We start from the raw sequence: 115,343 nt of genomic DNA on the forward strand, positions 1-115,343 counted from the left end.
CCTAAATCAGTTAGGTAACCACCGTCTGGCTGGGTGATTAGGCCTTTGGAGTATAGCCTGGATGCTGCGTTCACCATGCTTTGGCTGGCATCGTGATGAATTTTTAAACCTTGAAGTAGGCTGTCTGTTGGAAACTTCAGTAACAAATTTAATTCGTCTAACATGTCCTGATCGAATGAACTCATGTAACCACCTTAGGCAAAAGGGTTAGTAGGGATTTAGCACGCTGGCCACTGTAAAACACCTCAGCAAAGCACTATGGTAACAACCTATACCGAAGCGCACACACCAAAGCACTATTAGCCCTAGATTTGTTAATATTTTTAACGCTTTCTTATATCACACCCAAATGGCACCTCTGTAAAGCGTAATTTATCTGTAAAACGTTTAATCGTGTAAACACAGCGCTTACTGATCGGACTTTGGCGCTAAATAGTATATTCTTGCCATAAATTGAGTTTGTGGATGCACCTGCACTGATGAAGTACAAAGATTTACGCGACTTTATTCGCCAGCTAGAAGCTAAAGGTGAATTGGTACGCATTACCCAGCCCATTGATACCGACCTTGAAATGACAGAAATTGCCGACAGGACGTTGCGTGCTGGCGGCCCTGCACTGTTATTTGAAAACCCTAAAAATCACGACATGCCCGTATTGGCAAATTTATTTGGTACACCAGAGCGCGTAGCTATGGGCATGGGTCAAGAGTCTGTTGAAGCACTGCGTGAAGTAGGCAAGCTACTGGCTTATTTGAAAGAGCCTGAGCCGCCTAAAGGGCTGAAAGATCTTTGGGAGAAGCTGCCAGTATTTAAGCAGGTGCTTAATATGCCAGCCAAAGTCCTTAAAAAAGCCCCTTGTCAGGAAGTGGTGCTTACCGGTGACGACGTAGACTTATCAAAAATTCCGGTACAGCGCTGCTGGCCCGGTGACGCTGCGCCTTTGGTAACATGGGGTTTGAGTGTTACTAAAGGGCCGCATAAGAAGCGTCAGAATCTGGGCATTTACCGTCAGCAGGTTATCGGCAAAAACAAACTTATTATGCGCTGGTTGTCACACCGTGGGGGCGCCCTTGATTTTCGAGAGTGGTGTCAAACACACCCGGGCGAACCCTACCCGGTATCTGTGGCACTTGGCGCAGACCCCGCTACTATTCTAGGTGCGGTTACCCCTGTACCAGACACTCTTTCCGAGTATGCTTTTGCGGGCTTACTTCGAGGCGATAAAACCGAAGTGGTTAAGTCTATTAGTAACGACTTACAAGTACCTGCCAGTGCCGAGATTGTGCTTGAGGGCTATATTGCACAAGATGAAACAGCACCTGAAGGTCCATACGGGGATCACACCGGGTATTACAATGAAGTCGATGACTTCCCTGTATTTACCGTTACTCATATTACCCACCGTAAAGATCCTATCTATCATTCAACCTATACTGGCCGTCCACCCGATGAGCCAGCTATTTTAGGTGTTGCGCTAAACGAAGTGTTTGTGCCTATTTTGCAAAAGCAGTTCCCTGAAATTGTCGACTTCTACTTACCGCCTGAAGGATGTTCTTACCGTATGGCAGTGGTGACGATGAAGAAACAGTATCCTGGGCATGCGAAACGGGTGATGATGGGTGTATGGTCGTTCTTGCGCCAGTTCATGTACACCAAATTTGTGATAGTGTGCGATGATGACGTCAACGCGCGTGACTGGAACGATGTTATTTGGGCCATCACCACCCGTATGGACCCAGCCCGCGACACGGTAATGATAGAAAATACGCCTATCGACTACTTGGATTTTGCGTCCCCCGTTTCAGGGCTAGGTTCTAAAATGGGAATGGACGCCACCAATAAAATGCCGGGCGAGACCGACCGAGAATGGGGCGTACCTATTGTGATGGACGAAGACGTTAAAAAACGCGTTGATGATATTTGGGACAGTCTTGGTATTATGTAGCGACTATTTTTAGCGCTATTTATTTTGTATTGAAGCATGCGCTTTTCTTAAGCGCACGAAAAGGCGACACGCTAAGCAAGAAGGTTAGAAGAGAATACATGTCAGAAATTAAGTGTAAGGTTGCAAGCATCACGCCTTTAACCGAAGTGGTTCAAAAAGTTGAGTTAACGCCAGCAAGCCCTGTTGAGTTTAAGGCGGGTCAGTACGCCATGGTGGTAATGGGCGAAAAAGATATGCGTCCATTTTCTATTGCCAATGCCGCATTTGATAATAGCCGCATTGAATTACACATTGGCGCAGAGCCTGGCAACAGCTACGCTGGTGAAGTGCTAGAGCGCATGCGTGCGGATGGCGAAATTACCGTAAACGTAGGTAATGGCAATGCCTTTTTGCAAAGTAATGGCCTGCCTATGGTGCTTATTGCTGGTGGTACTGGCTTCTCATATACCTACTCTATTCTGCAAGAGCATCTTAACAGCGGTGATAAGACACCACTTACCCTTTATTGGGGTGGAAAACACGCGTCTGATTTGTATTTAGCTGACAAGCTAACTGAGCTCGCTGAAACTAACGATCACTTCACTTTTGTGCCGGTTGTCGAGTTTGCATGCGACGAATGGAAAGGCAGAACGGGCTGGGTACACCATGCGGTAATGGCAGACCACGCTGACTTTGCCAATATTCAGGTTTACGTTGCAGGTCGTTTTGAAATGGCCAAAGTTGTACGCGATGATTTTACACAACGCGGCTTAAAAGTTGAGAACCTGTTTGGCGACGCGTTTGCGTTTATTTAAGCGTGCAAGGTAAGTACTAGCAAAACATACTCATGTCGTGTGCATAAAATCTACCTCTAGCCCGTCATGTTGACCATACAAAACTATATATGGTCAACATGGCATTTCGCACACTAACCCTATCTTCTTACATAAATTAAATCTGATAAGCGCCGTCTATTTTCATTTCTAAAAAACTGCTAACATCAAGACTCAACCAACAAATCAAATAGTAAAACAAAAGGAATTGAAAGCATTGGTAGGGTAACCAGTTTGATTTCGGCACTCCGCGCTGCTTGGACATGCGTCAGCCTACTATTATGTCTTTCAGAAAAATATATGAAGTACAACAAACAACTGCTAATAACAGGCTTAGCGGCCGCTATTGCCGGATGTGGCGGTGGTAGCTCTTCACAACCTCCAACTAACGACAATGGAAGTACACCGCCTACTTCAAACTATGAGCATGTGGTTAGTGCAAGTTACTTTAGTTCATGCGGTGAGATAATACCTCAAACTGAAGCCATGGTTGTTCGCCATGACAACAGCGGTGCAGTAGCTGCTGTCTATGAAGCTGATGATGAAGGAAATATCGCTATCGATTATTCCGGTGTTGCAACGTACACTATGCTAAGTGTAGGTTATTGGGGAGAAACTGCCTATCCTCGCGTTCATACCTACGTAGACATTACCGCCGATAAAATCAAAAACACACGCATTATCGCTGAAGGCTTCGCCAATGAAGACTCGTGCGAATGTAACAACGTAACATTCGATATTAGTCAAGTTCCTGTTGCCTCGCCTATGGCCAGCGTCGTTGTCTCTACCACAACATCGTCTAATATTTTCGATATCAATGACACAGACTGGTTGGCTGAAGCTAATGTTTGTCGACCCATTGGCGGAGAGTGGCCAGACATTGCTCTCACGCTAACCAGTGCACAGGAATACCCTGCTGAAACCTATTACACTGCTGTTCTTAGTGATTACAGTTTCGATGAAACATATGTAGTAAGTAATGCAGAGCTTGTCAGAAAAGTACCTTTTTCGGTGCTCAATAATAACGTCAACAGTGACTCAAGTCTGCGCGTTTCACTACGCGGCCTAAAAGATGGCTGGATGCATTATGCTGATAATGTGCAAGTTTGGGATGTTGCTGAACTTTCATCTTCAGTTCCTATCTTTGACACACCTGAAACGTATATCGATGCTTACAATTTCGAGTTCGACAGCTTCAGCTCCGAAGGCACAGATGTTCAAGTATCTATTTACACGGGCGCTCAGGTAACACTTCCATCAAACCACTCTGAGTCATTAGACTTATCATTGATGTCTTACGACTTATTTTCCCAACAAGTTTTAACATTCTTTAATGATGAAAGTTATGACCTTTCTTCAGTGGGAGCGGACTCTGTAACCGTTACCTTGTCTGGGAATGATTCTTCTGGTGATCGTCTCTATTACTTCCAACTAACCACACCAAGTCAGGGTTCTCTTGCTATTTTAGATAACTTAGACATAGAGGGTGTCGACTTTCCCCTATCGGCAAACTTTAACTTTGATGAAGAGCCAGCGTCGGGTTATATAGGATTGGAAGCTTATGATGTGCAAAGCACGAATGATTATCTTGAGTCGCTTAAAAATGATGATGTTACCGCCTACGGTATGGTTTACTTCGACTTTTAAATAGGCTTAGATCTTTTAAATCGTAAATGTATATCGGCACGGAGTGTTACGTGCCGATATATTGTATTCCTCTTAAATAAAGTTAATTACATCGATATTCATTGTCCATTTTCGACGCATTCAGTATGGTCTTTGCAGAACATGGAGAAAATAATGAATAAATCACAGCCCTGTTATCTTACGAACCTAATATTAAGAAAAATCGCTCCCGCAATTGCACTAACACTATCTACTACAGCCTTTGCTGATACCGAGCAGCAGCAAGCACTTTACGATATTGCCAAAAATGTCTCTGCTAAAAACATTGAAAAAGACATTACTACGCTGGTGAACTTTGGTACACGCCATACCCTTTCTGAAACCGAGTCCGATACTCGTGGTATTGGTGCTGCGCGACGTTGGATTAAATCTGAATTTGATAAAATTTCAGCCGAGTGTGGTGGCTGCTTAGAAGTGTACTACCAGTCGGAAGTCATCAGCGGAGAAAAACGTATTCCCGACCCAGTAGAAGTGGTTAGCGTTATCGCGATACAACGCGGTACCACCGATCCAGACCGTTACGTCATCATGTCAGGCGACATCGATTCACGGGTGTCTGATGTAATGGACTTCACCTCTGACTCACCAGGGGCAAACGACAACGCCTCTGGTGTTGCCGGTACCCTAGAAGCTGCGCGAGTACTATCCAAATACAAGTTTAACGGCAGTATCGTGTATGCTGCTTTATCTGGCGAAGAGCAAGGACTTTTCGGCGGGCGTATTATGGCAAACCAAGCCAAGGAAGACGGCTGGCGAATTAAAGCCGTGCTCAATAATGACATGATAGGCAATATCGAAGGGGTTAACGGTGTGATTAACAACACCACCGCTCGCTTGTTTGCTGAAGGTACACGCGTAACCGAAACGGATAAAGAAGCACGCATGCGACGTTTCACTGGGGGTGAAGTTGACTCACCAAGCCGTAACCTTGCCCGTTACATCGATAAAATTGCCGATCAGTATATTGAGAACTTAGACACGATGGTGATTTATCGTTTGGACCGTTTTGGTCGTGGCGGCCATCATCGCCCGTTCAACGACTTGGGCTACCCGGGTATTCGTATTATGGAAACTAACGAAAACTACACCCGCCAGCATCAAGATCTTCGCGTAGAAGACGGTATTGCCTATGGTGACACCTTGGATGGCGTCGACTTTGATTACGCTGCCAAACTTACTGGCCTTAATGCTGTTTCACTTGCTGCAATGGCGTGGGCACCGAATCCACCTGCAAATGTAGAAATTGCCGGTGCAGTTCAACCTTCAACATTTTTAAAGTGGGATGCCCTAGACGCTGAAGAGAACCCTCAACTTAAAGGGTACAAAGTATACTGGCGTCATACTGATGCTCCGCAATGGGAATACAGTAAATATGTGGGTAACGTCACCGAGGCCATGCTTGAGAACGTTGTTATCGACAACTACTTCTTTGGCGTAGCCAGCGTTAACAAGGACGGTGTTGAAAGCGTAGTGGTTTATCCAGGTCCTGCGGGAAGCTTTGGAGAATAAACGTTTTTATTGAGCGCCTATGTTAAGCGTGCGTATATGCATGCAATCAAGTTCGTGACGTTAAGCTGGTAATGAAACCGGCTTATCGTCACGAATGACTTTACTCAATAAAAGCTAGTATAAACGTGGACACTACACTCAATATATTGATGTCGCTTACATTTTGTTAATTTAAGCCAGTACGTGTTTATTGGAATTAAGCGACTAACTGCATTACAGTGTAGTAAATGTATGACGGCAGTTCGGAGTTCACCTTTGGTAAGATTCAGCGCGTTCTCGCTCTCTATTTTCACTCAACGTCTTTCTTTATTAGGCATAAGCCTAGTCCTTTGTTGTTTTAATGTTTCGCAATTACATGCCGCCCCTACCAAATTAGGTGCAGCTTCCTTCGAGACCTACATAAGCGACGATGGGGAGCCTGCTCGAGTTAATACACTGCTCGAAAAGGTGTTTCAGAAGGCGGAGCTGGATATCCAACTTCAGGTTATGCGACAAGCTTTTTTGGGCAGTTCTGTACTGACAGGTAAGCTAGACGGTGAATTTGCCTACGTTAATTTGGGCGAGGACAGCAGCAACTATGTTCTATCCGATATCTATTTACCCATTTACCTTTACGCGGTAAGTAAAGAGGCGGACGTTGAGGCAATAAAGCTTTTTCCTCATTTAAAAGACAACCGGGTCGCTATTGAAAATCGCTTTGCGAATACGCCATCATTCAGACTGCTGAAAGATATAAAGTGGTCACGCAACCCCACTACGTTTGATGCATTTCGCCAACTTGCCGACGATAGAGCGCCTTACTTAATTACCACCCAGCTGCTTGCGCGCGAGCTAAACATACTGCTGGCTAACGATAATGAAGAAACCCTGCACTTTTCAGCAAAACCATTAGCAAAAACCGGATTTCAAATAGCTATCAGCAAAAATGTTGCTAACGCTGAAAGGATTATTGCGCAATTCAACCAGGCTGTGTCGACAATGCAGAATTCGGGGGAATTGAATCAGCCACTTGATTTAGCTTGGCTCACCAAAGATGTGAATGGCGATGGCGTTGCCGACTTTATCGGGCACAGCAACATAACTACCACGTCAGACTTGTTAAACACCGCCTATTCCCTTGACGGTAAACCTACATCTGAAGCTAGCGCGTTTTATATTGACGGGGATAGATATGCATCGCTTGAGGAAGCGCGTGCTGCCCTTCCTGATAAAGAAAGTTCGTCGCCTCGCGAGTCGCTGTTAGATAAAACCACCTACCAGCTACTACTTCGCCGCTGGTAGATGAGTTTTGACTTCGGTGAACTTTAACTTTGAAAGGCATTAAATTAGGTAGAGAAGCACGAAGTCGACTACGCGACTTCTACACTAAAAAGCATACCTGTCATTGCTTAAACTAAACGACCTTTTCAAAGATATGCGTCAGCTTTGTTAACGTTCTATCTTCGCGCTCTATCTTCGTAATACCGCTGATCAAAGGTTGCAAAAAAGACGGGGGGTCGGCAGCGTTAGTGTGTCGTTTCTGGCAAGTACATTTCCAGAATAGTCAGCAATTCTTCGCCATCGACCGGCTTTGACACATAGTTGTTAAAGCCAGCTTTAAGTGCTTTAACGCGATCAGATGTATAGGCATAAGCGGTCAGTGCTACGGCATTAAGCTTTGCAATTTCTGGTATTTCACTGGCTCTTATTTTTAAAACTAAACCTAGCCCGTCCATTTCCGGCATACCAATATCCGATAGCAGAAGATCGAAGGCTTCTGGCATATCGTTAATTTCTTTCCATGCTAACAGGCCGTTCTTCACAACATTAACTCGCGCGCCGTTAGATTCTAGAAACAGCTTTATAAAATCACGGGCGTCTTGCTCATCTTCTGCGACTAAAATCCGTAAGCCGTTCAAACGCAAAGACTCTGTCAGGTCGCTAATTTCAGAGTTCTTAGTTTCAATAATGTCGTCGTGCAAATTAAGCGGCGCAATAGGCAGCGTTACGTAAAACGTTGTTCCCGTATTAGGTCCGTCGCTTTCAGCATAAATTTCACCACCGTGCATCTCTACTAAACTTTTCACAATAGACAGGCCTAAGCCCAACCCATGTTTGTTGTGCTCGTTTTTGCCCTGATAAAAACGTTCGAAAACATGAGACAGCTGTTCGCGCGTCATACCTTTGCCATTGTCTTTAACGCGGAAAAGGTAGTTCGAATGCTCTCTTCGACCTCTTACATGCACAGTACCGCCTTTCGACGTGAACTTAAGCGCATTGCTCAACAGGTTATTGATAACCTGTTTAATACGTAGGTTGTCACCCAGAATTTGCGTGTGATCGTCTTCGCAATTTATCGATAGCTGAATATTCTTGCTCGCAAACCCAGCCTCGAAAGATTTAGCAACTTCAGATATTGACCCAGCGATATTAAGCGAATGGGTACTGAGCTTCATCGTACCTGAAATAATGCGGGATAAATCGAGAATGTCGTTGATCAGTGCTGCCTGAGTTGATGCCGCGCGCTTTATCACGCCAAGGGCATCAGTCATTCTGTCCACATTGCCGACATCCATAAGCGCTAAATCGGTCCACCCCACAATGGAGTTAAGTGGTGAACGTAGCTCGTGAGAAATGCTGGCAAGAAACTGATCTTTCGCTTTATCCAGCTCTTCTAATTTACTAATTTGCTTATCGAGCGACGCTTTTAAGCTTAGCGCGTAAGGTATAAACAGATGATCAAAACCTTCAATGATTAGTTGGTCATCTTCGGTCCACTCTACCGATTCATCAGCGACACTTTGCAAATACATATCAAACGAATTACGAGGGGTAAGAGACTTTCCAATATCTTTTCTGGCCGCATCGCGACCCGCCCAACGAATGGTCTTGTCTTTCTGCTCTCTAAACCAAACCGTGTAGTAGCCCAGTTTTGAAGACACGCAGGAAATATACATGCCTCGAATGCCGTTTAGGTCGCCGCTATCTAAAATTTCATTTGTTAATCGGTTTATGGCAATGGACTGCTCAGAGCCGCTAATGGCAAATTTTTCGAGTAATTTTGCCAAGGTTTTCTCTGTGGGAGTCTTACCAACCAGATAGTTGCCCGTAGGGGTAACCACCGCCATACCGCACGAATCAGCAACATCCAGTAAGTCTCCTTCTTTCTGCGTGATGGCCTCAAGCGGGTTCGTGAATGAAGTAAGCTGGTGAACAATATAGTTCAGCTTGCGTTGGCGAATTTGAAATTGCTCTTTCTTTTTATGTAGTGCTTTCGTGTGAAGCTGCCAGGCATAAAGGTGACCTAATGATTCGCAAACTAAACGTTTCTTCTGGTCGATGTAAGCCGGTTCACTGTTGTGGCATGCTAACAATCCCCACAGCTTACCCTCAAAAACAAGCGAAACTGAAAATGAAGAGCGGATCCCCATATTTTTAAGGTAGGCAATGTGCATAGGCGAAACAGAGCGAACCATTGACATTGATAAATCCAATGGCGGACGTTCAGCCTCTTTAACCGAAGGCTTAAGGCCTATAACTTGCTCTTCTACATCGTAGACACAGCGCACTCGATTTTTTAGATACAGTTCACGGGCCTGACTGGGGATATCCGAAGCGGGAAACTTCAACCCTTTGAATGAGCGAGAATCTGCACTTGCGGCTTCGCCAATCACTTCACCACAGTAGGTTTTATCAAACTGATAAACCATGACCGAGTCGAAACCTATGTATTGCTTAAATACCTGAGCGATAGCATCGGCAACATCCCCTATGGAGTCGCGGTCATCGACATTGGGTAACAATGCGCGAATATCTACATCCATTGGCACCCATTGCTGCGCCGCCTCAAAGCTTAGTTGAGGGGTTGGCTCAAGCTCTATAACCAACAGGCCATTAGAATCGAAGGCAACACCACTGCCCTCTTTCTCCCAATCTTTGAGATGGAGCGCATTTTCAGCAAACTTCCACTGGTAGGCGTGGCGTACATTTCCGCCTTTTACAGCATCGTGAATTGTCTGGAATGTGCGCGCTTCAGGAGAGGGAATGTCAATCAGTTCAGTGATAAGTGTTTCACCGGGAACGACGTCTACGTTGAACATGTCATTGATGTTCTCGCTCACCACCTGAATTTTTTTGGTACTAGGGTTAATGGCTATGACATACCCAAAACTTTGTACGCTTTCAATCAAGTGGATAGCTTCATCTTCACAGTTTTGAAGCGTTGTAGGGGTATTGTCAATTGTTTGCATTACTTTGCGCCAAGTATCAAGAAAGCGAGCTTTCGTCGTGTGTTCCGTAGAGTATCCCACACGATAACAACTTATGGCTGAGAAAGCATGTTATATCGGAAAAGTAGATCTAAGGAAGAGAGGCGTTTCCCCTCCCTTCCTTGAGTTTGTTTGCGAGTAGTTTAGGCCTTAGACCGCAAATATTAAAACAAATAGCTAATGCCAACGGACGCGAGGTCAGTAGCATTATCATCTATGTCGTAACGTTCATACTCAATCGTTGCAACCCAATCATCGTGGATACGCCAGTTAGCGCCAATGCCATAGAACAAATCCGTGCCTTCATCATCAACGTCTTGAAGTAGGGCTGTATCCTCAAACACATCTAACGAATCGTAATTACCTTGCCAAAAATATAAGCCCACATGCGCATGTAAAAACCAGTCCTCATGACGTAAAAACTGATAGGCTACACTTAATGTATAGCCATCTACTGATGTTGGGCGAATACGCGATGTCTCGCTGAAAAAGCGAGATGGCTCGTTGGTCGTGGTTGAAAATGCTGCCGATACATCACCTAAATCGGTATAACCGACTTGAATAAAGCTGTTTTCGGTAATATTGGTACCTACTACCGCTTTCCACGCACTGCGGGTGTCATCAATATCTATGTCGAAGACATCAAAGCCTAGCTCTGCGGCTTCTTGTTGTACATCGCTTTCCTTGAAATCTCCTGATGCGCTCCCCCAACTCCCGCTTATGAAAAACTGTTTAGCAGTGCACTTTTCATATTCTTTAGAAAGTTTTGAGGCATCCTCTTCAGATAAGCATTGAGTTTTGCTAGCTAAAAAAGGGGAAGCATCCCTTTCTTTATTAGGTTGCTGAGCCATGGTTGGAAATGAAAACATTGCTCCCATTGCAACAGCGCTAACAATCCCATACCTAAAAGTTCTATTCATCTTAGCTACGCTCACGCTTTTACTCCCTTTCTTTGCGCCGCTAATAAGCGGCGCAATGTCATAACAAATACCAGTAACATCAGCAGCATAGCGTTCATGCTACCACCGCCTCCGCCAGAGTTTTCAATTCTAACCGTCACGGGTTGAACAGTAATGGTTAGTCTACCCTCGCTCGTTCCGCCCTGTGTATCTTCAATAATATAGGTGACTACAGCATTGCCCGTAAACGCAGCAGGCGGCGTAAAGGTCAATGTATCGTCAGGGTTAACAGATACGCTACCAATTGATGCCTGGGCACTTACAACACGAATACTATCGCCATCTTCGTCGAAGTCGTTGGCAAGCACGTTAACGGTTACAGATTGGTCAACGTCTATCGTTACAGTATCGTCTACAGCCTGTGGAGGATTGTTACCAATAATGGTTACCGTAATTACACCCAGGTCTGAACCTCCGTTTCCATCACTGATACCATAATTAACAATCACTTCGCCAATAAAGCCAAGTGGAGGCGTGTATTCGATGGTATCCCCCGCTATCACAGCTGTGCCGAAGGTGGTTGTAGCAGAGGTAATACGCAAGTCATCGCCATCTGGGTCTGCATCGTTACTTAAGGCTTCAATAGTTACAGACTCATCAACAATGATAGTTACTGCATCGTCATTTGCCACGGGTTGTGTATTGCCATTAAACATGACACTCACACCACCTGGGTCGACAATCGTTCCGTTAACTAAACCGTCATCATCATCTACACCGCCATCAAGAATTTCTAACTGCACACACCAGTGCCCTTCAGTTAGGCCTTCTGTCCAGTAGTCACCGCCTGGAGGTGGGCAATAGCCTGGCTCACCTTCAACAGACCATAACCGGTTGTTCGCGTTTTCCGTAAACGTTACCCAACCGTTTTCAGGCGTGAACTTACGGTACACCGCATTTGCAGGTATTGGCTTAAGCTGTGGCATAACAATATTCAGCGTTTGACCCGCTTCAGGTAAACCATAGGCAATGAAATCGAAAATGCCGCCAATATTTGTCGCTTCTGGGTCAGGGACAATGTCATCGTCGCCGGCAATATCGCCATCAATGATTTTCGCGCCGCCGAGCTCACTACTTACAGAGAAGTTACCTAGGCGCAAGCAAACGCCTGGGTCACCTTCCACCATATAGCCGTCAACAAACGCCACTTCTTGTGGAAGCACATTACACTCAGGCGTTGGATCTAGGTAATCCAAAATACCGTCTCTGTCACTATCTGCAAGGCCATCCACAACATCCGGCACGCCGTCACCATCACTATCAAGTTCAGCAGGTGTAGGTAACGCATCAACTACCTGAATGTATAAGGTATCCGAGTCTGTAAAGGCCGTGTCATCTGCGTCTGTGACCGTTGCACGAATTCGGTAAACCCCCACGTCCAAGCCACTTGGATCAAACGTAAAGGTGTCATTAACACTATCGGTATCTGCAATGTCTGCATCCAGTGATGTCCACACAAATTCATACTCATTGGTTGGGTCTGGATGGTCAACAGTAGAGGTGACTAACACGTCAGAACCAGTAGGGATAACGAGAATTCTTGATTCGCCGTCCTGCTCGGTAAACAGGTCAACATCAGGGTTCACGTTATCTTCGCGAATTGTAATTTCGTGAATGTACTTATTACCTATGTTAAGCACATCAGAAAGCTCAATTGTGATCGTCTCTATACCTTCAATATCCGCATCAGGGAACACATTGAAGCTCACCGTTATATCGCTACCTGATTCCATCAAGATGACGCCATCAATCAGGTCATGGTCGCTGCTATCTGCCGTACCACTTACTGTATATGGAATTTCTAGCGGATATACTGGTGACGTACCGTTTAGATGAATGCCAAATTCTACTTCATGACCTTCCAGCACAACCTGATCCTTAGTGATAGAAACCAAAGGACGTACGCGTACAGCTTGGCTTGCCACAGAAGTTAAACCGTCTTCATCAGTCGCCTGCCAGTATGCGGTATTATTACCCGGCTCGTAGAAGATAAGGCCATCTACTAATGACACAGGTAACGGATTGCCAAATTTATCGACAGCCGACGCTACGCCAAGGTCGATTTTGGTAAATAGTGCATTAGCATCTACAAACACGTCTTCTGGTACTTCAATAACTGGGCGGTCGGCCAAATCATCAGGCATAACATCTACAATCACTGACGCTCGGGCAACCTCGCTTTGAGGGTCGGTGATGGTGTAGTCAATTACTATTTCACCGACAAAACCTTCAAGCGGCGTATAGGTAAGTGAATCGTCAGCCCAAGAAACGTCGCCTAATTCAACGCGGGCACCGATGATGCGTAATGTATCGCCATCAGCGTCAGAGTCATTGGCCAGTACATCAATTGCAACTGGGTTGTAGTTACCCAACGTTATCTCATCATCACGGGCAACCGGCGCATCGTTCACGGGGTTCACGTTGATGGTTACGGTACCTACGTTGGAGGTTTCCTCACCATCATTTGCGGTATAGGTAAAGCTTGTTGTGCCACTAAAGTCGGCTTCAGGTGCATACAATACGCTAGGCAAGCGACCAACAAGCTCACCGTCTGGTGATGTTACCAACTGGTACGTTAGCGCGTCGCCGTCTGCGTCACTACCCTGTAATCGAATTGGCAGTGTTGCGTCTTCTTCCATTGTGAACGTTAAGTCCATCACCGTTGGCGCATCGTTAGTGTCGATTACCGTTACCGTATAGGTCGCACACGCTTGCGCGCCCGAAGGGTCAGCCACACACACCGTAATGGTGGCAGTGCCGTGGAAACCATCTGCAGGCGTAAATGTCACAACACCATTGATGATTTCTACGGTGCCGTTAGTCGCTTCGGCGCTAGCAATAGTGAGCGTATCACCGTCGATATCGTTTGCATTGGATAACACGTTAATACTAAGCGGCGTGTCTTGATTTGTAGATACTTCTCCACCTTCAAGGGTCGGTGCATCATTCACGTTTTCAACCGTCACCATAATTTGTGCATTCGCTACACCGCCATTCCCATCTGAAATGGTGTAGGTGATGATCGCCGTTCCAACAAAGTTAGGCAGCGGCGTGTAGACAATGTTTCCATCACTACTAATGGTTACCGTGCCCGAGTTAGCCGTTGCATCTGTGATGATTAACGTATCGCCGTCAATGTCAGTATCGTTGGCAAGTGCATTAATAATGACACTGCTGTCTTCACTTACATTAGCTTGGTCGTTGTTTGCTACTGGCGCGTCGTTAATAGCAACAATGACTACGGTAACCGTCGCGGTATCAGTACCACCGAAGCCATCACTGATAGTGTAGGTAAATGTTGTTTCACCATTTACATTGGCAACAGGTGTATAGGTAACAGTAGTGCCGTTATTAACCGCTACTCTGCCGTTCTCAGTACTTGCCATGGTTACCGTTAGTACATCGCCGTCGACGTCGCTATCGTTTGTTAGTACGGTTACAGTAACACTGCCATCTTCGGTAACACTTGCTGTGTCATCAACGGCAACAGGAGCATCGTTCACCGCAGTGATAGTTAAGGTTACCTGCGCTGTATCAGTACCACCATGACCATCTGAAATGGTGTATTCAATAGTGACCACGCCGTTATAGTTGGCAGGCGCTTGATAACTTAATTCTCCGTTTGGCAACAAAATCACATTGCCTGTAGATGCTGTTACTTCGGTAATGGATAATGTATCGCCGTCTTCATCGGTATCGTTAGACAGCACATCCAAGGTTACCGCCTCGTCCTCTTGAGACGTAAAGCTGTCATCATTTGCAACAGGGATATTGTTCTCTGCAACGGTTAGCACCAAGGTACCGGTTACCGTGCCACCCATACCGTCTGACACAGTATAGGTAACCGTTACTGTGCCTACGAAACCTTCCGGTGGCGTGTATGACACTAATCCATCAACAATAGTCGCAGTTCCAAAATCAGCCGATACTGAGGTAAGCGTAAGTGCATCGCCATCTGCATCTGTGTCATTAGCCAGTACGTCAACCTCTACCGCTTCGTTAAGCTTAATAGCCAGCTGATCGCCTTGAACGTCAGGAAGTGTATTGCCATTAACAAATGTGCCTACTCCACCAACAAAACTAACCGCTCCATTGGTTGTAGCGTCAGCATCGTAACTTCCGCCATCAATGAGCGTCAGCTTCACACACCAGCTACCTGCAACCAGACCTTCTTGCCATTCGCTACTATTAACGACAGGGCAGAAACCTGGTGCGCCTGGTGCTGAGTAAATCACTGCGTCGCCGTCTGCAATAACGTCGAACCAACCTAGCTCAGCAGTCCAGCTACGCATAAATGCGTCTTCTGGTACGGCATTGCGCTGCGGAATAACCACATCAAACTGTGCTTGATTAGACTGACTATTAACAACGTCGAAGTTAAACAACCCACCAACATTGTTAGCTTCCGTATCTGTCGGAATGCGACTTGTTACTGCGCTATCATCAGCAAGTAGCAATACGCCAGCATTTGAAGTGCCACGGGTGTACTCACCCGCACTTACACATGTACCAGCGTTTGACTCAACAAGATATTGCGCGCTTTCACCTGCAATTTCTGGTGCTAGGGAACAGAGCGCAATGCTATCTAAGTAGTTAGGCACACCATCTAAGTCGGCATCACCTGCGCCTTCAATATTATCTGGCAGGCCGTCACCGTCGGTGTCTGCACCAGTAAGTTCAGGTAAAGTTTCTACCACCTCAATATAAATTGTGCGTGAACTTACAAGCGTGGGGTTTTCACTGTCTGCCACAAGTAGCGTAACCGCATAAACACCTGGCGCTACTAGAGCAGGGTCGAAAGTAAATACGCCATCATCACCTGAAACATTAGCAAGCTCTGATGATGAATTACTCCAGTCATAGATAAAGTCAGCGGCTGGATTGGTGTGACTGATAGCCGCTAGTACGTCGACTAGACCCTCATTTTGGCCAACAGTTAACGTTGTCGTATTACCTTGCTCAACTGACAGCGCTACAACTGGGGCCACTGGTGCTTCTGCAATTGTTGTGGTCTGCGACGCTTTTTCTCCGACATTTACATTCTCGTTCAGCGTTACGATTACCGTTTCGCCGTCATCGATAATCGTGTCGGGGATAATATTGAATTTAACGGTTGCCTGTGTACCGCCCTCAATAGTGACAGTGCCAGAGATAAGGTCGTGATCGCTAGTATCTGCAGTACCTGAAACCGTGTAGTTCACTGTTACTGGGTAACTAGGTGCATCGCCGCTTAACAGTACATCAAAACTTGCTGCACCACCTTCGGTTACAACCACATCATCACTTAATGACACCTGAGGGTTTACGCGGATAGTCTGACTAACCGTTGTCGTATTGCCTTCATCGTCAGTTGCCTGCCAGTAAACAGTATGTAGCCCTGGCGTAAAGCGGGTTTGACCGTTCAATAAGGTCACTGGTAATGATTGACCGCGAGATGTGGTAGCCGTTGCAACGCCCAAGTCTACAAGCGTAAGGTATCCGTTCGCGTCAACTTCAATATCAGCTGGCGCAATTACTCTCGGGTTTGCATCGTTGCGGGTTACGGTGCGCACTACGTTCACCACAACATAGGATGTTGATGTTGCACCTGAAGGATCGACAATGGTGTACTCTACCTGTACCTCTCCTGAAGTGCCTTCACCTGGCGTAAACACCAATGCATTATCGATAATTTCTACGCTACCAAAATCAGAGTTTGCACCAACGATACTTAGCAGGTCGCCTTCGATATCGCTATCGTTTGCTAGTACATCAATAGTTACACTGTTCTGATCTGTCGCTTCAGCTAAATCAGCAACGGCGACAGGCGCGTCGTTCACGGCCACCACATTCACTGTGATATTGGCAGTGTTCGAATCTTCTTGACCGTCGTTCGCTTTATAGCTGAACAGTACCGTTCCGTTGTAATCTTCTGGAGTAACGTACAGCAAAGAAGGAGCAGAACCTAACACTTCACCTGTTGGCAACGTCACCAACTCAAACGTTAGAACGTCTTCGTCTGCGTCGGTACCCGTTAGCGTGATGGGTAGGCTATCCCCTTCGTAAATGGTGAACTCGAGATCTTCAACGACTGGACCAATGTTTGTATACACCACAGTAACGGTAATACGGGCACAAGCTTCTTCGCCCTCAGCATCTTGAATACAAATATCGATGCTTACTTCACCGGAATAATCTTCAGACGGCGTATAAACCAGTTTGCCGTCAACAACTTCAACCGTGCCGTCTGAAGATGTGGCGCTAACGATAGTATGCGTATCATCTGTATCTACATCTTCAACATTGGCGATAACATCGATAGTTAATGCTTCATTTTGGTTCGTTGCAGCAGTGAAATCAGCAAGTGTAGGTGCATCGTTAACTGCGGTAACCGTTACAACAAGCGTACCTGTTGCTGTTGCTCCATTGCCATCAGAAACCGTGTAGGTAATGGTTGCTGTACCATTGAAGTTCTCATCTGGTGTGTAGCTTACTTGCCCACCTTGAATAGCGACTGAACCTTCGTCAACGGTAACGTCTGAAATAGTCAGTACGTCTTCGTCAATGTCAGAGTCATTCGCGAGCACGTCGACAATAACAGAGCCATCTTCCTCGACTGTGGCCGTATCGTCCACCGTTACCGGTGTATCATTAACCGGGTTAACGGTAACAGTGATCGTTGCTGTATCAGTGGCACCATTGCCATCGCTTACCGTATATGACACTGTCGCTTCGCCATTAAAATCAGCATTTGGCGAGAAAGTAACCTGGCTATCTGCCGTGGTCACTGCGCTACCTTGCGCTGACGAGGCGGCCGAGACTGAAAGCACATCTTCATCTATGTCAGAGTCATTGGCGAGAACAGCTACTGTTACTGAAGCGTCCTCATCAACAACAGCGGTGTCATCCAAAGCGATAGGAGCATCGTTCACCCCTTCTACCGTAAAGCTAATGCTGGCAGTGGCGGTACCGCCATTTCCGTCTGAAATAGTGTAGGTGGCCGTTGCCGCCCCATCAAAATCAGCAGATGGTGTATACGTCACACTGTTATTTGCATTAACTGTAATAGTCCCCTCAGATGCGCTAGCAGATGTTACGCTTAATTCATCGTTGTCAACATCTGTATCATTGTCTAATACAGCAAGCGTAGTGCTTGAATCTTCGGTAACTCTTCCGGCGTCATCATTGGCTACTGGTGCGTCGTTAACAGGCGCCACCGTTACTGTGACAGTCGATGAGGCGCTACCACCAGCACCATCCGATACACTGTAAGTTATCGTGGCTGTACCGTTGAAGTCGGCACTTGGCGTAAAGCTAAGCGTATTATCGCCGGTAATAATTGCAGTGCCTTGACTGCTGCTTGCAGCCGACAGTTGCAACGTGTCGCCGTCAATATCACTGTCGTTCGAAAGCGCATTAATAATTACCGTTTCGTCTTCCTGTACACTCGCCGTATCTGCCACAGCCACCGGATTGTCATTTACTGGGTTTACCGTAATTGACACTGTTGCTGAATCAGAGCCGCTGTTTCCATCAGAAACGGTATACGTCACTGTTGCAGCACCGTTATAGTCGGCATCCGGCGTATACAAAAGATTACCATCGCTATTAATGGTTGCCGTACCAGTACTAGCATTAACCGCAGTTAACTCAAGGGTATCGTTGTCTACATCTGTATCGTTAGCAATAACGTTAACCACAACGCTGCTGTCTTCATCAACGCTAGCTGTATCATTATTCGCAACGGGGGCATCGTTAACGTTTACAACCGTCACTGCCACCGTTGAATTAGCGCTGCCGCCAGCACCATCTTCAATGGTGTAAGTAATAGTGGCGCTGCCGTTGTAATCAGCGTCTGGCGTGTAGTTCACCTGGTTACCTACAACCTGCACACTACCGGTTGTCACAGAGGCGCTCGCCACACTTAAGGTGTCGCCGTCAACATCGGTATCGTTAGCAAGTACATTAATGCTAACCGACTCATCTTCATTAACACTTGCGGTATCTGGATTAGCGATTGGGTTGTCGTTAACCGCTGCAATAGCTACAGACACCGACGCATTGTCACTGCCGCCGTTACCGTCTGTTACCGTATAGGCTACTGTGGCACTGCCGTTGTAATCTGCCGCAGGCGTAAACACCACATTGCCATCGCCATTAACTACTGCACTACCATTGGTTGCCGATACACTTGATACGCTTAATGCATCGTTATCAATGTCGGTGTCGTTAGCCAATACATTAATAACTACCGCTGTGTCTTCGTTCGTGCTGGCCGTGTCGTCGCTTGCCACTGGTGCATCGTTGACGTTAGTAACATTAATCGTCACCGTACCTGATGCCGTACCACCTGCACCATCACTGATGGTATAAGTTACGGTTGTTGCGCCATTAAAGTCGGCCGTAGGTGTAAAGGTAATATTGTTTCCGCTAAAGGTTACTGAACCATTTGGCGATGCTGCATTGGTGATCGACAACGCATCGCCATCTACGTCAGTATCGTTAGTCAAAACATCAATAATTACGCTGCTGTCTTCGTTCACTGTCCCTGAATCAGGGTTGGCCACTGGCGCGTCATTTACCGCATTAACCGTTACCGATACAGAAGCTGAATCGGTTCCACCATTTCCATCAGAAACCGTGTAATTAAGTGTAACAGGGCCATTGAAATCGGCCGGCGGCGTATAAAGAACATCGCCATTTGAATTTACAGACGCCGCACCAGCGCTTGCCGACACCGCAGTAACACTTAGGGCATCGCCATCTACGTCACTGTCGTTAGCTAACACATCAATAATTACGTCATTATCTTCGTTAGTATTCGCACTGTCGTTTGTGGCAACCGGTGCATCGTTATCTGCTTGCACGTCTACCGTTAGATTCGCGCTATCACTGTTCCCATTTCCATCAGAAATGGTATAGGTTACAAGTGCAGGGCCGTTAAAGTCTTGTGCAGGCGTGAAGGTGATGTTGCTTCCCGCAAACGAAACCGCACCGTTGCTAGAATTAGCCGCTGTGATAGACAGTGTATCGCCATCCACATCGGAATCATTTGCCAAGACATTTACTACCACTTGTGTGTCTTCAGTGGTATTGGCTGAGTCGGCCTGTGCTACAGGCGCATCTTGAACATTGTTTACCGTAAATGTTGCTGTGGCGGTGTCGCTACCGCCTGCGCTATCGGTAAGGGTGTATTGCACGGTTTCGGTGCCGAAGAAATCAGCTGCCGGCGTATAAATCAAGTTCGCGCCATCTGTAGTTACCGTACCGCCGTTACTTGGCGTAGCTACAGAGGTAATGATGATACTTTGACCGCTGTCTGCGTCGCTATCATTGCTACGGGCCGCTAACGTATTGCTGGTTGTATCTTCATCTACAGTGAAACTATCGTCATTCGCTGATGGTATACGGTTAAGTAAGGTTACCGTCACGTCGTTAGCATTTAATGACTGAGGCTGAGCTGCGCCATCAACGTAGCTCAGCGCAGAAGAAATAGTTAAATCTTGGGTAGCCGCACTGGGCACTAGGGCGCTGGTGTCTAGCTCAACGCTAAACACATAGGTTTCAGTGTCACCATCATTATCGCTATTTACAATACTGCCTAAATCAAGCGTTAGCGTATTGTTAGACACACTAATATTGCCGTTCACGTTAACCGCTGTGCCGCTAGCAGCACTGTTAATACTTGCTGGATTGACACCTGAAGAAAGGCCAGTATTAAAGGTACGAGCAAGTTCCCCCGCCCCTGCGAGCAATGAAACATTAGCAGGTAAGGTAACGCTTAAGCTTAAATCGTCTGTTGTCCCCTTTGGCACAGCAACAGTTTGTGTAAGGGTTAGTGTTTCGCCCTGCACAAAATTGTTGCCAGATGTACCACCATCACTGGTATCGGTAAGGGTAAAGGTTGGCGCAGATACGGTTTGCGCTTGTGAAGTAACCGGAATAAGCAGAGCATTCTCGCCATCAGAAGCGTTACTGTCGTTGTCGCTTAACTGGTTGGCACCGAGGTTGTCACCGCTAAACAGCGCTTGAACTGAAAATACGGTGTTGTCAGCTGCATTTGCATCTAGCGTTAGCACCACAGAAGCGGTTACCGTTTCACTTGGGGCAATTCCGCCCACGTTTACGTCAAATGGCGTTTCGCTTACTACAACACCTTGGCTGGTAACAGCTGTATTAGCTACTACGCTTAAGCCTGCATTAACCGGCTGAGTAAACGAAACGTTTTCTGCAATCGCTGAACCTTGATTGGTTGCCACGGTGTAAATGCGTACGCTGTCACCTGGATCAACAACCCCATCACCGTCTACATCGTTAACAAGTTCATAGTATTGAATAATCTCTAGTTCTGGCGTGCCCGCGCCCGTCGATGCACTGAACGTGAGCGGCTGGAAACCATCGCTATCTGCACGGTTATTATCTGCATAGACAGTATCAGTTTCGTCACTCGTTGCTTCACCTTGTAGCGAGAAGCTTTCGTTTGCGGCATTGCCGTTGAAATCAACCAGCGGTGAATCGATGGTAACATCAAAAGAAACCGTTTCACTGGCGCCAGCTGCTAGCGTGATAAAATCTGCGCTTAGTGAACTACCTATTACACTAACCGTATGTCCACCGCTTACCTGCGCCGAATTAGCGACGTAAGTAAGACCTGCGGGTACAGCGTCACTTAGGGCAATGTTTGATAGCGCTTGGCTACCCGTATTTTCAAGTAAATACGTAATGGTTAACGTATCATTAGGGCTAATGACGTCATTGGTATCAGCATCGGTTGATAGACGTACCAGTTGAGTAATATCTAAATCTGCAGTGTTTGCTGGTGTGCCCACTCTGAAGGTGTTTGCCTGGTCGCCGTTTACATCGTTACCATCGGCGTCAGTTGGCTCTGCTACTGTGTCAGATGAATCCACGCTACCTTGTAGCGAGATTAACGTGTTGTTAGCCACATTGGCATCAACAAGCAACTCGAATGTAATGGTTTCAGATTCACCAAATGCCATATCGCCAACATTTACCGTGATGCCTGCACTGTCATCAAGGGTGCCTTTCGTCGTTGTCGCGGACCCTGCTACATAGTTTGTATTTGCAGGAATCCCATGAATAAATACAACGTCAGTGGCTGTGGCACTATCGCTTTCATTAGTTAGCGTTGCAGTGACTAATACGGTGTCACCAGCATCAATGAACCCATTACCATTGACATCATCAGATAGCACAACTGATTGCGTTGCGCCGATGAATGCGGCGATATCACCTGTTACGTTAATTGAATCGGCAAAGCTGTAGTCTCGCTCGTCAGCAGTGTCGCCGCTCATTGAGCTATAAGCACCATTGGTCAAACCAATTGAAAGAGCATTACCCACGTCAGCATCACTATCTACAGTGAACTGCATTGTCACTTGTTTGCTGCCTTCCACCAGCGTGATACTGCCCATATCTACGACAAGTAGCGTAGATGACGTATCATCGATCGTACCTTGCCCCATGAAGCTATTTGCTACATAAGTAAGACCGCTAGGAACTGATACGTTAAATGTGGTCTCAAACGCGTCGGCAAAACTAGAGTTGTGGCCTACGTCAATAGTTAGGGTAAAGGTATCCTCCAACGATACCGAGGTTTTATCGAGCGTCATTGTTGAGTCTAAATTTGGCTCAACGATATCGATCTCGAGAGTAGATGGACCTGCGCTTTCGCCGCCACCTGATGCATTCACACTATTAGTAAGTGTTGTACCCTGCGCGTTGCCTACTTCGTTTTCTACAACACCGGTAAACGTAACCGTTATGTAATCATTTGCGCTATTGCCATCTGCGGTGTTGCTCACAGTTCCAAAGTCAACCGTGACATCATTGCCAGACACCGAAGCGGTTGCAGCGCCGTCATAGCTAATTTGCGCTGGGCTGTTAATACTAATACTGTCAAAGCGAATGTCCGCTGGCAGCGTATTTACAATAGAAACACCGCTAATTGTGCCTTCCACTAAATCGATACGCGCATCAATAGAAACCGACTCACCCACTGCGAAATCATTATCGCTATGTGTAGCATTAAGTGCAGATTGAATAGCCAGTGTGTTATCTACCGTTACATTACTACTAGCTGTTTCACGGTAGTTATTTAACGTAGCGTTATTGTCGTCATCTCCACCATCGGCGCTGCTACGTCCGCTGCCGTCTAGCTGACTGTTATAGGTTGCTTCAACTGAATTAGTTAGCGTTTCACCAGCGCTTGCTTCGTTGGCCATTATAACGCTGTATTCGACGGTAACGCTTGCAAGTGCTGGTAGGTCGAATGCTGCAACCGACAGCGTATCGCCAGTGTTGGTCGTAGTAGTCTCACTAACATCACTTGCGGTCAGTGCTGTGTTCGTGCCTGTTAATACAGCTTCATCACTTGGGTTGGTCAGGGTTATTGCTGAGAAGGTAACACCAGAGCCGCTGCCGTCAGGCCCTCCAAGTAATTCTGCAGGCATCACATCTTCAAAGGTAACGGCGTACGCGGTTGCAGTATTCCCCGTGTTGGTTACCACTGTGCGATACGTTACCGTATCACCGCTATCACTTGATGTCGCACCTGCAATGATGGTTTGCGTAATAGATAAATTCGGTTCGATAACATCCACGTCAACATTCGCAGAAGGTGCTGGCGTGCTCACGTCTTGGTAGCTAAGTGAACCGGTACTAGTTAGCGTTGTTCCAGCTTGGTTACTTAAAATATTGGCGACTTCAACAGGCACAGCAATGGTAACTTGTTGAGACGTTGAAGCGCTGTTGGTGATGGTACCAAAATCTAATATTACTGGGTCGGTTCCTTCACCAGGGGTGGTATTAGGTGTATTTGTGCTGGTGAAATCTGACACTGGTGTTGTAATGGTAATGGCGTCGCCGGTATACGTTAAGCCTGAAGGAAGATCTAACGTATAAACAAAGTTGTCTGTTGTACCCGTTGGTATAGAGAAACTTGCCGTTAAATCAACCACAGTTCCAATAGCAGCATCGGCTGCAGTAGTCGTTAACGTAAGCGTGGGCGCATTGGCGGTCACTGATGCCATAGCAGAATCAGCGATATCGTTAACGTTTTGGCCTGAGTCGTTATTCGCGCCGCTACCAGTACGTTCACCGGTATCTGAACCGGCTGCGCCTGGCGTCGCATTTCCAGTACCTGATGCGCCTGGCAAAGACGTTGCCGAAGTTGAAACGGTATTGGTTACGGTTTCTTCAAATGCGATATCAAAATTGACGTTAGCAGTGTACACAACGGTGACGCTTTCACCCGCTGCTAGGTAATCAATGTCGCTAACTGCGCAGCTATCAGACTCAACCGTTAGCGCGTTACCACTGATGTTTGCACAGGCTGATACATCAATGCCTGCCCCTCGTGAATGTATTGCGCTAACCAGTGCCACACTGTTAAAACGCGCTGGCACGTTGTCGTTGATGTACCAGTCATGCGCACGCGATACGGCAGTTCCCGACGTATTTGTTAACGTAACGGTGAATGTTACTTCGCTGCCACCATCTACAGTTGATGGCGAAGCTGTTTTTGTAGCCGTTAGGTTTGGTTCTGCAATACGAATATTCTGAGTCGTGTTGTTACTTTGATTTGTGCTGCTTTGGTTAAGGTAGTTTACTTCCCCCGTTACCGTCTTGTTGTTAGTGCGGTTGTTGTCACTCGTGTTTTGGGTAAGTACATCAAGGGTTACCGTAATACTTTCATCACCCGCATCGTTGTCATTATTTGTAACATCACCTAAATCGAAAACAACCGACTGCCCATTAATGACAGGGGTAATGGAGGTATTTGAAGCAGTGATCGACACGCCGTTTGCAGTTGTAAAGCCCGTATCAAATGTTCCGCGAATTAAGGCAGTGCCCGCTTGATAGGCCATTCCAGCAGGCAGAATAACTTCGATAATGTCCTGATTAGCAGTTTCTAGCGTCTGTCCCTCTGGTACGACAGTTGTAAACGCGTAGGTAAGCACTTCCCCTATAGCCGATTCACGAGTACCTGAATCACTCGTAAAAGTTTCTGAAGAAGCTATCAACGTAATATTGTCAGCTGAAATTGCTCTTGTGGCCGTGGTACCTGTGCTACTGGACTGAGAGTCACGCTCAACGGCTTGATCGCCTGTTTGGCTATCACCTGTAGCTTGCGCGGTAATATCAAAAGAGGAACCAGTCTGTGCACCTGCTTTTACTTCAGCAGTATAAGTGAACTGCACGCTATCACCAGCGGCAAGCTCCGTACCTGAATAGGTTACTCTGTCTGGTGAAGTTTGAAGTGCATACGTAAAACCAGTTGGGGTTGTTCCTGCGTTTACATTTGTGAAAATATCAGTATTAACATTGCTGACCACTTCAACATCATAAGCGGTAGCTGTACCTGTATTTTCAACATCTATAGTTACGGTTACCGTATCGCCTGCTTCTACGCCAGAGCTTGGCGCCACGCTTGTTGTTGCGCTTAATACATGCTCTGAAAACTGATTAGTTGACGTAGCTGACGCATTGTTGGTGGTATTGTTGGTTCCCGCATTTACCTGTAACTGCTTGCTTTGCGTTGACGTTGTAGCGGCATTTTGTGTTACGTCTTGCACCAAGGCTTCAAGCGTAATTGAAAATGTATTATCGCTTGGATCGTTATCATTATTAGTGGTTGTACTGCCGTTAAACACAGCTCTAACCGTTTGCCCGCTTTCGACAGTTCCCGACGATGTCACGGTTGGGCTGGCACTTACGGTTCCGTCAAAACCTGTTGAATTTACCGTTAACGTATTGCTGTATTCAAAGCCAGCAGGGAGCGTCATATCTACTGTTAAGTCATTCGTTGTGCCCTCTGGCAAAGTCACGTCTACCCGATACTGTACGGTATCACCTACCACAACATTCCCCGTGGGGCTTACTATTGTTGAAGCAATAGCAATATCTGAAACGGTGACAAATGCGTCATCTGACTGCGGATCAAAGGTCGCAGCCTGCCCCTGTGCAGAAGCCCAATCAATCGTCGCTTCAGACGTGATGACATCGTTAGGCTCTGCAGTTTGTGCAATATCTTGAGTGAAAGTAAGCACGTAAACTTCACCTGCGGCGAGGTTCTGTATGCTGTAAGTACCATCTGCTAGTGAGCCGCTGCCCAAGGCTACACCATTCCCATCGACTGTTGCAGATACAAGGCTCTGCGAAGCCACGCCAGAAACGATAGGAACACTGGCGGTGGTGTCAAATGATGTAGCACCACCTTCGTTAGTTACTGTTAAGGTGTACTGAATCGTATCTCCGGCATCTACATTTCCTGCAGAAGTAGCAAGTGAAACGGTCAATTCTGGAGCACGAACAAGAATTTTAGCTGACTTAAGATCGGCAGTGATTGCATCAGGCGTATTGGTCGAAGTACCTTGGAATAAGTTCGCCAATTCCAACCCATCAGCATAGGGCTTATCGGTTACCTCAACGGTAAAATCAACTTCTAGTACTTCAGCTTGGGTTGTTGAGATACTGCCCCAGTCTAACGTTACGCTGTTTTCAGCAGATGATACCGTGATTGTAGGTGTGAGGGTTGTTACCGTATTTTCAGCGGTATAAGAAAAGCTGGTGTTGCTCGCAATATTTGAATTTGTATCGACAGTCGTTTCTGGGATTAAGAAAACGGGCAAAGGAAGAAAATCTACAAATACAATGTCGTTAGTATCGCCAGAAGGAATATCCATGCGCAAACGATAGGTAACGCTTTCACCCGGTGCGTACTGTAATAGTTGTGTGGTTGTATCGCCGTTACCGTCAACAAGAAATTTAGAGGTACGAATACCTTCAATAGAGACCGAAGCACTTGAGCCTTCCAAGCAGCTCGACGCACCACTTGCTACGTTATATTGTGCACTTTGAGAAAACGATAGTGAATCGTTAGCAACGACAGGGGCATTACTATCAACCCCTGTGTAACCACCAACGTAATTTTGCTGAATATCTACGGTGTAAGAAACCGTCAAAACGCTTCCCCCCGGAAGCGTGCCTGTTGCGTTAGTAACGTTGTAAGTGATGGCCTCATTTTGACTGGCATCAGTACTTGAAGCAGGCCTCGTTATGTTAAACGTACTTCCACCATAGTTAACCGTGATATCAGATGAAAAATCGACGCCATCGGCTATGGTGTCGTTAAGAATTAAAGAGTCTACCGATACGTAATCAGAAATTTGGATTGAGTTAGTAACGGTAAGTGTGTTGCCGGGACTTGACTCTCCTGTATTTACACCTTGCTGTATTGCAACATGCTTTGCCGTAACCGTGTCACTGCTAGAAACCTGGGTAAGCCCATTGCCGTTAAAACTCGCATTAAAATCAAGCGGATGCACAATACTTGACGCACTGCACTGCTGCGCATTCAGGACATTAATAAAATGCATGGGGTAGCTCACGCGCACATCATTTGCACTGCTTGTTCCCGTAGCAGAAGCACACGAAACATCTAAAATGCCACCAGTACTGGATGTAGAAGGTTCACTATCTATAGCGCACCCAGTTCCACCAGTTATCGTAGCTTGAGCGCTATACTGAACACCATTGTCTAAAACATCTGTGAACTGTAAGCTGTCTATCGTAGGGCCATTTGCAACATCTACCGTATGTGTAACGGTTGCTGAAAAACTAGGGCCCGCAGCAAGCTCGTTTTCCGCAGCAGAGCTTTGCGTAGTTACTTGGTAGAGGGCTGCCTCAACCGACGCACTTTGCGTTGTTCCTACTATTGGGCCGTTATCACCTGTTGCTGTGTCACCAAATTCATAAACAGGCGTTACCTCGATAGCAAACGCTTCCGCTGGCGTTGCATTGCTGTCTATAGTGAAACAAACATTTGTAGTTAGATCAGGGCCATTGGTTACAACCGAGCCCACTGGGATATCTACCGTTGAAAAACTGAACCCTTCGGTGCCCGCAACGGTTTGCGCAATGATAGGATCTTCGAGCTCATTGTTGTTCGCAACGGTGTCAAACGTGCCTACATTAACCGTAGCGCTGTTACTTCCTATAAACGTCGCACCGTTAAATGTTAAGTCAGCATCATGAATAACGCGAAGATAAGGGCCATACCCTGTTGTACCTGAGTTAATTAACGGTATGTCGTAACAAAATGACTCCCCTATAAACGCACTTTGCGGCGGTGAGTTTGTGATAATCGGTGTTGCAGCAAAGACAACTTGAGCTGTGCTTAGAAATAGCGATGCGGTAATGAGGGCTTTGGACAATGTGCGGATCATGTCTTTCCTTTCATTCAATTTATTGAGGCCGAGCAAAACCTCTACTCACTGTTACTTTTCCAATTACCCCTGCCAGAAACGTTAAAATAATGTAAACACTTTCCAAGCAAAGACTTTGAAACCTAGTTCATGAAATTCAAATTCGCCAACTAACAAAACGATTTTTTGAATAATAAAAACCTAATATCTTTTTATAAGTTAGTAGGTTACGAACGTATTTCGAAGGACAGTACAGGCTCTGTTACAAGAAAAATAGTAGACATAAGGTTAAGGAAAGGTAATGAGGGTAAACCCCTATTTCATTTTCAAAACGCTTTAAATTTGCAGGCTAGCGACACGTTTTGTTCGAAAAACAAGCTCGCAGTCTGGGTGTAGAGAAACATTAAATTTTCAAAAATTCGTACGTGATATCACGAATAAAACTTGTGTTTCTTGATCCTACGCAATAAACTTTCAGTAATTTCTGAAACTTCTGGAAGGTAAAAATGAAAATGACGCCTTTAATTACATCTGCGGTTATGCACTTTGGCGAAATGGGAAGTCGTTGGGGTTTCAACAGAACAGTAGGGCAAATTCTTGCGCTTATTGTTTTAAACGAAGAGCCCATTTCGGCGCAGGAAATTGCAGATGCGCTCAACATATCCAGAGGCAATACCAGCATGGGTTTAAAAGAGCTTCAGTCATGGCGCTTAGTTAAACAGCATCTTGTTCCTGGTGAGAGAAAAGAGTTCTTTATTCCGGCTGGCGATATTTGGACATTGGCCAATAGAGTATTTGAAGAACGAAGAAAGCGCGAGATAGACCCAACCATGAGTCTACTGCGTGATTTGTTGCTTGACGCACCTGCCAATGAAAAAGAGGCAAATGCACAACATAAACTGAACGAAATTCACGATTTACTCGAATCAATTACGGCATGGTCTGAAGAGCTTCAAAATCTTGGGCCTGAAAAGTTAAACACGTTGATGAAGTTGGGTTCTGGCGTGGGCCGTATGCTTGAGCTTAAGGACAAGCTACTTCCGGGGAAAAACAGCGTTAACTAAGGGGGCCTTCTGTGGATGCATTCTTGCTGTCTCGTTTACAATTTGCGTTAAATATTAGTTTTCATATTTTGTTTCCAACCATCACCATGGCGATGGGCTGGTTTCTATTTTACTTCAAGCTGCGCTCAAATATTTCAGGTCACCCTGTGTGGATGCGTATGTATCGCTTTTGGGTACGTGTCTTTGCCCTAAGCTTCGCCTTGGGTGTAGTAAGCGGCGTCACCATGTCATTTCAGTTTGGTACTAACTGGCCTGGATTTATGGAGAAAGTAGGTAATGTGGCGGGGCCACTACTCGGTTATGAGGTACTTACCGCCTTTTTCTTAGAAGCTACGTTTTTAGGCATCATGCTGTTTGGCATACGCCGTGTTCCGAACTGGCTGCATACGGCTTCAACCCTTATTGTTGCACTTGGCACCACTACTTCTGCATTCTGGATACTAGCTTTAAATAGCTGGATGCAAACCCCACAGGGTTTTGAAGTGGTCGACGGCGTTGTGTATGCCACAAACTGGAAAGAAATTATCTTTAACCCGTCTTTCCCTTACCGCTTTGTACATATGATGTTAGCGTCTGGACTGACGGCCAGCTTCCTGATTGCTGGGCTTTCAGCCTACCGCATGCTTAAAGGCGACGACAAGCTTGCGCCTAAGCTCGCGCTTAAAACCGCCACCTATACGGCGGCAGTGTTAATCCCGCTACAAATTTTTGCTGGCGACATGCATGGTTTAAATACGCTTGAACATCAGCCTCAGAAAGTTGCGGCGATGGAAGGACTTTGGGAAACCACTGAAGGTGCACCTTTGTTACTTTTTGCAATTCCTGACGAAGAAAGCAAAGAGAATCATTTTGAAATTCCCATTCCCTATGGCGCAAGTTTAATTCTTACTCACGAACTTAAGGGCGAGATTAAAGGGTTAAATGAGTTTGAAGGAGAGCATCCGCCCGTTACCCCTGTTTTCTTCGGTTTTAGGGTTATGGTGGGTATGGGCATGTTGATGCTCGCTGTGTCATGGCTTGGCAGTCTTTATCTTATGCGTAACAAAGACTTCCCAATTTGGCTTAAACGCACGTTTGCAGGCATGGCGTTTAGCGGCTGGATTGCTACCTTAGCAGGCTGGTACGTAACGGAAATAGGCCGTCAGCCCTATTTGGTAAGCGGTGTATTAAGAACCGCTGATGCCGTTACCCAGTTACCACCGGCGAATATTGCTCTGTCATTCACGCTCTACCTTGTTATCTATACGGTACTTCTAATTGCATACATGGGAACACTTATGTTGATGTGCAGAAGAGCCGTTGAAATTGAAGAGATAACGACGGAAGAGCGCGAAGTTGCCAAGGCAAAAATGCAACCTACTGACCCAGACCCAAGCACGGTTTAAGGAGAGCAAACATGTTTGAAAATGTATCAGCAGAAATGCTCGGAAATATTTATGTGGGTTTACTTGGTCTATCTGTATTGCTGTACGCCATTTTAGATGGCTACGACTTGGGTGTGGGTGTACTTATCCCGCCAAGAACAGAAACGTTTCGCGATGACATGATAGCCTCTATAGGGCCTTACTGGGATGCCAATGAGACGTGGCTTGTGCTCGCCATAGGACTACTGCTTATTGCTTTCCCTGAAGCCCATAGTGAGTTTTTACAAACCTTGTACTTGCCTGCAACCTTCATGTTATTAGGGCTTATTTTGCGCGGCGTAGCGTTCGATTTTCGCGCCAAGGTTGTGCAGGTGAAAAAGCGTAAGTGGGACATGGTATTCAAATACGGTTCGCTTTTAACCACATTAGCTCAAGGGTATATGTTGGGTATATACGTGACGGGTCTTCGCACAGATATTTGGGCGCAAGGCTTTGCACTTCTCGCTGCATTTGGTGTTACGGCTGCCTATGCGTTTATTGGCTCGTGCTGGTTAATACTTAAAGGCGAAGGTGAGCTTCAACAAAAGGCGTATTACTGGGCCAGAAGAGGTTTAGGGGTACTGGCGGTAGGGATTGTCGCGGTAAGTATCGCGAATCTAACCTTACACGATGACGTACGAGACTTATGGTTGTCTGCTCCTTGGGGCTATGTGCTTTTCGCTATTCCAGTAGCGTGTTTTGCGCTTCTAGCACTATGTGGTGTGTTGCTTAAAAAACTGCCTGATGCACAAGGGAAAGGCGAATGGCTTCCGTTCTTTATTGCCCTTCTAGTATTTTTACTTTGTTTCACCGCATTTGGCATAAGCTACTATCCGTTTATCATCCCTGGACAGATGACGGTGATGGATGCGCTTAGTGATGCAAGCTCTCTGCGCTTCTTGCTTGTTGGCGTAGTTATTGTAGTACCTATTATTTTGGCTTATACAGCCATGGTATATAAGATATTCTCCGGTAAATCAGAGAAGCTTTCTTACTACTAGCCTTTGTTAATGGGATCGCAGCAGATCCCAATTACTTGAAACAATAGTGAACATCATTGAAATTCAATGGTGTTCACTTTCTATTCAGCGCTATACTAAACGCTGTACATTGCGAGTTTCTTGCGGTTCCCGACGCCTTTCCTGTGCTTGGGGCATTTGCGGCGACCAGTATCCCCAATCCACGAACTCGATCTGAAAACCTGCGAACAAAATATGATCCTTTCCCTCGAACAATGTATACCAATGACTAGAGGATGTTTAGCGTTAGCTAGTCTACCCTTAAGGTGTGATCAAAATTTAAACGTTACTTACCGTTAAATATTTTGTTGACATCAAACTGTAATATTACTATATTTTATTTGGGGCAATTTTTAATAGAAGGAGCCAATACCATGGAAAATGTATTCCATTCGTTCTCACGGTTCTTCAAGCGCGCGCACCCCTACACAGTCGCTCACTATATCGGCCGTAAAAATGCGCAGCGTATCTTAGGATGTAAAATCAAAAAGAAATCCAAGATATTTGCCGACCAGCACGTTGAAGACCAAAATCATTAATTTATATGGGGCCCGTCAAACCGGCCCCATTTTTTTAGCTCAATTTAAATCTATTAACGTTTTCCTGAAGGTTCTCAGCCAGGCTGAATAAGCTTTTCGCTTCACTATTCACATTGGTATTCGCGGCTTTTACTTGATCGCCCAGCATTTGAAAATCTAGTGCCCCTTCGCGTGCAACTTGCACCTGATCTTTAGCGTGTTGTACAAGAGCAGAAGCCTCATTGCTCACCTCAACTAACGATAAAACACTTTTGCGTCCGTCTTCCAACGTAATCACCAGCTCATTGGCAAGCCCCAATGCGTTGTGTGCCTTGTCTTTATTCGAAGTCATAGTTTGTACAGAATCACGAATTGACTGCACTATTTTTTCTAACATGGCATTAATTTCAACTGTCGATTGATGAGTTCTTGATGCTAGCGTACGCACTTCATCCGCCACCACCGCGAAACCTCTACCCGACTCTCCTGCTCTTGCCGCTTCTATTGCAGCATTAAGTGCCAATAAGTTAGTTTGATCAGCAATCTCAGCAATGGTTTTCACCACACTCGATACGTTTTTTCCATCGCTTTGCAGCTTATCTAACGTAGTAGCAGTTTTATCAATGTTCAGGGTTAAATCAGAGATGGCGCGCGCTGTGGTTTCCACATCCACCTTACCTTGCGCTATCTGGTGGGCACTACCTTTCGCTTGTTCCGCAGCTTTTATAGATAGAGTAAGACTTTGTTCCATTTCATCAGACAGATTATCCATGACTGACACTAGCTGCTTGATGTCTCCTTGAAAGCTTAGAATAGCGGTTGAAGAGTGTGATGTTGCACTGTTAAGTGTTTGTGATGAGTGGTTCAGGTCATTCACTGCATGTTGAAGGTCAGTCATTCCCTTGTGAAATACGGCTAGTAGACCTTGAACGCTATGCGTTATCGCGTGGAGTTCTTGTAAATTTTGAGTAGGTAGACGTGACCGTAAATTGCGTGTTTTTGCAATATCGTCAAGCCTCTTAGCCATCTCTTCGATAGGACTTGCGATATTCCGCTTAGCAAGTATGTAGCCCATTATGGATACAGCCAGTAGCAATATGATTAGGCTGTAGATAGTGAACTGGCTCACACTGAGTTCAGCAGAAATAGCCATGGTTCGAGAGTTCGCAGCACGCTCAACACCCGAGCGTACCCCAGTTAAAAGTACATTTAGTTCAGATGCTGCTTGGGTAATGACTTGAAGATTTTCCCGTGCAATATCCCAATCTATCGATGTTGCTGACATCGTTTGCTGTAAAGACGCAGCTGACGCAACCAGTACATCAAATTTTTCTTGAGCGGCATCGCTTCCCATATAGCTGAATTGGGAAAATTTGGCGTTGGTCTCGTCGACGAGCCGGTCTTTCTGTCCGTTATATTCGCGACTATTTATTGTGGTTCCGTATAAGGAATACGCGATAAGCACCAGCTCTTTACTTTGAGTTTGTATATCATCGATAGCGCTTAACGAGGGTAATGTTTCAGCCACGTAGGCTTCTACTAAGTTTTCGACATTGGCGTTGTTCTTTGTCAATACAATTGCCGCGATGAGCGACACAATTACAACGAGAAGATAACCGAGCAAGATTCTTTGCTTGATGGTTTTAAACATATAACCCCCATATTATTTAGGGGCACGTCTATACTTGTCGCACGTCTCTGCACCCTTTTCTATTCGTGGTAGGACAAAATTTACTTCTCCTACAATTGAACAAAAATAGACCGCTACGGTTGCTTTTTTCTTTCAGATTTTTAATCGGGAAGTTATCGAATTTATGTTACTCAGTGTCTTCAACTGCAAGTTGCCTCATCTATCACCGAAAGTATTGAGAAAACCAACGCTAATTATGAGGGGTTAAATATGGTTAAGCGGTACCGAGGTTGTGTACTTAATCTGCTCCATTGCAAAGCTTGAAGTGACGTCGGAAAATTCTATACCGTTAACCAATCGCTTATAAAAATGATCAAAGCAATCCATATCGGTAACAAGGACTTTTAGCAGGTAATCGTATTCGCCAGACATACGATAACATTCAACAACTTCATCAAATGACGCGGCGTGCTTGGCGAAACTTGCCAGCCACTTACCATCATGTCTGCCCGCTTTTACTTGCACGAAAACGGTCATGGCCAGCCCCAGTTGTTTTGCTTGCAACAGCGCTACTCGCCTAGAGATTATGCCCTTCTCTTCTAGCTTTTGAATACGCCGCCAGCAGGGCGTTACCGTAAGCCCAATTTGCTCAGCGATTTCTGCGACAGGCGTGTCAGCGTTATTCTGTATCATGGCCAAAATGGCTTTATCTATTGTGTCTATACCGCTTGTTTTTTCACTACGCATAGTGAGATGTAGCCCTTTATTTCCGTGTTCTTAGTTTTTCAGCGAATTACGTCAGGCGCTTTACTTTTATGGAGGCTATTTAAAGCCACCAAGGCTGACTAAAGTCGACATTTTCTGGTGCAATTTCGTATTGAAAGGGAGGCGTAAATACATCCCAAAATGCATCCCGCAAGTCCACATCTATTATGCTAAGTTTACCTGCATCGCGATAGCGAGATAGCAGCGTATTGTAAGCGTCAATCGGCATTTGCGGGTTAGACTGGCGAAAGATAACACGCCCTCCAAACTCTTCATACATCGCTTTTTCTGTTTGAAACTGTATAACCTGCTTGGCCGCTATCTCTTTAATGGGTTTCGCGGCCGTTTCACTTGAAACCTGACCTTCAAACTTCTCGATAAACTTGCTTACCAGTGTTTGATTAACAGTTATGCCTTTTTGTTTTGCATAGTCCTCTAAAACAAGCTCATAAATTCTGTTAGACGCATTTACACGGACCACATAATCAAGCATACCTGCGTAATTGTCTTTCGCTTGCTGCTTCAAGTTTTTACGTTCTTCTTCACTAGGCACGACGTCTGCCATACGGATTTCGGTATTAAGCACCATTGCTAAAACACCCTGTTCATCGACTTGTCCATTTGCCTGAGCAGCATAAGCAAGGTTTGAACTGAGAATAAGTAGCGCGGTGGCCAATGAAGATCGAATAGTTGATGTCATGCGCATTAAGCACTCCCTGTAGACGTATTTATCGCCGCGATTATGAACACTTTGAGTCTCGCTGAATGGGTAATTAACTGTGCGGACTGGTATTACCCAAATGGGCGTTGTAATGAGTAAAGCATTAAACGCTATGACTACGCAATACCGTGGCGTACTGATATTAGGAATATGCTGCGAGCTTCAAATTTATTGGGGTGAACGAGTGCTTATGTGGTGTAGCCGAGAGAGGAGAGCGATAGCGACGCAGTAGACTAGCTATTGATGAAAGCGTTATTCGTTAAAATGATATATACCAAAAGCGGTATGGACTAAAAGCTTTGTCGCGCGTTTAGCGTGAGTGTGGAAATGCAGACAATAGAAAGAAAAACGGCGGTCAAATGACCGCCGTTTTTGAATTCTTAGATAGCTTGCACGTTAGCAGCTTGAAGACCTTTTTGACCTTCTTCAACTTCAAATTCTACTCGCTGACCTTCTGGAAGCGTTTTGTAACCGTCAGAGATGATCGCACGGAAATGAACGAATACGTCCTTACCGCCGTTATCTTGAGTTAGAAAACCGTAACCTTTATCAGCGTTGAACCACTTAACTGTGCCTGTAACTTTAGACATGTCGTATAGACCTCAAATATCGTATTAAATTGCGCATAAGCGCGTGTAACTAAGTTCTTTAGAGTCTTTAAATTGGCGGAGTATTGGGTCTTACTTACGAATGGACAAACAACTTACAACAAATTACCGGGTAACTCGAGTGGTTTAACATATAGCAAATAATACAAAATCGCGTCTCTTTAAAGACTTTGGCTAAAAGCCAAAGCCACTATAACACTCTTCGGGACGATTAATATACAAATTAATTGATAAACTACGGATTTCATAAATATTTCACCGCAGCGTAACAAAAATTAATGCCCTTTCCGCCAGGCTAAATACCAGCAAATTGCGCCAATTACGCCTGTACTTGCAGGGAAATACCATGATAAATCGTACATTGGCAGTATTGCTGTCATTAACACAAAAGTGGCGCCCACTACGCTTAAATGAGTGGTCTGAGTTGTTTTCTTTTGCTCTTGGAGCAGTGCCAAATGGGCCCTTTGTTGTTGCAATGGCAAGCGCTTCATTTGCTGTAAACTGTCGTACAGCAGATCTGGCATTTCAGGTAGTTTTTCAGACCAGAAAGGTAAGTTGTCTTTCACCTTCCCCATCATGGCGGTAAAGCCAATCTGCTCTTTCATCCAGTTTTCAAGAAACGGCTTAGCGGTTTTCCAAAGGTCGAGCTGAGGATACAACTGACGGCCTAAGCCTTCGATATACAGCAATGTTTTTTGCAGTAGCACAAGCTGTGGCTGCACGACCATATTGAAACGTCGTGCCGTATTAAATAGCTGCAGCAGCACGTTACCAAAGGAAATTTCAGCAAGTGGCTTTTGGAATATAGGTTCACATACCGTGCGGATGGCCATCTCGAACTCATCGATATTGGTATCCTGCGGTACCCAGCCTGAGTCGGCGTGAAGCTGCGCGACTTTGCGATAGTCGCGGTTGAAGAAGGCAATAAAGTTCTCAGCCAGATAGCGCTTATCTTCACGATTGAGCGTACCCACAATGCCAAAATCGATGGCGATATATTTGGGGTTTTCAGGGTGTTCGGTAGATACAAATATATTGCCCGGGTGCATGTCTGCATGGAAAAAACTGTCGCGAAATACCTGAGTGAAGAATACTTCCACACCGCGCTCGGCCAATTTTTTCATATTGGTATTTTGGGTAAGTAATGCGTCTATATTTGAGATTGGAAGACCGTAAATACGCTCCATAACCAACACATTACTGCGGCAATAGTCACTGTAAATTTTAGGTACATAAAGCGCGTCTGAACCTTCAAAATTACGCCCTAACTGAATACCGTTTGCAGATTCACGCAGTAAATCCAGCTCATCAACAATGGTCTTGCGGTATTCCACAACCACTTCCACAGGACGCAGTCGTTTGCCATCAGGAAGCCAGCGTTGAAGCACGTTAGCCAAGCTAAACAATAGCTCCATGTCCGCCACGATGGTATCGCGAATATCTGGGCGCAACACCTTTACCACAACGTCTTCATTGTTATATTTTAACTTTGCCGCGTGAACTTGGGCGATAGAGGCAGACGCCAGTGGCGCCTTTTCAAATTCACTGAATAATTCGCTTAAGTCAGATAGCCCCAACGCTTGCTTGATAATGTCTTGTGCAGCGTCAGATGAAAACGGCGGAACTTTGTCTTGTAAACGGGCAAGTTCGTTAGCAATGGCAGGGGGAAGCAAGTCTCGGCGGGTAGAGAGCATCTGGCCGAATTTAATAAAAACAGGCCCAAGGTTTTGTAGTGCAAGGGTAATACGCTCGCCGGCTGACTTGCCCTTGTGCTTGTTTCGCACCCAAAAAATGGTATGACGCATAGCCCGCGCGTACCAGGGTAACCACTTTGCTGGAATAAGTTCGTCTAAGCCGTGTTCCAACAATACCTTGTTAATTCGGTATAACCTAACAATACGCATTTATGAGCCTGTTTCTCTCAATCTTACTTAAATTTTTCTTCTAGGCGGCGCAGTCTCGCATCGGCACTTTCTGCTCGATCGCGAAGCGCATTAACTTCGTCACTAAAGTGCATAACCGCCAGCTTGTGTGCAGCAAGCTGCTTTTCTTCTACTACGGCGTTGCCGAATACCTTCGCCATGGACGCTAGCGCTGACATCGACTTCTCATGCACGGTTTTCACCGTTTTTACGGTCTGATGGGCAATAACATCGTTGGTCTTTTGTGCCAGCAACTCTTCAATGTCGATATCGAGCTGCTGAAACAAGGCACTGACCTGCTGAGCAATATTGAGCTCTCCTTCCAAAAAGAGGGCCTTTTGCTGAATAAGACGAGTCAACTGGCTGGTTTCTTTTAACTCTGGCAAGGTTTGTAGCGACGTTTTAATACAACAGTCTTTCGGCCCAAGGGACGCGACGGCGTCTTCAAACGAGCCTTGTTCGCTGAGTACGTCAATACGGTCAGAAAACGACAGCGTAATACCATAAGGAAGCGGCGAAATGAACGCGGTAAGCCTGGCGCCAGCAAGCGCTTTTAGCCTTACTTCGCTGTCTTCGTCTAAAGACAGCAACTTGTTTAAAACCGATTCAGCCGTTGCGGTAACCAGCGCAGAAGTAGGCATTAAAACTTATAACCTCTATGTAGCGCTACAATACCGCCAGTCAGGTTTTGGTAATCACATTGCTCGAAGCCAGCCTGCTCGAACATCCCCTTCAAGGTTTCTTGATCTGGGTGCATACGTATGCTTTCCGCAAGGTATTGGTAGCTTTCTGCATCGTTCGCCACTAGCTGACCCATTTTTGGCAAAATGTGAAACGAGTACATATCGTAGAGTTTGCTGAGCTGCTCTGACGTAGGCTTAGAAAATTCTAATACCAGTAAACGGCCGCCTGGTTTTAACACGCGAAAAATAGAATTAAGCGCGTTTTGCTTTTCCGTTACGTTTCTGAGGCCGAATGCCATGGTCACCACATCAAAATGGTTGTCGGGGAAAGGCAGTGCTTCCGCGTCAGCTTGCACATAATCGATATTGCTTACCAAGCCGCGATCGCGAAGCTTATCACGGCCTACTTTCAGCATAGACAAGTTGATATCGGCAAGGGTTACGCGCCCTGTAGGGCCTACCAAGCGAGAGAACTTAGCGGTTAGATCGCCAGTACCACCGGCAATATCCAATACTTTATTACCCGCGCGAACACCGCTGCAGTCTATTGTGAAACGCTTCCATAAACGATGCACTCCCATCGACATAAGGTCGTTCATTACGTCGTACTTTGCTGCAACAGAGTCAAAAACATTAGCAACTAAAGAGGCTTTTTGCCCTTTATCCACCTGTTTGAAACCAAAGTGCGTTGTATGCTCAGTAGCATTGTCGATTGCAGAGTCTGCTTGCGTAGCGGGAGTTTGATTGTCGCTCATGACAGTCCTGTAATTTGAATATTTTTATTAATGCCAAAGTGTATAGGATTGTGTGCTCAAGCAAAAGCTTTATGCCTGACTGTCTCCTGATGTAAATCAAGCCTTTGACCTTCACAAAAGCGGAGCCTGCAAGGCACAAGCTCGCTTGTATAGAAGACTAGAGCAGCTTGCTCTACGCTACCTGATTGTTTGTGCCCCAACTATAGGCAACAATGGCACTGATCTCTTGCAAAGAACGGCCGCTTTCCTCATGCCATTGAGCAAATGCCGCATTGGCCGCCGACAGCGACTTTTTCGAGGTTAAGCCACCGTCGATAATTTCATTCTTTCGCAAGTAATCTTCCACGTCACGTGAGAATAAAAACGTGTCTATGCCTAGTGCACGAAGCATGTAGGGGCCGGTGTTACCGCCTAATCGCGCACCGCGTTTTTTCAAAAACGCCCAAAGCTCAGTGATATTGTCTTTTTCAAAGCCTGCTACGAACTTACCAAAGCTACCGTGCTCCAGGGCTACGTCTTTGATCATCATGGCATTGTCACGCACTGTCATCACTTTTTTATAGTTGCGAACAATGCGCTTATCTGACGCTTTTTGCTCTAGCATTTCATCAGGCATCAACAACACTTTATCAATATCGAACCCGAAAAATACGGTTTCAAAGTCGGGCCATTTTTGCTCGATAACTCGCCAAACGAAGCCCGACTGGAACACTTTTTTGGTCATCGCCGCTAAAAAGCGGTCGTCAGGAATTGCTTCAATTTGCGCTTTAGAAAGTGGTGCTTGGAGCATGGCTTCAAGCACCCTTTCACCGCCTTTGCGCTCACACGCTCGGCGGTAGATAGATTGAAAAGACTCTAATTTAGACTCTTTCATGTGTGCCTAGCCTTTAATACCGCTGTGACGAAGCAAAGCGTCAACTTGCGGCTCGCGCCCTCTAAAAGCAACAAACAAGTCCATAGGAGGCTTACTGCCGCCCATTTCTAAAATGTTTTCTAAGAACGCTTTGCCCGTATCGCGGTTAAAAATGCCATCCTCTTCAAACTTGCTGTACGCGTCGGCAGAAAGCACCTCTGCCCACTTATAGCTGTAATAGCCCGCTGCGTATCCACCAGCAAATATGTGACCAAAGCCGTTTTGGAAACGGTTAAACGATGGAGGAATGACCACGGCCACCTCTTCACGCACTTTATCCAATGTGCCCTGTACGTCTACCTCACTGCCCTTTTCGCTATGCAGCAAGAAATCGAAAAGACTGAATTCAAGCTGGCGTACCATCTGCATCGCTGACTGGTAATCCCGTGCAGCAAGCATACGCTCCAGTAAATCAGCAGGAAGCGGTTCGCCAGTTTCATAGTGACCAGAGATAAAGTTAAGTGCGTCTTCTTCCCAGCACCAGTTTTCTAAAAACTGACTTGGCAGTTCAACCGCATCCCATGGCACACCGTTAATACCGGATACACCCGCTACGCGCATTTTAGTAAGCATGTGATGGATTCCATGACCAAACTCATGAAACATGGTCACTACTTCATCATGGGTAAATAGCGCAGGCTTATCCCCTACAGGTGCGTTGAAATTACAGGTAAGGTACGCAACGGGTAGCTGCAATTCGCCATTCATTTTTTCACGACGTACGCGACATTCATCCATCCACGCGCCGCCACGCTTTTTAGCTCGTGCGTACAAGTCTAGGTAAAAGCTGCCGCGCATCACATCAGCATCGTCAGTAATGGTGAAGTAACGTACATCTTTATGCCACGTATCAATGCCAGGCTGCTCAATAATTTTTAAGCCGTACAGGCGATGTACAACTTCGAATAAACCAGACAGCACTTTATCTTCAGGGAAATAAGGCCGAAGCATTTCATCAGAAATCGTGTACTTTTCCTGTTTCAGTTTCTCGCTGTAATACGGTAAATCCCATGCCGCTAGCTCGCTGACACCATGCTTGTCTTTCGCGTACGCTCGTACTTCTTCAAGCTCTTTCTCTGCCTGAGGCTTAGACTTAGCCGCCAAATCACGCAAGAAACCGATGACTTGATCGGTAGAATCCGCCATTTTAGTCGCTAGTGAACGCTCTGCATAACTTGAAAAACCTAACAATTCAGCCAGTTCAGTACGCAGCGTTAAGGTTTCTTTGATTATATCGGTGTTATCCCACTTACCCGCATTAGGGCCTTGATCAGACGCTTTTGTTGCATAGGCGCGATACATTTCTTCGCGAAGTTCGCGATTATCGGCGTAAAGCATGACTGGCAAATAAGACGGAATGTCTAACGTAAACAACCAGCCTTGTAAGTCTTTTTGGTGCGCAGCTTGCGCCGCTGCTTCAAGGGCTGACTCTGGCATACCGGCAAGTTCAGCTTCATCGGTAATGTGTTTAGTCCAGCCCATAGTGGCGTCCATCACATTATTGGAAAAGGTTGACGATAGCTCGCTAAGCTTTGCCTGAATCTCTGCAAAACGCTTCTTTTGCTCTGCGGGAAGCGCTACACCTGACAATGTGAAATCGCGAACGGCGTTTTCAATCACTTTCTGCTGCTCTTCGCTTAAGGTCGCAAATTCGTCAGACGCTTTGAGGGAAGCATAAGCATTGTAAAGGCCTTCGTGCTGGCCTACCCAAGTCCCATACTCAGATAGTAATGGCAAACACGCATCGTGAGCTTCACGCAATTCATCGCTGCTCACCACGCTATTCATATGAGAAACCGGCGAGAACATTTTGCTTAAACGATCATCGGCCTCTTCAAGGCGCAGCACTAAATTCTGGTAAGAGTAATCTTTCGACGCCACGACCTCATCTATTTCGCTTTTGCACGCCGCAATGGCTTTTTCAATTGCAGGCTTGATAGAGGCAGGTTCAATAGCAGAAAAAATTGGTAGACCATCTACCATTTCAATTGCAGGGGTTGTCATAATCTTTTTCACTCTTAACACGTTGATAGAATAATGATGGGGCTTCGCTGATTAAAAGCAAGCTATTGTTTTAGCCACTGTTGACCTATTTTGAACTTACTTGCCGTCAATGTGCATGGATCATGATTATTGCCTATATTTACGAATTCAATGAATGCCGCTGCACCGTTTTTCTTAATGCCCCTCATAAAACCTGAACAACACAGTCAGCTCCGCCAAGCGCTGTCACAAATGTCACATTTCATCCTTTTGTCTACTTTGTCCCTTCGCTGTTCAGCGTCTATAATTTCGATTAATAAATCTACAAGGCATAGATATGAAAACGTTGACCTCAGGCGAAATAGCCTCGTATTGCGATGTAAATCTGCGCACCGTAATTCGATGGATCGAAAGCGGCAAGCTGAAAGGCTTCAAACTTCCTGGGCGTGGAAACAACAGAGTATTAGTAGAAGATTTTGTCGCCTTTCTTGAACGACACGACATGCCAATTCCCGATTCATTGAAAGGCATTGCCACGCCCTCAATATTAATTGTTGACGATGAAATGCCAGTTGCCAAGTCTATTCAGCGCGTGGCCAGACGGGCGGGTTATGAGTCGTATATCGCTACAGGCGGCTTCCAAGCGGGGATTATGCTGAGCCAATACGAGCCCAAAGTCATGACCCTTGATTTAAGTATGCCAGGCATGGACGGTTACAGCGTTATCGAATTCACGCGAGATCAAAGTAAATATAAAGATCTCAAAATTGTGGTCATATCGGCACTCGATGAAATTAGCCTGGAGCGCGCGCTTGAGATAGGGGCTGATGCCATCTTACAAAAGCCGTTCTCAAATCATGACTTAACAATGGTCCTTGAGCAGTTTATGTCGATGTAAATCGATTTAAAGGGAGTGACATTATGGCTTGGTTATCGCGATTCGCTCTTTTAAGTTTGCTTGTAGGTGTTTGCGCATTACCGACAAATGCTAAACCCCTTACTTTTGCTGTTGTACCTCAGCAGTCTGCCAAGAAAATGGCTGAAACATGGCAACCCTTAATCGACTATGTGAGCAATTACACCGGTTTTAAGATTGATTTTAAAACTGCAAAAGACATTCCCACCTTCGAGGCTAATCTCGCCGACGGCAAATATGATATTGCCTACATGAACCCCTACCACTTTGTGGTCTTTAATGAATCTGCGGGATACCGCGCGCTTGCGCGCCAACGCGATAAAGAAATTCGCGGCTTACTTGTTGTACATAAAGACAGCCCCATACGCTCTCTGGATGACTTAAGCGGTACTGAAGTAGCCTTCCCAGCGCCAGCTGCGTTTGCTGCCACAATTATCACAAGCGCTCACTTGCGGATGAAAAGCATTGCTTTTGTACCGCGCTACGTCAATTCTCATGACTCTGTGTACCTCGCAGTACAACGGGGCTTTTTCAATGCTGGGGGTGGCATTGTCCGTACGCTTAACAGTTCACCTGACGACGTTAAACAAGAATTACGTGTCCTTTGGAAGAGTAAAGGTTATACGCCTCATGCTATCGCAACCCATCCAAATATGGCGCTCGCTGACAGACAAGCTATTCTTAATTCATTACTTGCTTTGTCGAATGACACAAGTAAGTCTTGGATTTTAAAAGGTATTGGATTTAACGGCTTTATAGCGTCAAACGACAGTGATTGGGACGACGTGAGAGCATTGGGAATAGCGTCGCTATCGAGGCCGCATTTATGAGTAGACTCGTATGAAACTGTCGTTGCGTATAAAAACAATAACAGGCATCGCATCAATAGCAGCGCTTTTGCTGCTAGTGCTCATTGTGACGGTGTTTCAGCTACTCAATGACCTTGTTGACAGTAACATAAAGAAGTCAGCCGACACCACGGTTGCCCTTTTTGTTTCGACGACAAAAAATGCCTTTTTAAGCTACGACCTTGCAGCTCTTGATGCCGACGTTTCAGAAATCCTTACCAACCCCAATATTGCTTACGTCAAAGTTAAAGACAAATTAGGCAGAGTTTTCGTAGAAAAGGGTAACACCAACGCACTAAATCGCCCTTTTACTGCCGACACAAGTGTTTCAGACGCTGATGATGGTATTTACGACACCCGAGCCCCCATCATGGTGAACAGGACTTTGTACGGCTATGTAGAGATTGGGCTTAACATTGCTTCAGTAACTGAATCAGTATCGAGGGTGAGAAACTGGACAGTTACACTGGCTTTTCTAGAATTTATTTTGGTCGGATTGTGCTCTTACTTACTTGGCTCTTACCTGATGTCGCAACTTCATCAATTACACGAAGGCGCTAAACGTTTAGGTGATGCAGTGAAAAACAACAGCTATCAAGATGTTTTTGTTCCCGTGCGCGGCACTGATGAGTTAAGCGAACTGGCAGAGGCATTTAATCAACTGGTTGAGCGTTTAAAAGAAGAACATGCGCAGCGTCAATACGCGCAAGATGAGCTTAAAGAGCTTAACACGCTACTTGAAGAAAAGGTTCAGGATAGAACCGCATTGCTGCATCAGAAAAACTATCAACTCCAAGAGGCCAATAAAGATCTAAAAGAGACCCAGGTACAACTACTTCAAGCTGAGAAAATGGCGTCAGTTGGCCAGCTAGCAGCGGGTGTCGCCCATGAAATTAACAATCCTGTCGGTTTTGTCAGCAGCAACATATCCACCTTAAGCGAGTACGTTGCTACCTACCAAATGATATTTTCACAAATTAACGCGGTGCTTAATGAGCAAGACGAGGGTAAGCGTGCTTCTGCCTTGTCAGAACTAGAAAAAATGTTAGCTAATCAGGATATGGCGTTTATCAATGAAGATATCACCGACCTTCTCAGCGATTCGAGAGACGGTTTAAGTCGGGTTGCTGAAATTGTAAAAGGGTTAAAGCTATTCTCTCGTGTAGACAGTGACCACATGCAGCAGCACAACATTAATGATTGTGTACGCACTACCCTTGCCATGGTGAACAACCAATTAAAGTATATTTGCACTGTTGAAACGCATTTAGGCAAAGTCCCTGACGTTGCCATGAATGTAGGCAAGGTTTCTCAAGTTGTTCCAACTTACTCATTAACGCGGGACAAGCGATAGAGAGCACGGGTAAGAACGGTAAGATAACTATTACCACCTGTACTGCGGGCAAGTTTGTCGAGCTTCGTGTAGAAGACACTGGCTGCGGTATTCCATCAAGTCATTTAGACAAACTCTTCAATCCATTTTTTACAACTAAACCTGAAGGGCAAGGCACTGGCTTAGGTCTTTCAATTTCGTTTGGCATTGCTCAGGAGCATGGCGGCACGCTCTCAGCCACCAGCAAAGAGGGAGAAGGAAGCATATTTACGTTAGCGCTCCCCCTTGTTTCACACTCAGACAAAACATTAGAGAGCGAAGGATGAAGCAACTAATAGTGTTATCAAGCAGCATTGCGTGTAATAGTTGTAACGTCGCTTATAAGGATAATAATTTATGACAGAGCCTACTACAGAACAAGCCACGACCTACACGGTTCTATTTGTCGACGACGAGCCGAATATCCTTCGCGCTATTAAGCGTGCGCTGTTCACTATGGACATCACCTTACTGCTTGCCGATAGTGGTGCCAAAGCGTTAGATTTAATGAGTAAACACGATGTTCACGTAGTTATTTCTGACATGAAAATGCCGCAGATGTCAGGTGCGGAATTACTCGAACAGGTCGCTATCAATTATCCCGAGACATTTAGAGTTGTGCTCACTGGCTATGCCGACATTGAGTCCACAATTAAAGCCGTAAACCAAGGCAAGATACACCGTTACCTGCAAAAGCCATGGGACAACCAAGAGCTTATTGCTGTTGTAGAAGAAGGCTTAGAACGCGTTAAGTTAAAGGCGGAAAACCTTCGTCTACAAAAACTAACACGACTGCAAAATAAAAAGCTACGCGACGTAAATGCCTCGCTAGAACAAGTGGTTCAAAAGCGCACACGCCAAATAAAAGCGGCGCTAAATAAAATCGAAAAACACAACCTTGCAATGGAGCAGGTGCTGTTCAACGTGATAAGCATTAACCCTGACATTAATGGTAAGTTTGCCATTGAGGTTAGCGAATTGGCATCAAAACTGGCGCGTATTGCTCGGTTAGAGAAAGAAGAAATCAAACAGGTGCGTTATGCTGGCCTTATCTGCGAGCTTGGGTTACTAGGGCTTGAAAGCGAAGATTTTAAGGCGCCATTTTCAAAGCTTAAATATCAACAGCAGCAAAACTATCTATCGCAAACCAAGCAGGCTGCGTTAATACTTGCTCCGGCTCACGAACTACATCAAGTTTCTGACATTATTGAATTTCAGTTCGAGCACTATAATGGCTCAGGCTTGTATAACAAAGTTGCAAAAGAAATTCCTGCTGGCGCGCGTATCTTGGCCATAGCCCGAGATTACTGGCGCTTAGTAACCGGCAGAATGAGCGGCATCGAAATGAGCCCTCGCGATGCCAAACTAGAAATGAAAAAGCACAGAAACACCCGCTATGACGGTGAGTTTTTGGACCTGTTGCTCGAAGCAGAAGATGTAACGACATCTAAACTGCTTTCTACATCATTGAAAGCCTCGCAGCTCAAAGCAGGCATGGTCCTCGCCCAAAATTTGTATAACGATAGTCACATCCTTATCCTTCCCGAGGGACATGTGTTTAGTGATGCCACCATTCAAAAACTCGTACACTTTGAAGAAGAACGTGGAAAAGCGTTTAGTATTCAAATAGAACCAGAAGAGCTTTCTGCTACTATAAGTGAATAAGCTTTAAAGATTACGTGCTGAAAGCAGGATGAGCGATGCATGAATATGCTTCGCTTTGTCTTAGCCTTTTAATTAGGCTGCACTGTCCCCATTGATAAACTAAATGAAATTCCCTAAAGCAAATCTCGGTCTTTTAATCACTCTTTATGACAAGACCGATAGAGAATGATTTGCTGTGCGAACCTACCGAAGGCATCTATGCTTATCGTTTATGTTCGCCTAACCGACAAAGAAGGCTTTTTGAATGACACATTTTGATTATATATGTATTGGCGGTGGCAGCGGTGGTATCGCATCTGCAAACCGTGCAGCTAAACATGGAAAGAAGGCCGCTATCATTGAAGCGAAAGATATTGGCGGTACTTGCGTGAACGTTGGCTGCGTGCCTAAAAAAGCCATGTGGTACGGAGCACAGGTGGCTGAAGCGATACATCGCTATGCACCTGAATACGGGTTCGATTTGTCGGTAAATCACTTTAGCTGGGACAGCCTAATTGCCAGCCGCCAGGCTTATATTGAGCGTATTCATGCTTCTTACGACCGCGCTCTTACCGCAAATGACGTTACCTTAATTCGCGGTTTCGCGAAGTTTATCGATAACAACACGGTAGAAGTCAACGGCGAAAAGTACACGGCTGATCATATTACGATTGCTGTAGGCGGCCGCCCAATCATCCCAGATATTGAAGGTGCTGAGTACGGTATTGATTCTGATGGTTTCTTTGCCTTAAAAGAACAGCCGAAACGCGCTGTCGTGGTTGGCGCAGGCTACATTGGAGTTGAACTGGCCGGCGTTCTTCACGCCCTTGGCACAGAATCGCATCTGGTAGTTCGCAAACACGCTCCGCTTAGAAATTTCGACCCTATTATTCACGAAACCTTAGTGGATATGATCCACGCTGAAGGTTGCAAATTGCACGACCATGCTAGCGTAGAGAAAGTGGAAAAAGCTGACGGTGGCGAGCTATCAGTACACTTAACCAATGGCGAAGTGTTAAAAGCTGACTGCTTGATTTGGGCGATTGGCCGTAAACCCTCTACCGACAAAATTGATATTGAAAATACCGACGTTGAACTGAACGACAACGGCACGGTTAAGGTCGACAAATATCAAAACACCACTGCAAAGAATGTCTACGCAGTTGGTGATATTACCGGTGAAGCAGAGCTTACTCCGGTGGCAGTTAAAGCGGGTCGCTTGCTAAGCGAACGCTTATTCAACGGCCAAAAAGATGCTCACATGGATTACTCGCTTATTCCAACCGTTGTGTTTAGTCATCCACCCATTGGCACTATTGGCCTAACAGAGCCAGAAGCTATCGAAGAATACGGTGAAGACAACGTTAAAGTGTACACCTCTAGTTTTGCGTCTATGTACACCGCGGTAACCCGCCACCGTCAAATGACCAAGATGAAACTTGTATGCGCGGGTAAAGACGAAAAAGTGGTAGGCCTTCACGGTATTGGGCACGGCATGGACGAAATTCTGCAAGGCTTCGCCGTTGCCATAAAAATGGGGGCGACCAAAGCTGACTTTGATGCGTGTGTAGCCATTCACCCTACCAGTGCAGAAGAGTTTGTTACGATGACCTAGAGAGACGCGCTCAATTGAGCGCTTTCTCACAAAAGCCGGCATTAGCTTATTAGTTAATGCCGGCTTTTTTTATGTGTTTAACTTACTTTTTCTAGATCAACGGGCACGCCATTTAGCACCGCATTTCCCGATAATTCGTCTACCTGTAAATCGTCAGTAAGAATATTGGTGTTTACCCCAGGGTGCTGACTTGCCACAGACAGCTTTATGCCTTTTTTGTTGTGCCCCCATCCATGGGGAATAGATACCACGCCGGGCATAATTGCATCTGTGATTTCAGCCTCTATGGTTAACCGGCCAACCCGCGATTTCACACTTACTTCATCGCCATCTGTAATGCCATATTTAGCCCCGTCATCAGGATGAAGCTGCAGCGTACATCGGTTATTGCCTTTCACCATACGGGGGCTGTTATGCAGCCACGAATTATTGGTTTTAATATGCCGGCGCCCTATCAAAACGACGGACTGATTTTGCGGCGTACCATGGTTCGCTTTTCCAAAGAAATGCGTGTTAACCCTGTCTAAGTCAGCCATGAAATAATCAAAGTCTAAGTGAATCTTCTTATCTTCATGGAACAAGGCATGAGGCAAAGACGGCTGTAGCGGACCCAAGTCGATACCGTGTGGGTGTGCTTTAAGCGTATCAATCGACAACCCGCCTTCCGGAATAGCGGTTAGAGTTTCGCTTAAGTTAGCGTCAGTGCATTCTTTTTTACTTGCTGCTCGACCATAAAGACCTGCTTGCAACAAATCGTCGACCACACCTTTAGGCTGCTTGTCCCAAAGCGCAGCATAGTGTGCGGTGTTTTTTCCGTTTAGCGCATCGAGCCTTTCTGCTAACGAAAGGTATATTTGCCAGTCGCTAAGCTGGTATTCGTCAATGTCCACCACCGCTTCCGAATACTTCGCGAAATTTCGCACGGCAAAGTTGTGAAAAACAATGTCGTAGTGGTCGCGTTCTAGCGCGGTTACCGGAGGAAGGATCACATCTGCATGTCGGGAGGTTTCGGTAACGTAAAAATCCACCGCAACCATAAAATCGAGTTGAGAAAATGCTTTATCAAGCTGTTCTGCATTTGGCGTAGTGACCACTGGATTACCTGCTCCAATTACCATGGCCTTAATTTGTCCTTCTCCCGGGGTTAAGATTTCCTCGGCTAAACACGCTACCGGATACTCACCAGCAAACGCCGGAAGCCCTCTTACGCGAGAAGTAAATCCGCCCATGCTGCCCTTGCCTGATACAGGTAATACGTCAGCGGCTGGCTGAGTAAACATCATGCCACCCCGCTTATCTAGGTTTCCGGTGAGCATATTAAAGAGCATGATGAGATACTGAGTGAGCGTACCAAACGCTTGTACGCTAGCCCCCATCCTTCCATAACAAACTGCAGACTCAGCATTGCAGAAGTCCAAAACAAGCTGAGTGATTTGTGAAGCTGTAATACCGGTAAGCTCGCTCACCTTTTGTGGTGAATAATCGCGAACGTATTTTTCGACCGCTTTTATATCCTCGGCATAAGGTAAAATTTCATCCGCCTTGTATAACTGCTTTTCAAACAATACATGCAGCATAGCTAGCAGTAACAGCGCGTCACTGCCTGGACGAATAAAGTGATGTTCACAGCTAATATCGGCAGTTTCGCTGCGTTTAGGGTCGATAACGACGACCTTCCCTCCACGTTTTTGAATGCCCTTTAAACGCTTTTTCACGTTTGGCACGGTCATAATGCTGCCATTAGAGGCCAGCGGATTCCCGCCGATGATCATAAAGTGCTGCGTGTGATCAATGTCAGGAATGGGAATTTGGGAGATATGACCAAAAAGTCGTCGACTAACAATATGATGGGGCAACTGGTCAACTGAGGTAGCGGAATAGCGGTTGTGCGACTTGAGGGCACGATAGAAATACGGTCCGAATAATATTGAGCCCATATTGTGCGCATTAGGATTTCCTAAATACACACCTACCGCATTATTGCCGTGGGCCTGCTGGATGTGGTGTAACTTGCTTGCGACTAAATCAAAGGCTTCATCCCACGAAATCTCTTCCCAAGCGCTGTCTTCGCCGTCAGTTCGTACCCTTTTTACCGGGCGCTTCAAACGGTCAGGATCGTCGTACAAGTCTTTTAACGCACTCGCTTTCGGGCAAATATGGCCTTGGCTAAAGGGATTATCTTTATCCCCTTTTATTGACAGTATCTGACGGCCTTTCGTCGCTACCTCAATACCACACATTGCTTCACAAAGCGTACAAGTAGAATAATGCAATTGTTGTTCAGCGTTGCTCACGGTAATTCCTACACAATTCATTGTTAATGACTTGTTACGAAATTAGCGATTATTGCTGTAATAGACAAGCATCACTGAAAGTGATGATAAAGAGAAGGCACCTCGCCACAATTAGACGAGGTGCTATTGGTTAGAAAGAGTAAGTCACACCAAGGGTTGCTGTGGTGCCTAATCCTTTAATATTGTAGCCACCGTAGGTATACGACTGAGCGCGCGCAGGATAGTAGTCGCTGTTAAACAGGTTTTCGACACCCATAAACGCGTTCCAGTTTTCAGCGAACTGGTACTGTCCACTTAGGTTAACAATATTATAGCTCGATATAGGTCCTTGATCGCCCACATAGTCGCCGTCAGCATTTGGCGAGAAGCGTTTACGATCACCCACATATAGATAGCTAACTGTTAGCGATAAAGTGTCTGATGGCTTCCAGTTTACGTTTGCCGTTGCTTTGGGTGGACTAATTTGGCGAGAGCCAAGATACACATCAGCTTCGGTATTTTTCCCTTCAACGTAACTATATGTGGCTATCACATTGAGCGTTTCAGAGATTCGATAGTCTACTAAGCCTTCATAACCCCAAATTTCCTGTGGTGCGCGTACAGGCTCATACACACCTGTCACTTCGTTGAAACTATTGGTCGTACCAAGTTCAGATGTACTTCTGTAAGCCGCAACTTCAAGGCGTACCTGGTCGAAAAGAGAAGTGAAACCCACTTCGTAGTTATCGATGATAGAAGCTTCCGTTTGAATAAGACCAATATCATCTACCGTTGCAGCGCGCAGTAGGCGGCCAATGTCAGCGATATCTGAACCTTGCGAGTAATTGAAAAACGGGCTAAAGCTGTCGCTCCAGTTATACTTAATTGCAATGTTATAAGTGGTTGCGTCATAATCTATAGTGTCCCCCTTAACTTGAAGAGGAACAGAGCATTGAGTTTCAGAGCGACACAGCTTCAGTGTTTCGTAGTCATCAACCGATAAATCGATACTCTCCCTTCTCACACCCGCCTTTACAATAACGTCGTCGTGAATTACCCATTTTGTTTGTAAAAAGCCAGCTAAGCTGTCCATTTCCATTTCAGGAACCCACACGCGCCCATCAACCAGCGGTTGTGAGGTAGTGTCTTTTAGCGCGTCGATACCATAGATAAACGTGGCTTCTACGCCATCGAAATCAATGGCAGTATTAAACGTCGCGCGAGCGCCGCGCTTTTCAGAGCGAATAATAGACTGGCCGCCGTCGTAGCCTTCATCGGGGTTAGCTAAGTTAGGCGAAAAGAAGAATACGTTCTCAATATCTTGCGAGTACACATCAAGCGTCATTTCACTGTTTGCAAAGATATTGCTGTCTGTGTATTTCAGGGTGATGTTCTCATTTCCGTCAGGCCCCTGAGGTTTCCCGCGTTTTTGCAACGCTTCAGGTACGTGAATAGCGTAGGTTTTCACGCCTTCGTTGATGTCTCCGGGAACATCTCCCAAATCAGTTTTTTGTTGAGAGCTGAAGTAGTTGTAGCTAAATTGAAGACGCTTTTCTTGGTCGAAGTCGTAACCTAATTTGGTAAAGTAATTCTGTGTTTCAGCGTCTGACAGGCCGTACTGCAAACCTAAGATGTCGCCTTCAGCATCGCGCTGAACGCCGTTTTCCTCGTAACTGGCGGTAACAAGGTAATCGAAATTCTCCACCTTGCCGTTAATCGCAGCTGAAATACGCGCACCGGCTGACTCTTCAAGCTTCACTGCGCTAAAACGTGAAGACAAACTCACTTGGCCCTCATGCGTGTCTTGCGCTGTTGCTTGTTTGGTAATGTAGTTGATAATACCGCCTGACGCTCCATTGCCATAAACAGACGTAGCGCCCTTAATTACCTCAATTCTAGCAAGCGCGCTAGGGTCAATCGTTTTCACACCTAACGAGCCATTTCTAAGCGGCGTGGACTGAGGCACACCGTCAATCATCACAAGCGGAGCTCGTCCGCGCAAAGACTGGCCAGTATTGCTCGAACTACCTGTATCTGGAGCTAAGCCCGGCACCATCTGCGCTAACAAGCTCTGTAACTCGGGGTTTACCTTCAGGTGATCTTCAATCTGCTTTCTTGAAATAACGGTGATTGACGCTGGTACTTCATCAATACTTTCAATAACACGGCTTCCAGAAACGATAATACGTTCCATATCCTTTTGGGCATCATTAGCAAAAGAAGGCGCACTAACGGCTAAGGCAATGAGCGTAAGCGATGGTCTAAACATGAAAACTCTTTTAAGAAAATAAGGTTACGAAAGGCGCGCTATACTAAAGGTGTAGAAAAACAATGTAAAGATAATGAAAATTATTCTCATTATCTAAAGTGGCGTTTATACCAAAAGTAAAATCCTGTTATCGTAAAAAACGCAGGGAGTAATGCGATAAATAACCAGATAGATTCAAGCAATGGGCCCGCGAAATCACCAATGTGAAACTTGTATTTGAAGTTCCAAACCTGCGTCGCTACGTTCGCTTTTGATGCATCGTAATAACCCGTTATTTCTCCATTTTGAGGGTTTGTCCAAACCCAGCTGTAGGCGTGAGACTCGCCGGGGTTTTGCATTCTGAAACCTATGTGTTCGCCTGAATTTTTTGGGAAGTAAATGCGAAATAGTGACGCATTGGGAAACACCGCTATGGCGTTTTGATAAGATGTATCGATAGCCACTGAAGCACTACTAGCATCGTGGGATAACGGTTCAGGTACGGGCCTTTTCTCAACTTTTGAAAAAGTAACGGTTTCCACCACCTGCTGCGTAGCGCTATTCCAATTAAACGCCATGCCACTAAAAGCGATGAGTATTAGTGGTATAGCCAAATAAACGCCCAGCACTGTATGAAGTTGATACATGAGAATTCGAAACTTGGCGCGGCGTTTAATCGCAAGGCGTTTTATTCTATTTTTTGGCTTTACCCAAAGGTAAAAACCCACAATTACTTCAAGAAGTAGAACTAAGGCACTAACAGACACCCAATTTCTAAGTGGCCTTTCGTTGTCACCATCTTGATACAACAGCCATCGATGGATAGCCATGGTGAACCCATAAAACGTGCTGTAATAATCGTATCTATGAAGTATTTCGGCAGAGTTGGGGTTTACGCTTACGTATTCGCCATTGTTGAGCTTCCCTTGCCAAGCGAGTTCAGGGTCTGACTCGGGCATTAAAAGCTCGACTTTCTGACCCGTCTCGTCTTCCAGCGCATTCACTATGTAAGAAAGGGGTAAGGGCGATTCGTGAGATTCTATGGTCCACTTCTCTGGTTGGACAAAGGTTTGGATATCTTTTGCATAAATTAGCAATGCACCGGTGATGCTAAGGCAAATAATAAATAACCCACATACCAGCGCTAATAGAAGGTGCAGTCGTCGTACCCAAAGTTTCAAAACAGCGCTCACAAATTGCGAAATAAACGCGAATAGTAACGATTCTCGAAAATTGGTCAATGAAAGTTAAACGCTAAAATCGTGCTTACAATCGCATAAGCTAAATGAATCTATCCTACTTTGCAGTAAGATTAACCTTAGTTTTACAATTCAAGAGTACGTATCTTCATGTTAAGTCATGTACTCTGATGTAGACAGAAAATAAATAACAAGCGGTTGGAAACACAATTATGATAACGACAAAGAAAAGTTTACTGGCCATCACGCTAGTAAGCGCCCTGGGCTTGGGCGTCGCACCTACTTTATACGCCCAAAACGACAGTGAAGAAAAAACAGAATCCGAGCTTGAAACGTGGGAAGTCAGCAACCCACCTTATGCATTAAACGAAGTCACTATCAAAACAAACGAAACCACGTGGTCTAGCTTAGACGTTGCACCAAACGGCGAGTTTATGGTTTTTGACATGCTGGGTGACTTGTACAAAGTGAGCATGAGTGGTGGCGATGCGACCCCGCTGACCCAAGACTTCGCATGGAATATTCACCCTTCAATTTCTCCAGACGGTAAACAGATCGCATTTATCTCGGATAAAGATGGGTTAAGTAACGTATGGGTTATGGACATTGACGGTAGTAATCTTCGTCAGGTAACCAAAGAGAAAAGCAATCTTATCCACTCTCCTAAATGGAGCCCTGACGGCGAATACCTAGTGGTAACCAAAGGCATCATGTCTAGCCGTAGTATTCCTGCGGGCGAGATTTGGATGTACCACAAATCAGGTGGTGACGGCCTACAAATTAAAGCTCGTAACAGCGGAAAGCGCGACCAACAAAACATTGCTGACCCTGTATTCTCTCATGACGGCAAGTATATTTACTTTACCGAAAATACGGTTCCGGGCGCCCGCTTTGAATATAACCGCGACCCGTTAGAAGGCATTTTTGCTATCACTCGCTACGACCGCGAAACCGGCGAAGAGAGCCGCTATATTAGCGGTACGGGCGGCGCTGTGGTTCCTACGCCTTCACCTGACGGTAAATACATCGCTTTTGTGCGTCGCGTTAAAGATAGAACCGCGCTTTTCATTAAAGACATCAAGACAGGTGTAGAAACACCACTGACGTTAGAACTAGAGCGAGATATGCAGGAAGGCTTTGGTTCGGAAGGTTACTTTGCCTACTTCGACTGGATGCCAGACAGCAGCGAAATCGTATATTGGACAGGCGGTAAGTTCCACACTATTAACGTGAAAGATAAAACCACCAGCACCATGGACGTGACCGTTGAAGGCACGGTGAAGTTTGCCGATGCGTTACGTTTTGACGTAGATGTCGCACCTGATGAATTTGACGTTCGCATGATCCGCTGGTCTCAAATGTCGCCCAACGGTAAATCCGTACTCTTCCAAGCGTTAGGTAAACTTTATGTGCGCGACGTTAAATCTGGCAAAATTAAGCGTTTAACGAAACAAAACGACCATGACGAATACTATCCGCGCTTCTCTAACGACGGAAAGTCGATTGTTTATACGACATGGAATGACCAAGACCTAGGCACCGTTCGCGTGGTTTCTGCTCGTGGCGGGAAAGGAAAGGTTATTACCCAGCAGCCAGGTCACTACATTGAGCCGTCGTTCTCTGCCGATGGCGAGAAAGTCGTCTTCCGCAAGTTTACGGGCGGCTACTTATTAGACCCCAAATACTCGGTTGAGCCAGGAATTTACGTAGCAGATCTTGAAGAAGACACCGTAGAAAAAGTCTCTGATGGCGGCTACAACGCGCATTTCGCGGGTAACGACGACCGAGTGTATTTCACCGAATCAGCGGGCGGCGAAGCTTACTACGAAACCCAGCTTTCAAGCGTTAACCTTAAGGGTAACGACAAGCGAACTCACCTTTACGGTGCAGATAAAGTAAGTGAGTACAAACTTTCACACGATAAGAAATGGGTTGCGTTTGTTTACCAGTTCAAAACGTACGTGGCGCCGTTTGTCGAAAATGGCAAGCGCATCACCATAGGCCCGAACATGACCTCACTGCCGGTAACGCAGCTCTCAAGCCGTGCAGGTGAATACTTAACGTGGTCGCCTGACAATAGAACCCTTAGCTGGTTTAACGGCCCTACGCTATTTAGCCGTTCACTCGATGAAGCCTTTGCCTTTGTTGATGGCGCAGCGGAAACGCTGCCTGAGCCGGTAGCTGAAGGTATGGATTTGTCGTTTACCACTAAAGCTGACAAGCCATCTGGTTACAAAGCTTTGGTTGGCGGTAAAGTGGTAACCATGCGCGATGCCGACAACACCCAAGAGGTGATTGAAGATGGCGTTGTGCTGATTAAAGACAACCGCATTGAAGCAGTGGGTAAACGTGGTGATGTGACCATTCCTGATGATGCAATGCAAATAGACACCACGGGGAAAACCATTATTCCAGGGCTTGTTGATGCGCACGCGCACGGCTCGCAGGGCCGCAATGAGATTATCCCTCAGCAAAACTGGAGTCAGTACTCGAATGTGTCGTTCGGCGTAACAACCATTCATGATCCTTCAAACGACACGACAGAAATTTTTGCTGCGGCAGAATTACAGCGTAAAGGCGATATTGTTGCGCCACGTATCTACTCCACCGGCACGATTTTATACGGTGCAGAAGGACTAGGTTACAAAGCGATTATCAATAATTATGAAGATGCCTATTTCCACGTAGAGCGCTTGAAAGAAGCCGGTGCTATTTCAGTGAAAAGCTACAACCAGCCGCGTCGTGACCAGCGTCAGCAAGTGCTGTGGGCAGCAAAAAATCAAAAGATGATGGTAGTGCCTGAAGGAGGCGGTAAGCTTCAGCAGAATCTGACTATGTTGGTAGATGGCCATACGGGTCTTGAGCACAGCATTCCTGTGGAAAAAGGCTACAGCGACGTCACTCAACTGTGGAAAGCCACTGAGTTTGGCTATACGCCGACCTTTGTTGTGTCGTACGGCGGCATGATGGGTGAAGAGTACTGGTACGACAAAACTGAAGTGTGGAAGAACCCGCGTCTTCTTCGCTATACCCCGTCGACTATTCTAGATAGCCGTGCGATCCGCAGACCTACTGCGCCAGAAAATCAGTACAACCACCAAAACGTAGCAAGCTACGCCAAAGAGCTCCGAGATAATGGGGTCAGTGTACATATTGGCGCTCACGGACAGCGTGAAGGCTTAGCTGCTCACTGGGAGCTGTGGATCATGGAACAAGGCGGCTTTACGCCTTGGGAAGCGCTACGCGGCGGTACTATTGATGGCGCGAAACACCTAGGTATGGGCAAAGATCTTGGCAGTATCGAAAAAGGTAAACTTGCTGACCTAGTGGTGATTGATGGCGACGTATTAAGTGACATTAGAAAGAGTGAATTCGTAGAATACACTGTACTAAATGGACGCATATACGAGTCGGCCACCATGAACGAAGTGGGCAGTAAGAAAAAACGCAAACCGTTCTTCTTTGAACAAGACAATGCCACCTTTATGCCGCAACAAACGGCAGATGATGTGGAAGCGAAAGCGCACCACTATCATTGGGAGCATTAATTCTGCGTCCAAAGGCCTGTAGTAATAAATAACATAAACTAGTAGGCCTTAATTAACCCAACGCTAAAGCCGACGAAAGCTTCCTGTTTCGTCGGCTTTTTATTTTCTGAATATGAAAACTTACCTGTGCATGTTTAAAACTGAGTTTAGTCTTAAGTAAAAGAGTGGTATAACTGCTGTAAGGATGGAGGGTAATATATGAACCACCCCAAATCAGATTAAAAGGACTTATTCGCCATGCAGTATTATTTGCCACTAGCATTACTGCTTAACGCACTCATTTTTGCTTCAGTTGGCGCTCAAACGAGCGAAGCCCCTACCTATTATCAAGATTGCGCTGTTCTCGATTTTGGCGAACAAGATCTATCTACGATGACAGAAGCGGAGAAAATACAAGCGTTAGACGACTCCTTATTTGGCGCGCTAAACCAAAGCGAAGAATGCATGAACGCAGCGGCGCAATCGAGCGCACAAAGCGTAGCTAGCGCGGCGGGTCAAGGTACAGGGCAAGGCGCTGGTGCGGGTAATACCTCGAGCACATCATCTTCGGGGGCAGGCGCTGGGCAGTCTAGCTCACAAAGCAGCACTGAGTCTCAAGAATCATCGACGAATACACAAACAACCACTTCAAGTTCAGATCCTTCAAAACAGTCTGTTGGAGGACAAGCGAAAGGTGGAAGTTCAGCGGTATGTGACGCCGTAATTGCCGGCTTGCAAGGAGCAACAACTGAGTCTGAAAAGGCGCATTTCCAAGCATTAAAAGAGCAATACGGTTGTAAATAAAAAATCAGAGGAAGGAAAGGATATGTCTTCATTTAAACCCAAGGCCCTGTTTACCGTGGTCGCAACAGCATCGTTTATACTCTTGAGCGGATGTGGCTCAACGCAGACTAATGTCACCAGTGTAGGACCATCTATGGTAGGCCCAGGAGGCGGTCAGGCGTTAGGCGCACAAAAAAATACCTACAACTACAACTCCGAAATTTACATGGATGTTGCCATACCTGTATTTGACCCGGGCTTTCCAACAGAACGTGATGGCACTATCGATTACGATGAAATAGAAGAGGAAGGGATTTGGCCTCAAGTGCGTCGCTTAGAAGCTAACCGCTTTGCGATAGCAACCAAAGAAGCCCTAGGTGAAACCAAATCTTTCGGCAGCATTAACGTAACGCCAGATGCTTCTGCACTTGCCGATGTTTACGTGCTGGGCAAAATTAATTACTCAGATACTGAAACTGTAGAAATTGGCGTGAAAGTGATGGATGCTAAAAACACAGTATGGGGTGAAGAAGAATTTGAATACCGCGTAAGTGAAGGCTGGTATCGCGATGCCATGTCTCGCGGCGAAAACCCTAACGGCCCAGTTTTCGAGCAAATTGCAAAATTCGTTTATGATTTGCTTATAAAGAAATCCGATGCCTACAAGCAAGAAGTGCAAATGGTGTCAGACCTGCGCTACGCACAAATGTATAGCCCTGAGTCGTTTAGCCAATACCTTACTCAAGGCAGAAGAGGTGAGATTGAGCTAGTAAGTGCACCTTCAGATAGCGATCCAATGCTTCGTCGCGTGCGCGCCATACAGGCAAAAGATGAACAATTTATTGATAGCCTTCAAGAAACCTATGATTCTTTCTGGGTAACCACTGAAGAGCCATACCGCAAGTACCAGAAAGAGACACTTCCTGAAGCCAAGAAAATCAGAGAACTTGAAGCAGAACGCACCACACAACAAGTCACGGCAGGGTTATTCGCAGTCGCGTCAGTGCTTTTAGGCTCTAACTCTAGCTCAACGGCTGGTCAAGTAGCCGCTGCAGGTGCTGGTATTGCCGCAATTGGTACACTGAGCGAAGCAATCAAAACTAACAAAGAGCTTCACGCCCAACGGGATCTATTCGATGAAATGGGTCAAAACCTTGATATTCAGGTAGCCGATCAAATTGTTGAAATAGACAATCAACGAATTGAGCTTCAAGGCACAGCAAGCGAACAATACTACCAGCTTCGCGCTCGCCTTAAAGATATCTATGACATGGAATCCACACCAATGACTGCGCTATAAGCCCAGTCGTTGGTGTTATCAAAACCATTAAATAAGATATCTATTCTATTGTTAAGTTAGAGAGTAAAGGGTTACGCATGCCAAGCGTTGAGCAACAAATAGAGCAAAGCAGAGCAAAGAAAAAGGCACTCATAAAAAAGTCACTGCTCGGTTTTTCACTGGTCATGTTGATAGGCGTCGCAGGCGTGCTCCTTATCTCATATATGCCTACTGTCACATCGAACGTTACGGACGCCACGGATGACACAACAGCAGTACCCCAAACCACAAAAGCTACACCCGTTGTGGAAGTTAATGAAGAAGAACGAAAAGCCCTTCAAATGGCGCTTAGCGAGTCAAAACAAAGTGTAAACGACTTGGTTAGTCGCGTTTCACACTCCCAGATGTTCCTAGAAAAAGCGAGTGAAGTTGAGCGCAAGTTGAATAGCGCGTTTAATGAATATGGCGCGTCCAACTACAGCGCAGTTATAAATGCACTGGATGATATAAAGAGCTCAGTTGACACAATAAATACTGACTACGAAAACGCCTACACTCAACCTTATGAAGACGCCCTCCTTGCCTTCAATAACGGGAATATTTCAAGCGCGTTTAACCTAAACAAAACGTCGTTAACGATAAACCCTGATTTCGAAAAAGCGAACATTTTGCAGCAACGCATTGATGTATTTGACGAGGTGCAAGACGCCTACGAGCAGGCACGCATTGGTAAGGTCGAAAACAACATCAGCAAACAGCGCGAAGCGTACGCAAAAATAGTACAGTTAGATCCTGCCCGTAAGGACGCACAGCAAGCACTTGATGCTATTAACCGGCAATTGCAAGACAGCCGATTTGATACGCTGCTAGCTCAGGCAAATCGAGCTATTGAGCAAGGTGACTTCCCTGCTGCCGCAGAATTCCTAAATGACGCCAAGAGCCTAAAAGCTTCAAGCAGTGAGCTTGCCACCATTAGTAAAAAGCTCGCGTCTTTAGTTGCTTCACAAGAGCAGCAGAAAATTGAAAATCAAGTCGCCTTGTTTGTCAGCGCAGATGAATGGCAAACCGTAAAGCTGCTAGCTAATAAAGGCCTCGCTAGCTTTCCAGCCAGCCCTGCTTTACTTGAGGCAAAACAAAATGCCGAAGCCATACTCGATGCAGAAAAAAGCTTGAGCGCTTACCAAAGGCGGCCAGAACGTTTATCGGATAACAACGTCAGAAATCTAGCCCTTAAAGACATTGCGCGAGCAGGTTCACATGCAGAAAAGAGCGCAAAACTGCGTGCCCAAATATCTTCACTTGAGCAAGTGATCGACAATATCAATCAGCCCCGTTCCGTAACAATAACGTCGGATAACGATACCTATATTAAGGTACTTGGAGTAGGCCTCGTGGGGGAAGTAAAAACAAAAACCATTCAGCTGAAACCTGGTACATATCGCATTGAAGGGAGCCGCGAAGGTTATCGCTCAACCATTCAAGAGATTGTTGTTTCACCGTCAGACACCAACCTATCAGTACATGTTGTATGTACTGAAAAAGTATAAGGACCTATCTAGTGAGCAGTATTGATGACGCCATTGCCAAAGGAAAGAAGCGAAGAAAGGGCGTTGCTATAGCTTCATTAATAGGACTGGCCGCCGTTCTCGTTGTTTATTTTGGCTGGCTGTTTCTTACCAAAGGTTATGCCTTTGCAGTTTCTCCAGAACGTGCAGCACAAAATCCGCAATTTGCTGTTTTAAGTGGTAGTGCGATGTTCATCAGTGACAAGCTTTACGTATTTGGTAGCCATGCCAAAGTCCAGGTTTCGGCCCCAAAATATCAAGACGCCACGGTTGTTATTAACGACAACTCGCCAAGCACTATTAAAGTTACGCTCGTTCCTTTACCGGCAAAAGTCACCCTATCAACCTCCCCTTCGTTGAGTGAAATAACCTGGCATTTAAACGCTGAGAAAGTAGCGGTATCGAGAACCTACGTAACGAAATTAAAAAAGGGCAGCTACAGAGCAAGCGCCAGTCATCCACATTATGAAACGGGTGAGATCCAATTTGATGCAGATATCGCGCAGGAAATTGAACAAGTTATTTCACTTTCTCCAGTTAAGGGCGCAATTAGCATAAACTCAAGCCCTTCTGGTGCTAATGTCTCCCTTGACGGTAAAGATATGGGTGTCACGCCACTTTCTATTAATATGAATGGCGGTAAGTACGAAATTGTCGTGACGAAGTCAGGGCTAGAGCCATTGGAAGACACCATTGAAGTCACTAGCCAACGCCCTAACCCGACAAGAAACTATAACCTTCAACCCCTTCAAGCACAGATAATAGTTTCGACAGACCCTCATGGCGGCGTACTTACAGTAAATAATAAACCGACTGATACAAGATCTCGTGTGCATGCGAATACGCCACATATCGTCAAGTATGAAAAAACCGGATTTATTTCACAAAGCCAGCGGATCACGCTAGCTCCCGGCGAGAACAAAGCGCTTACGTTCAACCTTCAAGAAGAGCGAGGACAAGTGAATATAAGCGCGTCGTTAAGTGCAAAAGTTTTCATCGACGGTTCGTCTAAAGGTCAAACGCCGCTTAATTTAACGCTTCAAGCTTTACCGCACACAGTAACATTCGAACGTGAAGGATATCGCAGTGTTACCAAGACTATTACACCTAGTGCAAACAAGCCGGTGAAAGTACACGCTGATATGCTTACAGAGTTTGAAGCAAGACGGCGTGAAGGTAAGCCGCTTTTTGCAAATACACTGGGTATTCAACTTTCGCTTGTTACACCCAAGGCCTTCACTATGGGCTCTCCTGCAAACGAAAAGGATCGCCAGCGCAATGAAACACAAAGAGACGTGTCTTTTTCGCGTAAATTCTGGATGTCTAATCACGAGATTACTCAGGCGCAGTTCGCCGCGTTCGCAGGGAAAGGCGCTAGCAGCAAGCTACCGATCACGAATGTTTCGTGGAGTGATGCGGTTGCGTTTACAAATTGGCTAAGCGAGAAGGAAGGTTTAACACCGTTTTATGTTGTTCAAAATGGCAGAGTAACGGGTATTGATAAAACCTCGAAAGGCTATCGTTTACCTACGGAAGCCGAGTGGGAATTCGTTGCAAAAATGAATCGCCGAGCATCACCAACAATCTTTGTTTGGGGTAATCAGTTTAGGCTTCGTGATAAGCAAGGTAACTTCGCTGATGCATCGCTAAGTGGGAAACAGACCTTCATTTTAAAAGACTACGATGACGGATTTGTCGACAAAGCCCCTGTTGGTTCGTTCAAAGCTGAACGTGGTGGATTCTACGATTTAGATGGCAATGTGCGTGAGTGGGTCCACGATGTTTACCAGAATTCACCATCAAACCAGTCTGGTACTTTTGCCGACTACCTAGGCCCTGTTGGACAAGGTAAACACGTAGTAAAAGGCGCGTCGTTTCAAACGGGTCGGCTTAAAAATATTCGCGCAAGCGTGCGCAGCGGTGAGACTGAACCTGCTGACGATATAGGCTTTCGCATAGCGAGATACGAGAATTAATATGAAAAAGAAACTGATCATTGCCGCAGTATTGTTGGCCATTGCGGGCACGGCAAGTGCGTACTTTGTATCGTTAGATTCGCCGCAAGACTTTCCAACTAACATTTAACTATCAAGGAATGATGATGAATAAAGAAAATACGTTGTCAATGAACCCCAGCTTTCTTGTAAGTGGCGGGGTCTTTCTATTTATATTTGCCTTGGTACATTTCCTATTTGCCGGTGTCATTCGCCCCGCGGCCGAAAAAGTCATGGCAACGGCTGGCACAGCGTCCCTATCCTCTTTCTGGGTTATTCTTAAAGATATCGAGCAACAGGTTTGTATCTCGCTGATGCTGTTTTGCATTTTCCTAATGGTTTACAAACTTTGGAAGCTGCTGGATGAAGAAGAGATTTACTCACGAGACTTACTGCCTGAGCACAACAAAGATACGCCACTAAATGTAGATAAAGCGTTAGATGAGCTTTCGTCTTCATCTTATAGCGACACCCCCGCATACAGCACGTGGATAAACTGCATTAGACGCTTTAAAAACACACAGAACGTGCAGCATGCTGCCGATGCAATCCACGCTTCGGTGGAAAATATTGCTGCCCAGCTTGAAAGTGGTAATAACGTGATTCGCTACATAATCTGGGCTATTCCTTCGATTGGTTTCGTTGGCACCGTTCGCGGTATTGGCGCAGCCCTTGCGCAAGCAGACGCAGCCCTAGATGGTGATATAGCGGGAATGACGGCTTCGCTGGGCGTTGCGTTCAACTCTACGCTCGTCGCGCTTTTTATATCGCTTATACTAATGTTGTTAATGCACCTGTTAAATGGTCGCCAAGACACTATGGTAATTCGCACACAAGAGTCTTGTGAACACCACCTTCTGTCACACCTTCACAACTAATTAGGCGAGACAGTAATGCCTAAAGTGCGTAAAGCCGAAGACGGATTTAACCTGGCGTTTTTAGACGTTATGGCCTGTGGCCTTGGCGCGGTTATTCTTATTTTCATTCTGGTCGACTTTAAAGCGTTTACACCTACACCAACTGAAGAGAAAGAAAAACTAGAGCAGGAACTCGCCGCCGCAGAGCAAGAACAACAAAAACTCAAAAAGTCGATTGACGAATTAAACGATAAAATTGCCCTTGAGTCAGCGAAGCAAGACGATGCTCAGCAAGCGCAAGCAGATACAACGCAAGACCAGTCAAAACTACTGCAAGATATGTCTACTGAAATGGCAGTAGTGGCTGATCTTGAAAACCAGCTAGCCGCATTGTCTAAAGAAGTAGAAAAGTCAGCCAACATTCAAATGCAAGGTACCGGCGAACAGAACTACATCACTGGCATGAAAATAGAAGGCCCAGAAATAGGTCTGCTAATTGACAAAAGTGCGTCAATGATGGGCGATAACTTGGTGGATATTTTAGGCAAGTTAGCGTTGAGTGATAGCCAGAAAGTCTCTACGCCGAAGTGGATACGCACCAAACGGGTAGCCCAATGGATGCTCGCGCGTGTTCCTTTAGAATCAAGAGTCACCGTAGTGACTTTTTCAGACACCGCTACCACACTAGGCCTTCGTGATGTAAATAGTGCCAAAGTCAGCGGTTCGATGAACGCAATAGTTAAAGACCTCGGTGCTGTCGTCCCCAATGGAGGAACAAACCTTCAAGAAGGTTTAAGCATTTTATTTAAGGCTAACCCAAACATCACCGATGTGTATATTGTCACCGATGGCCTTCCTACCTTGGGTGACGGACTACCTATGAGCTGTAAAAGCTTCATTAGTAGTAAAAAGTCAATTTCATCAGATTGCCGTAAGACCTTATTTGTTGAAACCGTTAAGCGCGCTAAGAAAGGCGTGCATTACAATGTGATTTTGCTGCCCATTGAGGGCGATCCTTTTGCTTCACCTATGTACTGGGAATGGACCCGCGCAACAAGCGGCACTTTCCTATCACCTGCTCCGGAGTGGCCCTAATGCGCAAAATTCAACGAGCCCCCGTTGAGGTATTCAACATTGCCTTTCTCGACATAATTTCCTGTGCTTTCGGCGCCGTAGTCATGCTGGTGCTTCTGGCCAAAAACGGCACTGAAGACACTGAGCGCGGCCCTAGTAACGTAAGTGTTCTTATTGACCAGGTATTACAGGCTCAAGTTGATGTGGAAACGCTCAAAGGCGCACTGTCAGATAAGCTACAAGAACTGAAAGCAGCACAAAGCAAAACCGCTTCCGTCACGGAACAGAAAGACAATTTAGACTCATCGATACCACGCGCACAACAAACCATTAATCAACTGAAAGACAAAGCTTCGTCGCTGCGTAACGAAATACGCCAGGCAACCGCTATGTTAAATACGCCGAATCCGACAGATACCCCTGACGACGATGTTGGTGGAATTCCCACCGATGCTGAGTACGTTATTTTTGCTATCGATAACTCGGGTTCCATGTCCTCTGGCAGTGGTTGGAATCGCGTGATCACCATCGTAAACGACATTTTAAAAAACCATCCTAAAATGAAAGGTTTTCAGATTATGTCTGCTGACGGAAGCTTTATGTTTTCCAGTAGAGCTGGGCAATGGCTAGATGACAGACAAACAATGAGAGATACCGCAATGAGCCAAATGAAGAGCTTTAAAGGAGGGGCGAGTCAGCCTGAAGCGGGGATCCTTAAAGCCATCAAACTGTATAAAAACACCAAAGGGCGTGTGAGTCTTTATGTGTTTGGCGATGATTATCAAAGGCCGAATTTAGATCAGATTGTAAGTCAGATTACCCAAGCTAACCAAGGTGCCAATGGACAGCCTGTTATTCGTATACACGGCGTAGGCTTTAGCCGAAGTAATGGAAACGCACAGCGCTTTAGTGCATTTATGCAGGCGGTAGCGAAGCGAAACCGCGGCGCTTTCATCGGCCAATATTTTTAGTCTCTATTGGCCGATGAATCGCCTCGTTGGCCAAGGTTTTATCTGTTTCGGCCATACTGTTCGTGTGACGACACCCAGTCTGACGAACTAATGGCTGATGCTAGTGATATCTCTCCAGCCAACACCACAGACGCCACAATTTCTGCAAATTTATACACGCGATCTCGCCCGTAGCAATCCAGTAACTCTAAGCACTCGCGCTGTGTACCTATACCTGTACCACCGCCATACGTCGCTACGATGAGCGATGGAATGGTAATAGACACGTACAGGTCACCGTCGTCTGTTAATTCTGAATACATCATTGCCGCCGACGATTCAGATACGTTTGCAACATCCTGCCCTGTGGCGATAAACATAGCAGTAATACCGTTTGGTGAATGCAGACCCGTGTTATTCACACCAGACAAGAAAGATCCTACGCCAGCTACACGGCCGTGATAATCTATCTGTTTGGGGTCTACGCGCATTACTTCTAATAAATGTTCGCGTTTAATAGTGGCTTCAGCTGTCACCCGTTTACCACGGGTACGCATAATGTTTATTTGAGAGGCCTTTTTGTCTGTAGCAAAGTTAGACTCAAGGTAGAAATTCTCTATCCCCTCATAATGATCGAGTATCCACCCGCATGCTGCGAAGGTAGCACGTCCAACCATGTTTTGACCCGCTGCGTCACCAGTCTTAAAGTTAAAACGCAAAAACGCAAATTTGTTCGATAGGAAATGGTCGATGTACGTCAGCTTAGCAACACTTGAGGTCGCTTCTGCTTCTTCTTTAATCTTCTCAAAGTTTGCTTTAATCCATTTAACGAAATCTCTGGCACCCCGTGCATTTTCAAAAATAAATACAGGGGCTCGCTGCATAGCATCGTCGACGACCGTTGCCGTTACGCCACCACTCATGTTAAGCAGCTTCATGCCTCGGTTATACGATGCCACCAGCGTACCTTCGGTAGTCGCTAACGGCACGACAAACTCCCCTTGTGCATGCTCTCCGTTTATCTTCAACGGCCCTGCAATACCGATAGGAACCTGCGCCACGCCAATAAAATGCTCAATATTCCCCTTAAGCGCTTGTGGGTCGATTGAGTACTTACCTACGTGATCAATTTTCTTTCCGGTGGCGCTTTCGAAATATTCTTGGCGTGTTTTTATAATACTTTCGCCGTAGTCATCCATGTCATCACGAGGAATAAAAGCGCTGCGTTGTCCTGGCGCAGTAATATTGTCTTCCACTTCAAATTTAAGCTTTCCAAAAGGCGAAGCAGAAAAGCAAATACCCAGTTTTCGCTTTTCTGGGCACGGCGCTTCATCAATATCTAAATGCACGGTAATGGTTTGACGCAAGCCAAAGGGCTCTCCGTCTGATTTATTTAATGCTTCTACGGAAATACTGGAGTCGGGAGTTAACTGGAGTGAAATTTTATGCTCTGGAATTTTTTCGCCATCAAGAGATATCCACTTTACTTCTTTAATGGTTGCGTCTTTCAATCTGTTTTTCAGAGAAAAAGATAAGCCTTTATCTGTCTTCGTAAGACTTGCGCGTGTATAGAGTTGCTTTAAAAGTATGCTGGGCACAAACATGAGGCTTCCTTCTGTGTGTTCTTACCGTGTTATTTTCATATTCCTTTGTTTTTTATAGCACATTCTTTATACAGTTCTATGACTTCTTTGTATTTTACTGGCAATTATTTGTGTCTGAATCACTTCTAAATTTGAGCCAGCCGCTTTCAAAAATGCGCCAACACCAGTGAAACCGTGTGCTACTGAAATATAGACCTTAGCAGTAACTCATCAAGTTCCCAACCCACCTAAAGTGAACACCGTCACCGCAGTAATGTTGACCACAAGGTATCTGGTAGTAACAAAACGGAGGCGTCAAGGACTGTGATGCCAAGGAGAAAAAGCCTAAACGGAAGTGGCGGCCAGATACCTTTAACGTGACCCAAACAAAGTTAGATAAGCACCGCAACGCAAATGCATAAACAAAAAAGGAATGGAGATGAGAACAGGACTGTTTAGAAAGGAAGTCATTGATGAGCAATCAAATGCTGTTGATGGACGTTTTTTAATGACCCCAAAACCTGTTTATTCTGCAATAGCTGGCCTGCTTGTGGTCTGGATTTTGGCAGTGATTATTTATCTAAATACGGGAAGCTACGCACGAAAGGCATCAGTGAGTGGATGGCTGGAACCCAATCATGGCGTTTTTAAGCTCTATGCCGATGCAAGGCGCGGCAAAGTACTTGATGTATTGGTCAGTGAAGGTCAATTAGTGAGTAAGGGCGCGCCGCTAATTAAGATCAACTACAGTAGCGATGATGCATCAGGTAATAAAGTTAGCACGCAGTTGCTCGCTGAGCTTGAAGCAAAGCAGCATCGAACACGTCAAAGTATTCAACGTCTTGATGTGTTGCATAGAGCGCAGCGACAAGGCTTAGAAGAACAACTGAGCCAAGCCAAACGGGCATTAACGGCTTTAGACGCCATCGTTGAATTGTCGCAAACCCAGTGGGCACTAGCACTAAAGCAGTGGGAGAAAGCGCAAACCTTACTTAATCAAGGGCACATTAGCCAAGCAGACTATGAAAACCATACGCTACAAAGATTGACCGCCGAACAACAGCTCACGTTGGCCCAAAAAGACCAAAATGACGAAAAGGCGAATATCGCTGCTCTCCACCATGAACTTGCCACTTTGCCTCAACAGCAGGCCAATGAAATGGCAAACGTGGAGAACACCTTGAGCGATCTCACGCAGCAAATAGTAAGTCACAAGAGTAACGCAGAAGAAACGATTTATGCGCCTCACAATGGCGTGATATCCGGCCTTCAAGTAAAGGCGGGATATACCATCGATAGCTCTCGCCCGCTTCTTACCTTACTGCCTAAAAATGCCGACATTCAAGCGCGTATTGCAGTTCCCGTGCGGTCTGCTGGATTTTTACGCAAAGGCCAAGCCCTGCATATTCGATACGACGCATTTCCTTATCAAAAATTTGGTGTGCAGTCAGGGGAGATAGTGAACATTTCACCTTCGTTGGTGCTACCTGGTGAGCTTACCGACATCCCTATTTCTATTAGTGAACCCGCTTATCTTGTTACTGCAACGCTAAATACAAAAGAAATATTGGCTTATGGAAACAATATTTCACTGAAAGCTGGGATGACATTTTCTGCAGACGTAGATTTAAGTCAACGTACGTTGATGGAGTGGTTAATGGAACCACTGTATAGCATTACTGGGAAGCTGTAATCATGATGAACATTACACACCCACTTTCAACGCAAATCCTTTATACAAAAAAGCGTGTGCCCGTTGTACTGCAAAGCGAAGCAGCTGAGTGTGGACTTGCTTGTATGACTATGATTGCGCAGTACTATTCTGATAAACGTGATCTAAATGCTCTACGTCAGACTGTGTCTGTGTCGCTACGAGGCACTACGTTAAAAGACGTAATGCGCATTGCCAGTGATTTGGGTTTCCAAACCCGCGCCATCAAGATAGAAATGGAGCACTTAGCGCAATTATCTTGCCCTGCAATTCTACATTGGAACATGAATCACTTTGTTGTGTTAACTAAAGTGAAGGGAAAAACCCTTACCATTCACGACCCCGCGCTTGGAGAAAGAAAACTCACTTATTCTGAGGCGTCGAAGTACATTACCGGTATTGCACTTGAGGTCACGCCTAGCGACACATTTAGTCCCAAGAAGTCCGCGCCACGTTTGGGTCTTAGTCAATTCTTCACTCGAACAACAGGGTTTAAGCGCAATCTTCTAACCCTTTTCGCGTTATCGATTGTGTTGCAGTTATTTGCACTTGCTTCACCCTATTACATGCAAACAGTCGTAGATGATGTATTGATTTACAACAACGATGCATTACTGAAAGCGCTGGCAATAGGGTTTGCCCTGCTACTAATAATAGAAACTTTTACTAGCGGGATAAGAAAGTTCGTTATTCTGTCGGTGTCGTCTCGCCTTCAGCTTCAAATGTCGGCGTCGGTATTTAAGCACTTATTATCGCTTCCGTTGGACTACTTCGACAAGCGACATATTGGCGATGTGGTATCCCGCTTTGGCTCACTGGCGAGTATTCGTGAGTTCCTAACCACTGGCCTGGTTACTGCGCTGTTAGACGGGCTTATGGCAGTGATCACACTAGCAGTAATGATTTTATATTCTCCCAAACTCACGCTTGTTGTAGTGGCAATCATGCTTGCCTACCTCGCCGTTCGTCTTGGACTGCTGCCGTTTATTAAACGTCTTACAACTGAACGCATTGCGCTTGCAGCATTAGAACAAAGTCACTTTATGGAAAGCGTACGCGCTATCCTACCTATTCGCGTATACAGCCAAGAAGTACAGCGCCACGGGCAGTGGCAAAACAAGCTTGTCGCCACGCTAAACAAAGACATCACTCTTGGAAAAATCAACATAGGCAGCGCACTGACCAATCAGCTATTGTTTGGCGCTGAAAATTTGGTCGTTGTGTATATTGGTGCCAGCCTGGTTATGAAAGGAACCCTTTCGATAGGGATGCTGCTGGCATTTATGGCGTACAAAGCCCGCTTTGTCAGCGCATTAGATGGCGTAGTTAACAAGCTGATTGAGCTTAGTATGTTAGGTGTTCACTTCAACCGCTTAAGCGACATTTTACTTACATCATCACAACAGAAGCCTCTGACGTTAAAAACTCAGGACGATACATTTGAAAAACAAAGCGTTCATTTTGGCAATGCAGACGTTCCCAACTCATCCACGTCCAACTCACTTGCACCTAACGTTTTAACGCCTGATGGCGCAAGTACGCCCTCGCTTCTTGATGCCAAAACTCGCCCTATAGCGCTTAAAGCGACGGCGCTCAGTTATCGCTACAGTGAAACCAATGCATGGGTGTTTAAAAATCTAATGTTCTCGGTACATAGCGGAGAGATCGTCGCAATCACTGGCGATAGCGGCTGTGGAAAAAGCACAATGCTTAAGTGCCTGATGGGACTGTACCCTGTTTCTGAAGGCAATATCGAACACCCAAGCTCTACAAACCCAGTTATCGCGTCAGTGCTACAGGAGGATACCTGTTTAAGCGGCACCATCGCGCAAAATATCTGTTGCTTTGAAGAAGCTCCCGACCTCAAGAAAATGGTTTACGTCGCTCAGCTTGCCCGTCTCCATGAAGACATCATGCAGATGCCTATGCAATACCACTCCTTGGTCGGTGATATGGGTAGCAGCTTAAGTGGTGGTCAAAAACAGCGCCTGCTTCTAGCAAGAGCGCTTTACCAAGAGCCAGACATTTTATTTTTAGACGAAGCAAGCAGTCACCTAGATATGGAAAACGAGGCTCAGATAAATCATCACCTTAAGTCTCTAAATATGACGCGAATTATTGTGGCACATCGCCCTCAATCAATTGCCATGGCAGACAAGGTCTATCGTCTGGAAAACGGCAAGTTACATCTATGCCCTCCCACTGAAGTAACAGGAAGCGCAACATCAGGTAAACACGGAGAAACACTATGAAAACACATGAAATCAGAGAACCCGCAGTATTGATGACAGCAGCTGAACGCATGCAAATAGATGCGAACGGCATTACCGCTCGGAACAGCGTTATCCCCATTGACTGTTTATCAAAACGCGAACTACAAGTTGCACACAAAATAATGGAAGGACGCTCAAATAAGGTTATTGCCTCAGAGCTATTCATCAGTGAAAGGACCGTCAAATTTCACTGCGCCAACATTTACAAAAAGCTCAACATTAGCAACCGTTCTGTGCTTATTGCCTGCTGTTTTAGAACCCTTTACCAAGAAGTGGCTTCGCTGTAAGCGTGTCCACTTCATTACTCACCACGCCACTACAAGGAGCGTACATTATGAAAAACCATCCATTAACTCAGAACCAACCAGCAAATTCTAAGCTTACTACCGTTGCTGAATCTCAGCTATTTGAGGTATCCGGCGGACTACGAGCTCGCCTAAGTGAAAGTGTGCCGGTAGTCGGTCCAACACCTAAAGAGCCCGTTTACATAACCATGGCTATTGGTGAGGGCGGCGGCAAACTACCTGATATTTTGTCATAACTTACCGCTTATCAAAGTCAACACATGGATACGGTTTAGACAGTATCCCATGTGTTGCTTTAAGGGCTACTAGATTCTATGAACACTTAAAACGCTAGCAAGGAACGCAAATGCACGTCGCACTACTAGGCAGTGAACAAGACCCACAAATTCAACATATAGCCAAAGCACTTCACCAAAATAACACGCCCTTTTATTTCGCCAATACGCAACATTTTGGTTCTACGTGGAAGATCAGCTACGACCCTGACTTCGATGACGGGCTAATTCATTTCAATTCGCCTTCACTTTGCGACCAACCTAGAGTTACGTTCTCGAATACCCAGGCCGCTTATTGGCATGAGTACCTATCTGGCATACCGCTAAAAGCCCCTCGTGATAATGCTAAAAACGATGCCAGTGCAGATGCTCAAACACAAGGTGATAGACCTCATGATGGTGAATCTACTTTGCTAGAAAACGCAGGGTGGGTTGAGCAAGAGCGAGCAAGTACGCTACTTTGCTGGTTCAGCTATAGCGACATTAAATGGGTGAACTCTATCGACGCTGTTCGAAGCCACCAGTGTAAACCTTATCAATCGCGTATTGCTGGCAAACTAGGAGCACATATTCCCTACACCTTTGTTGGCAATGCACCCGAGGTTGCTTCGCAGTTTTGTAACAATATGCGAGACGTTATTTACAAGCCCGTACGCGGCGGTCGAACTGCGCAGTTTGTGAATAAACAACCAAACATGCGCCCGTTACTCAATGCGCTTTTAGGTGAACGCCCTGTTACCTTTCAAAAATATATTGCAGGCGTGAATGTACGAAGCTATGTGCTTGGCAATGACGTACTCAGCGTACAAATCGACTCAAGTGAATTAGATTACAGGAATGACGACAATGCGAGCGTATCGGTGACCCTAGTCCCCAGCGACGTTAAGCAGTTAGCTATCAAAATATGCAAAGCATTAGGTATGCACTGGTGTGCTATCGACTGGCGTAAAAGTGCGAAGGGAAAATACTTTTTTCTAGAGGCAAACCCCAGCCCTTACTTCCTAAAAGTAGAGAACGATACCGGTCTAGATATAACAGAAAAATTGGTAGCACTGCTGGTAAAGACTTCGTAGTAGCAAGCAGGACGTTTAGAGGCTAATTGGGTTTCCAAAACAAATTTGCGATTGTTTAGAAGCCTTTACGCAATCATTGACAACACCCCAACAACCTATCAATATGATAGGATGAATTTCAAAAGGCATTCATGGCTAATCACAATCCCCAAGGAATTAATGAATTCCCTCTTACAGAGGAAACTGCCAGAAAAATAATGAATGACCTCGCAGAAAACTATACTCACCGGATTCGGTGGACTAAACATGTTAAACAGCGCATGCATGAGCGAGGAATCACTACAGGTCAGGTGATCACTTTATTAAAAAGTAAGCACTCAGTATTTAGAGAGGGGCCATATCTTGATATTTCTGGAGACTGGAAATTTAATTTGAAAGGTTTAGCTGCGGGCAAAGTTATCGAACTCACTGTTGCACTTAAAAATTATCATGATAGTCCAATGTCATTTCTAATTACTGTATGGATAAGTTGAGAGGGTAAAATGTACCATTACACTGAAAGCGGGTTATCAAATGTATACCTGAAAAACGGTGTTACCGTTGAAGTTGTAGACGGTGAAGAATATACAAGCATTGACGATATGAACGGTCTTCATAGTGCGATAGCACAGACAATTGTTAATACCAACAAGCCTCTTGCTCATGATGAGTTTAAATTCTTACGTGTAGAACTAAATGTTTCTCAAAAAATGCTGGCGAATCGTTTTGGTGTTGATGAACAGACCATTGCGCGTTATGAGAAAGGTCAAACAAAAATTCCACGGACAACAGATGCTGCCTTAAGAGCCTTATACATGGAAAGCCAAGAGAAGAATAATCCCGTAAGTTACTTTCTTGATTTACTAGCAAATACCCAAGCGGAAGAAGCTGCAAAAATAATTCGTCTTGAAGAAGTCGAAGACCATTGGGAAAAAGTAGAATGGTAAAAAAGCCGACTTAACGTCGGCTTTTTAATTCTTGTTCATGTAGAAGGGTTAGTTGAACATATCAACTAACGGGGAAACTTCTACTTAGCGCTAAATTACAAGATAAAGCGCGACAGATCTTCGTTGTCTACCAAGGTTTCTAGGTGGCTGTTAACGTAGTCTGCATCAATCACGAATGACTCACCGCTCTTTTCAGAGGCGTCAAACGAGATGTCTTCCATAAGGCGCTCTAGGACGGTGTGCAAACGGCGGGCACCAATGTTTTCAGTGCGCTCATTCACCTGCCATGCCGCTTCGGCTATACGCTGAATACCAGAATCGTCGAAACTAATATCCACGCCTTCTGTCTTCATTAGCGCAATGTACTGGTGAGTTAATGAAGCATTCGGCTCGGTAAGAATGCGCTTAAAGTCACCGACTTTAAGGGCAGATAGCTCAACGCGAATTGGAAGACGCCCCTGAAGCTCTGGAATAAGGTCAGACGGCTTGCTCATTTGGAATGCGCCCGAAGCGATAAACAAGATATGGTCAGTTTTAACCATGCCGTGTTTTGTCGATACCGTTGAACCTTCCACAAGTGGAAGCAAGTCACGCTGAACACCTTCGCGAGACACATCGGCCGACGAGTTGCCCTCACGCTTACAGATTTTGTCAATTTCGTCGATAAACACAATACCGTGCTGCTCTACCGACTCAATGGCTTTTTCTTTCAAATCTTCTTGATTCACAAGGCGTGCAGCCTCTTCTTCAATAAGTAGTTTGAACGCTTCTTTAATTTTCAGCTTCTTCTTTTTCTTTTGCGAACCCGACAAGTTCTGGAACATGCCCTGAAGCTGATTGGTCATTTCTTCCATACCTGGAGGCGCCATAATTTCTACGCCCACCTGCGGAAGTGCCACATCAATTTCAATTTCTTTGTCGTCTAAGTCGCCCTGACGAAGCTTTTTACGAAATGCTTGGCGCGTACCGCGATCTTCAACGTTTTCCTTATTGCCCCATGCATCTTCTGGTGGAGGCAGCAAAACGTCTAAAATGCGCTCTTCCGCTGCTTCTTCTGCGCGGAATTTCACCTTTTTCATTTCATTTTCTTTCGTCATCTTCACCGCAATATCAGCAAGATCACGAATGATGGTCTCAACTTCTTTACCTACATAGCCCACTTCAGTGAACTTAGTCGCTTCAACTTTAATGAACGGCGCGTTAGCAAGTTTTGCTAAACGGCGGGCTATTTCAGTTTTACCCACACCCGTAGGGCCAATCATCAAAATATTTTTTGGCGTAACTTCTTGGCGCAGCTCAGGTTCAAGCTGCATACGACGCCAGCGATTTCGAAGTGCAATAGATACAGCGCGCTTGGCATCTTGTTGACCAATAATATGTCGGTCTAACTCGTGAACAATTTCTCTTGGTGTCATTTCAGACATGAATAAACCCTTTTCTAACAGCGCTTGCTGTACTCAAATTCATACGAGCGACAGCAAGCCGATAACAGCACTCAGCTATTACTTAGTAATCTAGTACATCAACCGTTTGGCTATGGTTAGTGAATACGCAAATATCACCCGCTATGGTCAACGCTTTTTCGGCAATTTCTTTTGCGCTTAGCTCTGTATTTTCAAGTAGTGCCGTAGCTGCGGCTTGCGCGTAGTTACCACCAGAGCCAATCGCGATAAGATCTTGTTCTGGCTGCACCACATCACCGTTACCGGTAATAATAAACGATGCGGTTTCGTCGGCTACGGCAAGCAGTGCCTCTAGTTTGCGAAGCGCCCTGTCAGTCCGCCAATCTTTGGCGAGCTCTACTGCCGCTTTGGTCAAATGGCCTTGGTGGGCTTCAAGCTTTGCTTCAAAGCGCTCAAACAGCGTAAATGCGTCGGCCGTGCCACCAGCAAAGCCCGCTAAAATCTTGTCGTGGTATAAACGGCGCACTTTGCGCGCATTACCTTTCATTACGGTATTGCCCAGTGATACCTGTCCGTCACCGGCCATTACCACTTGATTCCCACGTCGTACAGATACAATCGTTGTCACGTTAATTCCCCGTTTAGCTGGGCGCCGCTGCGTTTTTCGTCTAGCAAAGGCAGCAGCGTTCAAATTCAATAACAAATAAGTGGGGGAAGGCTTTTTAATTTCAAGGGTAAGACAAAAGAATGTGCGCTCTGAGCTGCCTACTATATGGGCTTAGCGTGTTCGCTAGTGTATTGAATACACCATTTATTGAGTGCATACTCTCGCCAACACACTCTATGGCCAAGTGAAATAATGCCTAGGTGATAGAGCACAGATAAAGTAGCAGCAATGAAGACGCTACATTATGGTTTTAAAGGAGTGGTAGTGAAGTATCAGGGAAGAATTCAACAGTGGGATGATGCTAAAGGTTATGGTTTTGTAGAGCCAATACCAATCCACATAGATAATTGCCCACTCAGAAGGCGCTGGCAAGTTTCCTAGCGAAGCGTGGGAATGCAGGAATGGCTGTTCCCTTTTAAATTCCCAGAATGAAGCTAGGAAGCTTGCCAGACCTTCCCGAAGGGCGAGTTTAAAATGTCCGTACTCTTTGTTGTGTCACCTTGATGTAGAACCACTATACCTGCGGTAACACGCCGCGATTACGAACATTTTAACTCTCGCTGAGTGGGTGATTATCTATGCGGACTGGTATAATGGAGGCACGCGCGCGTTTACTCATATCAAAGCGTTTAAACAACGCTCTAGGCGCCCTGTTAATGGCGACATTATTGTTTATGAAGTTGAGCAGGATAGAAATGGTAATCACCGCGCCTGCAACATCAGCTTACTCAAGGATCACAAAGCAAAACGTTTACGCGCCAATAAGCCAACCTCGCAAAGAAAACGTAATGTTATCGTACTGAGTATTTTCTCCGGTGCACTTGCGTTATTTACATTGTCAGGTCGGCTACCGTTTATAGTATCTATCGTTTATGGCGCGGTAAGTTTGCTTACCATACTGTTTTACGGCATAGACAAATCGGCTGCAAAAAAGGAAAAACGGCGAGTTTCAGAGGCAAAACTGCATATATTAAGCTTATTGGGAGGTTGGCCTGGTGCATTGCTAGCCCAACAGATTTTTAAACATAAGCGTAGTAAATCGTCATTTATGAGAGTTTATTGGGTAACGGTTTTGGTTAATCTCATTTTGCTTGGGCTAATTGCATTTGAAGTGATTAGTACGCAGGCATTCATGGTTGAAATTTAGCGAAATCGATACCCTTCAATGTCAAAACCAAAACCACTTTCGGAGCCCTTAACATACACCCATCCTTTATTTGGTAAGCGTTTGTGCTCACTTTGATTTAAGCATAATCGCCCATCTGACAAGGTACCGCTCTCTTTTAACAACAGTGAGTGTCGACAGTGTTTAGAGCCGCTGCCTTTTTCATAAGCAAATTTCAGTTCCGTTTCTTGTTTTCCGGACGCCAAGTGAAGCGTGTAGGGCAATGCCCTATCAATAAAATTCCAAGTAAAAATAAGCCCCAAAAACGGCATGGTGAAAATTGTTACTTTTCCACGCCAATCTTTCATCACAAATTGCGCTTGTCGTTTATCGATGGAAATAGACAGGTAATAAAAGGCACAATAAACAAAAGTAAATAAAACAATGGCCCATGTTGAATTATTTAGCCATGCGTTAATCACGATAAAGTTGGTGAATGCCGATACAATCAAAGCGCCAATGAGTACTAAAAAAGCGCCGTTACTGATACGTGTTATTGGATGAAGCTCAGACCACTTAGGTCGAGTAAAATGCTCATCTTGATGCGCGCTATCCGTATCATTCTCAGGTGGCAGCGTTGCCCGCTTAGCAGCGAGCTCATTTTTTGCTGCCTGATAGCGTTCAGGAAAGGCCTGCTTATCAATATTTTCCAGAACGTCCTCAAGCTCTTCTACGCTATAAGCGGCGTAATTTGGTTGTTCGGTGATGGCAATACTCATTGATACTTCCTTGTAAACGCATCCTTTCTCTACGCGCTATTTCAGCGCCGTATGCACCGCATTAAGTGTTACCTAAAATAAATTGCTACAAATTCCAGTACCAAATTTGGCATGTCGCAATGTTCACTTTACGCAGACTGTGCTTGGCTTTTTCTGCATCACGCTTAGACTCGTAAGGGCCCAGAATAACGCGGAACCAATCGCCGTTGCTGCCAGTGCTGTGTCTGATAAGCGCCTCTAAACCTTGGAATGCAATTTTGGCTTTCATCTCTTCAGCCTGCGCGCGGGTTCTAAACGAGGCGCACTGCATTAAATAGCGTTTGTCAGATTTTTCTTGCTCTTTGACCTCAACTTCTACTTCATATCCTGGAAGGGTCTTAATGTACTCCCATTCTTCTTCAGGAAGCTCAGGTAACGTCTCTTCTGTAGGAGCCACAGGTCGTGAAGCTTGTGTATCCACGTCGTCTTCTACATTGTCTTTTATTGACCACAAAAATGCACCAAAGCCAATCACCAATGCGAATACGCCAACAAGGCGCACAATAGGAAGTCTTCCAGAAACCGGGGCGTTAGATTGCGCATTTGATTGCGCGCTTCTGGCTGGTTTTCTACCTTTACCAGCCGGCTTCTTTTTTTGAGGAGAGCGTCCACGAGAGACATAATCGCGTTGAGCCATAGTCGGCAATATTCCTACTTGTTATCGTTGTTTGTATGCGTAAGAAAACGTCATATACCAAATCTTTATGAAGCAGCAGCTTTCCTGCACTTCAATCCTGCAGAAATTTTAACGTATTGCTACCCAACAAGCTAACTGAAATCGGTAGGATCAATATCTATCGACCACCTTACCTTCATTGCCTGTGGCAACGCCTGTAAAAATGGCAGCGCCAAACGCAGCGCATTGTGAAGCGGCGCACGCTTTTCATGACTGCATACCAGCATAAACCGAAACCTGCCTTGCCGCTTTTCAATCAAACAAGGAAACGGGCCATTTAACGCAATAGCATGCTGCTGGTGAAATACTTGCTTGCTGTCTTGTAAAAAGCGATAGGCCAAACTGCTGTCGGTCGCTTCTGCGCGAATGACAAACTGGCTAATAAAAGGGGGAAGCCCTGCCGCTTTTCGCTCCATTAAAGCGTGTCTGGCGAAATGCCCATAGCCGTTATGTACTAAATCTTGTAGCAAAGGATGGTGGGGATTGTGAGTTTGCAGCCACATTTCACCGGGTTTACTAGCGCGCCCTGCTCTTCCTGCAAGCTGAGTTACAAGCTGAGCGAGCTTTTCTGGTGCTCTAAAATCGGCACTAAAAAGTGCGCCATCACAATCTAGCACCGCCACTAAGGTTACATGCGGAAAATGGTGACCTTTTGATAGTATTTGGGTACCGACCAGCAGCTGGTACTCTTGGCGGTTTATTGCTTCTAGCGTCTGGTGCAGTTTGTCTTTGCCCCGCACGGTATCACTGTCTATTCGTACCTGTTTAACACCGGGAAATAAACTTGCAAGCCCTTGCTCGACTTGCTCGGTCCCTGTGCCCGCCGTAACTAATTCATTGTGATGGCACGCTTCGCAGTTTGATGGCATTGAGCGCATGCTGCCGCAGTGATGACACTGCAAACGGTTCTGCGCTTTATGCACCGTATACGGGCGGTCACAACGCTTACACATGACGGTTTCGCCGCAGTGATGGCAAAGCAGCGCTGGCGCATAGCCTCTGCGATTCACAAACACCAATACCTGATTTCCCGCGTTGATATGCTGGCGCATTATCGTTAGCAAGCCTTGCGAAATACCGTAGTGAATGGGTTGGTCACGCGCGTCCAACACATGCTGATGCGTGCTTTTCGCCCCTCCCGCTCGCTTAGTTAACTGCAAATGGGCATAGCGACCGCTTAGCGCATTATTAAGTGTTTCGAGTGCGGGCGTGGCGCTGCCTAATAAAAGAGGAATATTGTGCTGCTTAGCCCGCATAGCTGCTAGGTCACGGGCGTGGTAGCGAAGTCCATCTTGTTGTTTAAAAGACTCGTCGTGCTCTTCATCCACAATCAGCATGCCGGGGTTGTGCAGCGGGGTGAAAATAGCCGAGCGAGTACCGATGATTATCCCGAGTTCACCTGCTTTTGCTCGCTGCCATACATGTAGCCGTTCTTTATCAGAAAGCTGAGAGTGTAAAACGCCCACTGCAATACCAAAGCGCTTTTCAAAGCGTGACACCGTTTGCGGCGTAAGCCCAATTTCTGGCACAAGTATAAGCACTTGTTTTCCGTCGCGCAGTAAGGGTTCGATGGCTTGAAGGTACACTTCCGTTTTACCGCTACCGGTAACCCCTTCAAGCAAACTTACAGCGAAATTGCCCTGCTGACGATTAAGTGCGGCAATGGCAACCGACTGCTCAGTATCTGGAATTGGCTTTTCAGACACCGATAACGAGGCAAGCCAACTGCCTGACTTAAATTCAGGCGCGACTTCTTCAATGCTTATCAATGACTTTTCGACAAGTGCTTTGACCGCAGGTGCGCCATACTGCTTGCGCGCTTGGGACGCTAATAAGGCACCACCGGCCAGTGCAGTAAAACAGGCTTGTTGTTTAGGCGCCCGCGATAACGTGTCTGCAGTCGTTTGCTTACCTTCTTCGGTAAGCATTAGCATGTCTTGAGGTGTTGGCGCTGCTGACTCGCCTTTGCGCAATAAAACAGGCAGCATGGCGTGCAGCACTTCACCCGGCGCATGATGATAGTACTGCCACAGCCATTGGGCCATTTTCAGCAACACCTCGTCTATAATGGGGCTATCGTCCAGTACCGACTCAATGGCTTTTAGCTTGTTGGAGTTTTCAATGTCGCTTTCAGGTTTGTGTAGAGTTTCAACAACTACACCCACAAGTTTGCGCGGACCGAAAGGCACAACCACTCTTACACCCGCACTTAGTGCGTTATCGTGGGTATACGTGAAAAGTTGGCGCAGCGGCACTGGCACGGCAACTTGGATAAAGGCCATTGCGAAGGTTCTACCTTATTTGACGATTGTTACAGCGCGTAATGCGCTTACTAAGCTTCTTATGTTGAAACTAATTATACTGGGGCTTCTTGCAGACCTATACGTTACAGCAGTTTGCGCTGCTAACAGCTAGCTACACATTTTGCTATTGGCGCATGATTTTGCCACTAGAGCATCTGGCCCAGCCTTGAAAGACAAATATTTAAACATACTTTACAGGTAAGCATAAAAGGAATGTTTTTTGTTTGGCCTTTTTATACGGCTACCTTTTTATACGGCTGCCTTGCCTAGCTCTCTTGTTTAGCATTTGGCCAAAAACCGCTTGATCAAGGCCCTGCCATCCTTTATTATGCGCCGCTCTTTTGCGATAGGCTGTTCTTTGAACGACTTATCATTTGAATTAAGTAACGTATGGTGTGCGACTTCGGGTTGTATAGCGATACGGCCTTATTATGTGAGGTAACCCAATGAAACAAGATATCCACCCAAAATACGAAGAAATCACAGCAACTTGCTCATGTGGTAACGTAATGAACATTCGTTCTACGCTTGGTAAAGACATCAACCTAGACGTATGTTCTTCATGTCACCCATTCTACACTGGTAAGCAACGTAACGTTGACACTGGTGGTCGTGTTGATCGCTTCAAGAAGCGTTTCGGTGCATTGGGCAAAAAGTAAGCCTGATATCGAGTTCAAAAAAAGCGCCTTTATGGCGCTTTTTTATTGCTTAAAATTCACGCTTCACACAAACAAGGTGTGCCAAACAGCGCTTTACCGCCGTTATCCTACGTCAGGCCAGTACCTAGCCAGTGTAACAAGCCCTGCAACTCGCCTTTCTGAAAACGTTTTTAGCTTAATTTACAACATCCAGCGTAACCTGAACTCAGTGAAGGTTTTTAACATTAGATAAATGCCTATCCCAATTGCCGCCACTCACTTTCTTACACTGTTCTTCGCTATCAAAATAAATACCAACGGGTGCTGACTTAATTGGCGCCAAAGCAATATTCACTTGGTTTATGAAGTCTATATCCCAACCATTAGTTAACGCCCGCTGCTTCTCCTGCTCAGTATTAAACACGGCAATCACTTGCGGCGCTCTCCAATGTCCTACGTGAGTTAGCCAAACAAATCCATTATTGGTAGATTTTACGCTTTCACACACATCGGTTAGCACGGTTATTAGTTTTCTTTCTGTCATATCCTCGCCTTCAGCGCGAATTTTGAGTGGGCTTTCACAGGATTTTATCAGAAATATTGGATGGAGAATTAACGAGGTGTCTCCCTGCGTTCTATTTTCCTGATTTGGGTTTCTGTCCAATGCATTTATGAGAACGTAGATCCCTTTGATAGCTTTGTTTTCATCCTCCACACAATAGACCTACAGAATGTTATGACAAGTCAAAATAAATAGCATGAATGGCAATTATAGACCCATTTTACTGGTCTAATTAGTATGCCTAACCTACATTGGTATGTGAGAATTCTGATCAGATATGTACACAGTGACTGGCTGTGTTAGAGTTGCGATCGGCACCTTGATAGTGAGCATTAATTCTGTGAATAATGCATTACTTTCAAGACTTGTGGCGCTTTTGGGTACATAAACTTGAGGCTTGTATCCATTAAGGTATGTGAACAAAATCAGTAAAGGTTAACGCCTAGTCTGCTTTTTCCACATGCCACCTTAGGGCGTATTGATGATTGCTGTAAAACAAAGATCAACAAGCCCTAGTGCTAACAACTATTTATAATCACTTTTGTCATTACTTGGTTGTAACGCGCTTACGTTTATCTACCTATAACTATAACGACAATAAAATAGCTACAGAGCGTGAACGAAAACACCGATGAACCCTACATCTAAGGATACCTTTTTACATGTCAGATTTTAGACAACGCGCACTCGACTATCACGCCAAACCCACACCTGGAAAAATCCGCGTAGAGTTATCTAAACCAGCCGACAGCGTCGATGACCTTGCTCTTGCCTACAGCCCAGGCGTTGCCGAGCCGGTCAGAGAAATTGCCGAAGATGCAGATAACGCCTATAAGTACACGGGTAAAGGAAACCTGGTTGCCGTTATCAGTAACGGAACTGCGATTTTAGGATTGGGTAACCTAGGACCACTGGCATCGAAACCTGTTATGGAAGGAAAAGCCCTTCTGTTTAAACGCTTTGCTGGCCTGGATGCCATTGACATTGAAGTGAAGCATCGTACAACCGAAGAGTTCATTAATACAGTAGCGAATATCGCTGACACATTTGGCGGCATTAACTTAGAAGACATTAAAGCGCCTGAATGCTTTGAGATTGAACAAGAGCTAATTAAGCGCTGTAAAATTCCGGTATTTCATGATGATCAGCACGGTACCGCTATTGTAACTGCAGCGGGCATGCTTAATGCTCTGGAAATTCAGGGTAAAAGCATAGAGAGCGCTAAAATTGTGTGTATGGGTGCCGGTGCAGCAGCGGTCGCTTGTATGGAACTGCTTATTAAGTGTGGTGCCCAGCGTGAGCGTATTTATATGCTAGACAGAAAAGGCGTTATTCATACTCGTCGCGAAGACTTAACTGAGCACAAAAAGCTATTTGCTAACAATACTGACAAGCGTACGCTTGAAGATGTAATGGAAGGCGCGGATATTTTTGTTGGTGTGTCAGGACCGGATGTTTTACCACCAGAAACACTGGCCTTGATGGCTGAAAACCCAATTGTATTTGCATGTTCAAACCCAGACCCTGAGATAAAGCCTGAACTTGCTCACGAAGTACGTAAAGATCTTATTATGGCTACCGGACGCTCGGACTACCCTAACCAAGTTAACAACGTACTGTGTTTCCCGTTTATTTTCCGTGGAGCACTAGATGTTCGTGCAACGGCCATTAACGATGAAATGAAAGTAGCGGCAGTAGAAGCCCTTCGTGCTATCACGAAAGAGCCTGTACCAGAAGAAGTACTAGCTGCCAGTAAGAGTACTAGTCTGACATTTGGTAAGGAGTACATTATTCCTAAACCTATGGACCCGCGTTTATGCGAGCGTATTGCTACCGCCGTATCTAAGGCTGCGATTGAATCTGGCGTTGCACGCGTGCCTGAAAGCCCAGAAGAATAAAATTCTGGCGCATAAAGCAAAAAAATGGAGGGGCTAGTGCCCAACCTTTATTTGCTAAAAAGTGCACTTAGAGAATACAAGTACATAAAAAACGGCGCCGTGTTGTAGGTTATCAATTAGCAATAACTTACAACAAAGCGCCGTTTCTCTTTAATACCAAATATCAGTCGTCTTCCGACACATCGTTTTCGAAGCTTGGATCAATGCCCATTTCTTCCATAATGCGTCTTGCTTCAGCCGGTACGCGATTAGGATTGTCTTTGCGCAGGTCATCATCGTTAGGCAATGGTTGACCGGTAAACGCATGCAAAAATGCTTCGCACAACAGTTCTGAATTAGTGGCGTGACGCAGATTATTGATTTGGCGGCGAGTACGCTCATCAGTAAGCGCCTTAAGCACATTAATAGGTATAGAGACAGTGACTTTCTTTACCTGTTCGCTCTTCTTGCCATGCTCTGCGTAGGGGTGAATATATTTACCGTTCCATTCTGCCATTGTACTAACTCGGTCTACTCTTTTTTATGTTATGAAGAGAAATTCTAAACAAGTTCACGAAAAGGTCAATTGAGCAGTGTAAACCTCTTGACGTCTAGACATATATTCTTTAATTTAGACGTCTAAACGTCTATAAGAATACATTTTTGAGAGAAAAAGCCATGGTTTCTTACGCACAAGGTATCGATGCATTAAACCAGTCCCTGTCGGAACTGCGTGATATTGATGTATCTTTTGAATTCTTTCCGCCTAAAACGGAAGCCATGGAACAGACCCTGTGGAAGTCAGTTGAACGTCTCGCCCCTCTAAAGCCAAGCTACATGTCGGTAACCTACGGCGCGAATAGCGGTGAGCGTGACAGAACCCACGACGTTGTAAAACGCATTCAGCAGCAAACCGGTGTCGCGGCGGTCCCTCACTTGACCGGTGTTGATGCTAGCCGTGATGAGCTTAAGCAAATTGCAAAAGACTACTGGGACTCAGGTATTCGCCGTATTGTTGCGCTTCGTGGCGATTTACCGCCAGGAGTAGAAAAGACAGAGATGTATGCCTCTGATCTTGTTGCCTTGCTAAAAGACGTTGCCGATTTTGATATTTCTGTTGCTGCCTATCCAGAGAAGCACCCTGAAGCACCAAATGCACAGTTTGATTTACTAAACCTTAAGCGCAAAGCAGAAGCAGGTGCCACAGAAGCGATAACCCAGTTCTTTTTCGATACGAGTGTGTACCTTCGATTTAGAGACCGTGCAGCCGCAGCGGGTGTCGACTTAGATATCGTTCCGGGTATTTTGCCGGTAACCAACTACCAAACACTGGTGAAATTTGCGGGGTTCACAAATGTTCATGTGCCGGGATGGTTACACAAAATGTTCGACGGCCTTGATGCCGACGACCAAGCTACCCGTAATCTTATAGGCGCTAACATTGCTATGGACCAAGTTAAAGTACTCGCTAAAGAAGGGGTAAAACACTTCCATTTCTATACTTTGAACCGTAGTGAATTAAGCTACGCCATCTGCCACATGCTCGGCGTGCGTTCAGGCGCTTAATACATACGACAATCAGGACCGTGCTTACGTTTTTTAACGAAGTACTCCACAAAAGGCGCAGTCAATGCGCCTTTATTGTATAAAGCCTGCATTAAACTTTGCCACCAAGGCCGCCCGCAGTTACCATCTGATATAACATGTAATGAACTATCGATGCTTTATAACAGTCCGCATAGATAAGACCGCGCTGTTTACCATTTACACGGTATCGTCAGGAGAAATTGAGTGGATTTAGACAAGGTTAAAGCCTTATATAACAATGTTACTCCTCAGGTTAGAGATCTCTTTAGCATCTTCATAAAGCGCTGTAGAGAAGACAATATTACTATCTCTGCTGGGCACTTAGCCTATGTAACGTTGTTATCTTTAGTACCATTTATCATGGTGACCTTTACCATTATGTCGGCTTTTCCTGCCTTCGCATCTGTGAGAAGCAAGCTCGAACATTTTGTTTTTAGCAACTTTGTACCTACCGCCAGTGATGTGGTGCATAAATACATGACCGATTTTGTAGGCAATGCCTCACAAATGAGTGCTATTGGTATTTTGTCGCTGCTGGTCGTTGCGTTAATGCTTATATCAAACGTAGATAAAACCCTGAATAGAATTTGGCGTACGCAAAGTGACAGACCGATTGTGTATACCTTTGCTATTTACTGGATGGTGATCACTCTTGGTCCTATGTTAATCGGCTCCAGTGTGGTGGTCAGTTCTTATTTAACTGGATTAGCGGCATTCACCGAAGAATACACACCAGGTCTTGGTACTTTCTTACTCAGCCTTGTACCAAGCGGCGCAGCCATGCTTGCTTTCACCATTTTATACATGGTGGTTCCTAATAGAAGGGTCTTTGCTCGTCACGCACTGGTGGGCGCTATCGTGGCTACTATCGCTTTTGAAATTACCAAGTCAGGCTTTGCGCTATATGTTACGAACTTTCCTTCGTACGAACTTATTTACGGCGCGCTTGCAGTGGTACCTATTCTGTTTTTATGGGTATATTTGTCGTGGATAATTGTGCTGTTTGGTGCTGAATTTACCTGCAGCCTGGGTGAAGCGTTTGAAAACCGAAAAGCAGAAAACGAACCCCGCAAGGTACCTCAAGAATAACCAGCCCTTCAGGTTTAAAATAAAAAAGGGAGCTGCTCGCTCCCTTTCTATCTATTACTGCTTAAAAGCTAGTTTTTCATTGAAGAAATAAACGCATCAGACTCTGCAATAGCAGAATTCATTTGTCTGATAAGCTGAGCGACGTTGTTCTCGATAGTAGAGAGCTCGCCCTGCAGCGCGCCTATCGCGCTGGCATTTAAATTGTGCTTCAAGTACAGCACATTATCTTGAAGCGCGCTTAATACCGGCGGCATTTTACTTTCCGCTTTGCGCATAGCCGTCATTAGTGAAGCGTAACGACGCTTAGTTTCGCGAAGCTTCGCTGCGCTATCTCGCTTCAGCGATGCGTTCTCATACTTCTCTAGCTCTTCAGACCATTCATCGAATAAAGCCTCAGCTACACTTTCCACCTTATCAATACGTGAACTCACTTCTTCTGAAGCAGCAACGCTGTCTTCGTACTGACCATTTAAGCGGTTGTAAACGTCTTCTAGCTCTCCGCCATCAAATGCAACGGCCGCGCTAAATGCCTCCAGCGCCGAATTAAACTGCTCTTGTGCGTCTTCTTGTGACTCTTTAGCGTTTTCAACGCGGTCGACTAAGATGTCGCGCTTTTCAACGCCCACCTTTTCCCATGCTGCGTAATATGCAGACTGACACCCACTAAGGGCAAGCATAGCAACAAATGCTGATGCAAGTAGCTTCATGCGGTTACTCCACCTCTAAAGCGCGCTGCGCTTATAATACTGATTAGATGCAAAATGGCACCTAATGGCCAGAATACGATAGCAAGAACGACGGTCGCAGCCAGGGCATAGCACACGCCTACGGTAATGAAATAGAACAGCGCGCCCAGTATTCTGCCTTGAACCAAATGACCTAAACCAGGAATAAAGAAGTTACAAATTGCGGCGATTACATTACCGCCCGATCCTTGACCTGCCATATAAACATCCTCGCATTTATGACTATAATATGATTAGCTAGCACGTAATGACACTTGTTCTATAGTATACACTTAAGATTTATCGCTTATTTTACAAGCATAAACAGCGTTGAAGCAGTCAGCACGCAACCGTTTGTATAACAATAAACTAAACTAAAACAGGCACTCACACAACGCGCAGAAACAAAATGAAACGACTTTACCCCGATGTTACCTACTATGAAAATGGATTTATCGAAGTGGGAAGTGGGCATTCGCTTTACTTCGAGCAAAGTGGTAATCCAAACGGCATCCCCGTACTCTTTATTCACGGAGGTCCAGGTGCAGGCTTACCCCCTAATTACAAATGCTTTTTTGACAGCAATAAGTATCGCATTATCGGCTATGAGCAACGTGGTTGCGGCCGCTCTACGCCTATAGCTGACACGCTAAATAACGACACGTGGTCGAATGTTGAAGATATCGAAGCATTGCGTACACACCTTTCAATTCCAAAATTTCTCTTGTTTGGCGGTTCGTGGGGTTCGACACTCGCCCTGCTCTACGCGTTAAAGTACACGCCGCGAGTGACAGGACTCATTCTACGTGGCGTATTTTTAGCTCGACAGGAAGACAGGGATTGGTTTTTATCGCCAAATGGCTGTGCAGCTCAGTTATTTCCCGAGTATTACCGGAAATTTACAAAAGATGTGCCTAAGCCTGTGACCTCTAATTCAGTGTGTGATTTCTATAGCGCAATGGTGCGTTCTAGCAATGATGTACTAAGACATTCAGCGCTTAAAAGATGGTACCAATGGGAAGAGAGACTTTCTCGTATAACGCTACCACCTGGTGTGGGTGATTCGACAACTAATTACCCTATGCAGCTGGTCACCTGTTTAGCCACATTGGAATGCCATTTCCTATCTAATCAATGTTTCCTAGATGAAAACTATATTCTTGAAAACATTAGCAAAATAGGTCATATTCCTGGAACAATTGTACATGGTCGTTACGACATGATCTGCAAAACAGAAGCGGCGGAGGCACTTCATAAAGCGTGGCCTCAAAGTCAGCTACAAATTATCCCCGACGCGGGGCACAGTACTTCCGAGCCTAGTATAGGTTACGCACTCTGCCGTGCTACCCGCGACATGTCTCGCTTTATTCAGGAGTCGTCAAAGTGATAGGACTAATTCAACGCGTATCGGAAGCCAATGTCACCGTTGCCGGTAATGTTATCGGCGAAATTGGTAAAGGCATGCTGGTGCTCTTGGGTGTAGAGAAAGAAGACGGTGACGCGGAGATTGAGAAACTAGCAAATAAGCTCTGTCGATATCGCATGTTCAGTGACGAAGACGGAAAAATGAATCTAAATGTTGAGCAAGTGGGAGGCGAAATACTGGTGGTCTCTCAGTTCACACTCGTAGCCGATACGCAGAAAGGTAATCGTCCTGGTTTTTCACGCGGTGCATCGCCAGAACACGGCCAAGCCATTTATGAAAAGTTCGTTCAGTCTCTAAAAAATAAAGGTATGGTGGTGGCCACCGGCGAGTTCGGCGCTGATATGCAAGTAGGCCTAATTAATGACGGCCCCGTCACCTTTCAATTTAGCGTTTAGCGGGTAAAATCGTACGCTTCGTCAGCATCCCAAACTTGCTTACATAATTAAGCTTGTACCGCATGTATTCTTACGTTTAAATACTCGTTCATTCATTTAAGAAGGCCGGTTTATTGTGTACAAGGTAGTCACACCAAAAAGCGATGCCGAGTTTGAAGCCTATTTTCATTTTCGGTGGGAACACTTACGCCAGCCATGGAATTTCCCTCCAGGCTCTGAAAAAGACGAATATGAACAAGTCGCAGAGCACCGTATTATTACTAACCGAAATGGCGAAATTGTAGCTTGCGGCCGTGTGCATTTGAACACAGCCGAAGAGGCACAAATTCGTCATATTGCGGTTCACCCAGGCCATCAACGCAAGGGCTTAGGCCAAATGATCATGGCCGCACTAGAAAACGTTGCGAAAGACTTGGGAGCCGAGCGCGCTGTAACGAACAGCCGCGAAATATCTATCGACTTTTTTAGCGCATGTGGCTTTGAAGTTGAGCGTGAAGCGCCTAACGAACTAGGCATGCTGAAACGTCAACAAATGGTCAAGAAGTTCACTGAAAACAACACATTAGTACTTCACCCTAAGTGGTGTAAATCACTGCAAGAGACATGGTCTGAGACCATTCCCATTACCGAGCACATGGGAATTAAGCTTTACCAGTACACAGGCCGCACGCTTGAAACCCGTGCATCATTAAACAAAAACATCAATATTCACGGCACTATGTTTGCTGGCAGTATTTTTTCTTTAGCTACACTAACTGGCTGGGGCATGATTTACCTGCAGCTTAAAGAGCGTGGATTAGACGGTGACATTGTATTGGGCGATGGTGATATTCATTACCACAAACCCATCACGATGAAACCAAGGGCAATCTGTAATATTGAAACCTTGTCTGGAAAATTCAAGCCGCTAGAGAACGACAACAAGGCAAGGTTTGAGCTGAGTGTGGCAATTTTAGATGGCGACACCCCTGTGGCGGAATTTGAAGGGGTATTCTACGTACTTCCTCCCTCTAAAAATGAAGAAGAGTAGCGTTACGGATTAGCGATCATCACTAATTCGTACGAGCCGTCACTAAGAACAAAAATCCACTCATAAAAAAAGCGCCGTTAAGGCGCTTTTTTTGTCGTTAAGCTATTTGTAAGCTATGCACTGCGTGTACTACGCGACCATAGCTGCTTGAAGCTTTTTCATCGCGTTCTTTTCAATTTGACGAACACGCTCTGCAGAAACCTGATATTTATCAGCTAAGTCTTGCAGAGTAATCTTGTTGTCTGCTAACCAACGAGTTTCGATGATATCTTGGCTACGCTCGTCTAGCGTTTTAATCGCTGAGTACAAGCGCTTGCTCGCCGCTGTATCCCAGTCGTTGTTAATTACGTCAGTTTCAACATCTGAAGATTTGTCTTCTAAATACTGAACTGGCGCAAAGTTACCTGTTTCATCTTCGTCCGCAGTTAAATCGAACGCTTGGTCTTGAGAGCTCATACGCGCTTCCATTTGAAGCACTTCTTTTGTACTCACACCCAATTCGTTCGCTACTGTTTGCACTTCGTCATGAGTAAACCAACCAAGACGCTTCTTCGCCTTACGAAGGTTAAAGAACAGTTTGCGCTGCGCTTTGGTTGTCGCAACTTTCACTATTCGCCAGTTTTTAAGTACAAACTCATGAATTTCTGCTTTGATCCAATGTACCGCGAAAGAAACCAAACGTACGCCCACTGTTGGGTCGAAACGCTTAACGGCTTTCATCAGACCGATGTTACCTTCTTGAATTAAGTCGGCTTGTGGTAAGCCATAACCTGAGTAAGATTTTGCAATGTGCACTACAAAACGAAGATGTGACATTACTAGCTTACGAGCGGCTTGTAAGTCTTCGTCTTCGCGAAGGCGCACTGCCAACTCGCGCTCTTCCTCAGCGCTAAGCATATCAATGCTGCTTACAGCTTGGATGTAGCCTTCAATGCTACCGCTGTGTGGCACTGACAGGGCCATAGATTGCAAATTGTTGCTCATTGTTCACCTCATTTATTGCCGCTTCATATTAGCAAAGTAACCGAAGCTGCGCGAGACCTAATTAAGATATGAAGTCTAACCGATATGTAGGTATAGTGACTATTTCTACAATATCAAGACCTAAATTAAGAAAAAAAGTTCAACTCTTAAGCTTGCGATCCATTTACGAATGCATTCACCGCAAACACTAAGCCTAGACTATCGACTTCACATCGAATGACACGCTGCATTTTCTGGCGTCGTGCCTTTGGGTCGGTCATTTAACCACTACATCATTATACTTTAATTACACATATCAAAGTGAAAGCTAATCTCACTGGTATGAAATCCAACGCTTATTTATTACACGCTAGTTACCCGAAATATAAGATTTCCGCTATCTTTAAGATAAATCAGCAAGGTGCCTACGCGTCAATACAGTATATAAACCTTGTATATGTCATCTTATACCTTGCTTTTCTGGCTGGAAACTGAAAATAATAGATTGAATTAATCGATTTTGCACTACAACCGCTGTACAGCATTTTCCAGACAACAATTATAAAAGACTGGAAGGGAAATACTTAAGGAAAGGAGTAAGGCAAGTGAAGCAAAGAGGATCTTGATGTTTGCTTACGTCGCTAGACAGCCAATATTTAATGTAAACAGAGAAGTTTACGCCTACGAACTACTTTTTCGTGTTGGAGAAGATAACTGCTTTCCCGATATACCTCCTGACGAGGCTACCTCGAAAATTCTTACCTCTACCCACTTAAGCTTAGGTATTGAGGAGATAACCGGAGATAAGAAAGCCTTCATTAACTTTCACCGCGACACACTAATGTTTCGTTTTCCGACCTCTCTGGATGCAAGCAAAGTGGTCATTGAGATTGTAGAAACCGTTGACGTTGATGATGCGCTGGTAGCCGCTTGTAAACATATTCGAGGTCTTGGCTATCCTATTGCTCTTGACGACTACGACATGAAAGGGAAGTGGGAAGCATTCATTCCATTTACCAGCATAGTCAAAATTGACATTACAGAGATCCCCCACGAAAAAATTCCCGCCCTTGTCGAACGCTTCAAATCGAACAAAATACAGTTGGTTGCAGAAAAAATTGAGACCTATGAAGAATTCAATAAATTCAAAGATATGGGTTTCGACTACTTCCAAGGATACTTTCTAGCTAAACCCGAAATTGTAAGGCACAGAAAGTTAGGGCCCAGCAGCCTAACCATGATGGAGTTACTTACGCTAAGTAGCCAAGCAAAACTTAATTTCGATGAAGTAAACAAAATCATTGAACGAGATCCCTCGCTTACTTACTTGCTGCTGCGGTTTATCAACAATCCTCTGGTCAACAAGCGACATAAAATAACGTCACTTAAACACGCGTTAACCTTTATGGGCGAAGTAGAAGTGAAGAAGTTCATATCACTGCTGGCTCTTGCAAACCTAAGCGATGGTCAGCCTACTGAGCTAATGCAAATGGCGCTTGTTCGCGCAAAGTTCTGTGAACTGGTCTACACCCAGCTTAAAGGTGCCGATGACCCGTTAAAAGGTTTTCTTACTGGCCTGCTTTCTTTGCTTGATGCCATGATGGAACAGCGAATTGACGATTTGGTCAGCAAGGTTCCAATCAGTGACGACGTTAAAGATGCCCTGTGCGGAAGCCCTGGTGTGCTTCGCAACTGCCTGACGCTGTCACAATTCTTTGAAAGAGCTAAATGGACGGGCATTCAGCAATTCGCAACAAAGTATGGTGTTAAACAGAGTCTTCTGCATAGTTATTACAACGAAGCGATAAAGTGGGCTAAACACATTCATAAGGCCGCTTTGAACGACAACTAAGCCTACGATTACGCCAGTTGATGTGAAATTAATCGTTGAATAGTTGTTAGATTGCGCTTACATATCATAGACTAGGGTCAGTTCTTTTGGATTACACATTAAAGAACACCTAACCTTAGCGTGTGACGTAGCGCTAGCTAAGCCTCTAAATATAACAATAAAAATAACCTTAACCGTGTTGTATCAGGAATAGATTATGTTCGCGTTTATAGCTCGCCAGCCTATTTTAGATAAAAGCAAAAGTGTTTTCGCCTATGAGCTTCTGTTCAGAGATGGCAAGTCTGGTGCTTATCCGGAACATAACGAAGAGAAAGCTAAGTATATTTCTGAGCACTTCCATCCACTTGGGCTTGATGATATCAGCGGCGAAAAAACGTCTTTTATCACGTTCTCGTCAGATACAATTATTTCGCGCTTTCCTACATCGCTTAACCCTGAGTCGGTAGTGGTTGAACTGGCTGATCCATCCGACAACACCAGCGGACTATTCGAAGCATGCCAGCACATAAAGCAACTTGGCTTTAAACTAGCTATCGATGACCCCATGATGGTGGGTTCAAAACACGACATATTTCCTCTTATCGATATTGTGAAAGTCGATGTGACAAAAACCCGCTTTGAAACCATTGAAAAGCACATTCCGCGCTATCACGATGCGAACGTGCAATTAGTGGCGGAACAGGTTGATACGCAAGATAATTTTTCAACGTGCGTAGATTTAGGTTTCGACTTCTTCCAGGGTTATTTTTTCTCGCAACCGGAAGCACGTATTCTACGACAGCTTCCTGCGTCTAAAATGAACATTGTTGATTTGATGGGCGAAAGCTCTAGCAGCGACTTTGACATAGACCGTATCAGCCAAATTATAGAGCGAGACGCCACCTTAAGCTTCTTATTGCTGAAGTTTATCAATAACCCCACTATTAATAAGCGTTACAAAATTACATCACTAAAGCACGCGCTTAATTACATGGGTGAAGTAGAGATTAAGAAATTCATCGCTTTATTAAGTTTAACGAACTTAGGCGATGAAAAGCCCCTTGAAATCATTCATATGTCTTTAGTTCGCGCTAAGTTTTTCGACTTACTTGCTGAGCGTAGAGGTCTTAGAAATAATCCGCCCATCTCCTTTTTGGTTGGTTTATTTTCGCTTCTTGAAGGGTTACTTGATCAGTCTATGACAGACATTGTAAAGCAGCTGCCGCTTTCCGATGAGGTTAACGATGCACTACTTGGCAAGAACTTAGAAATGAACAGCTATATGACTTTGGTTCGCGCCTTTGAAAGCGCCCTTTGGATGAGTCATAAAACAAGCTAAAGTGCTTAATATTGACCAGAAGCAGCTGCATATGCTGTATAACCAAGCCATCATTTGGGGCAATGGAGTGCGCAGCGCTATCTCCTCACACTACCCCCGTGCGATAGCTTAAGTACAAAACTAAGAACACGCCTACTTACCGCCAATAACGTCATACAGTGACTTATATATTTCGCACTGTAGGCGTGTAAGTATACTCACGCCTACGACTACTTGGGCTCTATTTCCCTTACATGACGCTGCACAGAGATAAGTGAGCCCAGTAAACCGAGCAGCACCGATAGTCCCAGCATAGTCAGCAATGCAGAACCGGTTAATCCGGTAATGTTGAAATCCTTCTGATACATAGCGGCAAACGTAGTGATGCTGCTATCCATCCACCATAGTATGATAATAACGGCAAACCACGCCATTAATCCGCCCAATAGGCCATACCAGAAGCCTGTATATAAAAACGGGCGATGGATAAACGCATCGGTTGCGCCAACCAGCTTCATCACTACGATTTCGTCATACTTGTTCAAAATATTCAGACGAATGGTGTTACCAATAATTAGTACAACGGCGATGAAAAGTAGTAATCCTATTAGCGTAACCAAGTCTCTGGCAATATCGATAACGGCATATAAACGCTCTAACCATTCGATATCCAGTTTACCTATATCAACTTCACGCTGCTGTCGCAGTTTATCTAGCAGTGCTTTCGCTGCCGTCGGCGACGCGTGTTTTTCGTTTGGCGTTACTAGCACTACATCAGGCAGTGGGTTTTTCTCTAGATAAGCGATGGCATCGCCCAATCCTGACAAGTGCTGAAATTCTTTAAGCGCATCATCCGCTGGAATATAAACAACGCTGTCTATTTCAGACCAGCTATTTAATCGTGCCACCAGCTGTTGCGAACTTGCCGCGTTGATATCTGGCTTTAAAAACAGAGATATTTCTGACGCCTGATCCCAGCCTGCTGTAATTTTCTCAGTATTTTTCACCATAATATAAAGCGTACTAGGTAGCGTAATACTCAGGCCTAGTACCCCAATAGTCATTAAAGATGCCAGCGGCTGACGCCACAGCTCTCCAAGACTCGCCAGCGCTTGGCGTACATGGCTGACAAAGAACATCACAATAGATTGGATAAAGCCCACTTTGGCAGAAGACGCCCCTTTTGCACGCCCTTTAAACAAAATACTCATGACCAGGCTCCTTCACTGCTGGCTGAACTTGTGCCATCAAGGTCGTCAGTAAGGCCATCGGTGATCATCTGACCATTTTTGAGGGTCAGCGTGCGATAACGCATGCGAGCAATCAGCCCTAAATCATGGGTTGCAATAAGTACTGACACGCCCGCTTGATTGAAGTCTTCAAAAAGGCGAATGATTTCCATGGAAAGCTTGGGGTCGAGGTTACCGGTCGGTTCGTCTGCCAGCAGTAACGGGGGTTTATTTACTACTGCTCGCGCGATCCCCACTCGCTGCTGCTCACCACCAGACAACGTAATAGGCAGGCAACGCGCTTTGTCTCTTAGCCCTACCATTTCAAGCGCAGCTTCTACGCGCTTGCGAATTTCTTTGTGGGTGTAACCCTCAATGACTAGCGGTAACGCCACGTTGTCGAAAACCGACTTGTCCATCAGCAGCTGGTGACTTTGGAAGATCATGCCGATATCGCGGCGTATATAGGCAATATCTCGACGGGTAATAGCGTTAAGGTCGTGGCCATTAATAAGAACGCGCCCTACTGTTGGACGCTCCATTAGGCTGATAAGTTTAAGTAGCGTGCTTTTTCCTGCGCCAGAATGCCCTGTTAAAAAGGCCATTTCACCCGGCGCAATATGAAAATTCACCTTGCTTAGCGCACGTTGTCCGCCCGGATAGGTTTTGCTTACCTGCTCAAACTTTATCATTATTTTTCCCTACCGCTTTGCTGGTTTTAGCTTTCAGGTGTGTCCATTTCGCTAAACAACGCATCAATAAATTCTTGTCCGTCAAACTGGCGTAAATCATCGATACTTTCGCCAACACCTATATACCTTATAGGAATTTTAAACTTATCGGCAATAGAGAATATAACGCCGCCTTTCGCTGTACCGTCTAACTTGGTTAGTGTGATGCCTGTTAAGCCCACGGCTTCATTAAACAACTTGGCTTGGCTAATAGCGTTTTGCCCTGTACCTGCATCCAATGTAAGCATAACTTCGTGAGGCGCATTCGGATTAATTTTCTTCATTACGCGAACCACTTTCTTAAGCTCTTCCATCAAGTTGTTCTTATTCTGCAGGCGCCCTGCCGTGTCGGCAATAAGGATATCTGTGCCGCGCGATTTTGCTGCTTCTAGTGCATCGTAAAGTACCGATGCACTGTCAGCGCCAGTGTGCTGTGCGATAACCGGAATATCGTTGCGCTCGCCCCATACTTGAAGCTGTTCAACCGCCGCCGCTCTAAAGGTATCACCCGCAGCAAGCATCACTTTCTTACCTTCTTGCTGGAACTGCTTAGCCAGCTTACCAATAGTCGTAGTTTTACCTACGCCATTTACGCCAACCATTAAGATAACGAACGGACCTTCACTGGAATCATGAGCCTGCATCACTTCAGAAAGAGGCTGATTAACTTGAGACAACATGCCCGACATTTGCTGCTTCATGATCTCCAGCAAGGCTTCGGCATCTTTTAAATCTTTTCGAGAAGCACTATCGGTGAGGTGATCGATGATTTTTTGCGTGGTATCCATGCCCACGTCAGCAACTAACAGTTGTGTTTCAAGATCTTCATAGAGCTCGTCATCGATGGTTTTGCCTTTAAACAGGCTAACAATACCACTGCCTAGGTTTTCTTTTGTACGAGATAGGCTTTCTTTTAAACGTGCAAATAACGACTTTTTCTCTTTAGGCTTTTCTTCGGCTTTGGCTTTAGCCTGTGCTTCTGCTTTAGCGCGAGCCTCTTCTTCCGCTTGGGCTTTCGCCTGTGCTTCAGCCTCTGCCTTTGCACGCGCTTCTTCTTCCGCTTGCGCCCTCGCCTGCGCTTCAGCCTCTGCCTTTGCGCGGGCCTCTTCTTCCGCTTTAGCCTTCGCCTGCGCTTCAGCTTCTGCCTTAGCGCGAGCCTCTTCTTCCGCTTGCGCCTTCGCCTGTGCTTCAGCCTCTGCCTTTGCGCGGGCTTCTTCTTCCGCTTGGGCTTTCGCCTGTGCTTCAGCTTCTGCCTTTGCACGCGCTTCTTCTTCGGCTTTAGCCTTCGCCTGTGCTTCAGCTTCTGCCTTTGCGCGAGCCTCTTCTTCCGCTTGCGCCTTCGCCTCTGCTTCAGCTTCTGCCTTTGCGCGAGCCTCTTCTTCCGCTTGCGCCTTCGCCTGTGCTTCAGCTTCTGCCTTAGCGCGGGTCTCTTCTTCCGCTTGTGCCTTCGCCTTTGCTTCAGCCTCTGCCTCAGCGCGGGCCTCTTCTTCCGCTTTAGCCTTCGCCTGTGCTTCAGCTTCTGCCTTAGCGCGCGCTTCTTCTTCCGCTTGCGCCTTCGCCTGTGCTTCAGCTTCTGCCTTAGCGCGGGCCTCTTCTTCCGCTTGTGCCTTCGCCTTTGCTTCAGCTTCTGCCTTAGCGCGGGCGTCTTCTTCAGCTTGCGCCTTCGCCTTTGCTTCAGCTTCTGCCTGTAAGCGAGCTTCTTCTTCCGCTTGGGCTTTTTGTTTATCTGCTTTTTTGTTCTTACTGAACCAGCCAAAAAGTTTCGACATCGTTAGGACAAATCCTTATAAATTCTTAGCAATTTCGGCTACACTTGCCGCCTAATGTATGAACGCATGATACCATTGTCAGCCACTATGAAGCGAGTTTCTCGCCCTACTCGGGCACCATCTTCTGCAAAAAAACCTTATTCATCCCAAAAAGGGAAAAAATCAAGGAAAACCCAAAGCACAAATAGTCCTGGGCAAATACGCATTATCGGTGGCCAATGGCGTGGTAGAAAGTTACCCGTACTCAATGCTGAAGGGTTAAGGCCAACTACAGACAGAAACAAAGAAACCTTGTTTAACTGGTTAATGCCGTACATAAACGATGCACGCTGCTTGGATGTATTTGCGGGTTCTGGTGGACTAGGTTTAGAAGCTCTGTCTCGCTATGCAGCACATTGTGATTTTATAGAGCTGGATAAACAGGCAGCAAGCCAGCTTAAAAGTAATCTTACCTTATTAAAAGCAAATGAACTGGCGTCAGCAACCGTTCATCAAGGGGACGCACTAGGTATTTTAAAAGGCATCAGCCAAGCGCCTTACGATATTGTTTTTGTCGATCCGCCTTTTGCGAAATCATTGGTAGCACCTACGCTGGCTGCGCTAGAAGATAACAAACTTGTTCATAGTGGTAGCGTGGTGTATTTAGAGCACGAAAGTGCGCTAACAACGCCCGCTCTCCCCGCCCATTGGCAAATTATTAAAGACAAACAAACTAGCGCGCTGCGCTATATGCTAATTGAGATATGTTGATTGATAACGATTGAAGTGCCTCAATTGAGGAGAGATAAGCCGTGACCTTTAACTAAGTACACGGCTTTTATTGAGCATAAGAGCTAAGGATCTGTTGCTCGTTTTACCTAAGCAAGATCAAGTTGCGTTGTCATTAAAGCTCAAGACCAATATTGGAGATTCCAGCTTCCAAGGCAAGTGCTTTCATTTCATCTGCCGCTTTCGCTGGGTATTTGGCTTGCTCTACATAATCAAGCAATTCGTTTTGTACCTCAACTTCAAACTCCATCAGCGGATGCCCTTTTACAGTCTCGTCATCGGCTTCTTCGCTTTCTAGCAAATAGGCTTCTACGCTGCCTTGCGATAACTTGCTGATGACCACTGCGCCTTGCGGATCGTCGCCTGCCATCAAATTTAGCAAACCAGCTAGACCAATAGCTGCATCAATTGCTGGATAAACGCCATAGTTGTCATGCTCACTGGTATCAGGTGTAGCCACTTCAACTTTCTCAAGCTGTACCGCAATGTTGAATTTGCTCTTGGGTGATTTCAACGTTTCCCACACCAAATTCAAACAGTTGCGCAATGCGCTTGCATCACCACTTTCCGTTAATTCACAGAAAAGCGTGTAGTTGGGTAGCATACGCTCAAGTAATGCAGCACCGAATGCAACGGCTTTCCAGCCTTCCAAGGCGCGAACGCGCCCAAAGGTATTAAGTTTTTGCTTTGCCATTTAAAGGGCTCCAGTGGCATGCATGAAATATTGGGTAACGCCATCCAGCAACATTTGGATAGCAATCATAACTAGGATCATACCCATTAATCGCTCCATCGCAACTAGACCGCGCTCCCCCAGAATTTTATGGAACACATTTGAAAATAGTAAGATCACTGCGCTTATCGACCATGAAGCCGCAAGCGCAATCGACCAGTCAGCCATTCTGTCTGGCGCTTGGTTGGCAAGAAGAATAAGCGCAGCCAGCGTTGAAGGGCCCGCTATCATAGGAATAGCTAGAGGTACTAGAAAAGGTTCTTCACCTACAGCTAATCCACTGGGGTTACCAGATGATGGAAAAATCATTTTAAGCGCAATAAGGAACAGAATAATTCCCCCAGCGATACTTACTGTCTCTTGTTCCACGTTCAGAAAATTGAGAACCGATTGGCCACTGAACAAAAAGAGAAACAGGATGCCAAGAGCAAATAATAATTCTCGAATTAGGATGACTTGACGACGCTTTGGTTCTATCGATTTGAGTACCGACATGAACACAGGGAGGTTACCTAAGGGATCCATGATCAAAAAGAGCATGATGGCAGCAGACCAAGTATCCATTTTTTTACTGTCTCCGGTTGTGAGGCTAAGCCCGTTTGCGCGTAAACCATTGAGTATAACTCAAAGTTCTTACAGATGGTCGTTTTAGGCGCGCAATGGTAAACCAAGCTGACTTAGTTAAAAACACCTTTTAAGGCATGATTGTTTTTCATTTATCTAGAGCCTGCAAAAAATACTCGAAAAATAACGAAAGTGCGCTTTACTAAAGCGTAGGGAGAAGTGTTTGTCATTTCTAAGCGGTGTTTTCGCCTTATTCACGGTCAGAATTCAAACAGCCCAATTGGCTTTTTCTACACCTTTTGGATAATGTCTTATCTCCAGAGCTTTTGATGTAATAGTGGGTAACATCATTTTGTTTAACGTTATGTTCTGCGCTTTGTTCGGCGTTGGAACCTGTTAATCCTCAATAAGAACAACCAAAAATAGGAAATATTGCAATGAGTTTGATGACTGTTAAAGAAGTGGCTGCTTTTCTTGGCGTACAAGAAGTGCGCGTAGAGCGCCTTGAGCGTGAAAGCCTTTTGGTTTCGAAAGATAAAGACACCGACGGTAACCCACTTTTCGACAGTGGCGACGTTGAACGCTATAAAACGCTAGCCGAGCGTTTAGGCGGGATCTAATTTACAGAAAAAGGGCGTGATTTTTTACAAAGTCACGCCCTTTTTATTTTTTGCGCGAAGCGACGTTAGTTCAAGTAACGCTATTCGCTTTGCCTCTACTCATCCACGTGGCACAACGTGCGACGTTTAAAAATAGAGTAGCGTTCGACAGCCATTGGAGGCGTCGAACGCTATTTTATTTATGCACTGAAGTCTTTCAGCATTCTCGCAATCGAGCGAATACCTTTCGCTGTTGCCCCTACCGGCATTTCAGATGTTGCCCCGCCATGGTAAGCAGCGGCTAAATCCAAATGTACCCAGCCTTCTGGCTTAACAAAGCGTGATAAGAAGCCCGCAGCGTTTGATGCACCGCCACCACCGCCACCTTTCATCGGGCGACTGTTTGCTGTATCTGCGAACGCCGATGGACAGCGCTCTGCGTGGAAATCTTCAAGTGGTAGCGGCCAAAAACGTTCGTTTTCTGCCTTCGCTGCTTTAAGCATTTGTTCGCGGGCATTATCATCTAACGAGAATACGCCATGGTAATCAGAACCCAGTGCAACCACTGCAGCACCGGTTAGTGTTGCTGCATCAATAATCAGCGGTGCGCCCGTTTCTGTTGCCGCCATAAGGCCATCAGCCAACACTAAACGTCCTTCAGCATCGGTATTAACCACTTCAACGGTTACCCCATTTTTATAGGTAAGCACATCACCCAACTTATAAGCGTGACCGCTAATAAGGTTTTCTGCACAGCACAAAATAAGCTGAATACGCTTTTCACTGCCTTGAGAAATAGATAGCCCTAATGCCCCTGTTACCGTCGCTGCGCCGCCCATGTCACATTTCATATCTAACATGCCTTCGCTTGATTTAATGCTGTAGCCACCGCTGTCGAAGGTGATGCCTTTTCCAACTAGCACGGCATCAACTGGCGCATCCGTATTACCTTTTGGGTTGTAATCAAGTACCAGCATTGCAGGCGGACGTTCACTACCGCGGCCCACATTATAAATGCCAATCCAGCCCTGCTCTTTAAGATCTTCGCCTACCGTCATTGAGTAGGTTACCTTGTCACCACCCAGTGACTTAAGCCACTGTGCTGCTCGGGTTGCTAAGGTTTCAGGGCTTAGATCTTCAGGTGTTTCGTTTACCAGCTGACGGGTAAATAGTAACGCCGCATATTCTTGCTCTAGCGCTTCTTTGTCAGCCGTTTCGGCCCATTTTATTGACGCTGGTTTGCGGGCACGCGTGAAGCTAAGTGCAAAAGCCCACTGCTGCTCTTTGTGCCAATCACCGCTTAGCGTGACTGCTGGCAGGCTTAAGCCATCTAGCTTTCTTGCCGCTTGCTGAATTAAACGCTCATTAAGCTTGTCGTCAGGCAGGTGAATAACTGCACCTGATTCAGTGAAAGAAAGCTTAGCACTCTCGCCCCACACTGCTTCAGCACTGTTTCTAGAAAGGCTAACGGTAAATTCTGCCATCGCGTTTTATTCCTTATTACATCGTTATATTATTGCAAAGCGCTTTTTGCGCTTGCACAAATGTTTGTTACTCTTTGGCGCCTTGTTTACTGCGCTTGTTGTTCGCTAACCACATACGCTTTGTTCGCTAAGCGCATACGCTATACGTGCTCGTTCAAAAGCACACATATCAATTAGCGAAACACACTAACGTGTTTTCACCTACATTCTAAAAAAAGGCGACACATGAAGTTTTCACCTTCCTTATTACGCGGCACCCTTATAAAAAGGTACAAGCGATTTCTTGCCGATGTTGAGTTAGACGACGGCACTATTGTAACTGCACATTGCCCAAATACTGGCGCTATGACTGGCTGTGCTGTTCCTGGATACACTGTCTTTTTAAGTGAATCCACCAACCCAAATCGAAAACTCAAGTATACATGGGAGCTAGCCCAAACATTTGATGGTCACTTCATCGGCATTAATACGCACAATGCTAATAAACTGGTGGCAGAAGCGCTAGATAACAAGGTGCTAAGCGAATTTTCAGACATCATAGATTGGAAAGCAGAAGTAACACCGCCAACCGCCAATAGCCGGTTCGACTTTGCATTAACCCGAAAAAATGCTGAACATCAAAGTGTTACTGAGTATATGGAAGTTAAATCCGTCACCTTAGCAGATGAAAACAAAGGGTTCTTCCCCGACGCAGTCACTCAACGCGGCGCGAAGCACTGTTTAGAACTTGCTCGTTTATCTGACAGTGGTATAAAAACCAATCTATTATTCTGCGTACAACACACCGCCATCGAAAGTGTACAAGTGGCCGAGCATATTGATCCAACTTATGCGGAAAGCGTAAAGATTGCCGCAAACGCTGGCGTAACGGTTTTGGCGGCAAGCTGTATAATAGACGAACAAAAAATCCTATTAAATCAAACACTCCCTTTGATTTTATAAAAAATAGGTTGATTTTTTTCATTTCGCCTTCATATTTGCGCCTTGTTTTAGTGGGAGAACGCACTAATGCGTTTGCTGGTAGCCAGCGGGCTAAATGAAAAAACACCTGGCTAATTTATGAAAGCAATACACCAGCATAATAATTACATAGACACGATTGATTGCCTGAAGTTGTCGAGTCTGATATAGATATCGGTCCAATCAGGACAAGATGGATGTCGTAGTGTAGGAGATGTGGCAGATGCCAACAGGAAAAGAAACAAAATCCCTAGGACTATTAGCGCTGGCAGGTTTACAGCCGTACGAGCCAAAAGCTGACGAAGAGTACATGGGCGAGCCCCAAATGGAGCACTTCCGTCTATTGCTTAAAGCATGGCGCAATCAACTTCGTGAAGAAGTTGACCGTACAGTAACGCACATGAAGGATGAAGCAGCAAACTTCCCTGATCCTGTAGACCGTGCAGCTCAAGAAGAAGAGTTCAGCCTTGAGTTACGTACACGTGACCGTGAGCGTAAGCTAATAAAGAAAATTGAAAAAACGCTTAAGCGAATTGAAGAAGACGATTTCGGCTTCTGTGACCAGTGTGGTATCGAAATTGGTATTCGTCGCTTAGAAGCTCGTCCTACAGCAGATTTATGTATCGACTGTAAGACCATGGCTGAAATTAAAGAAAAACAACTTCAAGGTTAAGTTACTAGCCTCGATTACGTTGATATAGAAAGCCTCATCCCGAAAAGATGGGGCTTTTTGTTAAGCCTTTATTATGCATAACCACTATGTAGGGCGCTTTGCTCCCTCTCCATCCGGCCAACTTCACTTCGGTTCGTTAGTTACCGCTGTTGCCAGCTACCTAGATGCCAAAAGCCATAACGGAAAATGGCTGCTACGTATAGAAGATATAGACGAGCCGCGCTGTATTAAAGGTGTAGATAAAGACATACTCACTACCCTAGAAGCCCACGGCCTGTATTGGGACGGCGACGTCATCTATCAAAGCCAACAACATGCCCGTTATCAAGCGGTTCTCGATGACTTACTTACACAACAAAAAGCCTATTTTTGTACCTGCACACGTAAGCAAATTAAAGCCATGGGCGGTGTTTATAACGGCTACTGTCGGACTGAGCCAGTACACTCCAACACACAGGACTGTGCAGTTCGTTTAAAAGTAGATACTCAACTTGAAGCCTTTGATGACGTGCTTATGGGCAAAGTTATGCCCTCTAATTCAAGCTCTGATTTAATAGCCGAAGACGTAGTGCTGAAACGTCGAGACGGCTTATTTTCGTATAACCTTGTCGTGATTTTAGATGACGTATTTCAGCAAGTTAACCATGTCATTAGAGGGTGTGATTTAATTGATGTCACGCCTTTACAGCGCGCCGTATATCACACGCTGGGCTATTCTACTCCTGAATACGGTCACGTGCCGGTCGCTGCCGTGGCACCAGGCAGAAAACTAAGTAAACAAAACCGTGCAGCGCCAGTTAAAAACGAATCAGCTTTAGATAATCTCGTGCGTGTGATGCACTTTTTAGGCTTTTCCTTTCCAAATGCGTCAGAATTTGGTGATATTGATTCGGCGCTTAAGACGGCTATTTCAATGTGGAATAGGAAAAAAGTAGTGAAAACACCCGAAATTATTGTTCCACAGCATGAATCCACTTATTATAGCGAACCTTTATAGTCTGCGGAGATACCATCATCATTCATCGTGTTTTTAAATCTGTTAAGCGCGCTTTTTCAAAAGAGAGTTCGTCTCCTAACGCTTTAAAGCCAAGGACTATGACCCGTGGAGAACACGGTATATCTCGCGAAGACGTAAGCGCAAATGCATTAAAAGTAATGTATCGCCTTAATGGAGCTGGCTTCGAATCCTATTTGGTAGGAGGCTGTGTACGCGACATTTTGATGGGTCACGAACCAAAAGATTTCGACGTGGTGACGAACGCCACACCTGAACAAATTAAAGGCTTGTTCAGAAACTGCCGCCTTATCGGCAGGCGCTTTCGTTTGGCCCATATTGTGTTTGGCCGTGAAATCATTGAAGTAGCCACGTTCCGCGGGCACCACCAAGAGTCAGACGAAGACGAAAACCTTCCCAAGGGCAAGGCTGTCGCAAAGCGCGACGCTCACGGTCAATTAGTACGCGATAACGTATTTGGCACCATTGAAGAAGATGCTGAACGCCGTGACTTTACCTTTAACGCCATGTATTACAGCGTGGCAGACTTTACGGTAAAAGACTTTGCTAATGGCTTAGCCGCCATAGAAAAACGAGAAGTTGAGCTTATTGGCGACCCGGAAACACGCTACCGTGAAGATCCGGTACGCATGCTACGTGCGGTGCGCTTTGCCGTTAAGCTTGGCATGCGCATTGAAGCAAAAACCGCTGCACCGATAAAATCTCTGGCCAACCTTTTACAGAACATTCCACCAGCGCGCTTGTTTGAAGAAACCCTTAAACTGTTTTTATCGGGTAAGGGAGAAGAAACCTTCTTAATGCTGCACGAATACGGCTTAATCGAGCCTTTGTTCCCTCAGCTAACGCCGTTTTTGAAAGATGAAAACAGCCGTGAAATGCAGTTTGTACGTCGCGTACTTGCCAATACCGACGAGCGTATTAATAGCGACCAGCGTGTTACGCCAGCGTTCCTTTATGCCGCACTACTCTGGTATCCGGTTGAAGAAGAGTCACAACGCTTACAAAGCGAGTCTGGCTTAAATGCTCATGATGCATTTAATATTGCGTCAGGCGAGGTTATCGCACGTCAAACACAACGTATTATGATCCCTAAACGCTTCTCTACCGTGGTTCGGGACATCTGGATTTTACAGCAACGTCTACCTAAGCGCTTTGGCCGTCGCGCTTTCCAATTGCTTACGCACCCTAAATTTAGAGCAGGCTATGACTTTTTGCTTGCCCGAGGCCAAATTGAAGGTGGCGATCTATTAGAGCTAGCTCAGTGGTGGACGCACTTCCAGCACGCTGACAACGGTAAGCAGAAAGGCATGCTTAACGCCCTTCGCAAAAGCGAAGGCGGCGCAAAAGGTGCCCCGCGTAAGCGCAAGCGTAAACCAGCGAAACGAGGTCCTGATGCATAAAGAGCACGTGTACATTGGTGTAGGTAGCAACCTTGGCGATAGCCAGGGAAAAGCACAGCGTGCGTTTGATGCTATAGGTCAAATAGAAGACACCCGCGTACTTAAAACCTCTTCACTTTATTCCAGTAAACCGATGGGGCCGCAAGATCAACCTGACTATATTAACGCGGTGTGCTTAATTGAGACCTCGTTAAAGCCGCACGGCTTATTGAAGCAGCTGCAACGCATTGAGCTGGAAGAAGGCCGTGAGCGCAAAGGTGAGCGCTGGGGACCACGCACGTTGGATTTGGATATTTTGTTGTACGGCAGCGAAACTATCGACACCGCAGACTTAATCATTCCCCATTACGGCATGGCAGAACGCGAGTTCGTTATGGTGCCGTTGTTTGAAATTGCGCCCAATATGGTTATGCACGATGGCAAACCCATCTCGGCATGGGTCGCTAACTGCTCGCTGGATGGACTTCGTCGCCTGCGCTCTTCCAATTAGCGGCAAAATCCGTATAGTTCGCCACACGATACCAACAATATCAATCTGAGACATGTCATGAAGAAAGTAACTGTATCGGGCTTGCTTAAGAAAAAGCAGGCCGGGGAAAAGATCACCTCTTTAACCGCTTACGACGCCAGCTTCGCCAAAATGTTCGACGAACAAGGCGTTGACGCCCTTCTTATTGGCGACTCTTTAGGCATGGTCCTTCAAGGTGAAGACGACACCCTACCGGTAACCATCGATGACATTGCCTACCACACGAAAAGTGTGCGTCGCGGCACTGAACGCGCCTTCGTATTAGCCGATATGCCGTTTATGTCTTACGCCACTCCTGAGCAAACCTACGCCAATGCAGCAAAGCTTATGGCTGCGGGTGCAAGTATGGTTAAGATGGAAGGTGGAAGCTGGTTGTGCGACACCATCAAAGGCTTAAACCTGCGCGGCGTCCCTGTGTGTGGCCATTTAGGCTTAACGCCTCAGTCAGTGCACGTATTCGGTGGTTTTAAAGTACAAGGCCGCGAAGCGAGCCAGGCTGAAAAACTGCTTAGCGAAGCGAAAGCGTTGGAAGAAGCCGGTATTCAGTTATTAGTGCTTGAGTGCGTGCCTTCATCGCTAGGCAAAGGGGTTAGCGAAGCCCTAACCATACCGGTAATCGGTATAGGCGCAGGCAAAGATACCGACGGTCAAATTCTGGTGATGCACGACATGTTTGGCATCAGCGCAAACTATATGCCGAAGTTCTCAAAGAACTACCTTGTAGAAACCGGCGATATGCGCAAAGCCGTATCAAAATATATTGAAGATGTGCAAAGCGGTGCGTTCCCATCGGCTGAACACAGCTTCGAGTAACGAGGTAAATTATGAAGGTGGTTGATAGTATTTCAGCATTACGCAGCACGGTGAACGCATGGCGACGTAATGGTGAAACCGTAGGTTTTGTACCCACTATGGGCAACCTGCACGATGGTCATCTCAAACTAGTTAAAAAAGCGAAAGCGCACAACGACAAAGTGGTGGTTAGCATTTTTGTTAACCCCATGCAATTTGGTGCGAACGAAGATTTAGACGCGTATCCACGCACTATCGAAGAAGATAAAGCTAAGCTTATTTCTGTGGGTGCAGACGCCGTGTTTTTACCTAGCGTAGCGGAAATGTATCCGGCAGGTCTGGATGCGCAGACGTTCGTTGAAGTGCCCGGTATTTCAGACTCGCATTGTGGCGCCAGTCGCCCTGGCCATTTTCGCGGCGTCGCTACCGTGGTGACCAAGCTTTTCAACATGGTACAGCCAGACGATGCGTTTTTTGGTGAAAAAGACTTCCAGCAGCTACAAGTTATTCGCGCGTTAGCTCGCGATTTATCAATGGCAGTGAAGGTTCACGGGGTGCCTACAGAGCGCGAAACGTCAGGCCTAGCAATGAGCTCTAGAAATGGCTACCTGACAGACACTGAAAAAGCGTCGGCGAGTGCTATTTTTGCAGAAATGCAGCGCTTAAAAGCGGGCATAGAAAGTGGTAACACCGACTTTGTTCAGCTTGAAAATGCCATGGTCAGTAACCTTGAAGCAAAAGGCTTTAAGAAAGACTACTGTCAGGTAGTTAACGCCGCCACCTTTGAACCAGCTAACGATAGCGACAAAGAATTAGTTCTGCTTGTTGCTATGTTTATGGGCAAGACACGCTTAATTGATAATATGCAAATTACGCGAGATTAAGCGTAATACCAATCCTCGCGGATAGTCTCGAACTACAAAAGAAAACGCCCGATGCATGACTCCTAAACAGAGCCTGTATCGGGCGTTTTTTTATTTGTTGCTGCTGAAGTCTTTAAGACGCAACGGTTTCTGTTTCGCGAACGAAATCCATTAGCTCTTTCCAAGCCTGAGTCTCTTTCGCAATTAAGTGTTGCTCAGCCAAAATTGCGGCCAAGTCGTTATGGCTAGTAAGCGGATTCGCTAACACTACGCGAAACACGGTAATACACTGGGAGGGGTAATCCGGCGCTTCCAGGCGAGTACGAGACACAAAAGACTTACCTGCTTCACGCTGCTGCTTTTGTACCGCAACAACAAGGGCGTCAACCTTCTCATTAATAGCGTTGCGGGTTTTAGCATTCACATGCTTCAGCTTTTCCTGCACTTCAGCGGGACAAACGCGATAGGTCAACAGTGATAGAATAGGTGTGGTCGTCAATTCAAAGTCTTGGGCTTTATCAATCATCTGCGCAAAGTCTTTGGCTTTATCAATGCTGCGATCAATAAGTAGCTCGTACCCTTTGCGACCGAATATATGCAGCGCCGAGTACACCATCATGGCCATACCGTTTCGGGAGCCTTCAAGCGTGGTAGCACCTAAGTCTTTAGAGCCTGCACGCAAAATATATTGCGCGTGATGTCTTACCGCATTGGCATTTTGTGGGTCTTTGAAAAGCGCCATTCCTGCGCCCATTGGCACGTACATTTGCTTATGTGCATCAATAGTCACTGAGTCTGCGCGTTCAATACCTTTTAGTCTGTCGCGATAGCGCGCCGAGAACAGCGTAGCGCCGCCCCAGGCTGCGTCTACATGGAACCAGCAGCCTAACTCTTTGGCTACGTCAGCAAGCTCGTCTAGTGGGTCTACGTGCCCTGTTTCGGTGGTGCCGCCTACCCCAACGATAGCAAGAAGCTTATTGCCTTCCTCTTGATAACGTTTGCCAATGCGAAGGGCTTTTGCTGGATCTAGGGTTTGCTTTGGCGCGGGCACAGTTAATAATTGTTCGCGGCCTAACCCCAATACATCCACTGCCTTTGACAGCGAGTAATGCCCACGTTTACTGCACATCACGCCTAAATTGTTAATGTCGTAGTGACGATAGGCAGCGGCAAGACCTGCTTTTGCCACGCCAGAAAACCCTTTTTGTGGGCCTAGTAGTTTGTTGCGAGCCACCCATAAGGCAGTGATGTTGGCAATGGTTCCGCCAGAACAAAATGCCCCCAAAGAATGGGCCGCACTGTGTAGATGGTTGTCGTAAAAGCTTTGAGGCTGATCGTACACAAGGTTGTGCATCATACCCAATACTTGACGTTCTAGCGGCGTGAAAGCTTTAGACGTTTCTATTTTAACCAAGTTCTGGTTAAGCCCGACCATTAACTTAGAAAGCGGCAGGTGAAAATAGGGCAACGCTGAGGTCATGTGACCAATAAAGGTAGGCGAGTAAGTATTAACTGAATGCGCAACAAGCTTATCTAACAAGCTTTCAGCATGAGTAGACACAAACTCGGGTGACTCAGGCACCTTGGAGTCTGAAAAGTCTTTTTCAATTTCTTCTAACGACGTCTTTTTTGTCACTACGTGCTGCGACAAAAAATCTAAGATATTGTCAGATAAATGCTGCTCTATTTGAGCCAGCTTTGAGTCTTTGTGTTCAGGCTTGGTAAAGACCCTAAACAGGTGCTCTAAACTAACTTGCGCTTCACCCACTCAACACACCTCATACTTAAAACAATCACACATTTCGCTTACATTTATTGGGCGAAATCAACAGGCGGTTTTGTAGGACACCGGCCTGACACTTACTTTTCCTTTTAGCCAAATAGCATTCAACACAATTACTTTGCGACTGGTGCAGCTATTTATCCAACATATCCCTTAACGGTACATCGGCTGGGCTAATGCGCGTTGACGCGGTCCATTCGTTGCCAAACCTGAAAACTTATCACAATACTTTCAGGGTGTCGCACTTTACATCAGATTGCAATGCTCGCCAAGGGTTAGCGCACGGCATTTAAGCGACTATTAACGTTTTATTACATGCAAAAAACTTATGAAGCGGTTAACTCTGCATACGTATTTAAACGAATTCCCCCGAATTTTGTACCGCAAATTCTATCAGTCTCTACTATATTTAATTTATGAATAGTACCAACACGGGTCTCTCGTATTGGTTTTCCATCTTCTAATTGCGAGCCTAAGTAGCCATTGAACTCACATTCAAGCATTCATCGCTGCGATAAAGTACTGCTTCAAAGCAAGGGGGTCTGTTTATGCCCATTCGTGAAATTTCCGAGGATTTCTCTATCGATGATATCGTGCCTTATTTTCAACCCATCGTTGACTTACAAAGCCAAGGAGTATGGCGCTACGAGTGCCTGGCACGCTTGATAACCCGAGGTGATAAGACTTTTTTACCTAGCGAGTTTCTCTACCTTATAGAGCGCGAACAACACGTAAATACGCTTGCAGCGAGCATGTTTGTGCAATGTGCCAGCTATTTTCACGACGTTAATATCCCTTGGAACATCAATATAACTGCCAATGACCTTCACAATGTAGAGCTTACTAATACCCTCATCACCCATTTAGCAAGCTACCCCACGCCGGAGCGTGTAAGTATAGAAGTGAGTGCTTCTACTGCCCTATCCAATCCGAAAAGCCTTACCGCATTTATCGAAAAAAGCATGCATGTGGGGCTGGGCGTTTTCATCGATAACGTTGGATCATGCCCAGGTAACATACGAGCGCTTATGAACTTGCCGGTTCGGGGGATTAAGCTCGCTGGCGGGCTAATTAAACACTATGACGAACAAGAGGCAGTGAGGGAATATGTAGACTATCTGCTGTCGCTATGTGAACGCCATGGAGTAAGCACTATTGCCGAGCACGTAGAAGATGAGGCGCATCTAGAACGCGTAAAACGCCTGCCCATTCGTTATGCACAGGGATATGTGTTTAGTCCACCCATGGCGAATGTGCGAAGTGCCACTGCGCGCCATTAACAAGCGAATTATACGAATTTGAATAACAAACGGGGCGAGATTTTCATCTCACCCCACTTTTACAGCTTTCAGTATTTCTTGCTGCTATAGCAGACTCAGCCTTCTTCGCTACGGCAGTTAAGCTGCCAGCACGATTGACCGCTCCCTCGGTACTTTCGCTCAAACGGCGTCATGTGATCATCGCCAGTAACTTCAGATAAATCAGATACCATGCCGTAATGTTTAGCCGCTTGCGCAAATTCCATTAGATAAATAAGCCAGTTGCTACGCACTTCAATATTTGGAGTGATCGCCATCAGGTCCACCATGGCCGCACTACCGTGCCAGCGCTTTTGAACTTGTGTCTTTTTAGGATAGGGGTTGGGATACAGCAGAAAGTGCTGAGTCACGTTCCAATTAGACTGCTTTACTAAGCGCCAAAAGTCGTTCACATCGGCACGAATGACCCGATAGTTATCTTGCTGTGCGCTGTAATGCTCGTGTTTATCCACCCGCAGCGCCGACTTATCGATACCGATAACACGCGCATCGGGGTTTGCTCTTGCAATATTCGCCGTACTTTCGCCAACGCCGCAGCATGAATCTAAAATGATCTCGCCGCTAAAGCCATCAAGCCACGCGCTGACATCATCAAACGCGGCTTGTGTATGGTCGCTAATCGGTCGCTTATTTTCACTCGCTTGGTACTTTTTCACTAAGTCGTCTAACTTATCGTGAATACCTACCTGCGATGTTGTGATTTCTCTAGAATTACCGCTGGCCATTAGCTACGAATACCTTTACCCGTTTTAAGTAGGTAGTACGCCACACCAAATAGCAGTGCATTAAAGCCCACTAACAAGGCAAGCGACAAGGTTACATTTACGTCAGAGACCCCTAAGAATCCATAACGAAACCCGTTGACCATATACACAACAGGGTTCGCCTTACTCACCCACTGCCAGAATTCAGGCAATAGGGTAAGTGAATAAAACACACCACCTAAGTAAGTTAACGGTGTTAATACAAACGTTGGAACCACGCTAATATCATCAAAGGTCTTCGCAAATACCGCATTAATTAAACCCGCAGTCGCAAACAAGGTAGAAGTGAGTAACAACGTGAGCGCAATAATGCCCAAATTGTGTATTTGAACATCAACGAAAAACAGCGACACTAAGGTAACGATAATACCTATAAGTATGGCGCGGGCCACGCCGCCGCCCACATACCCAAGAATGATGACCGAAGTGGGTACTGGTGACACCAACAGCTCTTCAATATTGCGCTGAAATTTAGCACTAAAAAATGAAGAGGACACGTTGGCGTAGGAGTTTGTGATCACCGACATCATAATAAGGCCGGGCACAATAAACTCCATGTAAGTAAAGCCGCCCATTTCGCCGATACGGTTACCGATGAGGCTACCGAATATCACGAAGTACAAACTCATTGTAATAGCTGGCGGCACAAGGGTTTGTACCCATATGCGCAAAAAGCGCGTGCATTCTTTTATCCAAATAGTGGTTAGCGCCACATAGTTTTGCTTAAACCAACCCACGTTTTCTTCTGTGTTCATTTGTGTACTTTCAGTTTTCATGTTTTTCACCTTTACCTGCTGTGGGTTTAGCCAGCTTGCTTCGCTGATTCAACTAAACGCACAAATAGCTCTTCAAGGCGATTTGATTTATTGCGCATGCTCATTACTTGAATACCCTTTTCACTTAGCTGGGTGAAAACCGGGTTCAATCCTTCCGTTTTCTCAACATCAACTTCAAGGGTATGGTCGTCAATCAAACGGTGTTCAAAGCCCGTTAGTAGGTCATCTGTCGTCGTCATGCCCTCTGGTATTTTGATATCCAACACAAAGGTTTCTAGGCTTAGTTTAGACAATAAAGCTTTCATGCTGGTGTTCTCGACAATGGTGCCCTTGTTAATAATGGCGATATTGCGACACAGCATTTCTGCTTCTTCAAGATAGTGAGTAGTGAGGATGATGGTAATCCCCTGACGGTTAATCTCTTCTAAGAACCCCCACATAGAGCGGCGAATTTCAATATCTACGCCTGCGGTTGGCTCATCTAAAATAAGCAATTTCGGCTCATGCATGAGTGCTCGAGCAATCATCAGTCTTCGCTTCATACCACCCGATAGCTCACGCGCGCGGGCATCGCGCTTTTCCCACAGGTCAAGCTGAGCAAGGTATTTTTTAGCACGCTCTTTCGCAATACTGCGCGGCACACCGTAGTAACCTGCCTGATTCAATACAATTTGCAGTACAGTTTCAAACTGGTTGAAATTGAACTCTTGTGGCACCAGACCAATGCAGGCTTTTGCTAGCTCTTTTTGCGTTGTGAGGTCATAACCAAACACCGACACACTGCCATTGGTTTGGTTTACAAGTGAACTGATAATACCAATAGTGGTAGATTTACCCGCCCCATTTGGGCCAAGTAATGCAAAGAAGTCTCCTTCTTGTACTGTAAGGTCGACGCCTTTTAGTGCCTGTACGCCACCTTTGTAGGTTTTGGTTAACCCTTTAATGTCCAACGCTTTCATGATTTGCCCGTAGTGAGAGTGTGATCACTAAGACGTATTGACCTTTGATGCAAACCAAAGGTCAGCACGCCCTAATTAACTTTAGTGAGATGCAGTTATCTGTCGCTAACAACTTACAACCAACGAAGTGTAACCTAGTTCATGCTATTAAATGAATACACTCGCGTTTAGTGGTTGCTTTAAACAGTTTAAGCTTTCGTCTTTTAAATGAGAGCGAAAACGCCTTTTTTCAACCCCAATAAAAAAGCGCCGCGTACCGTTGGGGTAGTACGCAGCGCAAAGGGTAGCTTAATACCAGTCTGAATAGATAATTGAGACTTTTACGTAGAAGTTCAGCCTTACCGCTTCCACGGCACTGTTTCCCCTCTCCCAGTCTTTGAAGAGGCTTCTACAGTGCAATCCGCCTCGCTTGCCTGGCACTTAAAAAAAGCAGTGCGCTAAACTCGACGGACAAATACTATTAAACCCGTTATTAATGGCAAAAAAAGCGCGTAATTGTGGAAATGTGGTGGTGATTTAGCTTTCCTATAGATTTAGCATGTGAAACTGCACTACAAGCGTTTTATTAATCCGCGCTTGG

The 115,343-nt window shown here is 45.6% G+C and carries 84 protein-coding genes and 2 pseudogenes (1 of these 86 only partly in view); 49 read left to right on the top strand and 37 right to left on the bottom strand.

Annotated features, from left to right (window positions below):
• Positions 1-185: the 5' portion of a TIGR02647 family protein gene (locus tag AWH61_RS17955; protein WP_014950925.1), read on the bottom strand. Its footprint begins 67 nt before the window's first position; 185 of the gene's 252 nt are visible here — the first part of the coding sequence; its start codon is at positions 183-185; the stop codon falls past the left edge of the window.
• 294 nt (positions 186-479) lie between these two features.
• On the opposite strand from AWH61_RS17955, the gene ubiD reads away from it, so the two are divergent.
• The 5 genes from ubiD to AWH61_RS17980 all read left to right on the top strand — a co-directional run bounded on the left by ubiD (position 480) and on the right by AWH61_RS17980 (position 7,234).
• Positions 480-1,946 carry a 4-hydroxy-3-polyprenylbenzoate decarboxylase gene (gene ubiD / locus AWH61_RS17960; RefSeq protein ID WP_014950926.1) on the top strand — a complete coding sequence of 489 codons (1,467 nt, stop codon included), beginning with the start codon at positions 480-482 and terminating at the stop codon, positions 1,944-1,946.
• A gap of 98 nt (positions 1,947-2,044) precedes the next feature.
• The gene (gene fre, locus AWH61_RS17965) at positions 2,045-2,740 is read left to right on the top strand and encodes an NAD(P)H-flavin reductase (RefSeq protein ID WP_075177871.1); all 696 of its coding nucleotides are present in this window, start codon (positions 2,045-2,047) and stop codon (positions 2,738-2,740) included.
• 318 nt (positions 2,741-3,058) lie between these two features.
• On the top strand, positions 3,059-4,405 hold the full coding sequence (locus AWH61_RS17970; RefSeq protein WP_075177823.1) for a hypothetical protein: 1,347 nt from the start codon (positions 3,059-3,061) through the stop codon (positions 4,403-4,405).
• Positions 4,406-4,558: 153 nt separating this feature from the next.
• Positions 4,559-5,953 carry a M28 family metallopeptidase gene (locus tag AWH61_RS17975; RefSeq protein ID WP_075177824.1) on the top strand — a complete coding sequence of 465 codons (1,395 nt, stop codon included), beginning with the start codon at positions 4,559-4,561 and terminating at the stop codon, positions 5,951-5,953.
• A gap of 255 nt (positions 5,954-6,208) precedes the next feature.
• Positions 6,209-7,234 (top strand): substrate-binding periplasmic protein, encoded by a 1,026-nt coding sequence (locus AWH61_RS17980; protein ID WP_075177825.1) that lies wholly within the window; start codon positions 6,209-6,211, stop codon positions 7,232-7,234.
• Between the two features lie 224 nt (positions 7,235-7,458).
• On the opposite strand, the gene AWH61_RS17985 is transcribed toward AWH61_RS17980, so the two are convergent.
• From AWH61_RS17985 to AWH61_RS20035, 3 genes are all read right to left on the bottom strand, one after another.
• Positions 7,459-10,182 (bottom strand): ATP-binding protein, encoded by a 2,724-nt coding sequence (locus AWH61_RS17985; protein ID WP_075177826.1) that lies wholly within the window; start codon positions 10,180-10,182, stop codon positions 7,459-7,461.
• Between the two features lie 182 nt (positions 10,183-10,364).
• Complete coding sequence (locus AWH61_RS17990; RefSeq protein WP_083605988.1) at positions 10,365-11,135, bottom strand: outer membrane beta-barrel protein; 771 nt, start codon at positions 11,133-11,135, stop codon at positions 10,365-10,367.
• Entirely contained in the window at positions 11,132-28,387 is a 17,256-nt protein-coding gene (locus AWH61_RS20035; RefSeq protein WP_139309001.1) for a tandem-95 repeat protein, read from the bottom strand. The genes AWH61_RS17990 and AWH61_RS20035 overlap by 4 nt, the downstream gene beginning before the upstream one ends.
• 485 nt (positions 28,388-28,872) lie before the next feature.
• Here AWH61_RS20035 and AWH61_RS18045 point away from each other — a divergent pair, with 485 nt between their 5' ends.
• From AWH61_RS18045 to AWH61_RS20180, 4 genes are all read left to right on the top strand, one after another.
• Positions 28,873-29,430, top strand: a complete 558-nt coding sequence (locus tag AWH61_RS18045) for a GbsR/MarR family transcriptional regulator (RefSeq protein ID WP_014999724.1) — start codon at positions 28,873-28,875, stop codon at positions 29,428-29,430.
• A gap of 11 nt (positions 29,431-29,441) precedes the next feature.
• Positions 29,442-30,815: a cytochrome ubiquinol oxidase subunit I gene (locus tag AWH61_RS18050; RefSeq protein ID WP_075177827.1), complete on the top strand. Its 1,374-nt coding sequence runs from the start codon at positions 29,442-29,444 to the stop codon at positions 30,813-30,815.
• 11 nt (positions 30,816-30,826) lie between these two features.
• Positions 30,827-31,834: a cytochrome d ubiquinol oxidase subunit II gene (locus tag AWH61_RS18055; protein ID WP_014977546.1), complete on the top strand. Its 1,008-nt coding sequence runs from the start codon at positions 30,827-30,829 to the stop codon at positions 31,832-31,834.
• A gap of 392 nt (positions 31,835-32,226) precedes the next feature.
• Positions 32,227-32,391, top strand: coding sequence for a hypothetical protein (locus AWH61_RS20180; RefSeq protein ID WP_014950935.1), 165 nt, complete (start codon positions 32,227-32,229; stop codon positions 32,389-32,391).
• Between the two features lie 34 nt (positions 32,392-32,425).
• Here the strand turns inward: AWH61_RS20180 and AWH61_RS18060 are convergent, their stop codons facing one another.
• From AWH61_RS18060 to prlC, 9 genes are all read right to left on the bottom strand, one after another.
• The gene (locus AWH61_RS18060; protein ID WP_075177828.1) at positions 32,426-34,021 is read right to left on the bottom strand and encodes a methyl-accepting chemotaxis protein; all 1,596 of its coding nucleotides are present in this window, start codon (positions 34,019-34,021) and stop codon (positions 32,426-32,428) included.
• A gap of 243 nt (positions 34,022-34,264) precedes the next feature.
• Positions 34,265-34,747 carry an Lrp/AsnC family transcriptional regulator gene (locus AWH61_RS18065; protein WP_083605990.1) on the bottom strand — a complete coding sequence of 161 codons (483 nt, stop codon included), beginning with the start codon at positions 34,745-34,747 and terminating at the stop codon, positions 34,265-34,267.
• Positions 34,748-34,826: 79 nt separating this feature from the next.
• Positions 34,827-35,471, bottom strand: coding sequence for a hypothetical protein (locus AWH61_RS18070; protein ID WP_075177829.1), 645 nt, complete (start codon positions 35,469-35,471; stop codon positions 34,827-34,829).
• 395 nt (positions 35,472-35,866) lie between these two features.
• A complete protein-coding gene (cspE, locus tag AWH61_RS18075) occupies positions 35,867-36,076 on the bottom strand; it encodes a transcription antiterminator/RNA stability regulator CspE (protein WP_012519905.1) in 210 nt (69 codons plus the stop codon).
• Between the two features lie 293 nt (positions 36,077-36,369).
• Entirely contained in the window at positions 36,370-37,998 is a 1,629-nt protein-coding gene (gene ubiB, locus AWH61_RS18080) for a ubiquinone biosynthesis regulatory protein kinase UbiB (protein WP_075177830.1), read from the bottom strand.
• Positions 37,999-38,021: 23 nt separating this feature from the next.
• Positions 38,022-38,657, bottom strand: coding sequence for a ubiquinone biosynthesis accessory factor UbiJ (locus AWH61_RS18085; protein ID WP_049586755.1), 636 nt, complete (start codon positions 38,655-38,657; stop codon positions 38,022-38,024).
• Positions 38,657-39,454 carry a bifunctional demethylmenaquinone methyltransferase/2-methoxy-6-polyprenyl-1,4-benzoquinol methylase UbiE gene (gene ubiE, locus AWH61_RS18090; RefSeq protein WP_014950941.1) on the bottom strand — a complete coding sequence of 266 codons (798 nt, stop codon included), beginning with the start codon at positions 39,452-39,454 and terminating at the stop codon, positions 38,657-38,659. Before ubiE ends, AWH61_RS18085 begins: the two co-directional genes overlap by 1 nt.
• A 172-nt stretch (positions 39,455-39,626) precedes the next feature.
• Positions 39,627-40,328, bottom strand: coding sequence for a DNA-3-methyladenine glycosylase I (locus tag AWH61_RS18095; protein WP_014977550.1), 702 nt, complete (start codon positions 40,326-40,328; stop codon positions 39,627-39,629).
• A gap of 6 nt (positions 40,329-40,334) precedes the next feature.
• Entirely contained in the window at positions 40,335-42,371 is a 2,037-nt protein-coding gene (prlC, locus tag AWH61_RS18100) for an oligopeptidase A (RefSeq protein WP_075177831.1), read from the bottom strand.
• Between the two features lie 316 nt (positions 42,372-42,687).
• On the opposite strand from prlC, the gene AWH61_RS18105 reads away from it, so the two are divergent.
• The 5 genes and pseudogenes from AWH61_RS18105 (at position 42,688) to gorA (ending at position 48,745) form a co-directional block, all read left to right on the top strand.
• Entirely contained in the window at positions 42,688-43,248 is a 561-nt protein-coding gene (locus tag AWH61_RS18105; protein ID WP_075177832.1) for a response regulator, read from the top strand.
• A gap of 23 nt (positions 43,249-43,271) precedes the next feature.
• Positions 43,272-44,096 (top strand): phosphate/phosphite/phosphonate ABC transporter substrate-binding protein, encoded by an 825-nt coding sequence (locus tag AWH61_RS18110; RefSeq protein WP_075177833.1) that lies wholly within the window; start codon positions 43,272-43,274, stop codon positions 44,094-44,096.
• Between the two features lie 10 nt (positions 44,097-44,106).
• Positions 44,107-45,773: pseudogene (locus AWH61_RS18115) on the top strand (HAMP domain-containing sensor histidine kinase).
• Between the two features lie 70 nt (positions 45,774-45,843).
• Positions 45,844-47,151 carry a response regulator c-di-GMP phosphodiesterase, NosR family gene (gene nosR, locus AWH61_RS18120; RefSeq protein WP_014977555.1) on the top strand — a complete coding sequence of 436 codons (1,308 nt, stop codon included), beginning with the start codon at positions 45,844-45,846 and terminating at the stop codon, positions 47,149-47,151.
• A gap of 244 nt (positions 47,152-47,395) precedes the next feature.
• On the top strand, positions 47,396-48,745 hold the full coding sequence (gorA, locus tag AWH61_RS18125) for a glutathione-disulfide reductase (RefSeq protein ID WP_075177834.1): 1,350 nt from the start codon (positions 47,396-47,398) through the stop codon (positions 48,743-48,745).
• 77 nt (positions 48,746-48,822) lie between these two features.
• On the opposite strand, the gene AWH61_RS18130 is transcribed toward gorA, so the two are convergent.
• The 3 genes from AWH61_RS18130 to AWH61_RS18140 form a co-directional block, all read right to left on the bottom strand.
• Positions 48,823-51,039, bottom strand: a complete 2,217-nt coding sequence (locus AWH61_RS18130; RefSeq protein WP_083605992.1) for a molybdopterin oxidoreductase family protein — start codon at positions 51,037-51,039, stop codon at positions 48,823-48,825.
• 130 nt (positions 51,040-51,169) lie between these two features.
• Positions 51,170-53,287 carry a TonB-dependent receptor gene (locus AWH61_RS18135; RefSeq protein WP_075177836.1) on the bottom strand — a complete coding sequence of 706 codons (2,118 nt, stop codon included), beginning with the start codon at positions 53,285-53,287 and terminating at the stop codon, positions 51,170-51,172.
• Between the two features lie 89 nt (positions 53,288-53,376).
• Positions 53,377-54,507 carry a PepSY-associated TM helix domain-containing protein gene (locus tag AWH61_RS18140; RefSeq protein WP_075177837.1) on the bottom strand — a complete coding sequence of 377 codons (1,131 nt, stop codon included), beginning with the start codon at positions 54,505-54,507 and terminating at the stop codon, positions 53,377-53,379.
• A gap of 170 nt (positions 54,508-54,677) precedes the next feature.
• On the opposite strand from AWH61_RS18140, the gene AWH61_RS18145 reads away from it, so the two are divergent.
• The 8 genes from AWH61_RS18145 to AWH61_RS18180 all read left to right on the top strand — a co-directional run bounded on the left by AWH61_RS18145 (position 54,678) and on the right by AWH61_RS18180 (position 66,515).
• Positions 54,678-58,013, top strand: coding sequence for an amidohydrolase family protein (locus AWH61_RS18145; RefSeq protein WP_075177838.1), 3,336 nt, complete (start codon positions 54,678-54,680; stop codon positions 58,011-58,013).
• Between the two features lie 237 nt (positions 58,014-58,250).
• Positions 58,251-58,796, top strand: coding sequence for a hypothetical protein (locus tag AWH61_RS18150; protein WP_075177839.1), 546 nt, complete (start codon positions 58,251-58,253; stop codon positions 58,794-58,796).
• Between the two features lie 22 nt (positions 58,797-58,818).
• The gene (locus AWH61_RS18155; RefSeq protein WP_014950954.1) at positions 58,819-60,075 is read left to right on the top strand and encodes a hypothetical protein; all 1,257 of its coding nucleotides are present in this window, start codon (positions 58,819-58,821) and stop codon (positions 60,073-60,075) included.
• Positions 60,076-60,152: 77 nt separating this feature from the next.
• Positions 60,153-61,601, top strand: coding sequence for a tetratricopeptide repeat protein (locus AWH61_RS18160; protein WP_075177840.1), 1,449 nt, complete (start codon positions 60,153-60,155; stop codon positions 61,599-61,601).
• Positions 61,602-61,612: 11 nt separating this feature from the next.
• The gene (locus AWH61_RS18165) at positions 61,613-63,595 is read left to right on the top strand and encodes an SUMF1/EgtB/PvdO family nonheme iron enzyme (RefSeq protein ID WP_075177841.1); all 1,983 of its coding nucleotides are present in this window, start codon (positions 61,613-61,615) and stop codon (positions 63,593-63,595) included.
• A 125-nt stretch (positions 63,596-63,720) separates the two neighbouring features.
• Positions 63,721-64,491: a MotA/TolQ/ExbB proton channel family protein gene (locus tag AWH61_RS18170; protein ID WP_014977564.1), complete on the top strand. Its 771-nt coding sequence runs from the start codon at positions 63,721-63,723 to the stop codon at positions 64,489-64,491.
• A 15-nt stretch (positions 64,492-64,506) separates the two neighbouring features.
• The gene (locus AWH61_RS18175; protein WP_014950958.1) at positions 64,507-65,565 is read left to right on the top strand and encodes a VWA domain-containing protein; all 1,059 of its coding nucleotides are present in this window, start codon (positions 64,507-64,509) and stop codon (positions 65,563-65,565) included.
• Complete coding sequence (locus AWH61_RS18180) at positions 65,565-66,515, top strand: VWA domain-containing protein (protein WP_075177842.1); 951 nt, start codon at positions 65,565-65,567, stop codon at positions 66,513-66,515. The genes AWH61_RS18175 and AWH61_RS18180 overlap by 1 nt, the downstream gene beginning before the upstream one ends.
• A 38-nt stretch (positions 66,516-66,553) precedes the next feature.
• Here AWH61_RS18180 and AWH61_RS18185 read toward each other — a convergent pair whose 3' ends face one another.
• Positions 66,554-68,098 (bottom strand): hydroxymethylglutaryl-CoA reductase, encoded by a 1,545-nt coding sequence (locus AWH61_RS18185; RefSeq protein ID WP_014950960.1) that lies wholly within the window; start codon positions 68,096-68,098, stop codon positions 66,554-66,556.
• Positions 68,099-68,516: 418 nt separating this feature from the next.
• Here AWH61_RS18185 and AWH61_RS18190 point away from each other — a divergent pair, with 418 nt between their 5' ends.
• The 7 genes from AWH61_RS18190 to AWH61_RS18220 all read left to right on the top strand — a co-directional run bounded on the left by AWH61_RS18190 (position 68,517) and on the right by AWH61_RS18220 (position 74,640).
• Positions 68,517-69,770: an HlyD family secretion protein gene (locus AWH61_RS18190; protein ID WP_075177843.1), complete on the top strand. Its 1,254-nt coding sequence runs from the start codon at positions 68,517-68,519 to the stop codon at positions 69,768-69,770.
• 2 nt (positions 69,771-69,772) lie between these two features.
• Positions 69,773-72,040 (top strand): peptidase domain-containing ABC transporter, encoded by a 2,268-nt coding sequence (locus AWH61_RS18195; RefSeq protein ID WP_075177844.1) that lies wholly within the window; start codon positions 69,773-69,775, stop codon positions 72,038-72,040.
• Positions 72,037-72,348: a helix-turn-helix domain-containing protein gene (locus AWH61_RS18200; RefSeq protein ID WP_014950963.1), complete on the top strand. Its 312-nt coding sequence runs from the start codon at positions 72,037-72,039 to the stop codon at positions 72,346-72,348. Before AWH61_RS18195 ends, AWH61_RS18200 begins: the two co-directional genes overlap by 4 nt.
• A 47-nt stretch (positions 72,349-72,395) precedes the next feature.
• Complete coding sequence (locus AWH61_RS18205) at positions 72,396-72,602, top strand: hypothetical protein (RefSeq protein WP_075177845.1); 207 nt, start codon at positions 72,396-72,398, stop codon at positions 72,600-72,602.
• Between the two features lie 110 nt (positions 72,603-72,712).
• A complete protein-coding gene (locus AWH61_RS18210) occupies positions 72,713-73,714 on the top strand; it encodes an ATP-grasp domain-containing protein (protein ID WP_075177846.1) in 1,002 nt (333 codons plus the stop codon).
• A gap of 131 nt (positions 73,715-73,845) precedes the next feature.
• A complete protein-coding gene (locus AWH61_RS18215) occupies positions 73,846-74,187 on the top strand; it encodes a DUF4258 domain-containing protein (RefSeq protein WP_075177847.1) in 342 nt (113 codons plus the stop codon).
• A gap of 9 nt (positions 74,188-74,196) precedes the next feature.
• Entirely contained in the window at positions 74,197-74,640 is a 444-nt protein-coding gene (locus AWH61_RS18220) for a helix-turn-helix domain-containing protein (RefSeq protein ID WP_014950967.1), read from the top strand.
• 95 nt (positions 74,641-74,735) lie between these two features.
• Here AWH61_RS18220 and hslU read toward each other — a convergent pair whose 3' ends face one another.
• Entirely contained in the window at positions 74,736-76,064 is a 1,329-nt protein-coding gene (hslU, locus tag AWH61_RS18225; protein ID WP_014950968.1) for an ATP-dependent protease ATPase subunit HslU, read from the bottom strand.
• An 82-nt stretch (positions 76,065-76,146) separates the two neighbouring features.
• Positions 76,147-76,671 carry an ATP-dependent protease subunit HslV gene (gene hslV, locus AWH61_RS18230; RefSeq protein ID WP_014950969.1) on the bottom strand — a complete coding sequence of 175 codons (525 nt, stop codon included), beginning with the start codon at positions 76,669-76,671 and terminating at the stop codon, positions 76,147-76,149.
• Positions 76,672-77,278: 607 nt separating this feature from the next.
• Between hslV and AWH61_RS18235 the strand changes: the two genes are divergently transcribed.
• Complete coding sequence (locus AWH61_RS18235) at positions 77,279-77,857, top strand: DUF1294 domain-containing protein (RefSeq protein ID WP_249922682.1); 579 nt, start codon at positions 77,279-77,281, stop codon at positions 77,855-77,857.
• Here the strand turns inward: AWH61_RS18235 and AWH61_RS18240 are convergent.
• From AWH61_RS18240 to priA, 3 genes are all read right to left on the bottom strand, one after another.
• Complete coding sequence (locus AWH61_RS18240; protein ID WP_069945070.1) at positions 77,854-78,594, bottom strand: hypothetical protein; 741 nt, start codon at positions 78,592-78,594, stop codon at positions 77,854-77,856. The genes AWH61_RS18235 and AWH61_RS18240 overlap by 4 nt on opposite strands.
• Before the next feature lie 85 nt (positions 78,595-78,679).
• Positions 78,680-79,270 (bottom strand): cbb3-type cytochrome oxidase assembly protein, encoded by a 591-nt coding sequence (locus AWH61_RS18245; protein ID WP_075177848.1) that lies wholly within the window; start codon positions 79,268-79,270, stop codon positions 78,680-78,682.
• A 131-nt stretch (positions 79,271-79,401) separates the two neighbouring features.
• A complete protein-coding gene (gene priA / locus AWH61_RS18250) occupies positions 79,402-81,591 on the bottom strand; it encodes a primosomal protein N' (protein WP_075177849.1) in 2,190 nt (729 codons plus the stop codon).
• A gap of 467 nt (positions 81,592-82,058) precedes the next feature.
• Between priA and rpmE the strand changes: the two genes are divergently transcribed.
• On the top strand, positions 82,059-82,271 hold the full coding sequence (gene rpmE / locus AWH61_RS18255) for a 50S ribosomal protein L31 (protein ID WP_014950975.1): 213 nt from the start codon (positions 82,059-82,061) through the stop codon (positions 82,269-82,271).
• A 205-nt stretch (positions 82,272-82,476) separates the two neighbouring features.
• Here rpmE and AWH61_RS18265 read toward each other — a convergent pair whose 3' ends face one another.
• On the bottom strand, positions 82,477-82,794 hold the full coding sequence (locus tag AWH61_RS18265) for a hypothetical protein (RefSeq protein WP_075177879.1): 318 nt from the start codon (positions 82,792-82,794) through the stop codon (positions 82,477-82,479).
• A 680-nt stretch (positions 82,795-83,474) separates the two neighbouring features.
• Between AWH61_RS18265 and AWH61_RS18270 the strand changes: the two genes are divergently transcribed.
• A complete protein-coding gene (locus AWH61_RS18270) occupies positions 83,475-84,710 on the top strand; it encodes a malic enzyme-like NAD(P)-binding protein (RefSeq protein ID WP_014950978.1) in 1,236 nt (411 codons plus the stop codon).
• Between the two features lie 163 nt (positions 84,711-84,873).
• On the opposite strand, the gene metJ is transcribed toward AWH61_RS18270, so the two are convergent.
• Positions 84,874-85,206 (bottom strand): met regulon transcriptional regulator MetJ, encoded by a 333-nt coding sequence (gene metJ / locus AWH61_RS18275; protein WP_014950979.1) that lies wholly within the window; start codon positions 85,204-85,206, stop codon positions 84,874-84,876.
• Positions 85,207-85,367: 161 nt separating this feature from the next.
• On the opposite strand from metJ, the gene metF reads away from it, so the two are divergent.
• The gene (gene metF, locus AWH61_RS18280; RefSeq protein ID WP_075177880.1) at positions 85,368-86,255 is read left to right on the top strand and encodes a methylenetetrahydrofolate reductase; all 888 of its coding nucleotides are present in this window, start codon (positions 85,368-85,370) and stop codon (positions 86,253-86,255) included.
• 225 nt (positions 86,256-86,480) lie between these two features.
• Positions 86,481-87,365 carry a virulence factor BrkB family protein gene (locus AWH61_RS18285; protein WP_014980485.1) on the top strand — a complete coding sequence of 295 codons (885 nt, stop codon included), beginning with the start codon at positions 86,481-86,483 and terminating at the stop codon, positions 87,363-87,365.
• 68 nt (positions 87,366-87,433) lie between these two features.
• On the opposite strand, the gene AWH61_RS18290 is transcribed toward AWH61_RS18285, so the two are convergent.
• Positions 87,434-88,072, bottom strand: coding sequence for a DUF2959 domain-containing protein (locus tag AWH61_RS18290; protein ID WP_014950982.1), 639 nt, complete (start codon positions 88,070-88,072; stop codon positions 87,434-87,436).
• On the bottom strand, positions 88,069-88,311 hold the full coding sequence (locus AWH61_RS18295; RefSeq protein ID WP_014950983.1) for a hypothetical protein: 243 nt from the start codon (positions 88,309-88,311) through the stop codon (positions 88,069-88,071). Before AWH61_RS18295 ends, AWH61_RS18290 begins: the two co-directional genes overlap by 4 nt.
• A 188-nt stretch (positions 88,312-88,499) precedes the next feature.
• Here AWH61_RS18295 and pip point away from each other — a divergent pair, with 188 nt between their 5' ends.
• From pip to AWH61_RS18310, 3 genes are all read left to right on the top strand, one after another.
• The gene (gene pip, locus AWH61_RS18300) at positions 88,500-89,477 is read left to right on the top strand and encodes a prolyl aminopeptidase (protein ID WP_075177851.1); all 978 of its coding nucleotides are present in this window, start codon (positions 88,500-88,502) and stop codon (positions 89,475-89,477) included.
• Positions 89,474-89,911, top strand: a complete 438-nt coding sequence (dtd, locus tag AWH61_RS18305; RefSeq protein ID WP_039226792.1) for a D-aminoacyl-tRNA deacylase — start codon at positions 89,474-89,476, stop codon at positions 89,909-89,911. Before pip ends, dtd begins: the two co-directional genes overlap by 4 nt.
• A 115-nt stretch (positions 89,912-90,026) precedes the next feature.
• On the top strand, positions 90,027-90,941 hold the full coding sequence (locus tag AWH61_RS18310) for a bifunctional GNAT family N-acetyltransferase/hotdog fold thioesterase (RefSeq protein WP_014950986.1): 915 nt from the start codon (positions 90,027-90,029) through the stop codon (positions 90,939-90,941).
• A gap of 129 nt (positions 90,942-91,070) precedes the next feature.
• On the opposite strand, the gene rpoH is transcribed toward AWH61_RS18310, so the two are convergent.
• Entirely contained in the window at positions 91,071-91,925 is an 855-nt protein-coding gene (rpoH, locus tag AWH61_RS18315; protein WP_014950987.1) for an RNA polymerase sigma factor RpoH, read from the bottom strand.
• Between the two features lie 604 nt (positions 91,926-92,529).
• On the opposite strand from rpoH, the gene AWH61_RS18320 reads away from it, so the two are divergent.
• Together AWH61_RS18320 and AWH61_RS18325 are read left to right on the top strand one after the other, a co-directional pair.
• On the top strand, positions 92,530-93,756 hold the full coding sequence (locus AWH61_RS18320; protein ID WP_014950988.1) for an EAL and HDOD domain-containing protein: 1,227 nt from the start codon (positions 92,530-92,532) through the stop codon (positions 93,754-93,756).
• 196 nt (positions 93,757-93,952) lie between these two features.
• A pseudogene (locus tag AWH61_RS18325) lies at positions 93,953-95,186 on the top strand (EAL and HDOD domain-containing protein).
• Between the two features lie 97 nt (positions 95,187-95,283).
• Here AWH61_RS18325 and ftsX read toward each other — a convergent pair.
• The 3 genes from ftsX to ftsY are packed head-to-tail and all read right to left on the bottom strand — an operon-like array spanning position 95,284 to position 98,782.
• Positions 95,284-96,264: a permease-like cell division protein FtsX gene (gene ftsX, locus AWH61_RS18330; RefSeq protein ID WP_014950990.1), complete on the bottom strand. Its 981-nt coding sequence runs from the start codon at positions 96,262-96,264 to the stop codon at positions 95,284-95,286.
• Positions 96,261-96,974, bottom strand: a complete 714-nt coding sequence (gene ftsE / locus AWH61_RS18335) for a cell division ATP-binding protein FtsE (protein ID WP_014950991.1) — start codon at positions 96,972-96,974, stop codon at positions 96,261-96,263. Before ftsE ends, ftsX begins: the two co-directional genes overlap by 4 nt.
• A gap of 26 nt (positions 96,975-97,000) precedes the next feature.
• A complete protein-coding gene (ftsY, locus tag AWH61_RS18340; protein WP_075177852.1) occupies positions 97,001-98,782 on the bottom strand; it encodes a signal recognition particle-docking protein FtsY in 1,782 nt (593 codons plus the stop codon).
• 66 nt (positions 98,783-98,848) lie between these two features.
• Between ftsY and rsmD the strand changes: the two genes are divergently transcribed.
• Positions 98,849-99,532, top strand: coding sequence for a 16S rRNA (guanine(966)-N(2))-methyltransferase RsmD (gene rsmD / locus AWH61_RS18345; protein ID WP_075177881.1), 684 nt, complete (start codon positions 98,849-98,851; stop codon positions 99,530-99,532).
• 133 nt (positions 99,533-99,665) lie between these two features.
• Here rsmD and AWH61_RS18350 read toward each other — a convergent pair whose 3' ends face one another.
• Positions 99,666-100,244 (bottom strand): YjaG family protein, encoded by a 579-nt coding sequence (locus AWH61_RS18350; RefSeq protein WP_014977586.1) that lies wholly within the window; start codon positions 100,242-100,244, stop codon positions 99,666-99,668.
• Positions 100,245-100,847 (bottom strand): YhgN family NAAT transporter, encoded by a 603-nt coding sequence (locus tag AWH61_RS18355; protein ID WP_014977587.1) that lies wholly within the window; start codon positions 100,845-100,847, stop codon positions 100,245-100,247.
• 437 nt (positions 100,848-101,284) lie between these two features.
• Between AWH61_RS18355 and AWH61_RS18360 the strand changes: the two genes are divergently transcribed.
• The gene (locus AWH61_RS18360) at positions 101,285-101,467 is read left to right on the top strand and encodes a hypothetical protein (protein ID WP_014950994.1); all 183 of its coding nucleotides are present in this window, start codon (positions 101,285-101,287) and stop codon (positions 101,465-101,467) included.
• Positions 101,468-101,646: 179 nt separating this feature from the next.
• Here AWH61_RS18360 and pepB read toward each other — a convergent pair whose 3' ends face one another.
• Positions 101,647-102,930 carry an aminopeptidase PepB gene (pepB, locus tag AWH61_RS18365; protein ID WP_075177853.1) on the bottom strand — a complete coding sequence of 428 codons (1,284 nt, stop codon included), beginning with the start codon at positions 102,928-102,930 and terminating at the stop codon, positions 101,647-101,649.
• Positions 102,931-103,155: 225 nt separating this feature from the next.
• On the opposite strand from pepB, the gene sfsA reads away from it, so the two are divergent.
• The 7 genes from sfsA to panC all read left to right on the top strand — a co-directional run bounded on the left by sfsA (position 103,156) and on the right by panC (position 109,183).
• Entirely contained in the window at positions 103,156-103,872 is a 717-nt protein-coding gene (gene sfsA / locus AWH61_RS18370) for a DNA/RNA nuclease SfsA (protein WP_075177854.1), read from the top strand.
• A 241-nt stretch (positions 103,873-104,113) separates the two neighbouring features.
• Positions 104,114-104,563 carry an RNA polymerase-binding protein DksA gene (gene dksA / locus AWH61_RS18375; protein WP_014950997.1) on the top strand — a complete coding sequence of 150 codons (450 nt, stop codon included), beginning with the start codon at positions 104,114-104,116 and terminating at the stop codon, positions 104,561-104,563.
• A gap of 73 nt (positions 104,564-104,636) precedes the next feature.
• Positions 104,637-105,560 carry a tRNA glutamyl-Q(34) synthetase GluQRS gene (gene gluQRS, locus AWH61_RS18380; protein WP_075177855.1) on the top strand — a complete coding sequence of 308 codons (924 nt, stop codon included), beginning with the start codon at positions 104,637-104,639 and terminating at the stop codon, positions 105,558-105,560.
• A 98-nt stretch (positions 105,561-105,658) separates the two neighbouring features.
• Positions 105,659-106,978, top strand: coding sequence for a polynucleotide adenylyltransferase PcnB (pcnB, locus tag AWH61_RS18385; protein ID WP_014977591.1), 1,320 nt, complete (start codon positions 105,659-105,661; stop codon positions 106,976-106,978).
• A complete protein-coding gene (gene folK, locus AWH61_RS18390) occupies positions 106,971-107,468 on the top strand; it encodes a 2-amino-4-hydroxy-6-hydroxymethyldihydropteridine diphosphokinase (protein ID WP_014951000.1) in 498 nt (165 codons plus the stop codon). The genes pcnB and folK overlap by 8 nt, the downstream gene beginning before the upstream one ends.
• Positions 107,469-107,525: 57 nt before the next feature.
• Positions 107,526-108,320, top strand: coding sequence for a 3-methyl-2-oxobutanoate hydroxymethyltransferase (panB, locus tag AWH61_RS18395; RefSeq protein ID WP_075177856.1), 795 nt, complete (start codon positions 107,526-107,528; stop codon positions 108,318-108,320).
• Positions 108,321-108,331: 11 nt separating this feature from the next.
• Positions 108,332-109,183, top strand: coding sequence for a pantoate--beta-alanine ligase (gene panC / locus AWH61_RS18400; RefSeq protein ID WP_075177857.1), 852 nt, complete (start codon positions 108,332-108,334; stop codon positions 109,181-109,183).
• A 112-nt stretch (positions 109,184-109,295) separates the two neighbouring features.
• On the opposite strand, the gene panP is transcribed toward panC, so the two are convergent.
• Positions 109,296-110,930 carry a pyridoxal-dependent aspartate 1-decarboxylase PanP gene (gene panP / locus AWH61_RS18405; RefSeq protein WP_014977595.1) on the bottom strand — a complete coding sequence of 545 codons (1,635 nt, stop codon included), beginning with the start codon at positions 110,928-110,930 and terminating at the stop codon, positions 109,296-109,298.
• A gap of 563 nt (positions 110,931-111,493) precedes the next feature.
• On the opposite strand from panP, the gene AWH61_RS18410 reads away from it, so the two are divergent.
• Positions 111,494-112,225, top strand: coding sequence for an EAL domain-containing protein (locus AWH61_RS18410; protein ID WP_014951004.1), 732 nt, complete (start codon positions 111,494-111,496; stop codon positions 112,223-112,225).
• A gap of 95 nt (positions 112,226-112,320) precedes the next feature.
• Here the strand turns inward: AWH61_RS18410 and trmB are convergent, their stop codons facing one another.
• From trmB to AWH61_RS18425, 3 genes are read right to left on the bottom strand one after another with little or no spacing between them, the layout of a single operon-like run.
• Entirely contained in the window at positions 112,321-112,989 is a 669-nt protein-coding gene (gene trmB / locus AWH61_RS18415) for a tRNA (guanine(46)-N(7))-methyltransferase TrmB (protein WP_014951005.1), read from the bottom strand.
• Positions 112,989-113,804 carry an ABC transporter permease gene (locus AWH61_RS18420; protein WP_014951006.1) on the bottom strand — a complete coding sequence of 272 codons (816 nt, stop codon included), beginning with the start codon at positions 113,802-113,804 and terminating at the stop codon, positions 112,989-112,991. The genes trmB and AWH61_RS18420 overlap by 1 nt, the downstream gene beginning before the upstream one ends.
• Positions 113,805-113,830: 26 nt before the next feature.
• The gene (locus AWH61_RS18425; protein ID WP_061096024.1) at positions 113,831-114,763 is read right to left on the bottom strand and encodes an ABC transporter ATP-binding protein; all 933 of its coding nucleotides are present in this window, start codon (positions 114,761-114,763) and stop codon (positions 113,831-113,833) included.
• Positions 114,764-115,343: the final 580 nt, after the last annotated feature.

The organism is Alteromonas sp. W12, assembly GCF_001924945.1.
GTDB lineage: Bacteria > Pseudomonadota > Gammaproteobacteria > Enterobacterales > Alteromonadaceae > Alteromonas > Alteromonas macleodii.

Excerpts from the sequence above, each read along its gene's own strand:
- AWH61_RS18095 (WP_014977550.1), bottom strand. The coding sequence starts at position 40,328 with ATGAAAGAGTCTAAATTAGAGTCTTTTCAATCTATCTACCGCCGAGCG.
- ubiD (WP_014950926.1), top strand. The coding sequence starts at position 480 with ATGAAGTACAAAGATTTACGCGACTTTATTCGCCAGCTAGAAGCTAAA.
- trmB (WP_014951005.1), bottom strand. The coding sequence starts at position 112,989 with ATGGCCAGCGGTAATTCTAGAGAAATCACAACATCGCAGGTAGGTATT.
- AWH61_RS18420 (WP_014951006.1), bottom strand. The coding sequence starts at position 113,804 with ATGAAAACTGAAAGTACACAAATGAACACAGAAGAAAACGTGGGTTGG.
- sfsA (WP_075177854.1), top strand. The coding sequence starts at position 103,156 with ATGAAGTTTTCACCTTCCTTATTACGCGGCACCCTTATAAAAAGGTAC.
- cspE (WP_012519905.1), bottom strand. The coding sequence starts at position 36,076 with ATGTCTAAAGTTACAGGCACAGTTAAGTGGTTCAACGCTGATAAAGGT.
- gluQRS (WP_075177855.1), top strand. The coding sequence starts at position 104,637 with ATGCATAACCACTATGTAGGGCGCTTTGCTCCCTCTCCATCCGGCCAA.
- AWH61_RS18425 (WP_061096024.1), bottom strand. The coding sequence starts at position 114,763 with ATGAAAGCGTTGGACATTAAAGGGTTAACCAAAACCTACAAAGGTGGC.
- pepB (WP_075177853.1), bottom strand. The coding sequence starts at position 102,930 with ATGGCAGAATTTACCGTTAGCCTTTCTAGAAACAGTGCTGAAGCAGTG.
- gorA (WP_075177834.1), top strand. The coding sequence starts at position 47,396 with ATGACACATTTTGATTATATATGTATTGGCGGTGGCAGCGGTGGTATC.
- AWH61_RS17975 (WP_075177824.1), top strand. The coding sequence starts at position 4,559 with ATGAATAAATCACAGCCCTGTTATCTTACGAACCTAATATTAAGAAAA.
- AWH61_RS17970 (WP_075177823.1), top strand. The coding sequence starts at position 3,059 with ATGAAGTACAACAAACAACTGCTAATAACAGGCTTAGCGGCCGCTATT.
- rpmE (WP_014950975.1), top strand. The coding sequence starts at position 82,059 with ATGAAACAAGATATCCACCCAAAATACGAAGAAATCACAGCAACTTGC.
- prlC (WP_075177831.1), bottom strand. The coding sequence starts at position 42,371 with ATGACAACCCCTGCAATTGAAATGGTAGATGGTCTACCAATTTTTTCT.
- AWH61_RS18240 (WP_069945070.1), bottom strand. The coding sequence starts at position 78,594 with ATGAGTATTGCCATCACCGAACAACCAAATTACGCCGCTTATAGCGTA.
- AWH61_RS18295 (WP_014950983.1), bottom strand. The coding sequence starts at position 88,311 with ATGGCAGGTCAAGGATCGGGCGGTAATGTAATCGCCGCAATTTGTAAC.
- AWH61_RS18350 (WP_014977586.1), bottom strand. The coding sequence starts at position 100,244 with ATGGCAAAGCAAAAACTTAATACCTTTGGGCGCGTTCGCGCCTTGGAA.
- AWH61_RS18105 (WP_075177832.1), top strand. The coding sequence starts at position 42,688 with ATGAAAACGTTGACCTCAGGCGAAATAGCCTCGTATTGCGATGTAAAT.
- AWH61_RS18135 (WP_075177836.1), bottom strand. The coding sequence starts at position 53,287 with ATGTTTAGACCATCGCTTACGCTCATTGCCTTAGCCGTTAGTGCGCCT.
- metF (WP_075177880.1), top strand. The coding sequence starts at position 85,368 with ATGGTTTCTTACGCACAAGGTATCGATGCATTAAACCAGTCCCTGTCG.
- AWH61_RS18410 (WP_014951004.1), top strand. The coding sequence starts at position 111,494 with ATGCCCATTCGTGAAATTTCCGAGGATTTCTCTATCGATGATATCGTG.
- ftsE (WP_014950991.1), bottom strand. The coding sequence starts at position 96,974 with ATGATAAAGTTTGAGCAGGTAAGCAAAACCTATCCGGGCGGACAACGT.
- AWH61_RS18060 (WP_075177828.1), bottom strand. The coding sequence starts at position 34,021 with ATGTTTAAAACCATCAAGCAAAGAATCTTGCTCGGTTATCTTCTCGTT.
- AWH61_RS18065 (WP_083605990.1), bottom strand. The coding sequence starts at position 34,747 with ATGCGTAGTGAAAAAACAAGCGGTATAGACACAATAGATAAAGCCATT.
- folK (WP_014951000.1), top strand. The coding sequence starts at position 106,971 with ATGCATAAAGAGCACGTGTACATTGGTGTAGGTAGCAACCTTGGCGAT.
- AWH61_RS18070 (WP_075177829.1), bottom strand. The coding sequence starts at position 35,471 with ATGCGCATGACATCAACTATTCGATCTTCATTGGCCACCGCGCTACTT.
- AWH61_RS18195 (WP_075177844.1), top strand. The coding sequence starts at position 69,773 with ATGATGAACATTACACACCCACTTTCAACGCAAATCCTTTATACAAAA.
- AWH61_RS18160 (WP_075177840.1), top strand. The coding sequence starts at position 60,153 with ATGCCAAGCGTTGAGCAACAAATAGAGCAAAGCAGAGCAAAGAAAAAG.
- ftsY (WP_075177852.1), bottom strand. The coding sequence starts at position 98,782 with ATGTCGAAACTTTTTGGCTGGTTCAGTAAGAACAAAAAAGCAGATAAA.
- metJ (WP_014950979.1), bottom strand. The coding sequence starts at position 85,206 with ATGGCAGAATGGAACGGTAAATATATTCACCCCTACGCAGAGCATGGC.
- rsmD (WP_075177881.1), top strand. The coding sequence starts at position 98,849 with ATGATACCATTGTCAGCCACTATGAAGCGAGTTTCTCGCCCTACTCGG.
- AWH61_RS20035 (WP_139309001.1), bottom strand. The coding sequence starts at position 28,387 with ATGATCCGCACATTGTCCAAAGCCCTCATTACCGCATCGCTATTTCTA.
- AWH61_RS18210 (WP_075177846.1), top strand. The coding sequence starts at position 72,713 with ATGCACGTCGCACTACTAGGCAGTGAACAAGACCCACAAATTCAACAT.
- dksA (WP_014950997.1), top strand. The coding sequence starts at position 104,114 with ATGCCAACAGGAAAAGAAACAAAATCCCTAGGACTATTAGCGCTGGCA.
- AWH61_RS18185 (WP_014950960.1), bottom strand. The coding sequence starts at position 68,098 with ATGTTTGTGCCCAGCATACTTTTAAAGCAACTCTATACACGCGCAAGT.
- AWH61_RS18150 (WP_075177839.1), top strand. The coding sequence starts at position 58,251 with ATGCAGTATTATTTGCCACTAGCATTACTGCTTAACGCACTCATTTTT.
- rpoH (WP_014950987.1), bottom strand. The coding sequence starts at position 91,925 with ATGAGCAACAATTTGCAATCTATGGCCCTGTCAGTGCCACACAGCGGT.
- AWH61_RS17985 (WP_075177826.1), bottom strand. The coding sequence starts at position 10,182 with ATGCAAACAATTGACAATACCCCTACAACGCTTCAAAACTGTGAAGAT.
- AWH61_RS18175 (WP_014950958.1), top strand. The coding sequence starts at position 64,507 with ATGCCTAAAGTGCGTAAAGCCGAAGACGGATTTAACCTGGCGTTTTTA.
- AWH61_RS18055 (WP_014977546.1), top strand. The coding sequence starts at position 30,827 with ATGTTTGAAAATGTATCAGCAGAAATGCTCGGAAATATTTATGTGGGT.
- ftsX (WP_014950990.1), bottom strand. The coding sequence starts at position 96,264 with ATGAGTATTTTGTTTAAAGGGCGTGCAAAAGGGGCGTCTTCTGCCAAA.
- AWH61_RS18205 (WP_075177845.1), top strand. The coding sequence starts at position 72,396 with ATGAAAAACCATCCATTAACTCAGAACCAACCAGCAAATTCTAAGCTT.
- panC (WP_075177857.1), top strand. The coding sequence starts at position 108,332 with ATGAAGGTGGTTGATAGTATTTCAGCATTACGCAGCACGGTGAACGCA.
- AWH61_RS18215 (WP_075177847.1), top strand. The coding sequence starts at position 73,846 with ATGGCTAATCACAATCCCCAAGGAATTAATGAATTCCCTCTTACAGAG.
- AWH61_RS18355 (WP_014977587.1), bottom strand. The coding sequence starts at position 100,847 with ATGGATACTTGGTCTGCTGCCATCATGCTCTTTTTGATCATGGATCCC.
- AWH61_RS18290 (WP_014950982.1), bottom strand. The coding sequence starts at position 88,072 with ATGAAGCTACTTGCATCAGCATTTGTTGCTATGCTTGCCCTTAGTGGG.
- AWH61_RS18320 (WP_014950988.1), top strand. The coding sequence starts at position 92,530 with ATGTTTGCTTACGTCGCTAGACAGCCAATATTTAATGTAAACAGAGAA.
- AWH61_RS18145 (WP_075177838.1), top strand. The coding sequence starts at position 54,678 with ATGATAACGACAAAGAAAAGTTTACTGGCCATCACGCTAGTAAGCGCC.
- AWH61_RS18200 (WP_014950963.1), top strand. The coding sequence starts at position 72,037 with ATGAAAACACATGAAATCAGAGAACCCGCAGTATTGATGACAGCAGCT.
- AWH61_RS18270 (WP_014950978.1), top strand. The coding sequence starts at position 83,475 with ATGTCAGATTTTAGACAACGCGCACTCGACTATCACGCCAAACCCACA.
- AWH61_RS18180 (WP_075177842.1), top strand. The coding sequence starts at position 65,565 with ATGCGCAAAATTCAACGAGCCCCCGTTGAGGTATTCAACATTGCCTTT.
- fre (WP_075177871.1), top strand. The coding sequence starts at position 2,045 with ATGTCAGAAATTAAGTGTAAGGTTGCAAGCATCACGCCTTTAACCGAA.
- pip (WP_075177851.1), top strand. The coding sequence starts at position 88,500 with ATGAAACGACTTTACCCCGATGTTACCTACTATGAAAATGGATTTATC.
- AWH61_RS18085 (WP_049586755.1), bottom strand. The coding sequence starts at position 38,657 with ATGCCTACTTCTGCGCTGGTTACCGCAACGGCTGAATCGGTTTTAAAC.
- AWH61_RS18245 (WP_075177848.1), bottom strand. The coding sequence starts at position 79,270 with ATGGCTCAACGCGATTATGTCTCTCGTGGACGCTCTCCTCAAAAAAAG.
- AWH61_RS18220 (WP_014950967.1), top strand. The coding sequence starts at position 74,197 with ATGTACCATTACACTGAAAGCGGGTTATCAAATGTATACCTGAAAAAC.
- AWH61_RS18170 (WP_014977564.1), top strand. The coding sequence starts at position 63,721 with ATGAATAAAGAAAATACGTTGTCAATGAACCCCAGCTTTCTTGTAAGT.
- AWH61_RS20180 (WP_014950935.1), top strand. The coding sequence starts at position 32,227 with ATGGAAAATGTATTCCATTCGTTCTCACGGTTCTTCAAGCGCGCGCAC.
- AWH61_RS18110 (WP_075177833.1), top strand. The coding sequence starts at position 43,272 with ATGGCTTGGTTATCGCGATTCGCTCTTTTAAGTTTGCTTGTAGGTGTT.
- panB (WP_075177856.1), top strand. The coding sequence starts at position 107,526 with ATGAAGAAAGTAACTGTATCGGGCTTGCTTAAGAAAAAGCAGGCCGGG.
- AWH61_RS18155 (WP_014950954.1), top strand. The coding sequence starts at position 58,819 with ATGTCTTCATTTAAACCCAAGGCCCTGTTTACCGTGGTCGCAACAGCA.
- hslU (WP_014950968.1), bottom strand. The coding sequence starts at position 76,064 with ATGTCTGAAATGACACCAAGAGAAATTGTTCACGAGTTAGACCGACAT.
- AWH61_RS18190 (WP_075177843.1), top strand. The coding sequence starts at position 68,517 with ATGAGAACAGGACTGTTTAGAAAGGAAGTCATTGATGAGCAATCAAAT.
- AWH61_RS18360 (WP_014950994.1), top strand. The coding sequence starts at position 101,285 with ATGAGTTTGATGACTGTTAAAGAAGTGGCTGCTTTTCTTGGCGTACAA.
- ubiE (WP_014950941.1), bottom strand. The coding sequence starts at position 39,454 with ATGAGCGACAATCAAACTCCCGCTACGCAAGCAGACTCTGCAATCGAC.
- nosR (WP_014977555.1), top strand. The coding sequence starts at position 45,844 with ATGACAGAGCCTACTACAGAACAAGCCACGACCTACACGGTTCTATTT.
- AWH61_RS18265 (WP_075177879.1), bottom strand. The coding sequence starts at position 82,794 with ATGACAGAAAGAAAACTAATAACCGTGCTAACCGATGTGTGTGAAAGC.
- ubiB (WP_075177830.1), bottom strand. The coding sequence starts at position 37,998 with ATGCGTATTGTTAGGTTATACCGAATTAACAAGGTATTGTTGGAACAC.
- AWH61_RS18045 (WP_014999724.1), top strand. The coding sequence starts at position 28,873 with ATGAAAATGACGCCTTTAATTACATCTGCGGTTATGCACTTTGGCGAA.
- priA (WP_075177849.1), bottom strand. The coding sequence starts at position 81,591 with ATGGCCTTTATCCAAGTTGCCGTGCCAGTGCCGCTGCGCCAACTTTTC.
- pcnB (WP_014977591.1), top strand. The coding sequence starts at position 105,659 with ATGACCCGTGGAGAACACGGTATATCTCGCGAAGACGTAAGCGCAAAT.